This is a genomic window from Streptomyces sp. NPDC001348, from assembly GCF_053597535.1.
The window spans coordinates 12,101-95,823 of the sequence record NZ_JBSFIK010000037.1 but is presented as its reverse complement, the minus strand read 5'-3'; the positions used below and the strand labels follow the sequence as shown (position 1 = coordinate 95,823).

68 protein-coding genes and 3 pseudogenes are annotated in these 83,723 nt (G+C 72.4%); 28 read left to right on the top strand and 43 right to left on the bottom strand.

All coding sequences use genetic code 11. The features are described from left to right. Window positions 1–91: 91 nt before the first annotated feature. The 3 genes from ACWC21_RS31265 to ACWC21_RS31255 form a co-directional block, all read right to left on the bottom strand. Complete coding sequence (locus tag ACWC21_RS31265; protein ID WP_450886655.1) at window positions 92–622, bottom strand: DoxX family protein; 531 nt, start codon at window positions 620–622, stop codon at window positions 92–94. Between the two features lie 208 nt (window positions 623–830). Next, window positions 831–2,096: a hypothetical protein gene (locus ACWC21_RS31260; protein ID WP_450886653.1), complete on the bottom strand. Its 1,266-nt coding sequence runs from the start codon at window positions 2,094–2,096 to the stop codon at window positions 831–833. A gap of 246 nt (window positions 2,097–2,342) precedes the next feature. Next, window positions 2,343–3,137: a class II aldolase/adducin family protein gene (locus tag ACWC21_RS31255; protein WP_450886651.1), complete on the bottom strand. Its 795-nt coding sequence runs from the start codon at window positions 3,135–3,137 to the stop codon at window positions 2,343–2,345. A gap of 254 nt (window positions 3,138–3,391) precedes the next feature. Between ACWC21_RS31255 and ACWC21_RS31250 the strand changes: the two genes are divergently transcribed. Next, on the top strand, window positions 3,392–3,865 hold the full coding sequence (locus tag ACWC21_RS31250) for a pyridoxamine 5'-phosphate oxidase family protein (protein WP_450886650.1): 474 nt from the start codon (window positions 3,392–3,394) through the stop codon (window positions 3,863–3,865). A 30-nt stretch (window positions 3,866–3,895) separates the two neighbouring features. Here the strand turns inward: ACWC21_RS31250 and guaA are convergent, their stop codons facing one another. Next, on the bottom strand, window positions 3,896–5,473 hold the full coding sequence (gene guaA, locus ACWC21_RS31245) for a glutamine-hydrolyzing GMP synthase (RefSeq protein WP_450886648.1): 1,578 nt from the start codon (window positions 5,471–5,473) through the stop codon (window positions 3,896–3,898). Window positions 5,474–5,787: 314 nt separating this feature from the next. Between guaA and ACWC21_RS31240 the strand changes: the two genes are divergently transcribed. Continuing rightward, on the top strand, window positions 5,788–6,117 hold the full coding sequence (locus ACWC21_RS31240) for a chorismate mutase (RefSeq protein WP_450886647.1): 330 nt from the start codon (window positions 5,788–5,790) through the stop codon (window positions 6,115–6,117). 359 nt (window positions 6,118–6,476) lie between these two features. Then, window positions 6,477–7,532: an LPXTG cell wall anchor domain-containing protein gene (locus ACWC21_RS31235; protein ID WP_450886646.1), complete on the top strand. Its 1,056-nt coding sequence runs from the start codon at window positions 6,477–6,479 to the stop codon at window positions 7,530–7,532. Window positions 7,533–7,615: 83 nt separating this feature from the next. On the opposite strand, the gene ACWC21_RS31230 is transcribed toward ACWC21_RS31235, so the two are convergent. The 4 genes and pseudogenes from ACWC21_RS31230 to ACWC21_RS31215 all read right to left on the bottom strand — a co-directional run. Further along, entirely contained in the window at window positions 7,616–9,415 is a 1,800-nt protein-coding gene (locus tag ACWC21_RS31230; RefSeq protein WP_450886645.1) for a GMC family oxidoreductase N-terminal domain-containing protein, read from the bottom strand. Window positions 9,416–9,465: 50 nt separating this feature from the next. Further along, entirely contained in the window at window positions 9,466–11,082 is a 1,617-nt protein-coding gene (locus ACWC21_RS31225) for a succinic semialdehyde dehydrogenase (protein WP_450886644.1), read from the bottom strand. A gap of 105 nt (window positions 11,083–11,187) precedes the next feature. After that, complete coding sequence (locus ACWC21_RS31220; RefSeq protein ID WP_450886643.1) at window positions 11,188–12,051, bottom strand: serine/threonine-protein kinase; 864 nt, start codon at window positions 12,049–12,051, stop codon at window positions 11,188–11,190. Window positions 12,052–12,096: 45 nt separating this feature from the next. Then, window positions 12,097–12,270: pseudogene (locus ACWC21_RS31215) on the bottom strand (MBL fold metallo-hydrolase); the annotation flags it as partial. 20 nt (window positions 12,271–12,290) lie between these two features. Here ACWC21_RS31215 and ACWC21_RS31210 point away from each other — a divergent pair. Then, a pseudogene (locus tag ACWC21_RS31210) lies at window positions 12,291–12,650 on the top strand (helix-turn-helix transcriptional regulator); the annotation flags it as partial. Window positions 12,651–12,995: 345 nt separating this feature from the next. Beyond that, entirely contained in the window at window positions 12,996–15,008 is a 2,013-nt protein-coding gene (locus ACWC21_RS31205; protein WP_450886642.1) for a glycosyltransferase family 2 protein, read from the top strand. Here ACWC21_RS31205 and ACWC21_RS31200 read toward each other — a convergent pair. From ACWC21_RS31200 to ACWC21_RS31180, 5 genes are all read right to left on the bottom strand, one after another. Continuing rightward, the gene (locus ACWC21_RS31200; RefSeq protein WP_450886641.1) at window positions 15,001–16,593 is read right to left on the bottom strand and encodes a serine/threonine-protein kinase; all 1,593 of its coding nucleotides are present in this window, start codon (window positions 16,591–16,593) and stop codon (window positions 15,001–15,003) included. The two genes, ACWC21_RS31205 and ACWC21_RS31200, sit on opposite strands and share 8 nt — an antisense overlap. Window positions 16,594–16,669: 76 nt before the next feature. Continuing rightward, a complete protein-coding gene (locus ACWC21_RS31195; protein WP_450886640.1) occupies window positions 16,670–18,349 on the bottom strand; it encodes a serine/threonine-protein kinase in 1,680 nt (559 codons plus the stop codon). A gap of 147 nt (window positions 18,350–18,496) precedes the next feature. Further along, on the bottom strand, window positions 18,497–21,115 hold the full coding sequence (locus ACWC21_RS31190) for a protein kinase (RefSeq protein ID WP_450886638.1): 2,619 nt from the start codon (window positions 21,113–21,115) through the stop codon (window positions 18,497–18,499). Window positions 21,116–21,278: 163 nt separating this feature from the next. Continuing rightward, on the bottom strand, window positions 21,279–23,390 hold the full coding sequence (locus ACWC21_RS31185) for a serine/threonine-protein kinase (protein WP_450886636.1): 2,112 nt from the start codon (window positions 23,388–23,390) through the stop codon (window positions 21,279–21,281). Between the two features lie 198 nt (window positions 23,391–23,588). Then, entirely contained in the window at window positions 23,589–25,295 is a 1,707-nt protein-coding gene (locus tag ACWC21_RS31180; RefSeq protein ID WP_450886635.1) for a glycerol-3-phosphate dehydrogenase/oxidase, read from the bottom strand. Between the two features lie 280 nt (window positions 25,296–25,575). On the opposite strand from ACWC21_RS31180, the gene ACWC21_RS31175 reads away from it, so the two are divergent. Continuing rightward, a complete protein-coding gene (locus ACWC21_RS31175; RefSeq protein WP_450886634.1) occupies window positions 25,576–26,784 on the top strand; it encodes a nucleotide sugar dehydrogenase in 1,209 nt (402 codons plus the stop codon). Between the two features lie 106 nt (window positions 26,785–26,890). Beyond that, a complete protein-coding gene (locus tag ACWC21_RS31170) occupies window positions 26,891–27,451 on the top strand; it encodes a hypothetical protein (RefSeq protein ID WP_450886633.1) in 561 nt (186 codons plus the stop codon). 192 nt (window positions 27,452–27,643) lie between these two features. On the opposite strand, the gene ACWC21_RS31165 is transcribed toward ACWC21_RS31170, so the two are convergent. The 4 genes from ACWC21_RS31165 to ACWC21_RS31150 form a co-directional block, all read right to left on the bottom strand. Then, complete coding sequence (locus ACWC21_RS31165; RefSeq protein WP_450886632.1) at window positions 27,644–28,768, bottom strand: GuaB3 family IMP dehydrogenase-related protein; 1,125 nt, start codon at window positions 28,766–28,768, stop codon at window positions 27,644–27,646. Between the two features lie 104 nt (window positions 28,769–28,872). Then, window positions 28,873–30,375: an IMP dehydrogenase gene (gene guaB / locus ACWC21_RS31160; protein ID WP_450886631.1), complete on the bottom strand. Its 1,503-nt coding sequence runs from the start codon at window positions 30,373–30,375 to the stop codon at window positions 28,873–28,875. A gap of 165 nt (window positions 30,376–30,540) precedes the next feature. Then, window positions 30,541–31,128: a sigma-70 family RNA polymerase sigma factor gene (locus ACWC21_RS31155; RefSeq protein ID WP_388791634.1), complete on the bottom strand. Its 588-nt coding sequence runs from the start codon at window positions 31,126–31,128 to the stop codon at window positions 30,541–30,543. Between the two features lie 290 nt (window positions 31,129–31,418). Further along, on the bottom strand, window positions 31,419–32,030 hold the full coding sequence (locus ACWC21_RS31150; RefSeq protein WP_003948568.1) for a response regulator transcription factor: 612 nt from the start codon (window positions 32,028–32,030) through the stop codon (window positions 31,419–31,421). A 380-nt stretch (window positions 32,031–32,410) separates the two neighbouring features. Here ACWC21_RS31150 and ACWC21_RS31145 point away from each other — a divergent pair, with 380 nt between their 5' ends. Beyond that, complete coding sequence (locus tag ACWC21_RS31145) at window positions 32,411–32,740, top strand: WhiB family transcriptional regulator (RefSeq protein WP_450886629.1); 330 nt, start codon at window positions 32,411–32,413, stop codon at window positions 32,738–32,740. Window positions 32,741–32,845: 105 nt separating this feature from the next. Here ACWC21_RS31145 and ACWC21_RS31140 read toward each other — a convergent pair whose 3' ends face one another. Then, window positions 32,846–33,742, bottom strand: coding sequence for a LysR family transcriptional regulator (locus tag ACWC21_RS31140; protein ID WP_450886628.1), 897 nt, complete (start codon window positions 33,740–33,742; stop codon window positions 32,846–32,848). A gap of 80 nt (window positions 33,743–33,822) precedes the next feature. On the opposite strand from ACWC21_RS31140, the gene ACWC21_RS31135 reads away from it, so the two are divergent. The 4 genes from ACWC21_RS31135 to ACWC21_RS31120 all read left to right on the top strand — a co-directional run bounded on the left by ACWC21_RS31135 (window position 33,823) and on the right by ACWC21_RS31120 (window position 37,250). Further along, a complete protein-coding gene (locus ACWC21_RS31135; RefSeq protein WP_450886626.1) occupies window positions 33,823–34,503 on the top strand; it encodes an MOSC domain-containing protein in 681 nt (226 codons plus the stop codon). A gap of 60 nt (window positions 34,504–34,563) precedes the next feature. After that, complete coding sequence (locus tag ACWC21_RS31130) at window positions 34,564–35,337, top strand: SDR family NAD(P)-dependent oxidoreductase (protein ID WP_450886625.1); 774 nt, start codon at window positions 34,564–34,566, stop codon at window positions 35,335–35,337. 75 nt (window positions 35,338–35,412) lie between these two features. Continuing rightward, window positions 35,413–36,120: an ester cyclase gene (locus tag ACWC21_RS31125; RefSeq protein WP_450886624.1), complete on the top strand. Its 708-nt coding sequence runs from the start codon at window positions 35,413–35,415 to the stop codon at window positions 36,118–36,120. Window positions 36,121–36,305: 185 nt separating this feature from the next. Beyond that, window positions 36,306–37,250, top strand: coding sequence for a DUF3152 domain-containing protein (locus ACWC21_RS31120; RefSeq protein WP_450886622.1), 945 nt, complete (start codon window positions 36,306–36,308; stop codon window positions 37,248–37,250). Between the two features lie 709 nt (window positions 37,251–37,959). Here ACWC21_RS31120 and ACWC21_RS31115 read toward each other — a convergent pair. The 5 genes from ACWC21_RS31115 to ACWC21_RS31095 form a co-directional block, all read right to left on the bottom strand. Further along, the gene (locus tag ACWC21_RS31115) at window positions 37,960–38,217 is read right to left on the bottom strand and encodes a Txe/YoeB family addiction module toxin (protein ID WP_061920648.1); all 258 of its coding nucleotides are present in this window, start codon (window positions 38,215–38,217) and stop codon (window positions 37,960–37,962) included. Beyond that, complete coding sequence (locus ACWC21_RS31110; protein WP_450886620.1) at window positions 38,214–38,492, bottom strand: type II toxin-antitoxin system Phd/YefM family antitoxin; 279 nt, start codon at window positions 38,490–38,492, stop codon at window positions 38,214–38,216. The genes ACWC21_RS31115 and ACWC21_RS31110 overlap by 4 nt, the downstream gene beginning before the upstream one ends. Before the next feature lie 546 nt (window positions 38,493–39,038). Continuing rightward, on the bottom strand, window positions 39,039–40,664 hold the full coding sequence (gene groL / locus ACWC21_RS31105; RefSeq protein WP_450886619.1) for a chaperonin GroEL: 1,626 nt from the start codon (window positions 40,662–40,664) through the stop codon (window positions 39,039–39,041). 134 nt (window positions 40,665–40,798) lie between these two features. Further along, the gene (gene groES, locus ACWC21_RS31100; protein WP_121887562.1) at window positions 40,799–41,107 is read right to left on the bottom strand and encodes a co-chaperone GroES; all 309 of its coding nucleotides are present in this window, start codon (window positions 41,105–41,107) and stop codon (window positions 40,799–40,801) included. Between the two features lie 262 nt (window positions 41,108–41,369). Continuing rightward, entirely contained in the window at window positions 41,370–42,344 is a 975-nt protein-coding gene (locus tag ACWC21_RS31095; protein ID WP_450886617.1) for a polysaccharide deacetylase family protein, read from the bottom strand. Window positions 42,345–42,434: 90 nt separating this feature from the next. Here ACWC21_RS31095 and ACWC21_RS31090 point away from each other — a divergent pair, with 90 nt between their 5' ends. Then, a complete protein-coding gene (locus ACWC21_RS31090; RefSeq protein ID WP_450886616.1) occupies window positions 42,435–43,613 on the top strand; it encodes a class I SAM-dependent methyltransferase in 1,179 nt (392 codons plus the stop codon). A 199-nt stretch (window positions 43,614–43,812) separates the two neighbouring features. Here ACWC21_RS31090 and ACWC21_RS31085 read toward each other — a convergent pair whose 3' ends face one another. From ACWC21_RS31085 to ACWC21_RS31060, 6 genes are all read right to left on the bottom strand, one after another. Next, window positions 43,813–45,087: an RNA polymerase sigma factor gene (locus tag ACWC21_RS31085; RefSeq protein WP_450886614.1), complete on the bottom strand. Its 1,275-nt coding sequence runs from the start codon at window positions 45,085–45,087 to the stop codon at window positions 43,813–43,815. A gap of 45 nt (window positions 45,088–45,132) precedes the next feature. Further along, window positions 45,133–45,489: a YciI family protein gene (locus ACWC21_RS31080; protein ID WP_450886612.1), complete on the bottom strand. Its 357-nt coding sequence runs from the start codon at window positions 45,487–45,489 to the stop codon at window positions 45,133–45,135. A gap of 174 nt (window positions 45,490–45,663) precedes the next feature. After that, window positions 45,664–47,031: an FG-GAP-like repeat-containing protein gene (locus tag ACWC21_RS31075; RefSeq protein WP_450886611.1), complete on the bottom strand. Its 1,368-nt coding sequence runs from the start codon at window positions 47,029–47,031 to the stop codon at window positions 45,664–45,666. Between the two features lie 68 nt (window positions 47,032–47,099). Next, complete coding sequence (locus ACWC21_RS31070) at window positions 47,100–48,164, bottom strand: LCP family protein (RefSeq protein WP_450886609.1); 1,065 nt, start codon at window positions 48,162–48,164, stop codon at window positions 47,100–47,102. Window positions 48,165–48,238: 74 nt separating this feature from the next. Then, window positions 48,239–49,618: an endo-1,4-beta-xylanase gene (locus ACWC21_RS31065; RefSeq protein ID WP_450886607.1), complete on the bottom strand. Its 1,380-nt coding sequence runs from the start codon at window positions 49,616–49,618 to the stop codon at window positions 48,239–48,241. A gap of 101 nt (window positions 49,619–49,719) precedes the next feature. Continuing rightward, window positions 49,720–50,751 carry a LacI family DNA-binding transcriptional regulator gene (locus tag ACWC21_RS31060; protein WP_450886606.1) on the bottom strand — a complete coding sequence of 344 codons (1,032 nt, stop codon included), beginning with the start codon at window positions 50,749–50,751 and terminating at the stop codon, window positions 49,720–49,722. A gap of 111 nt (window positions 50,752–50,862) precedes the next feature. Here ACWC21_RS31060 and ACWC21_RS31055 point away from each other — a divergent pair, with 111 nt between their 5' ends. After that, window positions 50,863–53,169, top strand: a complete 2,307-nt coding sequence (locus ACWC21_RS31055; RefSeq protein WP_450886604.1) for a beta-xylosidase/alpha-l-arabinosidase — start codon at window positions 50,863–50,865, stop codon at window positions 53,167–53,169. A gap of 187 nt (window positions 53,170–53,356) precedes the next feature. Here ACWC21_RS31055 and ACWC21_RS31050 read toward each other — a convergent pair whose 3' ends face one another. Genes ACWC21_RS31050 through tsaB form a run of 4 tightly spaced genes read right to left on the bottom strand, consistent with a single transcriptional unit; the run spans window position 53,357 to window position 55,896 of the window. Continuing rightward, complete coding sequence (locus ACWC21_RS31050; protein ID WP_450886602.1) at window positions 53,357–53,638, bottom strand: hypothetical protein; 282 nt, start codon at window positions 53,636–53,638, stop codon at window positions 53,357–53,359. Then, window positions 53,635–54,720, bottom strand: coding sequence for a tRNA (adenosine(37)-N6)-threonylcarbamoyltransferase complex transferase subunit TsaD (tsaD, locus tag ACWC21_RS31045; RefSeq protein WP_450886600.1), 1,086 nt, complete (start codon window positions 54,718–54,720; stop codon window positions 53,635–53,637). The genes ACWC21_RS31050 and tsaD overlap by 4 nt, the downstream gene beginning before the upstream one ends. Next, the gene (rimI, locus tag ACWC21_RS31040; RefSeq protein WP_450886599.1) at window positions 54,713–55,243 is read right to left on the bottom strand and encodes a ribosomal protein S18-alanine N-acetyltransferase; all 531 of its coding nucleotides are present in this window, start codon (window positions 55,241–55,243) and stop codon (window positions 54,713–54,715) included. Before rimI ends, tsaD begins: the two co-directional genes overlap by 8 nt. Continuing rightward, a complete protein-coding gene (tsaB, locus tag ACWC21_RS31035) occupies window positions 55,240–55,896 on the bottom strand; it encodes a tRNA (adenosine(37)-N6)-threonylcarbamoyltransferase complex dimerization subunit type 1 TsaB (protein WP_450886597.1) in 657 nt (218 codons plus the stop codon). The genes rimI and tsaB overlap by 4 nt, the downstream gene beginning before the upstream one ends. A 126-nt stretch (window positions 55,897–56,022) precedes the next feature. Between tsaB and ACWC21_RS31030 the strand changes: the two genes are divergently transcribed. Then, entirely contained in the window at window positions 56,023–56,571 is a 549-nt protein-coding gene (locus ACWC21_RS31030; RefSeq protein ID WP_450886595.1) for a hypothetical protein, read from the top strand. Between the two features lie 237 nt (window positions 56,572–56,808). On the opposite strand, the gene ACWC21_RS31025 is transcribed toward ACWC21_RS31030, so the two are convergent. From ACWC21_RS31025 to ACWC21_RS31005, 5 genes are all read right to left on the bottom strand, one after another. Continuing rightward, window positions 56,809–56,976, bottom strand: a complete 168-nt coding sequence (locus tag ACWC21_RS31025; protein WP_450886593.1) for a hypothetical protein — start codon at window positions 56,974–56,976, stop codon at window positions 56,809–56,811. Window positions 56,977–57,106: 130 nt separating this feature from the next. After that, window positions 57,107–57,619: a tRNA (adenosine(37)-N6)-threonylcarbamoyltransferase complex ATPase subunit type 1 TsaE gene (gene tsaE, locus ACWC21_RS31020; protein ID WP_450886591.1), complete on the bottom strand. Its 513-nt coding sequence runs from the start codon at window positions 57,617–57,619 to the stop codon at window positions 57,107–57,109. Then, window positions 57,585–58,856 carry an alpha/beta fold hydrolase gene (locus ACWC21_RS31015; RefSeq protein ID WP_450886589.1) on the bottom strand — a complete coding sequence of 424 codons (1,272 nt, stop codon included), beginning with the start codon at window positions 58,854–58,856 and terminating at the stop codon, window positions 57,585–57,587. The genes tsaE and ACWC21_RS31015 overlap by 35 nt, the downstream gene beginning before the upstream one ends. 79 nt (window positions 58,857–58,935) lie before the next feature. Beyond that, the gene (gene alr, locus ACWC21_RS31010; RefSeq protein WP_450886587.1) at window positions 58,936–60,114 is read right to left on the bottom strand and encodes an alanine racemase; all 1,179 of its coding nucleotides are present in this window, start codon (window positions 60,112–60,114) and stop codon (window positions 58,936–58,938) included. A 58-nt stretch (window positions 60,115–60,172) separates the two neighbouring features. Then, window positions 60,173–61,024: a L,D-transpeptidase family protein gene (locus ACWC21_RS31005; RefSeq protein ID WP_450886657.1), complete on the bottom strand. Its 852-nt coding sequence runs from the start codon at window positions 61,022–61,024 to the stop codon at window positions 60,173–60,175. A 455-nt stretch (window positions 61,025–61,479) separates the two neighbouring features. On the opposite strand from ACWC21_RS31005, the gene ACWC21_RS31000 reads away from it, so the two are divergent. From ACWC21_RS31000 to ACWC21_RS30990, 3 genes are all read left to right on the top strand, one after another. Beyond that, window positions 61,480–62,103, top strand: coding sequence for an RNA polymerase sigma factor (locus tag ACWC21_RS31000; protein WP_450886585.1), 624 nt, complete (start codon window positions 61,480–61,482; stop codon window positions 62,101–62,103). Beyond that, complete coding sequence (locus tag ACWC21_RS30995; RefSeq protein ID WP_450886584.1) at window positions 62,100–63,176, top strand: CU044_5270 family protein; 1,077 nt, start codon at window positions 62,100–62,102, stop codon at window positions 63,174–63,176. The genes ACWC21_RS31000 and ACWC21_RS30995 overlap by 4 nt, the downstream gene beginning before the upstream one ends. A 116-nt stretch (window positions 63,177–63,292) precedes the next feature. Beyond that, window positions 63,293–64,837, top strand: a complete 1,545-nt coding sequence (locus tag ACWC21_RS30990; RefSeq protein ID WP_450886582.1) for a PH domain-containing protein — start codon at window positions 63,293–63,295, stop codon at window positions 64,835–64,837. 6 nt (window positions 64,838–64,843) lie between these two features. On the opposite strand, the gene ACWC21_RS30985 is transcribed toward ACWC21_RS30990, so the two are convergent. The 3 genes from ACWC21_RS30985 to ACWC21_RS30975 form a co-directional block, all read right to left on the bottom strand. Continuing rightward, window positions 64,844–65,365 (bottom strand): hypothetical protein, encoded by a 522-nt coding sequence (locus ACWC21_RS30985; RefSeq protein WP_450886581.1) that lies wholly within the window; start codon window positions 65,363–65,365, stop codon window positions 64,844–64,846. 122 nt (window positions 65,366–65,487) lie between these two features. Further along, entirely contained in the window at window positions 65,488–67,443 is a 1,956-nt protein-coding gene (locus tag ACWC21_RS30980) for an amino acid transporter (protein ID WP_450886579.1), read from the bottom strand. A gap of 162 nt (window positions 67,444–67,605) precedes the next feature. After that, window positions 67,606–69,183, bottom strand: a complete 1,578-nt coding sequence (locus ACWC21_RS30975) for a Na+/H+ antiporter (protein WP_450886578.1) — start codon at window positions 69,181–69,183, stop codon at window positions 67,606–67,608. 210 nt (window positions 69,184–69,393) lie between these two features. Here ACWC21_RS30975 and ACWC21_RS30970 point away from each other — a divergent pair, with 210 nt between their 5' ends. Beyond that, the gene (locus ACWC21_RS30970) at window positions 69,394–70,158 is read left to right on the top strand and encodes an SDR family NAD(P)-dependent oxidoreductase (protein ID WP_450886576.1); all 765 of its coding nucleotides are present in this window, start codon (window positions 69,394–69,396) and stop codon (window positions 70,156–70,158) included. A 98-nt stretch (window positions 70,159–70,256) separates the two neighbouring features. Beyond that, the gene (locus tag ACWC21_RS30965) at window positions 70,257–73,325 is read left to right on the top strand and encodes an ATP-binding protein (protein ID WP_450886575.1); all 3,069 of its coding nucleotides are present in this window, start codon (window positions 70,257–70,259) and stop codon (window positions 73,323–73,325) included. Between the two features lie 22 nt (window positions 73,326–73,347). Here the strand turns inward: ACWC21_RS30965 and ACWC21_RS30960 are convergent, their stop codons facing one another. Continuing rightward, the gene (locus ACWC21_RS30960; protein WP_450886573.1) at window positions 73,348–74,241 is read right to left on the bottom strand and encodes a hypothetical protein; all 894 of its coding nucleotides are present in this window, start codon (window positions 74,239–74,241) and stop codon (window positions 73,348–73,350) included. A 30-nt stretch (window positions 74,242–74,271) separates the two neighbouring features. Continuing rightward, complete coding sequence (locus ACWC21_RS30955; RefSeq protein ID WP_450886571.1) at window positions 74,272–74,904, bottom strand: RNA polymerase sigma factor; 633 nt, start codon at window positions 74,902–74,904, stop codon at window positions 74,272–74,274. Between the two features lie 371 nt (window positions 74,905–75,275). Between ACWC21_RS30955 and ACWC21_RS30950 the strand changes: the two genes are divergently transcribed. The 8 genes and pseudogenes from ACWC21_RS30950 to ACWC21_RS30915 form a co-directional block, all read left to right on the top strand. Beyond that, entirely contained in the window at window positions 75,276–75,650 is a 375-nt protein-coding gene (locus tag ACWC21_RS30950) for a hypothetical protein (protein ID WP_450886570.1), read from the top strand. 59 nt (window positions 75,651–75,709) lie between these two features. Beyond that, window positions 75,710–75,961: pseudogene (locus ACWC21_RS30945) on the top strand (glycosyltransferase); the annotation flags it as partial. Window positions 75,962–76,029: 68 nt separating this feature from the next. Beyond that, entirely contained in the window at window positions 76,030–78,303 is a 2,274-nt protein-coding gene (locus tag ACWC21_RS30940; protein ID WP_450886569.1) for a transglycosylase domain-containing protein, read from the top strand. Between the two features lie 152 nt (window positions 78,304–78,455). Further along, window positions 78,456–80,948: a SpoIIE family protein phosphatase gene (locus ACWC21_RS30935; protein ID WP_450886568.1), complete on the top strand. Its 2,493-nt coding sequence runs from the start codon at window positions 78,456–78,458 to the stop codon at window positions 80,946–80,948. Between the two features lie 225 nt (window positions 80,949–81,173). Next, on the top strand, window positions 81,174–81,425 hold the full coding sequence (locus ACWC21_RS30930; protein ID WP_388792770.1) for a hypothetical protein: 252 nt from the start codon (window positions 81,174–81,176) through the stop codon (window positions 81,423–81,425). 11 nt (window positions 81,426–81,436) lie between these two features. Continuing rightward, complete coding sequence (locus ACWC21_RS30925) at window positions 81,437–82,636, top strand: SPFH domain-containing protein (protein WP_450886566.1); 1,200 nt, start codon at window positions 81,437–81,439, stop codon at window positions 82,634–82,636. Between the two features lie 129 nt (window positions 82,637–82,765). Beyond that, entirely contained in the window at window positions 82,766–83,017 is a 252-nt protein-coding gene (locus ACWC21_RS30920) for a hypothetical protein (RefSeq protein WP_450886565.1), read from the top strand. Between the two features lie 231 nt (window positions 83,018–83,248). After that, on the top strand, window positions 83,249–83,723 hold a 475-nt coding region (locus ACWC21_RS30915; RefSeq protein WP_450886563.1), incomplete at its 3' end, for an MMPL family transporter.

Sequence of the window (83,723 nt, the reverse complement as noted above, 5' to 3'; positions counted from 1 at the left end):
ACCCGCGTACTGGATGTACTCGGGTGGTGCGACAACGCGGCGAGGTGCCGTGCCGGGCGTCGCGAGCCGGTGAACCTTTTCGGTCGCAGCACTAGCGGAGGTCCGCGGTGCGCTGCCGTCGCCTCGCGCGCAGGGCCGCGTCCAGGGAGAGGTACGGGGCACCGGCGAGGACGAGGGGCAGCCAGGCCATCAGGTAGGCGAGGTCATTGCCGTAGTAGTACGGGTCGGAGGCCCAGCTCACCGTCAGCCACAGGCTGAGCGAGATCAGCGCGCCGCCGAGTGCGGCGAGGCGACCGAGCAGGCCGATCAGGGTGCCGATGCCGACGGCCAGCTCACCGAGGGCGATGCCGTAACCGAAGCCGACGGGGTTCTTCAGGGCGAGGTCGACCAGGGCCGGGATGGCCGAGGAGTCGCGGACGGAGCGCATGGTGTCGCCGATGGAGCCGGCTCCGCCGGACTTCATGAAGGCGCTGCTGGTGAGTTTGTCGAGGCCGGCGTAGATGAACGTGACACCGAGGAAGACGCGCAGCGGAAGGAGCGCGTAGTGGGTGGCGGTGTCCCGCCAGTCCCGGCCACCGCCCTCTCGACAGGCCTGTGTGTCCATCCGCATACCGTGAGTCATCGCTGCAGCCGCCTCTCGCCCGCCGTGCCGAGCCCTCACCAGACGATACGTACGACAGGTCGGCCCCGCTCACCCCCGTCGCCCACGTTTTTCCGAATTCTCAGGAGAGTCAGAGGTGGGCGAGATGAAACGGATGGACCGGATGGCCCCGATGGGCCCGATGAGTCGGGTGTGTGCCCGGCCCACGCTCATACTCCGGTCCCCCGGTTCACTCCGTCACCTGGACCACGCACCGGTTCGTCGCCACCCCGGCAGCCGTCACGATCTGCACCTCCACCGAGCCGGGCTCGACCTCGGCCGGTACGGGGACGGTCAGCACGGTGTCCGTGGGGTTGCTGAAGCCGCCGGTGACGGGGACGAGCGGGACGTGGACGTTGACGGCGCCGATGCGCACCACCATCCGGGAGAGGCGGTCGGCGGTCTGGGCGCCGGGTGGGACGAAGCCGGTGCCGCGGATCTCGATGTCGTCGCCGGTGCGGATCGGACCGTCCAGGTCGCCTGCCTCACGTGCGCGGACCACGGAGTGGATGACCGGACGGCCGCCTTCCGCGTACTTGCCGGCCAGGTAGGTGGCCGCCGACACCAGCACCACCACCGCCAGCCCCCACGGCAGGTCGGGCAGCCGGTCGGGGCGGCGGGCGAGCCGTACGGCGGTGAACAGCAGGGCGACGGCGCTGATGACGACGTACTGGATGTCGGCGAAGTTGCCTCGCCCGGCGTCGTCGGTGAGCAGGTCGGCCGCGCTCGGCCGGTGGGCGCGCACCTTCTGCAGCCGCTGGGCCGCGACCCGCGTCCCGACCACCCGCCGGACCAGCATCGCGATCACGCACACCACGGCGAGGACGGTCACCACGCCCGCTCCCCGGGCGAGACCGAGGCCGGAGATCAGCATGTCGCGCTCGGCGTGGCCGGAGGCGGCGGCCAGCCGGCCGGCCAGGAAGAGCACGGCGTAGGTCAGGAACAGCACCCAGACCGCCGCCACGGTTCGGGAGGTGGACATCCGGTGGTCCTCGCCGATGACCGGCGCCAGCACCCCGCCGCGGGCCCGGTGGAACCAGGACGCGGCGGTCAGCGCGCCGGCCGTCACCAGCGCGGCGAGCAGTCCTGCGGTACGGGAGGTGGTCCAGCCCGCGCCGATCGCGGTCAGCGACTGCACCAGCAAGAGCACCACCACGGCCGTCCACACCGCGCAGGCGGTACGCACCCAGAGCCGGGCCAGCCAGGCCTCGCCCTCCGCCCGGCCGCGCTCGGCGACCGTCTCGGCGGCCTGCGTCAGTTCCTCGGAAACCCACTGCCGGGACGCCGAGGCGGAGTGGGCCACCGCCGGCGGCAGCCCCTGCCCGGACGCGAACTCGTCCCGTTTCAGCAGGAAGGCGGCGACGGCACGCCGATGCCCTTCGCGCGCCCCGTGCGGACAGTCCCCGCAGGCGCAGCCGCCCGCGTGCACGCCCTGCCCAGCCTGCTGCACCGCCACGCCCGACGCCCGCCTTCCCCACGACCCTCGGCACGGCCGGAACCGCCCTCCGCGGGCCCGGCCGTCGCCGTGGAACTCCCCGGTGACAAAAGCGAATTGTGCCCTAGTCGGCGCCGTCCGCGTCCGGCATGCGTGGTCACGCCGGGTGAAGCCGGTCCTGCGGTGTTGACCCTGCTGCGAGAAGGGGCGGAGGGCGTGCACGGACCCGGGCAAGCGCGGCCGGCTCGGCGGTCCGGCCGGCGGGTCCTACTCGAGCAGGTCGGGTTCGCTGCGGCTGATGTCCTGCCACAGCGGCTGGTAGTTGATCCAGGCGACGAGGTCGCCGCCGAGTTGCTCACGGGTGGCCACCGCGAGCTTGTGGTCGATGAGAAGCGGGCGGCCCGCCGCCTTGGCCATCAACTGCACCTGGCAGGACCGCTCCATGGAGAGGAACCACCAGGCCGCCGCGTCCACCGAGTCGCCGACGGTCAGCAGCCCGTGGTTGCGCAGCACCAGCGCCTTGCGGCTGCCGAGGGCGGTCGCGATGCGCCGTCCCTCCTCGGCGTCGACGGCGACGCCCGTGTAGGCGTTGTACAGCGCGTGGTCCTCGTAGAAGGCGCAGCTCTCCTGGGTGATCGGGTCGAGCAGGTCGCCGAGGGCGGACAGGGCCCGGCCGTGCACCGAGTGGCAGTGGGCGACCGCGACGACGTCCGGGCGGGCGGCGTGCACTTGGGCGTGCACGGTGAAGGCGGCCTGGTTGACGTGGTAGCGGCCCTGGATGACCTGCCCGTCCTGGTTGGCCAGTACCAGGTCGCTGACGGTGACGTGCTTGAACGGCAGACCGAAGGGGTTCACCCAGAAGCAGTCGGTGAACTCGGGGTCGCGTGCGGTGATGTGCCCGGAGACCCCGTCCTCGAATCCGGACCGTCCGAAGACACGCAGCGCGCCCGCGAGCCGTTCCTTGCGGTGCCGTCGTTCGTCCTCGACCGAGTCGTGCATGGGCGGCATGGCGAACCGCAGCTGGTCGGTGGGCAGCGGCAGAGGTGGGGTGGGCCCGTGCATAGGTCCTCCAGCACTGGGTTTGCTTTACGGGGCGGAAGTTACCGTCAGTCAAGTCAAAAGGGCAGGGGCGTTCTGTAAAGATGACGCACTCAAGGGGAATGCGGCCTTCGCGTGGCTCACCGGCCTGGTGTGCGGAAGCCGCAACGGGACGAGTCGGGACGTGAGCGGTTGGTGCGGCCGGTGCCGTAACGGGTGTGAGCTGCCGCCTCTGATACCCGACAGAGGATGTCGGGTATCGGCGCCACACTCACCGTATGACAGTGAACTGGGCGGCCTTCGCCGCCACGGAACCCGGGCTCGCCGGGCTCGTCGAGGAGCGCTTCGGCGCCTTCACCCACCATGTTCTGGTCACCCTCCGCCGGGACGGCTCGCCCCGCACCAGCGGCCTGGAGGTGCGTTTTCTGCGCGGCGAGCTGTGGCTCGGCATGATGCCGGACTCGTGGAAGGCGCTCGACCTGCGTCGCGATCCACGTTTCGCGCTGCAGTCGAACCCCGGGCCGGGCGCGGACCCGGGTCCGGGTGACGTGCGGATCAGTGGGCGGGCGGTCGAGGTGGACGACCCGCGGACGAAGGGGGCGTATGTGAAAGAGGTGGAACCGCCGCAGCCGTTCCACCTCTTCCGCACCGAGCTCACGGAGGTCGTGCGGACCTACGTCGAGGACGACACGTATCTGGTCGTGCAGGTCTGGAAGCCCGGTGAGCCCTTGCGCGTCGTCAAGCGCAAGTGATCGCTCCTGAAGCGATCGCTCCTGAAGCGATCACTCCCACTCGATCGTGCCCGGCGGCTTCGAGGTGACGTCGAGGACGACGCGGTTGACGTCCCGGACCTCGTTGGTGATCCGGGTCGAGATCCGGGCCAGCACGTCGTACGGCAGCCGGGACCAGTCGGCGGTCATGGCGTCCTCGGAGGAGACCGGGCGCAGCACGATCGGGTGGCCGTAGGTGCGGCCGTCGCCCTGGACGCCGACGCTGCGGACGTCCGCGAGCAGGACGACCGGGCACTGCCAGATGTCCCGGTCGAGGCCGGCCGCGGTCAGTTCCTCGCGGGCGATGGCGTCGGCCTCGCGGAGCAGGTCCAGGCGCTCCTTGGTGACCTCGCCGACGATCCGGATGCCGAGGCCCGGGCCGGGGAACGGCTGCCGCTGGACGATCTCCTCCGGGAGGCCGAGCTCCTGGCCGACCATCCGGACCTCGTCCTTGAAGAGCTTGCGCAGCGGCTCGATGAGCTTGAACTCGAGGTCCTCGGGGAGGCCGCCGACGTTGTGGTGGGACTTGATGTTGGCGGTGCCGGTGCCGCCGCCGGACTCGACGACGTCGGGGTAGAGGGTGCCCTGGACCAGGAACTCGACCGCCGGGCCCTGGTCCGCGATGATCTCGGCCTGGGCCTGCTCGAAGACCCGGATGAACTCGCGGCCGATGATCTTCCGCTTCTCCTCGGGGTCGGCGACCCCCTTGAGGGCGGTGAGGAAGCGCTCCTCGGCGTCGACGACCTTCAGCTGGACGCCGGTGGCCGCGACGAAGTCCTTCTCGACCTGCTCGGTCTCGCCCTTGCGCATCAGGCCGTGGTCGACGTAGACGCAGGTCAGCTGGGAGCCGATGGCCTTCTGCACGAGGGCGGCGGCCACCGCGGAGTCGACGCCGCCGGACAGGCCGCAGATCGCGCGCCGGTCGCCGACCTGCTCGCGAATCGCGGCGACCTGCTCCTCGATGACGTTGCCCGTGGTCCAGGACGGGGTGAGGCCCGCACCGCGGTACAGGAAGTGCTCCAGCACCTGCTGGCCGTGCGTGGAGTGCATGACCTCGGGGTGGTACTGGACGCCGTACAGCTTCTTCTCGTCGTTCTCGAACGCGGCGACCGGGACGACGTCCGTGGACGCCGTGACGGAGAAGCCCTCCGGGGCGGCGGAGCAGGCGTCGCCGTGCGACATCCAGACCGCCTGCTCGGCCGGGGTGCCCTCGAAGAGGGTGGAGGCCGCCTTGGAGACGTGCAGGTCCGTACGGCCGTACTCGCGGGCGCCGGTGTTGTCGACCGTGCCGCCGAGGGTCTGCGCCATCAGCTGGAAGCCGTAGCACATGCCGAAGACGGGAACGCCGGCCTCGAACAGCTCGCGGTCGAGACGGGGAGCGCCCTCCTCGTACACCGACGAGGGGCCGCCGGAGAGGATGATCGCCGCGGGGTTCTTGGCGAGGATCTCCCGGACCGGCATGGTGCTCGGCACGATCTCGCTGTAGACCCGCGCCTCGCGGACACGACGGGCGATGAGCTGGGCGTACTGCGCCCCGAAGTCGACGACCAGGACGGTGTCGGGAGCGGCGGCGGGGTTCGCTGATGACACGAGGTGCCTTCCGGCGGTTGGGCGGGGTCTGTAGTTGCCGAGTCTACCGGGGCGGCCGTGGGCGGCCTCGCCGTCTCCCGGCGGCTGCCGCCCCGGACGGGCCGGACGACGCCGGACCCGTGGCATACTGGCCCCATGCTCACGCACCCGACCTTCGTCTTTACCTATGGCAACCGGCCCACCGGCTGCCATGGTCGTGCTGCTTGAGCCACTGACAAGCGACTTCCCAGGCGCCCCGGGCCGACAGGTCCGGGGCGCCTGTGTTTTCCCGGTCCTGTCGCCTCGGGGAACCGCATCCCACCAGGAGCCCCGCCATGACCGCCGTGACCACAACGAGCGCCGTGACCCCCACGACCGCCACGAGCGCCACGACCGCCACGACCGCCACGACCGCCACGACCGCAGAGCAGACGATCGCGGACGCCCGGGAGCGCATCGACACGCTCGACGACCGGATCATCGGCCTCATCCAGGAGCGGATGGCGGTGTCCGCCGTCGTGCAGGAGACCCGCATCGCCTCCGGCGGGCGGCGCGTGCACCTCTCCCGGGAGATGGAGATCCTCGGCCGCTACCGGGACGCCCTGGGCAAGCCCGGTACGCCGCTGGCCATGACACTGCTCGAACTGTGCCGGGGCCGCATCTGAGTCCGGTCGCCCTCACCCGTCCGGCGCGTGACCGTCCGGCCCGCGGCTTCGTTGGTCCGGGTGCCCGCGCCGGCCAGGGGCGGGCCGTCGCTCCAGGAGAACGACCGGACGGCAGGGGACAGCAGCCCGGTCACCCAAGAGAACGACCGGCCCCGGGTGAACCCGGGGCCGGTCGGCGTGCTCCGGACCCGTCGCTGTGACCCAGGCCACATAAGGATTTTGTGAGTGGCAGGGCAACCATTCACAGCTTTCACAGGTCACACCTGCGGAAACAACGGCCACATCCGTGCCCCACACGCGGAGGCCTCACCCGACGTCGTACTGCGGTGCCGCAGTACGCAGCACCTCTTGAGGTCTTCATGAAGCTTCGCCGTGCCATGGCCGCAGCGGCCGCGACGGCTGCCATCGCGCCGATCGCGCTGCTGTCCGCGCCGGCCGCGTTCGCGGAGGAGTCGACGTCGTCGGCCCCCACCGAGTCCGTGACGACGACCGACACGCCGACCGACACGCCGACCGACACCGCGTCCCAGACCGGCACGCCGACCGACACTCCGACCGACACCGTCACCCCGACGGACACGACGACGGACACGACGAGCCCGGCCGACACCGTCACCCCGACGGACACGACGAGCGCGGCCGGCACCACGAAGCCCACCGTGGCGGCGGCACCGACCGACACGACCGGCTCGCCCTCGGAATGGCCCAGCGAGTGCCCCGTCGGGGATGACGGTGTGGACCCCGACTCCCAGCTGTCGCTGGACGTCTCCGGCCTTCCCGGCAAGATCGTCGCGGGCAGCGGCTGGCACTACTTCAGCCTCACCGCCGCCAACCACAGCGACGTGGCGCTCGGCGAGGTCCAGTGGCTCGCCGCGGTCGACAACGCCTCCGAGAGCGACAACGAGAAGGACTGGCTGAGCGCCTACGCGCGGCTCGAGTACTTCGACCCCGCGACCAAGGCGTGGGAGTCGCTGGCCGACGAGATAGGAAACGGCTACTTCTTCGGCCAGACCGACCTCGGTGCCAAGGAGACGGTGGCCATCAAGCTGCGCGTCGACATCAGCTCGAAGGCCCCCGCGGGCGGCGGCTACGCGCTCGGCCTCGGCGGCTACGTGGACCCGGAGAAGGAGTGCGTCCACAGCTCCTTCGCCTACTACGGGTTCACCGTCCTCGCTCCCGGCAGCGACAACGACGACCCCGGCAAGGCCGAGCCCAAGCCGGGCGACGACGACAAGCCCGCCGGCGGCAAGGAGCCGCAGGGCGGCGCCAAGGAGCTGCCGCCCACCGGCAGCCTCGCCTCCACCGGCTCCAGCTCCGCGCTCCCGGTCATCGGTGTCGTCGGCGGTGTCGCCGTGGTCGCCGGTGCGGGGGTCGTGTTCGCGGTGCGGCGGCGCAAGGCCTCGGCCGGCGCGTAGGCAAGGACGACCGGCGAGCCCGGTAAGGAGGGAGGGACCCGCGCTCGGAGGGGGGTGCGGGTCCCTCCCTTCGCGCTCGCGGGCTACTTCTTCGGCACCGCCGGGATGCCCAGGAACGGCAGCCGCAGGGCCCCGAAGGCGTCGGCCGGGACCACGGGACCGACCGGCTCGACCGGCTGCAGCCGCTGGTACGGCTCGCCCTGCGCCGGACGCGGGTCCGCCTCGCCCTTGTTGGGCCAGTACGACATCGCCCGCTCCGCCTGCGCGGTGATCGTGAGCGAGGGGTTCACACCCAGGTTGGCGGAGACCGCCGCGCCGTCGACCACCGAGATGCCGGGGTGGCCGTACAGCCGGTGGTACGGGTCGATCACGCCCGTCTCACGGGAGTCGCCGATCGGGCAGCCGCCGAGGAAGTGGGCGGTGAGCGGGGTGCCCATCAGCTCGCCGACATTGCTGCCCGCGAAACCGTTGATCTCGGCGGCGAGGGCCGAGGCGGCCTCCGACGCTGCCTTGATCTGCTTGGGGTTGGGTGCGCCATGGCCCTGGCGGGCGGTCAGCAGGCCCTTGCCTACGCCGTCCGGCTTCAGGTACGTCGTCAGGGAGTTGTCCAGCGACTGCATCACCAGGCCGATGATGGTCCGCTCCGACCAGCGGCGGTTGGACAGGGAGCGGACGACCAGCAGCGGATGCCGGGCCGCGTTCGACAGCCAGGCCAGGACGCGGGAGGTGCCCTCCGCGTAGGGCACCTGGAGGATGGACAGGCCGCCCATCGCGTTGGAACCCTTGCCGTAGCGGACCGGCTCGATGTGCGTGTTCTCGTCCGGGTGGACGGAGGACGTGATCGCCACGCCCCGCGTGAAGTCGGCCGCGGGCTTGCCGTGCGCCCTGCGGTAGCGCCGGTTGTCGGTCTGGGCGCCGACCAGCGCCTCGGAGTTGGTGCGGGTCAGCTCGCCCAGCCGGTCGGAGAGGTACGGCAGCTGGCCATGGGCCTTCATCCGGTGCAGCAGCGTCTGCGTGCCGTAGGTTCCGGCGGCGATGACGACCCGGCGGGCCGTGAAGGTGCGGCCCCTGCCCTTCTTCTGGTCCGTCGGCAGCGTGGCGACCGCGTACCCGCCGCGCGAGTCGTCCGTGACGGACATGACCGTGGTCATGGGGTGCACGACCGCGCCCGCCTTCTCGGCGAGGTGGAGGTAGTTCTCGTTGAGGGTGTTCTTCGCGCCGTGCCGGCAGCCCGTCATGCACTCGCCGCACTCGGTGCAGGCCCTGCGGTCCGGTCCGGCACCGCCGAAGTAGGGGTCGGCGACCCGCTCCCCCGGCTCGGCCTTCGTCGTGCCGTCGGCGTCCTCGCCGTCCCCGAAGAACACCCCGACCGGCGCCAGGTGGAAGGTGTCGCCGACGCCCATCCGCTGCGCCGCCGCCTTCAGATGCACGTCGGAGGGGGTCATCGTCGGGTTGAGCCGCACGCCGAGCATGCGCCGCGCCTGGTCGTAGTACGGCTTCAGCTCCTCCTGCCAGTCGGTGATGTCCCGCCACTGGGGGTCGTCGAAGAAGGCCTTCGGCGGTACGTAGAGGGTGTTGGCGTAGTTGAGGGAGCCGCCGCCGACGCCCGCGCCCGCCAGCACCATGACGTTGCCCAGCAGATGGATGCGCTGGATGCCGTACATGCCCAGCCTGGGGGCCCAGAGGTAGTTCTTCAGGTCCCAGGAGTTCCTGGGCAGGGACTCCCGGGTGAAGCGGCGGCCTGCCTCCAGGACGCCGACACGGTAGCCCTTCTCGGTGAGGCGGAGCGCGGTCACGGACCCGCCGAACCCCGATCCGACCACGATGACGTCGTAGTCGTACGCGGTGTCGTCCTGCTCGCGGACGGAGTTCTCCTGCGACACGTGCTCTCCTCGTCGAGAACGGGTGCCGGCGGCCGGTTGACGGCCGCCGTCTAACGGAAGCGGAACGCCTTCATCAGCTTCAGGCTGGTGCTCATGAACGCCGCGTACTTCTCGTCGTCCATGCCCAGCGACGGGGCCATGGGCAGCAGCCGCTGCTGGGCGATCGTCTGGGCCTCGGTGTACTTGAGGATGCCCTCGGAGCCGTGGCGGCGGCCGAGGCCGGAGTCCTTCATGCCGCCCATCGGGGACTGGACGCTGCCGTAGGCGGGGGCGTAGCCCTCGTTGACGTTGACGGTGCCGGTGCGCAGCCGGGCGGCGACCTCGCGGCCGCGGCGGCCGTCCTTCGTCCACACCGACGAGTTGAGGCCGTACGGAGTGGAGTTGGCGAGTTCCACCGCCTCGTCCTCCGTCCGGAAGCGGTAGACGGAGACGACGGGGCCGAAGGTCTCCTCCGTGCACACCGACATCGGCTCGGTCACGCCGTCGAGGATGGTCGGCTCGTAGAAGTACGGGCCGATGTCCGGGCGGGCGACCCCGCCGGCGATCACCTTGGCGCCCTTGGCGACGGCGTCGTCGACGTGCCGGGTGACGGCGTCCAGTTGCCGGTCGCCGACCAGCGAGCCCATGTCGGCGCCGTAGGCGAGGGACTTGCCCAGCCGCATCGCCCTGGTGCGGGCGGCGAAGCGCTCCAGGAACGCGTCGGCGATCGACTCGTGGACGTACAGCCGCTCGATGGAGATGCACAGCTGGCCGGCGGAGGAGAAGCAGGCCCGGACGGCGCCCGCCGCGGCCTTCTCGATGTCGGCGTCCTCGAGGACCAGCATGGCGTTCTTGCCGCCGAGTTCGAGGGAGACGCCGACCAGGCGGGCGGCGGCGCCCTGGGCGACCTCGCGGCCGGTGCGGGTGGAGCCGGTGAAGGAGACGTAGTCGGCGCGCTTGACGACCTCCGGGCCGACGACGGGGCCCTCGCCGAGCACGACCTGGAAGACGTCGGCGGGCAGACCGGCCTCGATGAGCAGGTCGCGGGCCCACAGGGCGGTCAGGCAGGTCTCGGTGTCCGGCTTCATCACCACCGCGTTGCCCGCGACGAACGCGGGAAGCGCGTCGCCGACGGACAGCTCCAGCGGGTAGTTCCAGGGGGCGATCTGGCCGACGACTCCGCGCGGGTGGCGCAGTTCGGTGACCTTGGTGAGGGTCGGTACGGCGCCGGTGTGCCCCTTCGGCTTCAGGTACGCGGGGGCCTTGCGGCCGTAGTGCCGGGCCGCGACGGCGACGGCCTGCACCTCCTCGTGGGCGTGCAGGCGGGCCTTGCCGGTCTCCAGCTGGATCAGGTCGAGGACCTCGGCCTGGCGTTCCAGCACCAGGTCGTGGAACCGGAGCAGTACGGCGGCGCGCTGCCGTACCGGGGTCTGGGCCCAGACGGTCTGGGCGGCGCGGGCGCGGTCGAAGGCCTCGGCCACGTCCTCGGGGGTGGACTCGGGCAGGTCGGCCAGCTTGTCACCGGTGAACGGGGTGTGGCTCTCGGTCTTGCCGGAGCCCACGACGCCCTTGGTGAGCTGGGCGACCAGCTCCGGGGTGACCACATCGGCGGCGGTACGGGCGCCCTGCGGTGCCGGGGCGAGCGGGTTGGTGCCGATGGCCTGGTTCGTGGCCTGCGAGTCCGTCATGACGCGCAGGGTATTCCGCGGCGACGCCCTTTGGGTACCCGTCGGTAACGAGGATTCACCGAGTACTCACACGGCGCCAGTGTCCACTGGCAGGGAATGCGCTGATCAGGGCGTTGTGGGGGTGGCGGTCAGCGCGGGCCGGGTGTTTCCGCCGCCCTCGGAGCCCTCGGAGCCCTCGCCGCCCTCGCCGCCCTCGGCGATCGCGGCCAGCGCCGCTGCCGCCTCCTCGGCTTCCGGGCGGTCGGCGGGCTCCGGCGCCAGCAGGCGGGTGATCAGGGTGCGGAGACCGCTCGCGTGCTCACCGGGGCCCTCCTTGACGGCGGCGTGCAGCAGTGCGCCGAGGGACCACAGGTCGGAGGCGGGGCCCGCACCGGGCTCCGCGCCCCGCTCGGGCGCGACGAAACCGGTGTCGCCGGGGGAGTCGGCGCCCCCGTGTACGTGTCCTGTGCCGAAGTCGGTGAGGACGACCCGGCCGGTGCCGGACTCCAGCAGGACGTTGGCGGGTCTGACGTCCCGGTGGACGATGCCGACCGAGTGCGCCGCGCGCAGGGCACCGAGGACGGCGAGGCCGACGCGGGCGGCCTCCGGGGCGGGGAGGGGCCCGCGCGTCAGGAGCGTGCGGAGGGACTCCCCCGGGACGAACTCCATGATGATCCAGGGGAGTCCGTCCTCGAAGACGACGTCGTGGATGCGGATGGCGGCGGGATGTTCGACGCGGGCGGCGGCGCGGGCCTCGCGGTGCAGCCGGTGGGCGGTCCGCCGGTGGGCCTCGTCGTCCGGGTCGCCGGGCGGCAGGGGCCGCTTGACGGCGACGTACCGCTGCGTCGACTCGTCGAGCGCCCGCCAGACGGTGGCCGGTGCCGTGCCGGTGCCTGCGGGGCCGATGCGCTCGAGCAGCCGGTAACGTCCCACGAGGAGACGTTCGTCGGGCACGCGTCCGTCGGGCGTACGTTCGCCGTCTTCACTCATGCCCCATGAGTACCGTGCGCACCGCGTTCTTGTCGAAGCGAGCGGTCACGCGGCCCAGCGGTGGAGCGAAAACCCGTCACCCCGGCGCCGTATCTCCACCGCACCGGCTCCACCGAAGTGCGCGGGCACCACCAACTCGTGCTGCTCGGCCGCCCGTTCGAGGACGCGCCGCCTGCTCGCCGCGGCCCGCCCCGGATCGAGGCAGAAGCAGCTGTTGCACTCTGTGGACCACGGAGACGGAGGCGGCGACGGGAACCTGGCCGGCCGTGCTCAGCGACCCGGTGACCACGGCCGCCCCGAGCGCCGCGCACTCGGACCCGACCGCCCCCTGGACCAACGACCGCCTGGCGGCCGAGGCCGGCGTCTCCCGCGCGACCCTCGCCCGCCGCTTCGCCTCCCTGGTGGGCCGCCCGCCCATGGCCTGCCTCACCTGGTGGCGCCTCACCCTGGCGGCAACCCGCCTCCGCGACACGGACGCCCCCTTGGCGACGGTCGCCCGCGAGTCCGGCTACGCCAGCCCGTACGCCCTCTCGCACGCGTTCAGCCGGGAGTTCGGGGTGACTCCCGGGAGGTACCGGGCGAAGGTCCGGGCTGGATGAACGCGGACTTCCGGACCGAGGGCTCCGCAAAGCACTCGCTCTCCTGACTTCCCTTCCGGTCTCGGAAGTCACAATCGACCGACAATGTCGGCGATACAACACAAGAGCCGGTCAACACAATGTCATTGTCCAAGGCCGGCCATCGATGTGAGCAGGGTCCGGCGGCGGTGCGCCGTTTCGACTTTCACCACGTCAGAAACCCTGCACGACAGGGGGCAAAACGGCCGTCGGGTCACATGGCCAAGGAAACCACCTGAACGGACACTTCACCGGGCAGTCACCCCGCACCCATCGGCAGCCCATGATACGTTCACAGGCCATCAAGTCTGCCACTGAGAGCGTCAGGTGACTTCTACCACCGTTTCGGTGATTATCGCCGCGTACAATGCAATGCCTTATCTGACGCGTTGCATCACCTCGGTCGCCGAGCAGACCATCGGCCGGGACCGGCTCGAGGTCATCGTCGTGGACGACGGTTCGACCGACGGTACGGGGGACGAGCTGGAGCGGCTGAGCGGTGTGTATCCGGGGCTGTTGCGGGTCATCCGCCAGGAGAACTCCGGTGGGCCCTCGGCCCCGCGGAACGTGGGGCTCGAGCACGCTCGGGGGGAGTTCGTCTTCTTCCTCGACGCCGACGACCACCTCGGTCCCGAGGCCCTCGACCGCATGGTCCGCATGGCCGAGGACAACGGCACCGACATCGTCCTCGGCAAGATGGTCGGCGTCGGCGGACGGGGTGCGCCCGCGTCGATGTTCAAACGCAACCAGCCCCGCACCGACGTCTTCTCGTCCCGCGTCTACTGGACGCTCAACCCCCTGAAGCTCTTCCGCCGGGAGCTGCTGGAGCGGCACCGGCTGCGCTTCCCCACCGACCTGGCCATCGGCGAGGACCAGCTCTTCGTCGGCGCGGCCTACCTGCGCGCCTCCGGCATATCCGTGGTCGCCGACTACGACTGCCTGTTCTGGGTGCTGCGCGAGGACGAGGGCAACATCACCCGTCGGCTCAAGGGGTCGGAACACCGGCTGCGGTTCCTGCCGCGCGTGGTGGACATGATCCTGGAGAACGTGCCGCCGGGGCCCGGCCGTGACCATCTGGCGCACCGTCACCTGACCGTGGAGGTCCAGCAGGTCCTCGCCGACCAGCTCGCCTTCGAGCCGCGCGAGACCCAGGAGAAGATGCTCGCCCAACTGGCCGAGGCCATCGAACCCTTGTGGCACGACGGCATGAACGGCCGGCTCTCGGCGATGGCCCGGCTACGGCTGCACCTCGTCCGCAACCACCTGCTCGACGAACTGCTGGAAGTCATCGGGTTCGAGAAGGAGCTCGCCCGGCGCAAGGCGGCCACGCCCCTCCTCATCGAGAACGGCCGCGCCTACGCCCGCTACCCCTTCCTCCGCGACCCCGCCCACCCCGTCCCCGACTCCTGCTACGACGTCACCGCCCAGCTCGGCACCCGCCACCACGTCACCCGCGCGGAGCTGCACGGCACGGGCACCCTCCACCTGGCCGGCCACGCCCGCATCCACCGGGTGGAGACTCTCGACGTCACCACCGAGCTGGTCCTGCGCGAGCGCGACAGCAAGGCCGAGTACCGGCTGCCCGTCACGCACACCGCGACGCCCGGCCTCGGGGCGGCGGAGGACGAGGGGCGGTTCGCCTACGACCTCGCCGGGTTCGAGGCCGCCGTCGACATCGCCACCGCGGCGGACGGCAAGCCGCTCCCCGACGGGCTCTGGGACGTCTCCCTCGCCGTCGGCGCGCAGGGGCTGTCCAAGGAGGTCCGCATCGGCAGCAAGCGGGCCGACGGCGTCTTGGGCGAGGCGGTCACCCAGGTCGTCGGAGCCGGCCATGAGCTGCGCGCCGTCACCCTCTACACCACCAGGCCGCACGGCAACTTCACCCTCGACCTCGGTGAGCGCAAGCACGAGGTACCGCCCCGCCTCGGCGTCGGCGAAGTCCGCTGGGCCGCCGACGCGCCCACCGAGCTGGAGGTCACCGGACGGTGCACGCTCGCCGGGTACCCGGACGGCGCCCTGGTGGTGGAGTTGACGAACGGTACGGGCGGCACCGTCGTCGCCTTCCCCGCTCAACGGGTCCCGGCCTCCCCCGACGGCGAGTTCGTGGTGCGCGTGCCGGTCGCCGCGCTGCCCGCCGGGATCTGGGGCGCAGAACTGCGGCTCGGGCCGTGGGTGTTGCCGCTCCCCCCGCTTCCACCGCACCTGGCCCCCGCGAAATGGCGTCGGCGCTGCCTGCCCTGGTACGCCAGACCCGTCCCGGACGGCGGCGGGCGGTTCGCGCTGCGGGTGGCGAGGACCGACCTCGTGAAGGCGCTGTCGAAGCGGCTGCCGCTCAGGTAGGTACGAACGTGTCGACCGCCACGTCGAAGTACTCCCGTGCCTCCCGCACCTTCCCCACCGGCGCCGACACCCACACGTCGTACAGCCGGCCGTTCTCCTCCCAGCACAGGTCGTAGGTGTGCCGGGGACCCTCCGCCGCACTGAAGCCCTTCCAGGTGAACTCCCAGAGGGCGGCGGGGTGTCCGCCGTGCGTGGTCCCGGTGATCCGGCCGTCGTGGTACCCCGGGTTGGTGCTGGGGCCGTCGGCGGCCGCCCGGCGCATCACCGTCAGCGGGCCGTCGGTCACCGAGTCGGTCGTCCTGATGCCGAGGCGGAAAGTGTCCCCCGGCGACATGTAGAAGACACGCTCGCCCTGCGGATCCCGGTCGAAGCCCTCCGGTACGGCCAGGGAGAAACCGGCCGGGTCCCGGGCGAGACGGTAACCGGAGGGAACGGTGTGGGAGCTGGCGGCGGCCGGGCTGGTGGCGGCGCCGCGGGTCACGGTGACCGTGGGAGCGGGTGAGGCGGACGTGCTCGCCGAGGTGCCCGGCGCCGGGCTGGTCGGCGTACCGCCACCGTCCCCGCCGCCCCCGTGGATCAGCAGCGCCGCCGCCGACACGCCTGCCCCGGCCACCGCGGCGACGAGCAGCGCGGCGATCAGTACGCCCCGGGCTGAGCGGCCGACCGGAGCCGGCGCGGGCGGCGGTGGCGGCGGCTGCCGGGGGATGTCCCGCTCCGTCGGCGTGTACGGCGTCACCGGCGCCTGCGGTGTGCGGCCCGTCTCCAGGAACGCCCGCAGCATCCGCTCCGCCTCCGCCGCGTCCAGACGCCGGTCCGGGTCGCGCTCCAGCAGCCCGCGTACGACCGGCAGCAGCGGGCCGGCCTGGGCGGGCGGGCGGATCTCGGCGGCGACGACGGCGTGCAGGATGCCGCCGATGGAGTCCCGGCGGAAGGGTGACTCCCCGCTCAGCACGGCGCACAGCAGTGCGCCCAGCGACCACAGGTCGGACTCGGGGCCGGTGCGCGCCTCGGACATCCGCTCGGGCGCCGTGTACTCGGGCGAGCCGACGAAGGAACCGGTCTCGGTGAGTGTCGTCGCCCCGGCGACCCGGGCGATCCCGAAGTCGGTGAGGACGACACGCTCGGTGCCGGACTCGACGAGCACGTTCGCGGGCTTGATGTCCCGGTGCAGGACGCCGGCCTCGTGCGCGGTGCGCAGCGCGCTCAGCAGGCCGATGCCGATCCGGGCGGCCTCGGCGGCGTCCACCGGGCCGCGCTCCGCGATCCGGTCGGCGAGCGAGCCGCCGTCGATCAACTCCATGACGATGTAGGGGCGTTCGCCGTCCTCGACGACATCGTGCACGACGATGATGTGCGGATGGCGCAACTGGGCGACCGCGCGGGCCTCGCGCAGCGTTCGGTCGCTCCGCTGCCGTGCCTCCTCCCCGGGGAGGGAGGCTTCCAGCGAGAGTTCCTTGACGGCCACCCGGCGGCCCAGCAACTGGTCGGTCGCCCGCCACACGACGCCCATCCCGCCGCGCCCGATCCTCGCCTCCAGGCGGTAACGGCCCGCGATCACACGGCAGTCGTCCCCCTCGGTCCCCATGGGCCCATCATGCCCCACACGGACGCGAGCGCTCCGGACCGTACGCCCGGGTGGCCGACAACCGACGCTCGAAAGGTCAGGAGGAGGGCGGCCGCCAGCTCTGCAGCACCCGCGTGAACTGCTTGCTCGTCCTCGTCCAGTCCTTCTCCGGCGTGGACATGTAGATCGCGTATTCGGTGCCCTCCCGGGAGTAGTACGTCTCCTCGACCGCATGGCGCGGCCCGGCCACGTGCGGCGGGTCCTTCGCCAGCGCGTCCCAGGTGTACTCCCACCGGGAGCCCTTGCAGTCGCGGTAGATGTTGGGCTTCATGGCGAGCTGCTGGTAGCCGACCAGGCGCTGCCGGATCTGCTCGTCGAGGTCCTTCTGGTGGGAGTAGGCGTCGGGGAAGTCCGGTGAGGTGTCGATGGCGATGCGCACGAAGTGCCTGCCGCCGTCGGGCGAGTAGTCGATCTGCCTGATACCGCCGGCGGTGCTGTACACCGAGCGCGTCCAACTCGCGGAGGGCACCGAGATGCTGAAGCCCAGCGGGTCGGTCTTGGTGACCCAGGTGTCGGTTCGGTGGGCGTCGCCGGGGGCCGGTGCGGCCCCGGAGGCCGCCGCGTCCCCCGAGTGCCCGGTCCCGTACTTCTGCCATGCCGCCGCGCCGGCACCGCCGACGACGGCGGCGAAGGCGACGACGAGGGCGAGCGTACGGAGGCGGCGGCGCCGGGGGCGGGACGGCTGCGGCGCGAGGACGACCGGGGGTGCCAGCGCGGTCGGCGCGGTGCCGGGGCCCTGGCCGTGACGGTAACTCTGGCTCTGGCTCTGGCCATGGCTGTGGCTATGGCTGTGGCTGTGGCTGTGGCCAGGGTTGTGGGAAGGCGCGCCGGGGTACTGCGGCCCCGTCCGCGTGAACGAGCCGTCGTGCTGCGTCGGTACGAACGCCTGAGCCGCGCTCGACCGCCGCCCCTCCGCGGCCTCCGCGAGCATCTGCTCCGTCTCGTCTGCGCCGGGCCGGTGCGCCGGGTCCTTCTGCAGCAGGGCGGTGATGACGGGACCGAGCGGTCCGGCGTGCTCGGGTTCGGCGACGTCCTCCTCGACGACCGCCTGCATGGTGCTCAGCGGTGAGGTGCGGCGGAACGGCGAGCGTCCCTCGACCGCCGTGTACAGCGTGGCGCCGAGCGCCCACAGGTCGGAGGACGGGCCGGGGTCGTGGCCGCGCACCCGCTCGGGGGCGAGGTAGTCGACCGAGCCGACGACCTCCCCGGTGCGGGTGATGGTGCTGTCACCCTCGATCTGTGCGATGCCGAAGTCGGTGAGCAGGACGCGGCCGTCCCTGCCGAGCAGGACGTTGCCCGGTTTGACGTCGCGGTGCAGCACACCGGCGGCGTGTGCGGCACGCAGGGCGCGCAGCACCCACATGCCTATGCGGGCCGCCTCCCGTGGTTCGACGCGCCCCTGTTCCTTGACGGCGTCGGCCAGTGAGGAGCCCTCGACCAGCTCCATCACGATCCACGGGCGGCCGTCGTGCTCCAGTACGTCGTGCACCGTGACGACGGCGGAGTGGTTGATGCGCGCGGCGGCGCGGGCCTCGGCCCGGGTCCGGGCGAGGAGGACGGCCTGGTCGCTCTCGGAAACGTAGAGCGCGGCGGTCAACTCCTTGATGGCGACCGTCCGGTGGAGCACCTCGTCGTGGGCGCGCCACACCCGGCCCATGCCGCCGCTGCCGATCGAGTCGGCGAGCCGGTAGCGGCCCGCGATGAGCAGGCCCTGCATCTGATTCACGTTGCCCCGCAATGGTCTTGACAGGGTCAGACTAAGGACCCGCCTGCCGTCAGGGAACAAGCGGGGTGCCATGGAGACACCACTGTGACGGTTTTCGCTTCTCGCGGCCGGAGGCAACCGTGGGACGGTGTTCCGGCGTCACCGGGTGTACTGGTAAGTAGCCGACGCCTGCTCGTACAGCCGCGTCACCTCGTCGCGTTCCGCCTCCGGGCCGCGGACCTGCACGATGTGGTAGCGGCCGGCCAGGAGGATCGCGATGTTGCGGACGAACAGGTCGCGGCCTTGGCCGTCGGTCCAGGTGAACTGCCCCTCGGCCATGGTCCGTCCGCCCACCTCGATGGTCCTCAGGCCGGTGGCCGTGGCCCAGCTGGAGTCGCGGTAGGGCTGGAGCTCGCTCTCCCTGTCCCGCTGGTACTTCATGGGGTCGCTGCCGTAGTGCGACGCGCTGTCGCGTCCGGGGACGACGATGAGCTGGAAGTCCCCGTGTGCGTAGACCACTTCGCCCTGGCCGTTCTTCGGCGTGCGGCTCCAGCCCTTGCCGACGGCGAGCTGGAAGCCCTCGGGGTCCTTGCGCAGGGTGAAGCCGTCGGCGACGCCCGGGCCGGTGGTGGTCTGGGTCTCGGTGGAGGGTGCCGACCGGGAGGGGCTGGGGTCGGTACCCGGTGAGGTCCCGGCCGACGACGGCGAGACGCTCGGCCGGGGTGCCTGGCTCGCCTGCCCGGCGGCGCCCGTGCGGTCGCCGCTGTCCTTGGCCTTGGGCATGAACAGCACGGCGTAGGCGACCGCGCCGGCCAGCAGGAGCAGTATCAGGACCAGCAGGGTACGGCCGAGGCTGCGCGGTGAACGCGCCTCCTGCCTGGCCCGCTTGTGCCGGCCGTGCGCACCGGTGGCGGGCAGCCCGGCCCGCCGCCTGCGCACCAGTTCGCCACGTCGGCGCACGATCGGCAGCCGGCTCGGGTCGGGCGGCGGGGCCGCTATGACGTGCGTGCCGGCTTCCGGTTCGGGCGCCGACCGCACCAGGGAGCGCAGCCAGCCGCCCAGTTCCTCGAAGTCGAGCCGCTCGGTGGGGTCCTGCCGCAGCAGCGACTCCACGACCGGCCTGAGCGGCCCGCACTCCTCCGCGTAGGCGGGCGGCTCGGCGCACACCAGTTGCACCAGTTCGGCGGTCGACTCCTCCGGGTACGGGGCGTGCCCCTGTACGGCCCGGAAGAGCAGCGCGCCGAGGGCCCACAGGTCGGTGGCCGGTCCGATGGGCGCCGCGAGCTGCCAGTTCTCGTGCACGGGCCCGGCCTGCTCCGGTGCCCACCGCTCGGTCACCGGCCCCACCACGGTCATCCGGACCTGCCTCGCCCGCTCGGCGGCCAGGGGGGTGGCGGGGGTGCGGTGGGCGGATTCCCAGCGGGGTGCGGCGCCGCCGGTGGCGGGGGCCTGGTGCGGCTCGCCGGGGGCGGTCCCGCTCGGGGGCAGCGCGGTGCGCGGCCGGCCGCCGGTCACCGCGGGCGGCGCGTCTTCGGGTGCGCCGCGCGGCACACCGCCGGGCCTGGGAGGGGGCTGCACGCCGTAGGGGTCGGCGATCCGGCCGGGCGGCGTGGAGCCGGTCCGGCGGCCGGCGTCCTGCGCCGGGAGGACGTACGGCGACTGCACCGCGCCGTACGCCCGGCCCACGGCACCGGAGTCCTGGCCCGGGAGGGCGTACGGCGGCTGGGCGGCGCCGTTCGCCTGGCCCACGGCGCCCGTGTCGGCGCCCGTGTCGCCGTCGGCGGACGGGCGGGCGCCGGGCAGTGCGGGCCGGGTGTTCTGCTGGGTCTCCTGCACCCGTGCCGCGGCTCGCGCGCCCGCGCGGTACGCGGCGATCGCACCGGCCCGCGCGGCCCTGATGTCCTCGCCGGTCTCGGGCGCCCGGCGGGCCGGCACGCCCGGCCCAGGGCCGACGCCCGTCTCCTCCGCGCCGGGTGCGAGCCCGCCGGCCGCCCGTGCCTGGATCGCGGCCCGCCGGGCGGCCTCGGGGTCCGTCTCCACGGGCTCTTCGGGAGCCGCACCGCCGGGCGGCCCGGAGACGGCGGGCCCGACCGGACCGCCGGCGCCCGACGGCCCCGCGAGGCCCTCGCCGCCGCCCGTTCCCGCCGGGTGGCCGTCCTGGGCCGGCACCGGGTCGTACCCGCACAGCGCCTCCTCCGCCGCGCCGACCGCGAGGCCGGTCAGCATCACCCGCCCGTCGTCGCAGACCAGGACGGTGCGGGCGGTGATGTTGCGGTGGACCCAGCCGTGGGCGTGCAGCACCCGCAGCGCCATCAGCACGTCGGAGGCGACCTCCGCGGCACGGTACGGCGTCAGCGGCCTCTCGGCGAGCAACGCGGCCAGCGGACGTGCCGCGACCAGTTCGCTCACTATCCACAGCGAGCCGCCCTCGGCGAACACGTCGAAGACCTGGTCGAGCCGCGGGTGGTCGGGGATGGAGGCCGCGGCCTGCGCGGCCTCGACGGCACGTCGCACCGCCGGGTCGGCGGGCTGCCGGGTGGCCGCCCGTGCCGCCGACGGCCGCCGGGCGCCGGGCTGCCGTGCCGTGAAACCGTCGGGCAACCCGTCGGCGTCGAGCACCTCGGCCTCGACGACCTCCGGCAACGGCACCTGCCGGACCAGGACTTCCTGCCCGCTGTAGGTGTCGAAGGCCCGGGTCTCGGTGAGTTCGTACTCGTCGGAGGGCGGCAGCGGCAGGCGGTAGCGGTCGGCGAGTACCCGACCCGCATAGTCGTCCACTTTGCCTCCCCCGGCCATCCGGTCGGTCAAATCCGCTCGTCAGGCGGCCCGTTCTGTATCGGACCTGGATGCGTACGGTCCGCAGCCACTCACGATACGTGCCGGAGGCAACCTGCATTGAGGGATGCGGGATTCTCCCGCCCCAAACCCGGGCGGGCTCGGCTCACCGCTTGGGCCGGAAGGACGCCGTCAGCGTCTTCCAGGTGTCCTTGCGCAGTTCTCCGCCCCATTTGGCCGCCTTCGCCGTGTACATGAGCGCGTACCCCTGGTGGCCGTTGACGACGAATCCGCGGTCGATCGTCCGGTACGCGGTCCCACCGTCGACGTAGGTGAACTCCCAGTCGGCCGCGTTCCAGCCGCGGTAGCCCACCTGCTCTATGCGGATGCGGTGGTACTGCGCGCGCACCATGTAGCGTTCCTGGCTCTTCCAGTCCGCCACCGGGTCGTTCTTGGGCGTGCTCGTCCAGGCGATCAGCAGCTTCTGTCCGTCGGGACCGGTGAAACGGTCTCCCGCGGCACTGGCGGACCGGTACTTCCAGCCCTTGGGCAAGCCGATCGAGTACCCCTGACCGCCCTTGTGCACCGACACCGCGGGCGCGCTGCCGCCGCCACCGGGACCCGAGGAGCCGCTGCCGGTCTGGCTGGCGACCGGGCTCGCGTTCGTGGCCGATCCGGAGGCCGTGTCCGAACCAGTCGTGGTGGACGGTGGATTGCCGCTGTCCGTACGGGTGCCGCCGTTCCTGTCCTCCTTGGGGCGGGCGCTCGAACTCGCCACGGGCTTGCCGTCGTTGCTCTTGGCACCCTTGGAGTCGCCGTCGCCGCCACCGAGCGTGATCGCCAGCACGGTCCCGAGCACGGCGAGCGCCACGACCAGCGCGATGATCAGCAGGGTCCGCCGGGGCACGACGTCGGTGAGCGGCGCCCTGGGGACGGGCCTGGGCGGCAGGTCCAGGTCCGGCGGCGGCACGACGGGCCATCCCGAACTCGGCTTCCTCGCCCCCTCGCCCGACCGCTGGCCCGGAACCGATGCCGACGGGCCCGTGGGGGCGGACGGGCCGGACGGGGCCGACGGGACGGGCCGGGACGCGGACGAACTCCCGGACGCCTTGCCGGCCGGGGCCGACGTGGCGGACTTCCCGGCAGCCTTCTGTCCGGACGCCGTGGTGGCCCGCGCGCCGGCCGCGCCGCCGCCGGCACCGCTCTTCGTACGGGAGGTGCCCGCCGCGGCGACTCCCCCGGCCGTCACGGCCTTGCGCACGGAGCGCAGCTTGCCGCGCAGTTTCTCCGCGGGCTCCTTGCCGGAACCGGCGTCGGCCGCCCCGTCCTTGTCACCGGTGCCGCCGGTACCGTCGGCGTCGTCGGGCAGCACCGGCAGCGGCACGACCCGGGTCGCGTCCATCGCCTCCGGCTCGGGGGCGTTGACGACCGCCCTGAGCATGGCCCGGGCGCCTGCGTCGTCGAGCCGTGTGGCCGGGTCCTTGGTGAGCAGCCCGTGGATGACGTCCCTGAGCGGGCCGGCGTTCCTGGGTTCCTCCAGCTGCTCGGTCATCACCGCGGTAAGCGTGGCGATGGCCGAGCCCTTGTCGTACGGCGGCGTGCCCTCGACCGCCGCGTACAGCAGGCCGCCGAGCGACCAGAGGTCCGCGGCGGGGCCCGGCTTGTGGCCGCGGGCCCGCTCCGGGGAGATGTAGGAGGGGGCGCCGACGAGCATGCCGGTGGAGGTGATGGACGGGTCGCCCTCGACCTGCGCGATGCCGAAGTCGGTGAGCACGACCCGGCCGTCCTCGGCGATCAGCACGTTGGACGGCTTCACGTCCCGGTGCAGGATGCCCTCGCGGTGCGCCGAGCGCAGCACGTCGAGGATCGCCAGCCCGACCTCCGCCGCGCGCCGGGGCTTCAGCACGCCGTCCTCGCGGATGACCTCGGCGAGGGACTTGCCCTCGACCAGTTCCATCACGATCCACGGCCGGTCGTCCTCTTCGACCACGTCGAAGACCGTCACCGCGCTGTTGTTGCGGATCCGCGCGATCGCCTTGGCCTCGCGCAGGGTGCGCGTGATCAGACGCCGCTTCTCGTCCTCGTCGATGTTCGACGGGAACCGCAGCTCCTTCACGGCGACCGTCCGCCCGAGGGTCTCGTCCTGGGCGCGCCACACGGTGCCCATGCCACCGCGGCCGAGTACGTCCCCCAGCCGGTAGCGCCCGGCGAGAAGACGCTCGCTCTTGTCCTGACGAGTCTCCTGACGAGAAGTCCCCGCCCGCTCCGCCTCCGACATGCGTCCCCTCATGCAACCCGCCCTGACAGAGCCTCCATTGTCCCTCACCCGACAAGTGCTCGACGCCGTGGGGGCCCCGCACCCCCTCCGGGGCCCGTGGATCCGGGGAGCGGGTGAGGTGCGGGTTCGGCGTGTCGGTGTGACGGGCCGTGACAACGGACGCGTTCTCAGGCCGTTCGGACGTCCTCCCGGAGGGTGCTACAGCGGCACGATGTCCGGTGCCCCCAGCCGTGCCGCGTCCGCCGTCAGGTCGTCCGGCTGGCGCTGCGACTCCCGCTCGGCCTCGACCCGCTTCTCGTAGTGCTCGACCTCGCGCTCGATCTGGCCCTTGTCCCAGCCGAGCACCGGCGCCATCAGCTCGGCGGCCTCGCGGGCGCTGCGGGAGCCGCGGTCGAAGGTCTCGATGGAGATGCGGGTGCGGCGGGTGAGGACGTCGTCCAGGTGCCGGGCGCCCTCGTGGGAGGCGGCGTACACGATCTCCGCGCGCAGGTAGTCGTCGGCGGCCTGCAACGGTTCGGCGAGCGTGGGGTCGGAGGCGATGAGGTCCAGGACCTCCTCGGCCATGGAGCCGTACCGGTTCAGCAGGTGCTCCACGCGCACCACGTGCAGACCGGTCCGCGCGGCGATCCGGGCCCGGGCGTTCCACAGCGCCGTGTACCCCTCCGCGCCCAGCAGTGGGACGTCCTCGGTGACGCAGTCGGCGACCCGCATGTCGAGCCCGTGCACCGCCTCGTCGACGGCGTCCTTGGCCATCACCCGGTACGTCGTGTACTTGCCGCCGGCGACGACGACCAGCCCCGGCACGGGATGGGCCACGGTGTGCTCGCGCGACAGCTTGCTGGTGGCGTCGGACTCGCCGGCGAGCAGCGGGCGCAGCCCCGCGTAGACGCCCTGGACGTCGTCACGGCTCAGCGGCACCGAGAGGACGGAGTTGACGTGTTCCAGCAGATAGTCGATGTCGGCGCTGGACGCGGCCGGGTGGGCCTTGTCGAGGTCCCAGTCGGTGTCGGTGGTCCCGACGATCCAGTGCCGGCCCCAGGGGATGACGAACAGGACGGACTTCTCGGTGCGCAGGATCAGGCCGGTCGTGGAGTGGATGCGGTCCTTGGGCACGACCAGGTGGATGCCCTTGGACGCGCGGACGTGGAACTGGCCCCGCTCGCCCACCAGCGCCTGGGTGTCGTCGGTCCACACACCGGTGGCGTTGACGACCTGCTTGGCGCGGATCTCGTACTCGCCGCCGCCCTCGACGTCCTGCACCCGGGCGCCGACCACCCGTTCGCCCTCGCGCAGGAAGCCGGTCACCCGCGCGCGGTTGGCGGCGTGGGCGCCGTACGACACGGCCGTGCGTATGAGGGTCGCCACGAAGCGGGCGTCGTCCATCTGGGCGTCGTAGTACTGCAGGGCGCCCACCAGCGCGTCCTTGCGCAGGGCGGGGGCCACGCGCAGCGCGTGCCGGCGGGACAGGTGGCGGTGCATGGGCAGGCCCCGGCCGTGACCGCGGGCCATCGACATGGCGTCGTAGAGGGCGACGCCCGACCCGGCGTACCAGCGCTCCCAGCCCTTGTGCTGCAGCGGGTAGAGGAACGGCACCGGCTTGACCAGGTGCGGGGCGAGGCGTTCCAGCAGCAGGCCGCGTTCCTTCAGGGCCTCGCGGACGAGGGCGAAGTCGAGCATCTCCAGGTAGCGCAGGCCGCCGTGGATGAGCTTGCTGGACCTGCTGGAGGTGCCCGACGCCCAGTCGCGGGCCTCGACCAGTCCCGTCGACAGTCCCCGGGTGACGGCGTCCAGGGCGGTGCCCGCGCCGACCACGCCGCCGCCGACCACCAGTACGTCCAGTTCACGCTCGGCCATCGCCGCCAGTGACTCGGCGCGCTGCGCCGGCCCCAGTGTCGCTGTCCTCACCGCTGCCTCCCGCTCTCCGTCATCGGTCGCGCGGGCCGCACCTGGTGGGCGAAGCCCGGTTCCTCTTCCCCATGCCCAGAATTCTGACCCCCTTGCCCCACTTCAGCCACCACTCGCCCCCAGCCTGTGGACAACCGGCTCGTGAGCAGCGGAAGACACATGACCACAATCCCGCATCAAGGTCATATTTACTCCTAGTCTGACATTGCGCGCGTCCATCCCGTCCACCGGGCTTGCGCACCTGTCCCGCCTCGGCTACTGGGAAGGACGGCTCACGCCCATGCCCGCAGACCTCGCCGTCATCGGACTCGGCCCCTACGGCCTCCCCCTGGCCCAGGCCGCCGTCGCAGCCGGCATCTCCACCCTCGGTTACACCACCGGCCCCGAGCCCGGCCCCCTCAGTCCCGCGGAACTGCGCCGGATGCTCTCGGGGGGATTCCTGCCGACCGACGACCCGGCCGCGCTGGGCCGGGTGCGCACCGCCGTGATCTGCGCGCCGACCGCGCGCGGGGCGGACGGGGGGCTGGACCTCGGGCAGGTCGAGGCGGCCGCGCACACCCTGGCCGAGCGGCTGCGCCCGCACACCACGGTGATCCTGGAGTCACCCGTGCACCCGGGCACGACCGAGGAGTTCCTGCGGCCCTTGCTGGAGAAGGGCTCCGGGCTGCGCGCGGGCCGCGACTTCCACCTCGCCTACTCCCCCAGCCGCGTGGACCCCGGCAACCGCGACTTCACCCCGGCCAACACCCCGAAGGTGATCGGCGGCCTCACCCCGGCCTGCACGGAATCGGCCGCCACCTTCTACGGACGGCTCACCGACAAGGTGGTACGCGCGCGTGGACCGCGTGAGGCGGAGACCGTGCAGCTGCTGGAGACCAACTACCGGCACGTGAACATCGCGCTCGTCAACGAGATGGCCGTGCTCTGCCACGACCTGGGCGTCGACCTGTGGGACGTGATCCGCTGCGCGGAGACCAAGCCGTTCGGCTTCCAGGCCTTCCGGCCGGGTCCCGGCGTCGGCGGACACGGCCTCGCGCAGGACCTCACCGGCCACACCGGCCGCAACCTGCGCATGGTGGAACTGGCCCAGCAGGTCAACAGCCGGATGCCCCGGTACGTCGTCCAGCGCGCCGCAGCCCTCCTGAACGAGCACGGCAAGTCGGCGCGCGGCGCGCGCGTGCTGCTGCTCGGCGTCACCTACAAGGCCGACCTCGCCGACCAGCAGGAGACGCCCGCCCAGGAGATCGCCCTGCGGCTGATGGAGCTGGGCGCCTCCGTCAGCTTCCACGACCCCCACGTGGGCTCCTGGAGCGTGCTGGACCGCCCGGTCCCGCGCGCGGACGGCCTGTACGAGGCGGCCGCCGACGCCGACCTCACGATCCTGCTCCAGCAGCACCGGACGTACGACCTCCAGGGCCTGTCGGTGAAGGCCCAGCTGCTGCTGGACACGCGCGGCGCGACACCCGCGGGGACGGCGCACCGGCTCTGAGCGGACCGCGGGAAAACCCCGCGGCGTTGTCACCGCCGACTGCTAATCTCCCCACTCGTCGCACAGCCGTGCACCTTTTCACCACACCATCGGGGGGATTCCTGTCATGAGCCAGTCAGCTCCGCCGCCACACTCCGAGCCGCAGCAGCAGCCGCAGCCGTCCGACGCCAACCCGTTCGCCCAGCAGCCGTCCGACGCCAACCCGTTCGCCCAGCAGCCGCCCGTCGGCGCCCCGTACGCCCCGCCGGTGCCTCCCGCGCCGCGGAAGGACAACGTGGCCCTCGGCCTGGCGGCCGCCCTCGCCGCCGCCCTGGTCGCCGCCGCGCTCTACGGCGTCGTCATCGGACTCACCAAGCACGAGATCGGCTGGGCGGCGGTCGGTGTCGGCTTCGTCATCGGCCTCGCGGCGGGCAAGGCAGGCGGTCGCAACCCCGCCCTCGCCGTCATCAGCGCGGTGCTCGCGCTGGGTGCGGTCTACCTCGGCCAGTTGGTCGGCGAGGCCATGATCGGCGCGAAGGACGTCGGCGTGAGCTTCTCCGAGCTCTTCTTCCAGCACTTCGGCCTGGTGCAGGACGCCTGGAAGCAGGACGCCGACCCGCTGACCTTCCTGTTCTTCGGGATCGCCGCCTTCGCCGCGTTCTCCGGCACGCAGAAGGCCGCGTCCTGACAGCAGAGCAAGCGAAGGTCCCGCCCACCTGAGGTGGGCGGGACCCTCACTTCATGCCCGCCTGGGCTGCACCCACCCAGGGGCGCGGGGAACTGCGCGACCGGCCCCCACCGTCCCGCGGACGAACAGACCACCGGACCAGCGCAACCCCGCCGCCCCGCGCAAGAACGAACCGCCGAACCAGCGGAGCGCTCAGCGGCGGTGCTGACTGTCCGCCACCGTCACCTCGACCCGCTGGAACTCCTTGAGCTCGCTGTAGCCGGTCGTGGCCATGGCGCGGCGCAGGGCGCCGAAGAAGTTCATCGAGCCGTCGGGGAAGTGGGACGGGCCGGTGAGGATCTCCTCGATGGTGCCGACCGTGCCGAGGTCGACCTTCTTGCCGCGCGGCAGTTCCTCGTTGACGGCCTCCATGCCCCAGTGGTGCCCCTTGCCGGGCCCGTCCGTGGCGCGGGCCAGCGGGGAGCCCATCATCACCGAGTCGGCGCCGCAGGCGATCGCCTTGGGCAGGTCGCCGGACCAGCCGACACCGCCGTCCGCGATCACATGCACGTACCGGCCGCCGGACTCGTCCATGTAGTCGCGGCGGGCCGCCGCGACGTCCGCGACCGCCGTCGCCATGGGGACCTGGATGCCCAGCACGTTGCGCGTGGTGTGCGCGGCTCCGCCGCCGAAGCCGACCAGGACGCCGGCCGCGCCGGTGCGCATCAGGTGCAGGGCGGCGGTGTAGGTGGCGCAGCCGCCGACGATCACCGGGACGTCGAGTTCGTAGATGAACTGCTTCAGGTTCAGCGGCTCGTGCGAGGACGAGACGTGCTCCGCCGACACCGTCGTGCCGCGGATGACGAAGATGTCCACGCCCGCGTCCACGACCGCCTTGGAGAACTGGGCCGTGCGCTGCGGGGAGAGCGCCGCGGCGGTGACCACACCGGAGTCGCGGACCTCCTTGATGCGCGCGCCGATCAGCTCCTCCTTGACGGGCGCGGCGTAGATCTCCTGCAGGCGGCGGGTCGCGGTCTCCGCGTCCAGGTCGACGATCTCGTCGAGCAGCGGCTGCGGGTCCTCGTACCGCGTCCACAGGCCCTCGAGGTTGAGCACGCCCAGGCCGCCGAGCTCGCCGATGCGGATCGCGGTGGCCGGGGAGACGACCGAGTCCATGGGGGCGGCCAGGAAGGGCAGCTCGAAGCGGTAGGCGTCGATCTGCCAGGCGATCGAGACCTCCTTCGGGTCCCGGGTACGGCGGCTGGGGACGACGGCGATGTCGTCGAAGGCGTACGCCCGGCGGCCGCGCTTGCCGCGCCCGATCTCGATCTCAGTCACGTCTGTGGCCTTTCCCTGATGCGTTGCAGCGCCTTCCAGTATCGCCGACGGGCACGACGAGGGCGGCCCCGGATGCTCCGGAGCCGCCCTCGCACGTCCGGCGCCTACTTGTTGCTGTAGTTCGGCGCCTCGACCGTCATCTGGATGTCGTGCGGGTGGCTCTCCTTGAGGCCAGCGGAGGTGATGCGGACGAAGCGGCCCTTGGACTCCATCTCCTCGATGGTGGCGGCGCCCACGTAGCCCATGGTCTGGCGCAGGCCGCCGACGAGCTGGTGCAGCACGTTGGAGAGCGGGCCGCGGTAGGGCACCTGGCCCTCCACGCCCTCGGGCACGAGCTTGTCGTCGGAGGAGACCTCCGCCTGGAAGTAGCGGTCCTTCGAGTACGACCTGGCCTGGCCGCGCGACTGCATGGCGCCGAGCGAGCCCATGCCGCGGTACGACTTGAACTGCTTGCCGTTGATGAACAGCAGCTCGCCCGGGGACTCCTCGCAGCCCGCGAGCAGCGAGCCCAGCATCACCGTGTCGGCGCCGGCGGCGAGGGCCTTGCCGATGTCGCCGGAGTACTGCAGGCCACCGTCGCCGATCAGCGGGATGCCCGCCGGGCGGGCGGCGAGGGAGGCCTCGTAGATGGCGGTGACCTGCGGGACACCGATGCCGGCGACGACACGGGTGGTGCAGATCGAACCGGGGCCGACGCCCACCTTGATGCCGTCGACACCGGCGTCGATCAGCGCCTGCGCGCCGTCGCGGGTGGCGACGTTGCCGCCGATCACGTCGACGGACACACTCGACTTGATCTTCGACATCCAGCTCAGCGCGTTGCTGTTGTGGCCGTGCGAGGTGTCGACGACCAGGAAGTCCACCCCGGCCCCGGCGAGCGCCTGGGCGCGCTCCAGCGCCTCGGGGCTGGCGCCGACGGCGGCACCGACGAGCAGCCGGCCCTCGGCGTCCTTGGCGGCGTTCGGGTACTTCTCGGCCTTGACGAAGTCCTTGACGGTGATGAGGCCCTTGAGAATGCCGGCCTCGTCGACCAGCGGAAGCTTCTCGATCTTGTGGCGGCGCAGCAGCTCCATGGCGTCGACGCCGGAGATGCCGACCTTGCCGGTGACCAGCGGCATCGGTGTCATGACCTCGCGCACCTGGCGCGTGCGGTCCGTCTCGAAGGCCATGTCACGGTTGGTCACGATGCCGAGCAGCTTGCCGGCCGGGTCGGTGACGGGGACCCCGCTGATGCGGAACTTGCCGCACAGGGCGTCGGCCTCGGCGAGCGTGGCGTCCGGGTGAATGGTGATGGGGTTGGCCACCATGCCGGACTCGGAGCGCTTCACCAGGTCGACCTGGTTGACCTGGTCCTCGACGGAGAGATTGCGGTGCAGCACGCCGACACCGCCGAGGCGGGCCATCGCGATCGCCATGCGGGACTCGGTCACCTTGTCCATCGCCGCCGACAGCAGCGGGATGTTGACCCGGACGTTGCGGGAGATCCGGGACGAGGTGTCGACCGCGTTCGGGAGCACCTCGGATGCGCCCGGCAGCAGCAGCACGTCGTCGTAGGTCAGCCCGAGTGTCGCGAATTTACCGGGCACTCCGTCGACGTTTGCAGTCATGACACCTTCCCCAAATGGCCTTGATCGGTGCGGATGTCCATGCTAACGGGAAGCCTGGCGGGCAAATTCCACGGTTCTGCGGTACCGCGGGCTTCGTATGTTCGTACGGAACCGGGTCGGCGCTCGTTCAAAGAAGGTGTTCGCCGCAGGGTGGTTCACCCTGGTTCACTGCTCGGCGAGCGCCCGCAGCCGGCTGAGCGCCCTGTGCTGCGCCACCCGTACGGCTCCGGGTGACATTCCCAACATCTGACCCGTCTCCTCCGCGGTCAACCCCACCGCGATGCGCAGCAGCAGCAGCTCGCGCTGGTTCTCCGGGAGGTTGGCCAGCAGTTTCTTCGCCCACTCGGCGTCGCTGCTGAGCAGGGCGCGCTCCTCGGGGCCGAGGGAGTCGTCGGGGCGTTCCGGCATCTCGTCCGAGGGGACGGCCGTCGACCCGGGGTGGCGCATCGCGGCACGCTGCAGGTCGGCCACCTTGTGCGAGGCGATGGCGAAGACGAAGGCCTCGAAGGGGCGGCCGGTGTCCCGGTAGCGCGGCAGGGCGAGCAGGACGGCGACGCAGACCTCCTGCGCGAGGTCCTCGACGAAGTGGCGCGCGTCGCCCGGGAGCCGGGACAGCCGGGTGCGGCAGTAGCGCAGCGCGAGCGGGTGGACATGGGCGAGCAGGTCGTGCGTGGCCTGCTCGTCCCCGTCGACGGCGCGATGCACGAGCCCGCCGATCGTCCCCTGAGCCGTGCCCGCCTCGTCGTCGCGCATCGGTCCATGGTGCCTTGCGGCCGTCCGGTCCGTCGCATCGTGCTGGTGGTTGTGCACCGAAGCGTTATGAGCAGGTGCGCCGGCACTCATTCCCTGCGCCCTCCCCTTCCGCTCGACCGACTCGTCCCCGAGGAACTCCACACCTCAAGGATGCGGCATCCGCGACGAAACGAGCAGCGGCCGTCCGAAGGACCGCTTCGGCACGTACCCCGGGAGCCGCCAGTCCCCCGCCCGCGCCGCGTCGGGCGGGGGGCACGGCCCTGTCCGCACCCCCGCTACGGATCACCGTCCTACCGGACCAGTCCCCAACGGAAACCGAGCGCAACCGCGTGCGCCCGGTCCGAGGCCCCGAGCTTCTTGAACAGGCGCCGGGCGTGGGTCTTGACGGTGTCCTCGGAGAGGAACAGCTCCCGGCCGATCTCGGCGTTGGAGCGGCCGTGGCTCATGCCCTCCAGCACCTGGATCTCACGCGCGGTGAGGGTGGGCGCGGCGCCCATCTCGGCGGAGCGCAGCCGGCGCGGGGCCAGGCGCCAGGTCGGGTCGGCGAGGGCCTGGGTCACCGTGGCGCGCAGCTCCGCGCGCGAGGCGTCCTTGTGCAGGTAGCCCCGGGCGCCGGCGGCGACGGCGAGGGCCACGCCGTCGAGGTCCTCGGCCACCGTCAGCATGATGATCCGCGCGCCGGGGTCGGCGGACAGCAGCCGGCGCACGGTCTCGACGCCGCCCAGTCCGGGCATGCGTACGTCCATCAGGATCAGGTCCGAGCGGTCCGCGCCCCAGCGGCGGAGGACTTCCTCGCCGTTGGCCGCGGTCGTCACGCGCTCGACGCCGGGCACGGTCGCGACCGCGCGGCGCAGCGCCTCTCGGGCAAGCGGGGAGTCGTCGCAGACGAGGACGGATGTCATGGCCGCCCTCCGCAGCTGATGCGCGTCACCTTGAGCCTCCAGGCTGGTACGAAATCGTCACCTGTGCGGTCGACCGTCTCGGACGCCTGCCCGAGCGCTTGTGTTTTCAACCGCCTCCGCACTCTCAACGACGGTCACTCGAAAGAGTTACGGGGCTGCATGCCGTATTCGGCACTCTACGTGAGGGAGCCGACACGATGCAGACATGGCCGGCGGACCCTCAACTTTTCAACACAACCCATGCCCCGTTTAGCCCTTTTTCGTATCGCTTTTCAGTGTCTGGGGCTAGATTCGCAATGAGTCATATTTTCATCTCCTTAGACCGGAGATGTACGGTCGTTGGCACCGTATCCGCCAGAACGGCTACAAGGGGTCACGCAATGGCAGATTTCTCCCGCCTTCCCGGACCGAACGCGGACCTGTGGGACTGGCAGCTCCTGGCTGCCTGCCGTGGGGTCGACAGCTCGCTCTTCTTCCACCCTGAGGGCGAGCGCGGGGCGGCTCGGAGCGCTCGAGAGAACTCGGCCAAGGAGGTCTGCATGAGGTGCCCGGTCCGCGCCGAGTGCGCGGCGCACGCCCTGGCGGTGCGCGAGCCGTACGGCGTGTGGGGCGGCCTGACCGAGGACGAGCGCGAAGAGCTCATGGGGCGGGCACGGCACCGGCTGGTGTCGGCGTCGTCGAACAGCGGGGACACCGCCCCGGACAACTGAAGGAACGTTCCTGCATATGTCTGCGCGTTCCAGCACCATCTCTGCCCATGGGCACGCCCCACGCGCGTGCCCATGACTCTGCGCCGACCTCCCGCGTGAGACGCCTCAGCGCCGCGCCGCCCGGGCCAGCTGCTCCAGCGTGGCCGCCACCGCAGGCACCTGGGCCAGGTCGGGGAGGGTGAGGGCGACGATCTCCCGGCGCACCGCCGGTTCCAGGGCGAGTGCGCGCGCGCCCCTGGGACGTACGGACTCGATCGCCAGCCGGGGCAGCACCGCGACCCCCAGCCCCGCGGCCACCAGGCCGACCACCGCCGGATAGTCGTCGGTGGCGAAGTCGATGCGTGGCGTGAAGCCCGCGCTCTCGCAGACCTCCACCAGCTGTCCCCGGCAGCGCGGGCACCCCGCGATCCACGGCTCCTCGGCCAGCTCGCCGATGGCGACCGACCCGGCGCGCGCGAGACGATGCCGTTCGGGTACGAGACCGACCAGGGGATCCGTCAGCAGCGGGCGCACGACGAGGTCGTCCCACTCCTCGGCGCCCGCCGCGCCCTGGTACCGGAAGGCGAGCGCCACGTCGCAGTCGCCCTCGCGGAGCATGTCCACGGACTTCGGCGGCTCGGCCTCCTCCAGGGAGACCCGGGTGCCGGGATGGGCGGCGCGCAGGGCGGCGAGCGCGGTGGGGACCAGGGTGGAGCTGCCGCTGGGGAAGGAGACGAGCCGGACCCGGCCCGCCCGCAGCCCGGCGATCGCCGCGACCTCCTCCTCGGCGGCGGTGAGTCCGGCCAGGATCCCGGACGCGTGCCGGACCAGCGCCTCGCCGGCCTGGGTCAGCCGCATCTCCCGGCCGCCGCGGACCAGCAGGGGGGTGCCGACCGAGGACTCCAGGGCCTTCATCTGCTGGCTGACGGCGGGCTGGGTGCAGCCCAGTTCGCGCCCCGCCGCCGAGAAGGAACCGGTGGTGGCGACGGCACGCAGCACGCGGAGATGGCGGGCCTCGATCACCCTTCGAGCATAAGCCCGTCTTGGGCACGGCACCCAATAATGAGTCGACGCTTTGAGGAGCGGCCTCCTACCGTGCCGACATGAAGCTTCTCTCGGTCAATCTGGGCCGCGCGCGTGCCGTGCCGTACACCGACCAGCCGGAGGGCCTGACCGGCATCGACAAGCGCCCGGTGGACGGGCCGGTGCGGGTGGCGGCTCCGGGACCCAAGGGGGTGGGCGGCAGCGGGCTCGCCGGGGACGCGGTGTGCTCGCTGCGCGACCACGGCGGGAACGACCAGGCGGTGTACGCGTACGCGCGCGAGGACCTCGACGCGTGGGAGCGGGAACTCGACCGGTCCCTGGCCAACGGCTGCTTCGGCGAGAACATCACGACGGTCGGTCTGGACGTGTCCGGGGCGCTGGTCGGCGAGCGCTGGCGGATCGGTTCCGAGGTGGTCCTGGAGGTGACCTCGGGGCGGATCCCCTGCCGTACCTTCCAGGGCCATCTGGCGGAACGCGGCTGGGTCAGGAGGTTCACCCGGAAGGGCGTGACCGGTGCCTACCTGCGGGTGATCGAGCCGGGTGAGATACGGGCGGGCGATCCGATCGAGATCGTGCACCGGCCGGACCACGACGTGACGGTCTCCCTGGAGTTCCGCGCGACGACGACCGAGCGGGAACTGCTGCCGCGCGTGCTCGGCGCGGGCGCCGCCCTGCATCCGGAGACACTGGCGGCCGCGCGGAGGTACGTGGCGGAGCACGGCGGGCGGCCCGCCTCCTGAGAGGCAGTCACCGCAGGCCACGTACGACGCACCCGCGGTCCGGGTAACTACCCTTGGCCCATGACAACGGCTCTGATTACGGGATCGACCGCGGGCATCGGCGCCGCGTTCGCGCGACGGCTGGCGGCGGACGGGCACGACCTGGTCCTGGTGGCGCGGGACACCAAGCGGATGCGGGAGCAGGCGACCGAGCTGCACGACCGGCACGGCGTCGAGGTGGAGGTACTGACCGCCGACCTGGCCGAGGACGACGGCATCGACGCGGTGGCCGCCCGCCTGGGCGACCGCCGCAACCCCGTCGACCTGCTGGTCAACAACGCGGGCTTCGGCAACAAGGGCCGCTACCTCGACGTGTCGATGGCCGACGAGCTGCGCATGCTGAAGGTGCACTGCGAGGCGGTGCTGCGGCTGACGTCGGCGGCGGCCGGGGCGATGCGGGGGCGCGGGCGCGGCGGCGTCGTCAACGTGGCCTCGGTGGCGGCCTTCGTGCCGCGCGGCACGTACGGCGCGTCCAAGGCGTGGGTCGTGCAGTTCACCCAGGGCGCGGCGAAGGATCTGGCGGGTACGGGCGTCCGCCTGATGGCGCTGTGCCCGGGTTTCGTGCGCACCGAGTTCCACGAGCGGGCCGGGATGGGCACGGACAACATTCCCAACTGGATGTGGCTCGACGCGGACAAGCTGGTCGCGGCGGCGCTGGCCGATCTGGCCCGCGGCAAGTCGGTGTCCATTCCGGACCCGCGCTACAAGGCGCTGATGGGGCTGGCGAAGGTGACCCCCCGCGGTCTGCTGAGCGGGGTCAGCTCGCGGACCGGGCGCAGGTACGGGCCCCAGTAGCGGACGGGTGGTGCCGCCGTTCCGGTGCGAAAATGGGCGTGACGGAACCGGACCAGGGGGGCCGGAGGCGGCGTCATGACCTTCGTACAGCTCATCGACTGCAGGACCAGCCGGTTGGACGAGATGAACCGGCTCATGGACGACTGGGTCGAGCAGACCAAGGGGAAGCGGACCGCGACGCACGCGGTGGTCGGCAAGGACCGTTCGGACGCGTCGCACATCATCGAGGTGGTGGAGTTCCCGTCGTACGAGGAGGCGATGCGGAACTCGAACCTCCCGGAGACCGACCGGATCTTCCGGGGCATGGTCGCCCTGTGCGACGAGATGCCCACGTTCATCGACCTGGACGTGGTGCGGGACGAGCAGTTGTCCATCGGCGTGGTGCGCCGGTTCCTGGAGACACTCGCGACCCCCTGTGACCTGCCGCCGCTGAACGACCTGCTCGACGAGGACATCCACAGCCACGACCCGATCAACCCGCAGGACACGATCGGGCTGGACTCCGCCCGCAGCGAGTACCGCATGTGGCGCGGCGCCTTCGACTTCACGTTCACGGTCGAGGACGTGATCGCCCAGGGCGACCGGATCTGCGCGCGCTGGACCTGGAACGCCACGCACAAGGGCGATTTCCTGGGCATCGCGGCCACCGGCAGGCGGGTCGGCATGACGGGAATGACGCTGTTCCGGTTCGGCGGCAACGGAAAGATCGCCGAGATCTGGTGGCAGCACGACCAGCTGGGGCTGATGCAGCAACTGGGGGCGCTGGACGCGCTGGAGCGGTGACCCTCGCCAGGGCGCGACAGATCGACCCGGACATGATCCGGCGGGACCGACTCCGTCCGGGGTGCGGTGACACGCAAGGGGGGCGGCCGGGTTGTCGGCCGCCCCCCTACCGGAAAATCCTTCGTTATCATCTCGTGACCATTTGAGCTCATGGTCATCATGTGAAATGACCAGTTTGAGCTGTCATGCATTCGGCACAAGAGCGGGAATCCGCATCGCCCACCGGCAGCGCCGCGGCATCCCGCCGCGACGGCCGTCCGCACCGGCCCGGCCGCCGCCGGACCTCCCACCGCCGGGGCGGTCCGCGCCGCCGGGGCCGGACCTATCTGGTCGCCGCGTTGGTGGCCGTCGGTCTGCTCGGCTCAACGGCGTTCTTACTGAACGGCGGACGAGGCGACCTGAACGGCGGACGAAGCGACGCGTCGAGCGCTGCGCCGCGCGCGCGGGACATGCAGGCCACCCCCACGCCGCCGACGCCCACCCCAAAGCCGAAACCCAGGCCCAAGCCCAAGCGCACGTCAACGACGACTCCCTCCACGCCCCCTCCCAAGAGCGGCGTCCCCTCCACGGGCTCCGGCAGATTCGTCACCGCGCAGGCGAGCGGCGCGAAGGTCGGTCACAGCGGACATCTGCTCCGCTACGTGGTGCAGGTCGAAACCGGGCTCGGCATCTCGCCGAACCAGGCGGCGCACGAGATCGCCGACATACTCGCCGCTCCCCGCGGCTGGACCCGGAACGGACTTTCCTCGTTCCAGCTGGTGAGCCCGGGGCAGCCCTACGACCTGAAGGTGAAGATCGCGACCCCGGGAACGGCGGACGCCCTGTGCTGGGCGGGCATCCACCAGGACACGCAGGGCGAGTACAACTGCGAGGTTCCCGACGGGGTGGTGGTGAACCTCAAACGCTGGGTACAGGGCTCACCCATGTTCGACGGTCCGATCCACGACTACCGGGCGCTGATCGTCAACCACGAGATGGGGCACTTCCTCGGCTACACGCACATGACCTGCGCGGGCCCCGGACAACTGGCCCCCGTGATGATGCAGCAGATCAAGGGCCTGCACGGATGCGTCGCCAACGCCTGGCCCTATGACGGGAACGGTGCGTTCGTCTCCGGGCCGCCCGCATAGGGTCCGCTGACGGGCATCGAGGCGATTGCCAGGCTGCCGGGGCCGTGGCGTGTGTCCTTGTACGGTGGGTGAGGCATGGGGATGGGGGGGATGCCCGCAGATGGATCTCGAAGACTTCGCCACGCGTTTCCGTCCCGGCATCCGGGCGAGGCTCGACTGGGCGCGAGACCGCCCCTCAGCCATGTCCGGCCGGGCGACGACGGCGCCCCCGTTCACCGCCCCGGCGGCCTACTGCGCTACCTCCTGCGCGAGGTACCGCCTCCGCCGCCTTCCCAGCCGATCACCCCCGGCGCGACGGCCGCTTCGATCCGGGAGCGGATGTAGGCCGCGAACCTGTTGCGGGTCGGTCTGTTCGACGACGAGATCGCCGACGACGTGGATCTTCTGCCGCACGTCCAGCCTCCGGCCGGGCGCACCGTTGAGCAGTGCCTCACGACCATCCGCTCGCACCTGGAAAGGACCCGGAGTTCCGGCGTATTCGAACAGGCGCAGGTTCCACAGACCGACCGGGTCCCGGGACAGACTTCGGCCGGTGACCTCGTCCCCGAAGTCGACCGTGCGACACACGTGGTGAGCGGCTGCCAGTGGCGCGGGACGGCGGGGGCGACGACGACGGGCGGGGGCTCGTCCTGGTCGCGGCACTCGCCAAGGAATGGGGGGTGACGTCACGCGTCGGCGCTCCCGGCAAGACTGTCTGGGCCCTCGTCGGTCAGTAGTGGTACCGGGCCTTGATGATCACGACTTCCTTCTCGGTGGCCCGGTAGACGAGCCGGTGCTCGTCGTCGATCCGGCGGGACCAGTAGCCGGACAGGTCACCTTTCAGCGGTTCAGGTTTGCCGATGCCCGTGAACGGGTCACGCTGGATCTCGCCGATGAGACGGACAAGCTTGCGGAACAGCTTCTTGTCGGCGTCCTGCCAGTACAGGAGGTCCTCCCACCCGGTGGGGCGGAACCGTACGTCCCTCACTCCCCGTCCTCCGCCAGGGCGTGCAGTTCGTCCATGTTCTTGGTGATCACCGGGGTGTCGGCAGCCTTGTCGGCGGCGACGGCCGCCATGAGGTGGGCGGCGTTGGCCGGCGAACGCAGCAGGTAGACGGTCTCCTGCCAGGAGCGGAAGTCGTCGGCGGACATCAGTATGGCGTTGCCGCCCCTGGAGGTGATCTCGACGGGCTCATGGTCGTCGTTGACCTGCTGGATCAACGGGAAGAGTCTGGCTCGGGCCTCGCTGGCAGTGATGGACACGGCCCTCTCCCTCCACGGAAACCGAAAGAACTGGTACGGGAATATTGTACCAGTCACATGGTACAAGGGTGTGGTACCAGTCGCATCCACCTCAGGTCGTTCTCCCAGGGCGGAGGGAGTCACCTCGCCCGGGTCCAGGACCGCCTCGCGTAGGACTTCGCGGGAGACCTTCCTTCCGCCGATGTGCGCTACCCGGCCTTTCTCCGACTTCACGGAGAAGCCGTCGTCCCCGTTCACACCCGATGGATTGCTTGACGGGCATGAAGCCGGACCGACTCGCGCCCTGCAGCTCACGGCCCGCACTGCCGTCCGTGGCCGGTGGCGCTCGTTCTCACCGCCGCGCCCCTCGGGGTCGCCCCTCGACGTCGTCCTGGCCATCACCCACGTCAGCTGCGTCCTCTCGCGGCAGCGGTGACGCGCATGCTCCCGTTGACACTGAGGTCCGCGAGTAACCGAGGCAGTCAGGCACGGCGAAGGCCCGGCACCCCTTCCGGGGTGCCGGGCCTCGCTCACGGCCCGAAGGCCTTGGGTGCTACCGACGGTGCGTCAGTGGGCGTGGCCGTGGCCGTGGCCCGCCGCGGCCGGCTCTTCCTCTTCCTTCTTCTCGACGACCAGGGTCTCGGTCGTCAGCAGGAGGGAGGCGATGGAGGCGGCGTTCTCCAGGGCGGAGCGGGTGACCTTGACCGGGTCGATGACGCCGGCCTTGACCAGGTCGCCGTACTCGCCGGTGGCGGCGTTGTAGCCGTTGCCCTTCTCGAGCTCGGCGACCTTGGAGACGATGACGTAGCCCTCGAGGCCGGCGTTCTCCGCGATCCAGCGCAGCGGCTCGACGGCGGCACGGCGGACGACCGCGACACCGGTGGCCTCGTCGCCGGACTTGTCGAGGTTGCCCTCGAGGACCTTGACGGCGTGGACGAGCGCGGAGCCACCACCGGAGACGATGCCCTCCTCGACCGCGGCGCGGGTCGCGGAGATGGCGTCCTCCAGACGGTGCTTCTTCTCCTTCAGCTCCACCTCGGTGGCGGCGCCGACCTTGATCACGCACACGCCGCCGGCCAGCTTCGCGAGGCGCTCCTGGAGCTTCTCGCGGTCCCAGTCGGAGTCGGTGTTCTCGATCTCGGCCTTGATCTGGCCGACGCGGCCCTGCACGTCCTCGGACTTGCCGGCGCCGTCGACGATCGTGGTGTCGTCCTTGGTGACGGTGACGCGGCGGGCGGAGCCCAGCACGTCCAGGCCGACCTGGTCGAGCTTGAGGCCGACCTCCTCGGAGATGACGGTGCCGCCGGTGAGGACGGCGATGTCCTGCAGCATGGCCTTGCGGCGGTCGCCGAAGCCGGGGGCCTTGACGGCGACGGCGTTGAAGGTGCCGCGGATCTTGTTGACGACCAGGGTCGACAGGGCCTCGCCGTCGACGTCCTCGGCGATGATCAGCAGCGGCTTCGAGGCGCCGGCCTGGATGACCTTCTCGAGCAGCGGCAGCATGTCCGCGATGGCGGAGATCTTGCCCTGGTGGATCAGGATGTACGGGTCGTCGAGGACGGCCTCCATGCGCTCCTGGTCCGTCACGAAGTACGGCGACAGGTAGCCCTTGTCGAAGGCCATGCCCTCGGTGAAGTCCAGCTCCAGACCGAAGGTGTTGGACTCCTCGACGGTGATGACACCGTCCTTGCCGACCTTGTCCATCGCCTCGGCGATGAGCTCGCCGACCTGCTGGTCCTGGGCGGACAGCGCGGCGACGGCGGCGATGTCGGACTTCTCGTCGATCGGCCGGGCCGAGGCGAGCAGGTCGTCCGAGACGGCCTTGACCGCGGCGTCGATGCCCTTCTTGAGGGCGGCCGGGGAGGCGCCGGCGGCGACGTTCTTCAGGCCCTCGCGCACGAGCGCCTGGGCGAGCACGGTGGCGGTGGTCGTACCGTCACCCGCGATGTCGTTGGTCTTGGTCGCCACCTCCTTCACCAGCTGGGCGCCGAGGTTCTCGTACGGGTCCTCGATCTCCACCTCACGGGCGATGGTGACACCGTCGTTGGTGATGGTCGGGGCGCCGAACTTCTTGTCGATGACGACGTTGCGGCCCTTGGGGCCGATCGTCACCTTCACCGTGTCGGCGAGCTTGTTGACGCCGCGCTCGAGGGCGCGACGGGCGTCCTCGTCGAACTTCAGGATCTTCGCCATGGGAGCGTAGCCCTCTCGGGAAATCTAGGGTGCAAAAAAATACGGTCGGTGAAACGGACTGCGCCCCCGGCGCCCGGCTTGTTAACGGTCGCGGGGGCCGGGGGCGCAGCTCGAAGCGGTGAAGCTCGAGGTGATTACTTCTCGATGATCGCGAGCACGTCGCGGGCCGAGAGGACGAGGTACTCCTCGTTGTTGTACTTCACCTCGGTGCCGCCGTACTTGCTGTAGAGCACGACGTCGCCGACGGAGACGTCGAGCGGAAGACGGTTGCCGTCCTCGAAGCGGCCCGGGCCCACGGCCAGGACGACGCCCTCCTGGGGCTTCTCCTTGGCGGTGTCCGGGATGACCAGGCCAGAGGCCGTGGTCTGCTCGGCGTCCAGCGGCTGGACCACGATGCGGTCCTCGAGCGGCTTGATGGCAACCTTGGAGCTGGTGGTCGTCACGATCCGACCTCCCCCTTCGGAGATCTCACGGGGTTAACTGTCTGAGGTGGCGACCAGGTCGATCCGTCGTCGCGGGTGCCGGACCTGCCCGTCGCGTCATTGGCACTCTCCAGGGGGGAGTGCCAGAGCCGAGACTATGACTGCGATTAGCACTCGGTCAAGCGGAGTGCCAATTGCCGTGCGGCGCGTCAGCGGGGATGCCCTCTTTGGGGGGCGCCCGGTGCACTGCTCTGATGCTTCCGGGCGCCGCGCCACCGCCGCCTCACAGGTAGTCCTCCAGGCGGGCCACCGCGTACCCCTCGGCCGTGACCTTGTTCAGGAACCTGCGCATGTCGTCGACCATCGTGCCGTTCCAGTCGTCCCACCCCCGGAAGTGGGTCAGGACGATGTCGCCGGGGTGCAGGCTCTGGTCGTCCTCCCGGTACTCCCAGTGGTCGACGTAGACCTCCTCGTCCCAGATGGGCGCGTACTTGATGCCGCAGGACTTGGCCGCGAGAAGGGTGTCGCGGTTGTAGTTGCCGTAGGGCGGGCGGAAGACGGTCGGGCTCCGGCCGAACTGCTCGCGCATGATCCGCTGCATGCCGCAGATCTCGTCGCGCTGCTGGTCGTAGGACAGACCGGGCAGGTAGGGGTGGGTGAGGGTGTGGTTGTTGAGGGTGATGCCCTTGGCCTGCATCTTCCGGAAGTACCCGTAGTCGTCCTCGACCAGGTAGTTGCTGAGGAACGCGGTGTAGGGGATCTTCAGGTCGCTCATCATGCGCAGGAACGCCGGGTCCTTCTCGGCGCCGTCGTCGATGGTGAGGAAGACGACCTTCTGCTTGGTGGGGATCGTGGTGAAGACGGGCGGCAGGTCCAGCTCCTCCTGGCCGTCGACCTCGAATCCGTCGCGGGCGGTGATCCTCGGCTTGTGGGCGGGGGGTGCCGGGGGTGTGAGCGGGACGCCCTCCAGGCCCCAGCGCCGGGCGGCGGCGGCCAGGGCGGCGCGGGAGGTGCGCAGCCGGGAGGCGTAGGAGTCCAGCGCTTCGGCGGGCCCCTGCACGCGTTGCTGGCCGGGGGCGGGCCGGACGTCCGGGGCCGAGTGCGGGGCCGTGCCCGGCGCCGAGCAGCCGGAGACGGCGCCACCGGAGACGACGGCGGCCACGGCGAGCGCGACCAGGCCGCTCCGAGTGGCCGGCCGCCTCGTGGCCACTCGCCTCCATCGCGCACCATTTTTGTCATTTTGTACTACTAGTCGCATGGTGCCGGATCCTGGCAGAGCCCCGGCCCCGAACCGGCCCGACACCGCCGCCGCGGGCGCACCATCCACCGACTGGCCCACAATGACCCGGTGAACGACCTGCTCGCCTTCCGCTCCCTGCTCACCCCCGAGGGCCGCGCCCTCCTCGACGAGGTGCACGGCACGGCCCCGGCCGACGAACTCGCCGTCGCCACCCGGCTGCGCCGCGACCACCCCGCCGACCTGGTCTCGGCCGCCCTCGGCCAGGCCCGGCTGCGGCAGCGGGCGGCGGCGAAGTTCGCCGCCGAGGACGCGCGGCGGATGTTCTTCACCCCCAACGGGGTCGAGCAGTCCACCCGGGCGGCGGTGGCCGAGTACCGGGCGCGCCGGCTGCGGGACCTGGGCGTCACCTCCGTCGCCGACCTGTGCTGCGGCATCGGCGGCGACGCGCTCGCCCTCGCCCGCGCCGGGATCCGGGTGCTCGCGGTGGACCGGGATCCGGTGACCGCGGCGGTGGCCCGCGCCAACGCGGAGGCGCTGGGGCTGGCCGAGCTGATCGAGGTGCGGGAGGCCGACGTGACGGAGGTGGACACGTCCGCGTACGACGCCGTGTTCGTGGACCCCGCGCGGCGGGGCGGCCGGGGCCGGGTCTTCGATCCGGAGGCGTACTCGCCGCCCCTGTCGTGGGCCGTGGGCGTCGCGTCCGCCTCCCGGGTGGCGGCCCTGAAGATCGCGCCCGGCATCCCGCACGAGACGGTTCCCGCACAGGCCGAGGCGGAGTGGATCTCCGACGGCGGTGACGTGAAGGAGGCGGTGCTGTGGTTCGGGACGGGAGCGCCGGGCGCCGTGCGGGCGACCCTGCTGCCCGGACCGCGGTCCCTGCTCTCCCGCGGGCTGCCGGACCCCGGCGTGCGGTCCGTGGGCCGGTACCTGTACGAGCCCGATGGCGCCGTCATCCGCGCGCACCTGGTGGCGGAGGTCGCCGAGGAGGTGGGCGGCGGGCTGATCGACCCGACCATCGCCTATGTGACGGCGGACGGGCTGCGGCCGACCCCGTATGCGTCCGCGTACGAGATCACCGACCAACTTCCCTTCAACGTGAAGAAGTTGAAGGCGTTGCTGCGAGAGCGGGGAGTCGGGGTCCTGACCGTGAAGAAGCGCGGGTCTGCGGTGGAGCCGGAGGAGCTGCGGCGGAAGGTCAAGCCGCAGGGTCCGGGCTCGGCCACCGTGTTCCTCACCCGCGTCGCGGGTGCCCCGACGATGCTGCTCGGGGCACCCGCGAACGGCTGAGCGGCTGCTGCCTGGCCGTGGTCCGCGGGGAGGACAGGGCCGGTGCCGGGGCCTTCGGGGCGGCGGCGCCGGCCGTGCCCGTCGCGACGTACCCACTCGGCCTCGGTGCCACGCCGTTGTCGTACGACGTGTTCGTCCACTGGCCGCTGCTCGCGCTGACCGCCGTGCCCGCCGAGTGCGATCATCCGTGGAACGCCGGTCACGGGCCGAGCTCGGCCGCCCGGGCGGCCAGCAGCTCCCGTTCCCGCGCGTTGCGGGCGAGTCCCGCCGCCCGGACGAACTCCGCGCGTGCCTCCGCCCCGCGGCCGAGGCGGGCCAGCAGGTCGCCGCGGACGCTGGGGAGCAGGTGGTAGTCGCGCAGGGCGGGATCGGCGGCCAGCCGGTCCACGATCTCCAGGGCCGGGGCCGGGCCGCGCGCCATGGAGACGGCGACCGCGCGGTTCAGCTCCACGACCGGGGACGGGCCGCGGGCCGATAGCAGGTCGTAGAGGGTCGCGATGGCCGCCCAGTCGGTCTCCTCGTAGGAGTGCGCGTGTGCGTGGCAGGCCGCGATCGCCGCTTGGAGGGTGTACGGCCCGGGCGCCCCGGTGGCGGCGGCCTCGGCGCGGCCGAGTGCCGCGACGCCGCGGGCGATGAGCATCCGGTTCCAGCGGCGGCGGTTCTGGTCCCTGAGGAGGACGGGGGCACCGTCGGGGCCGGTGCGGGCGGGGGCGCGGGCGGTCTGGAACTCCAGGAGCGCGGTCAGGGCGTGCACCTCCGGTTCCTTGGGCATCAGGGCGGACAGCACACGGGCCAGCCGGAGGGCGTCCTCGCACAGGGCGGGGCGCAGCCAGTCGTCACCCGCGGTGGCCGCGTAGCCCTCGTTGTGGATCAGGTAGATGACGTCGAGGACGGAGCCGAGGCGGGCCTCGCGGTCGGGTCCGTAAGGGACCTCGAAGGCGACGTTCTTCCTCGCCAGGGTGCGTTTGGCGCGCACGACGCGCTGGGCGACCGTCGCTTCCGGCACGAGGAAGGCGCGGGCGATCTCGGCCGTGGTCAGACCGCCCAGCAGGCGCAGCGTGAGTGCGGTGCGGGCCTCGGCGGACAGCACCGGATGGCAGGTGGTGAAGACCAGGCGGAGCAGGTCGTCGTCGATGTCCTCGGGGTCTGCGGGCTCCTGCGGCGGCGCCGTGTTCGGCAGGTCGCGGCCGATCTCGGCGAGCTTGCGGGCGTAGTTCTCGCGGCGGCGGACCAGGTCGACGGCGCGGTGGCGGGCGGTGGCCATGAGCCAGGCTCCGGCGTTGTCCGGCACGCCGTCCCGCGGCCACCGCTCCAGGGCGGCGACCAGTGCGTCCTGGGCCAGTTCCTCCGCGATGCCCACGTCCCGGACGATCCGGGCGACACCGGCGACGACCCGGGGGAACTCCAGACGGAAGACGGCCTCGATGGCCTGTGCGGCGGCACCGGACGGGGCGGCGGGGGGCTGCTGTTCCACAGCCCCCCATGCAACACCTCCGGCCGGGCCGGCGCCAACGGGGGCTCAGCCCTCGGCGACCTCCCGCACCTCGCAGGTCACGGTCCAGAACTCCTCGTGGACCTTCAGGAAGCGCTTGGTCCACTCCAGGGCCTCGGCCTTGTCCTTGCACTGCATGAGGGCGTAGCCGCCGATGACCTCCTTGGTCTCGGTGAAGGGCCCGTCGGTGACGGAGAGCTGCCCGTTCTCCCAGTGGACCCGGGTGCCCTGCGCGGTGGGGGTGAGACCGGCGGTGTCGAGCATGACGCCGGCCTTGGTGATCTCCTCGATGAGCTCGCCCATCCGCTGCATCAGCTCGGGGCTGGGGCCCTCGGCGGGCGTGTTGTTCTCGTCGATCCGAATGAGCGAGAGGTAACGGGGCATGGTGACTCCTCGGTCGGGCTGCGGGGGCTCTCCCCGCCTTCTCACCTCTGCGTCGAACGGGAGACGCCCGGATCGACACGGCCCCCGGAATTTCTCGAAGATTTTTTTCCGGGGGCCGTGCCCTGGCGCTACCGAGGCCCGTGCCCTGGCGCTACCGAGGCCCGTGACCTGGCACTACTTGAGCTCGGACCCGAACGCCGCCTTCGCGTACGGCGCCCCGACGCTCTTCCCGCCGAAGACGAGCGCCGCGTCCGTCGTCAGGCCCGTGGCGGTGCCCCGCAGTTCCCAGACGGCGCCGTTGCCGCCGTCCTCGTGGGTGGCGGCGGCGGCCAGGTCGGCGTGGCCGTTGCCGTTGATGTCGAGGAGCTGGACGGCCTCACCGAAGACGTCGTTGACCTCGGCGGTGCCGGGGACACCCGCGGTGTTCTGGGTGAAGCCCTGCGCGCCCGTACCGGTCAGGCCGGTGCGGCTGCCGCGCAGGACGTCGACCAAGCCCTCGTAGTTGTTCTCGCCGGGCACGCCCACCGCGACGTCGTCGATGCCGTCGCCGGTGATGTCGCCGACGGCGACCGACTCCCCGAACTCGTCGTTGTCCTCGGTGGCGCCGGGAACACCAGGGGTGTCCTGCGAGTACGTCCGCCAGGTGTCCCGTGCGCCCAGGCCGGTGGCCGAGCCGTAGGCCACCTGGATCCGCTCGTTCCTGCCGTCCCCGGCGACCATGTCGTCGTACCCGTCGCCGTTGAGGTCACCGAACGCCACGCCGCCGTCCCCGGAGGGAGCGTCGGGCACGCGGGTGAGGCCGGTGGGGGTACCCAGGTAGAACTCGCTGCAGTAGTTGCCGTCCCCGCAGTACTCCGTCAGGGCCAGGTCCGCGCGGCCGTCGCCGTTGACGTCGCCGGTGGCGCCGTCGTGGACGTCGACGTACTGCAGGTCGGGATCCATGCCGGAGGTGGCGGCCGGGGTGCCGGTCCGCTTCAGCGGTCCCTTCCACAGGATCGCCTTGGTGCCGATCGGGTCGTCGCCGGACGCGTAGCCGGCGCTGAACAGGGCAAGGTCCAGGCGGCCGTCGCCGTCGAAGTCACCGGCCTGGGTGTTGGTGGCGGGGACGGACGTGCCGCCGGACAGGCCGTGCGGGCCGCCCCAGACGACGACCGCCTTGGCGGACAAGGTGCCGTCCCCGACGACCAGGTCGGCGTAGCCGTCGCCGTCCAGGTCGCCCTTGGAGAGCTGGACGCCCAAGCGCTGGCCCTTGGCGGGGCTGCCCGGGACACCGGCTGTGGCACGGCTGATGACGGTCCGCCGGCTGGTCGATATGCCGTGCGGGCCGCCGTACATCACCGTGACGTAACCGGCCTGGCTCTGCCCGCCGACGGTGGCGTTCGGGGCACCCACGGCCAGGTCGGCGTAGCCGTCGCCGTTGAAGTCGTCGCGGACGGGCGCGGCCTGCTTCGACGCGGAGGCGATGGGTGCGGTGGTGCCCAGCGCGGTCAGGGCCAGGGCGAACGGAACCGCCCAGCGGGCGTGCGAACGTACGGAGAACACAGAACTACCCCCCGGTTAAAGTGAATTGGTCACCGCATCAGACCCGCCGGCGGCAGCGAAGGTTGCCCTCAGCGCAGCGACCTCCACAACCCGCTCGCCGCCGGTTCCTTCGCGACGACCCGGTTGGGGTCCGAGGGGGCCGGCACGACCGGCATCATCACCGTCCTCACCCGGTCGGCGGACAGGCCCTTCAGGCTCTGCCCCAGCCGCATCAGCTCGGTCAGGGAGTTCAGGCCGGTGTCCGTGGTGAGGCTGCCGGTGATCGCGTCGGCCACCCGGTAGAGCCTGGCGGGGTCGGTGAGGAGATCGGTGGACCCGATCTGCTTCAGCAGGGCCTTCACCAGTTTCTGCTGCAGGCCTATGCGGCCGAGGTCGCTGCCGTCGCCTATGCCGTGCCGGGTGCGGGCGAGGGCCAGGGCCTGCTTGCCGCCCAGGTGGTGGGTGCCGGCCCTGAGGTGGAGGTGGCTCTTGTCGTCGTCGATGTCCTCGCCGGTGGTGACGGTGACGCCGCCGAGGGCGTTCACCAGCTTGGCGAAGCCGGCGAAGTCGATCTCGATGTAGTGGTCCATGCGGACGCCGGTGATCGACTCGACCGTCTTCACCGCGCACACCGGACCGCCCACCGAGTACGCGCTGTTGAACATGGTGTCGTGGGCGAGCGCCGTGGCACCGCCCGAGGACAGCGGACAGGACGGGCGGGTGACCAGCGTGTCACGCGGGATGCTGACGACGGTGGCCCGGGTGCGGCCTGCGTCGATGTGCACGACCATCGCCGTGTCGGAACGGGCGCCGGAGCTGTCGCCGCCGCCGAGTTCCGCGTTGGCCCTGCCGCTGCGCGAGTCCGAGCCGAGGACGAGGATGTTCAGTGCCTCGGTCGGCAGCGGGGAAGCGGACGCCGAGGCGGACGCGGACGGGGTGGTGACCGCCCTCGCCGGGCGGTCGTCGCCGAGCGCGCTGTCGATGTCGACGCTCTTGATGTTGTGGTTGAGGTGCCAGTACGCCCAGCCCGCCGCCGCGCCGCCCAGGACCAGCGCGGCGGCGAGGGTGAGGCCGACGGCCTTCAGTACCGCCGGCCTGCGGCCTCCGCGTCTGCCCCCGGCGTCGCTCTCACCGTTCTCGCCGTGTCCCGTCACAGGCAGGAACGTAAGTGTGAATTATTAGGAGACTGTTAGCGGAAGCCGTGCGGGGCGGTTTTCTTGGGAGATTCTCATCCCAGGGTCACCAGCGGCACCGGATTGCTCCCGTTCCACGACCCGTTGAACCCGAAGGTCACCGAACCGCCGTCCGGGACCGTCCCGTTGTACGGGGCGTTCGTACAGGTCACGGTCGTGCCCGACTGGGCGCAGTCGGCGTTCCAGGCCTGGGTGATCTGCTGGCCGGCGCCGAAGGTCCAGCTCGCCCTCCAGCCGGACAGCGAGCCACCGGAGCAGTCGATCTTCACCTGGCCGGTGAACCCGGTGTTCCACTGGCTGGTGACGCTGTACGTCGCCGCGCACGCGCCGTTCGTCGGCGGCGGGGTGGTCGAGCCACCGCCGAGCGCCTCCGCGATGGCGTGGTAGGCGGGCTTGGGGCTGTAGTTGTCGTCGTACGGTGTCGCCGCCCCGTAGCCGGGGAACGTGCCGGGCACCCAGGAGTCGGAGTCGGCGAAGCCCCAGACGGTGACGTTGACGCAGCGGGTGACCGCCACGCAGGCCGCGACGACCGACTTGAAGTCGGCTGCCTGCTGGGCCAGTTTCGTACCGTCCGCGGGCAGCGCCATCCGGATGTCCAGCTCGGTGATCGCCACGTCCACGCCCAGGTCGGCGAAGCGCTGGATGTTCTGCTGCAGGGTGGACGGGACCTGTCCCAGGATCAGATGGGCCTGCAGACCGACGCCGTCGATCGGGACGCCCTGCTGCTTCAGGGACTTGACCAGGTTGTACAGGGCGTTGCTCTTGGCGTTGACGCCCTCGACGTTGTAGTCGTTGATGTACAGCTTGGCGTCCGGGTCGGCCGCGTGGGCCCAGGTGAAGGCGTTCGCTATGTAGCCGGAGCCCAGGCCGTTGTACCAGAGGGTCGGGCGGTAGGTGCCGTCCTCGTTGAAGGCCTCGTTGACCACGTCCCAGGCCGCGATCTTTCCCTTGTACCGGCCCACCTCGGTGCTGATGTGGTTCTGCAGCAGGGTGCCGAGCTGGGCGGAGGTCCAGCTGCCGTTCGTCAGCCAGTCGGGGTTCTGGTTGTGCCAGACCAGGGTGTGGCCGCGCACCTGCTGGTGGTGGGCCTGTGCGAAGGCGACGATCTGGTCGGCCTCGGTCCAGTTGAAGCTGCCCTGGGTGGGCTCGACCGAGCCCCACTTCATGGCATTGCCGGGGGTGAGCGAGCTGAACTGCGACCCCGCGATGTCGCCGTAGGTCCCGGTGAGCTTGGAACCGGTGACCGCCGTGCCGATGATCTTGCCCTTGGCCGCCGCGAGGTCCCGCAGGGGGGTGTCGGCGGCGTGGGCCGTCCCGGCGGCCAGCAGGGCGAGGGTCGTGGCCGCTCCGGCGGCCAGGGCGGCCAGGCGCGTCCTGAGGGGGGTTCTGGCCGAGGGGGTTCTGGAGGTTCTCATGCGGGTGCCTCCGAAAGTTTCGGTCGTTCAACCGATTGACTTCGGAGGAGTGTGGGCGCACCCGCCCCACCCGTCAATACGTCAACTTCCGGCCACGCCGGTCACGGCTGCCCCGGGGCCGCCGTGCTGCTCCGCACCACCAGGCTGGTCGCCAGCTCCACCCGGGTCGCCGCCGTGGAGTCGTCCGCCCGCCCGAGGTCGAGGACCAGCTTGGCCGCGGCCTCGGCCATCTCGGTCAGCGGCTGCCGCACGGTCGTCAGCGGAGGCCCCACCCAGCGGGCCACCGGCAGGTCGTCGAAGCCGACCACGCTCAGGTCCTCGGGGATGCGCAGCCCCAGCTCACGGGCGGCCTCGTACAGTCCGAGCGCCTGCAGGTCGTTGCCCGCGAAGACGGCGGTGGGCCGGTCGGGGCGGCCGAGCAGCTCCAGGCCCAGCCGGTAGCCGGCCTCGTGGTGGAAGTCCCCGGCCTTGATCATCCCGTGGTCGACGGGCAGTCCGGCGGTCTCCAGCGCGGCCCGGTAGCCGTCGACCCGGGCGCGGCTGCACATCATCCGGGAGGGGCCGCTGATCGCGCCGATGCGGGTGTGACCCAGCTCGACGAGGTGGCGGGTGGCGGCCAGGCCGCCCTGCCAGTTGGTGGCGCCGATCGAGGGCACGTCGGCGCCCGGGTCGCCGGCCGGGTCCATCACCACGAACGGGATGGACCTGCTGGTCAGCAGCGCCCGCTGGGACTCGTCGAGCCCGGAGAGTACGAGGATCACACCGTGCGGGCGGCGGGCGGCGACCTGGTCGGCCCAGGTCCGGCCGGGGGTGAGCCGCCCCGCGCTCTCGCTGAGCACGACGCTCAGCCCCGCGTCCCGGGCAACGTTCTCCACGCCCCGGATGACCTCCATCGCCCAGGCGCTCTCCAGCTCGTGGAAGACCAGGTCGATCAGCGGGGAGCGGGAGGCCTCGGCGCGTCGCCGCCGGTAGCCGTAGGCGCGCAGCAGCTCCTCGACCCGGGTGCGGGTGGCGGGGGCGACGTCCGCACGGCCGTTGAGCACCTTCGAAACAGTCGGAGCGGAGACACCGGCCTGACGAGCGATTTCGGCGAGGGTCGCGGTCTGCGTTCCTACGGGCTTCGGAGGCTTCATGCTCGCGATCGTATCCCTGCGCGACCCCTTGACGAAGACCCTGTCGCGCCATAGGTTCCCGGAACATTCGAGATTAATTCCGAAACATTCGTGAGCAGAGACGGGAGTTTCATGACAACCGCTCCTTGGCGCGACTCCGCCCTGCCCGCCGCCACCCGCGTCGACGACCTGCTCGCAAGGATGACCCTGGAGGAGAAGGCCGCCCAGCTGTACGGCGTATGGGTGGGCGCCGCCACGGACGGCGACGGTGTCGCCCCGCTCCAGCGCGAGATGACCGCCGACTACGACTGGGACGAGCTGATCACGCTCGGCCTCGGCCAGCTGACCCGCTCCTTCGGCACGGCACCCGTGGACCCGGCGCTGGGCGCGCAGGCACTGGCCCGCGCCCAGCGCCGTATCACGGACGCGGGCCGCTTCGGCATCCCGGCGGTCGCCCACGAGGAGTGCCTGGCGGGGTTCACGGCCTGGGGCGCGACGGCGTACCCGGTACCGCTGGCCTGGGGCGCTTCCTTCGACCCGCCGCTGGTCGAGGAGCTGGGCCGGCGCATCGGCGGAGACCTGCGCTCGGTCGGTGTCCACCAGGGACTGGCTCCCGTCCTGGACGTGGTCCGCGACCCGCGCTGGGGGCGGGTCGAGGAGACGATCGGCGAGGACCCGTACCTGGTGGGCACGATCGGCACGGCGTACGTACGGGGCCTGGAGTCGGCCGGGGTCGTCGCCACGCTGAAGCACTTCGCCGGTTACGCCTCCTCGGCGGGGGCACGGAACCTGGCCCCCGTGCGGGCCGGGATCCGGGAGTTCGCGGACATCACCCTCCCGCCCTTCGAGATGGCGCTGCGCGAGGGCGGGGCGCGGTCGGTCATGGCGGCGTACACCGAGACGGACGGCGTCCCCGCGTCGGCGGACCCCGGCCTGCTGACCGGACTCCTGCGGGAGGAGTGGGGCTTCACGGGGACGGTGGTCGCCGACTACTTCGGCATCGGGTTCCTGCAGAGCCTGCACCGGGTCGCCGGCAGCGAGGCGGAGGCGGCCCGCCTGGCGCTGGAGGCGGGCATCGACGTCGAGCTGCCCACCCTGAAGTGCTACGGGAAGCCGCTGGTGGCGGCGGTACGGGAGGGCGGCGTTCCCGAGTCGCTGGTGGACCGGGCGGTCCGCCGGGTGCTGATCCAGAAGTGCGAGCTGGGCCTCCTGGACGAGGACTGGCGGCCGGAGCCGTCCGGCACGGTCGACCTGGACTCGGCGGCCAACCGGGCGCTGGCCCGGCGTCTGGCCGAGGAGTCGGTGGTGCTGCTCGACAACCCGGACGGCATCCTGCCGCTGTCCCCCGACACCCGTGTCGCGGTGGTGGGCCCGCGCGCGGCCGACGCGCTCGCGATGCTCGGCTGCTACTCCTTCCCCTCCCATGTGCTCACCCACCACCCCGAGGTGCCGACGGGCATCGGCATCCCGACGGTCCTGGAGGCGCTGCGCACCGAACTCCCCGATGCCAAGGTGGCGTTCGCGGAGGGCTGCGGGGTGTCCGACCCCGACGACTCCGGCTTCGGGGAGGCGGTGGCCCGCGCGTCCGAGGCGGATGTGTGCGTGGCGGTGCTGGGCGACCGGGCCGGGCTGTTCGGCCGGGGCACCTCGGGCGAGGGCTGCGACGTGACGGACCTCCAGCTGCCCGGCGTGCAGGGCGATCTGCTGGACGCGCTGGTCGCCACGGGGGTCCCCGTGGTGCTGGTCCTGCTGACCGGCCGCCCGTACGCCCTCGGCCGCTGGCACGGCCGGCTGGCCGCCGTGGTCCAGGCGTTCTTCCCCGGACAGGGCGGCGGTCCGGCGGTGGCCGGGGTGCTGTCGGGCCGCGTGAACCCCTCGGGCCGCCTCCCGGTGAGCGTTCCGCGCGTCCCGGGAGGCCAGCCGTGGACGTACCTCCAGCCGCCGCTGGGCCTGGCGGACGAGGTCAGCAACCTCGATCCGACGCCGCTGTACCCGTTCGGGCACGGCCACACGTACACGGCGTTCGCGTGGGACGACTTCACGGGCACCGACCCGGAGATCGGCACGGACGGGTCGTACGACATCTCGCTGACGGTCCGCAACACGGGCGACCGCGCGGGCACGGAGGTCGTACAGCTGTACCTGCACGACCCGGTGGCCTCGGTGACCCGCCCGGACGTCCGTCTGATCGGCTACCGGCGGTTGTCGCTGGAGTCCGGGGAGGCGGCCCGCGTCACCTTCCGCTTCCACACCGATCTGTCGTCCTTCACGGACCGTTCCGGCACCAGGGTGGTCGAACCGGGCGCGCTGGAACTGCGGTTGGCGGCGTCCAGCGCGGACGTACGGCACACGGCACGGCTGAGCCTCACGGGGCCGGTGCGTCCGGTCGGCGCCGACCGGCGACTGCGGTGCGAGACGGCGGTGACGGCGGTCGGCTGACGAAAACACCCCCGCCCCCGAGGAGTCGGGGGCGGGGGTGAGCGGAGCGCTGGGCAGGCCTTGCACCTGCATTTCCCCGCAGGAAGCGGGGCGTCTTTCCTTGGACCACCAACGCACTGTGTTCGAACCGTTGTTCCCGGCCGTTCACGTGTAATGATCATAGCGCACGGGCAGGAGTGCGCGCCACTCAGCCGCCCGGCTCCCCGTCGACCGGCTCCCCGTCGACCGGCTCGAACCGCCACCGGTGCACCGCCCGGGTGACCAGATCCCCGTCCGGCTCGGGCAGTTCGGGCAGCTCGGCGTCGTACTCGGCGTCCCACCAGGTGATGACGAGGACCCGGTCCTGCGGGGCGCGGAAGGTCTCCCGGCGCAGCGGCTCCCGCGGAAGCCTCCGCGTCCGGGCCCAGGCGAGCAGTTCCGCACCGCGCCCCGCCGCCGCGCGGGCCTCCCACATCAGGGCGACCGTCATGAGTAGAGGTTCTCCCCGCTGACCTCGTGCACATGGTCGTGGCCGGGGACGTGCGGGTCGGTCACCGGCAGGGAGGAGTCCGCCGACAGGTCCCAGCTGGAGGCGGCCCGGCCGCGGGACACCATCTCGGCGCCCAGTGCGGCCACCATCGCGCCGTTGTCCGTGCACAGCTTGGGGCGCGGGACGCGCAGCCGGATGCCGGCCGCCTCGCAGCGCTCCTGGGCGAGGGCGCGCAGCCGGGAGTTCGCGGCCACGCCGCCGCCGATCATCAGGTGGTCGACGCCCTGGTCCTTGCAGGCCCGCAGCGCCTTGCGGGTGAGCACGTCCACCACGGCCTCCTGGAAGGAGGCGGCCACGTCCCGGACCGGGACCTCCTCGCCGGCCGCGCGCCTGGCCTCGATCCAGCGGGCCACGGCCGTCTTGAGGCCGGAGAAGGAGAAGTCGTACACCGGGTCGCGCGGGCCGGTCAGTCCGCGCGGGAAGGCGATCGCCTCCGGGTCGCCCTCGCGCGCGTACCGGTCGATGACCGGGCCGCCGGGGAAGCCCAGGTTCAGCACGCGGGCGATCTTGTCGAAGGCCTCCCCCGCCGCGTCGTCGATGGTCGAGCCCATCGGGCGTACGTCGGAGGTGATGTCCGAGGACAGCAGCAGGGAGGAGTGGCCGCCGGAGACCAGCAGCGCCATCGTCGGCTCGGGCAGCGGGCCGTGCTCGAGCTGGTCCACGCAGATGTGGGAGGCGAGGTGGTTCACGCCGTACAGGGGCTTGCCGAGGGCGTAGGCGTACGCCTTCGCCGCCGACACGCCGACCAGCAGGGCGCCGGCGAGGCCGGGGCCGGCGGTCACGGCGATGCCGTCCAGGTCCTTGACGGAGACGCCCGCCTCCTTCAGCGCGCGGTCGATGGTGGGCACCATCGCCTCCAGGTGGGCCCTGGAGGCGACCTCCGGCACGACACCGCCGAAACGGGCGTGCTCGTCGACGCTGGAGGCGACGGCGTCCGCCAGCAGGGTGGTGCCGCGGACGATGCCGACGCCGGTCTCGTCGCAGGAGGTCTCGATCCCCAGCACCAGGGGTTCGTCAGCCATTGCTCTCTGTTCCTTGTTCGGAGGGGGAACCCGCGGCGGAGCCGTTGCCGGACTGCACGGTCAGGCGCATCACCAGCGCGTCCACGTTCCCCGGCTGGTAGTAGCCGCGCCGGAAACCGATGGGCTCGAAGCCGAAGCGCTCGTAGAGCTTCTGGGCGCGGACGTTGTCCACCCGGCACTCCAGCATGACCTCGGCGCACTCGAAGGCGGTGGCCGCGCGCAGCAGTTCGGTCAGCAGCCGGCCGCCGAGGCCGGTGCCCTGGCGGTCGCGGGCGACGGCGATGGTCTGGACGTCGCACAGGTCGCCCTGCGCGGCGAGGCCCGCGTAGCCGACGATGCGGTCGTCCTCCTCGGCGACGACGTACCGCCGGTTCGCCTCGGGGCCGCGGGAGTGGGCCAGCTCCGACCAGAACATGCCCCGGGACCAGGTGTCCTCGGGGAACAGTTCCTTCTCCAGTTCCAGCACGGGGTCGATGTCCCACCAGCGCATCTCGCGCAGTCGGGGGTTCTCGGGTTCGGTCACTTCGGGGTGACCACCTTGTAGTTCTTGGGGACCTGGGCGTCGGGGCGGCGCAGGTACAGCGGCCTGGGCGCCTGCAGTTCCGCACCGGCGGCCAGCTTCTCGGCGGCCAGTGAGGCGAGGGCGGCGGCGGAGACGTGCTCGGGCGCGTGCGCCTGCGGGAAGGTGTCGGGGTAGAGCAGCGCGCCCGCGCCGACGGCCGGGAGCCCGGCCACCCGCTCGGCGATGTCGGCGGGCCGGTCGACGGCGGGCTCCGTCAGCCGGGTGCGGGAGTCGGCGTACGTCGCCCAGTAGACCTCCTTGCGGCGGGCGTCGGTCGCCACGACGAACGGGCCCTTCTCGATGTCGGCCGCGTAGGCGAGGGCGTCGAGCGTGCACAGGCCGTGCACGGGCACACCGAGCGCGAGCCCGAAGGTGTCGGCGGTCATCAGTCCCACACGCAGCCCGGTGTAGGGGCCGGGTCCGATGCCCACGACGATCCCGGTGACGGCTTCGAGCTTCAGCCCGGCCTCGGCGAGTACGCGGTCGACGGCCGGCAGCAGCAGCTCGCCGTGCCGGCGCGCGTCCACCTGGCTCGAGGAGGCGATGACGTCCGTGCCGTCGTGCAGCGCGACGGTGACGGCGGGGGTGGCGGTATCCAGAGCGAGCAAGAGCACGCGAACAGCCTACGGCTCCGCACGGCCCGTGTCGGCCGTCCCGGTCAGGTGGTCACCGAGTGCTACCGTCTGCACAAAGTTCTGTACGAAGTAGGACAAATAACATGAGATTGAGGTGGGCGACACGTGGCAGGGACCAGCTCGTCGATCGTGGCCGGGCTCACCGCGGCGGCCGTCGGGACGGTCGGCTTCCTCGCCTACCAGGCCTCGGCCACCGTCCCCGCCGGACCGGGCAAGTCCCCGGCGAGCGCGTCCCCCCTGGCGAAGGCGCCCCGGGACAGGCGGAACCCCACGGCGCTGCCCGCCATGTCCGGGTCGGGTGAACGGGTCGTGTACACCATGGACGACGACCGGGTCTGGCTGGTCAGCGACCGCAACCGGGTGCTGCGCACCTTCCTGGTGCGGCCCGGCAGCGTGGACCCGCTGCCCGGCGCGTACGTCGTCACCTCCCGCTCGCACGCGGTCACCGGCACCGACGGCACCCCCATCGAGCACGTCGTGCGTTTCACCAGCGTGGACGGGGTCGCCATCGGCTTCAGCGCCGCGGTGGACGAGGACGCGGCCCAGCTGCCGGACCCCACGGTACGGACGGGCGGCATCCGCGAGACACGGGCCGACGGGGAGGCGATGTGGATGTTCGCGACGATCGGGGTGCCCGTCATCGTGCTCCGCTAGGGCCTGTCCGGCGGATCAGGTCGCAGGAAACGGGCGGTACCTCATCGGCGCTGGTGAGCGGGGTTTGGCGCGTCCAACTGCAAGGCGGAGGAGGGCGTCGACGCGATGGGGGTCCCCCCGCTCGAGCGCAGCCGAGAGTGGGGGAGGGCGTGCCAAACCCCGCGTCTGCGGCATGATCCGCCGGACAGGTCCCAGGGCGACAGGTCCCAGCGCCCACCGGCCCCCGCACGGTCGGTGCTAAGCGGCGTCGCGGTGCCGCTGCACCGGCTCCACCCGCTTGGGCTCGGGCTCCCGCGGCGGCCGGGAGATCACCGCGGCCGCCGCGCAGGACGCCAGCAGATCGCGCATCGACACCTCGGCGGGCTCGGACGGCCGCCATGGCACCGTGGGCTGAGAAGCGGACATGGGGCGCCTCCTGAGGTGCGGGGGCGGGCGTACTTAGGCACACCTAACTACGGACTGGACACCATGTCATCACGGCTGCCAGGTCCGGCGCAATATGTTGCCGACGGCTTGTCGGAACGTGTCGGCGGCGTCAGGCCGCCAGCGACTCCAGGTCCACGGATTCCCACCGCTCCCCGAGACCGGTGAGGGTCACCCGCCGCACTTCGTCGGCGGTGTCCCCGACGGTCCGGTGGACCAGGACCTGCAACCGGTCCTCGGTCAGTTCCTCGACCTTGCCCTCGCCCCACTCGACGACGATCACCGAGTCGGGCAGCGACACGTCCAGGTCGAGGTCCTCCATCTCGTCCAGGCCGCCGGACAGCCGGTAGGCGTCGACGTGGACGAGCGGCGGACCCTCCCCCAGTGACGGGTGGACGCGGGCGATCACGAAGGTCGGCGAGGTGACCGCGCCGCGCACGCCGAGCCCCTCGCCCAGCCCGCGGGTGAGCGTCGTCTTGCCCGCGCCGAGCTCGCCGGTGAGCATCACCAGGTCGCCCGCGCGCAGCAGCTTGGCCAGGCGGCGGCCCAGTTCCCGCATCTGCTCCGGGGAGGTCACGGTCAGCTGGGTCTCAGCGGGGTTGTGCGGTGCTGCTGGTGCTTCCATAGCCACTTACCGTAGCCCCTGCGGGCACGGCACCCGCGCGGGTGAGCAGGTCCGCGAGGCGGTCGGTGACCACTTCCGGGTGTTCCAGGATGACCAGGTGCCCGGCGTCCGGTACGAGGACCAGCTCGGCGTCGGGCAGCAGGTCGGCGATGGCCTCGCTGTGCTCGCTGGGCGTGACCAGGTCCTGGACCCCGGCCAGCACGAGCACCGGCATGTCGGCGAAGCAGGCGAGGGCCTCGGTCTTGTCGTGGTCGGTGAAGGCCGGGTAGAACTCGGCGACCACGTCGATCGGGGTGGATTCGATCATACGCTCGGCGAACCGTGCGACCGCCGGGTCCACGTCCCGCCCGGCGAACGAGTACCGCTTGATGATCCCGGCGAACAGGTCGGCCGTGGCCCGCCGCCCCTTCTCCACCAGCGCCGCCTGCTGTCCGAGCGCCTTCAGCACTCCGGGGAGCACCCGGCGCACCGCGTTGACGCCGGCGACGGGCAGCCCGAAGTTGACCTCGCCGAGCCGTCCGGACGACGTACCGACGAAGGCGGTGGCGACCACCCGGTCCCGGATCAGCTCCGGGTACTGTGCGGCCAGCGCCATCATCGTCATCCCGCCCATGGAGTGCCCGACCAGCACGACCTGGCCCTCGGGCGCGGCCGCGTCGATGACGGCCTTCAGGTCGCGGCCCAGCTGGTCGATGGTGAGCGGCACCCCGTTCTGGACCTGGTCCACGCCCCGCGCCGACCGGCCGTGGCTGCGCTGGTCCCAGTGCACGGTGCGCACGACACCGCGCAGGGCGGCGCGCTGGAAGTGCCAGGAGTCCTGGCTGAGGCAGTAGCCGTGGCTGAAGACCACGGTGACCGGGGCGGGCGCCTTGCGGCCGAACAGCCGCCGCCGGCGCGGGGAGAGGTTCGGGCCGCCGGTGTCCGGCTCGACGTCGTCGACCTCGTAGTACAACTCGGTGCCGTCGTCGGCGTGCGCCTTGCCCGGGGTGCCGCGCAGCGCCCCGTACGGCCCCGCCGAGTCCAGCGCCAGCCGGGCCTTCCTGCGCATCCCCCGGCCGACGGTCATCCGCTCGATGGCGACACCGGCGGCCGCGCCCGCGGCGAGCACGCCTATCGCGGCGCCGGCGAGGCCGGTCGCCCTGCGCCAGCCCCCGGCCGCCCCCGCGGCGGAGGCGACGACGGCCGCCGCGGCGACATCCGCCACGTCGGCCACGACCTCCGCACTGCTCTCGCTCACGTACCGCTCCTCATCACGACTGCTGCTGCGTCACGGGTGTCACCATGGCCACACCCCTACGGGTGCCCTCCGGCGCCGGTCACCCGTCCTGCCGGTCTTGTTCCCCGTCCACATAGACGCGAGGAACACGCGTTCCGATCCGCGTGACGATCTCGTACGCGATCGTGCCGGACGCCTGCGCCCAGTCCTCCGCGGTGGGCTCGCCCCGGTCGCCGGGCCCGAACAGCACCGCCTGCGCTCCCGCCTCGGGTTCGTCTCCCCCGAGGTCGACGACGAACTGGTCCATCGCGACCCGTCCGGCGACCGTACGCCACTTGCCGCCGACCAGGACGGGACCGCTGCCGGAGGCGTGCCGGGGGACGCCGTCCGCGTAACCGACGGGGACCAGGCCGAGGGTCGTCTCGCCCGGGGTGACGTAGTGGTGCCCGTAACTGACCCCGTGTCCGCCCGGTACGTGCTTCACCAGCGCCAGCGAGGCCGACAGGGTCATCACCGGGCGCAGCCCGAAGTCGGCCGGGGTGCCGAGTTCGGGGCTCGGTGAGATCCCGTACACGGAGATGCCCGTCCGGACCAGGTCGAAGTGGGCCTCGGGCAGGGTGAGCGTGGCCGGGGAGTTGGCGATGTGCCGCACCTCGGGGCGCACACCCCGCCCCTCCGCATACGCCAGCATGTCCCGGAAGCGGACGAGCTGGGCGTCGATCGAGGGGTGGCCCGGCTCGTCGGCGCACGCGAAGTGCGACCACAGCCCGGTGACCCGCACCAGCCCCTCGCGCTCGGCGTGCAGGGCCTCGGCGACGAGTTCGGCCCAGTCCGGCCCCGGCTGGCAGCCGCCCCGGCCGAGTCCGGTGTCGGCCTTGAGCTGCACGCGCGCGGGACGGCCGGCCTGCCGGGCCGCCGCGACGACCTCCCGCAGCGCCCACATGGCGCTGACCGACACGTCGAGGTCGGCCTCGATCGCCTCACGCCACGGCCCGCCCGGCGTCCACAGCCAGCACATGATCCGCCCCGGCAGTCCGGCCGCGCGCAGTTCGAGGGCCTCCTCGGGGGTGGCCGTGCCCAGCCAGCCCGCGCCCGCCTCCACGGCCGCTCGGGCGCAGGGCACCGCCCCGTGCCCGTACCCGTCGGACTTCACCACGGCCATCAGGGCCGCCTTGGGCGCACGGGCACGCAGCGCCCGCACGTTGGCCCGGAGTGCGGCCAGGTCGATCTCGGCGCGGGCGCGCAGGGGCGCGGTCGGCGCAGGTGGTCTTTCAGTCATGGCGCCCCCAGTGTCTCAGAGGCCCCCGAGAGCCCTCGGGCGCAGCCCTCCGCACGGCCTAGGAGCCGGGCCTGCGGCCCCACACGAATACCCGGTCGCCCTTCCTCAACACGCCCCACAGCCTGCGCGCGTCGGCCAGCTCGAGGTTCACGCAGCCCCAGGAGCCGACGGTGGTGTAGATGCTGCCGTAGACGGCGTGGAAGGCCTGGCCGCCGTCGAAGAACTGGGCGTACGGCATGGGCTGGTTGTACAGCGTCGACCAGTGGTTCTTGTGCCGCCAGTAGACGGTGTGCCAGCCCGCCCTGGTGGCGTACCCCTTGCGCCCGCTGCGCATGGGCACCGGCCCGAACACCACCTTCCTGCCCTTCTGCACCCAGGTCAGCTGCCGGGTCAGGTCCACGCAGGCGACCCGGTGGGTGCGCACCGGGCACCTGCCGGCCGCGTTGGGGTTCTTCCGGGCCGAGATGAGCGTCATCCGCGCCCAGGTGACCGGGCCGGCGAAGCCGATCGCGGGCTTGATCCCGTGCTTCTTCTGGAAGCTCCGGATGGCCCTGCAGTCGGCCGCGGACTGCTTCCCGTCCACCTTCCGCTTCAGCCACCGTTCGACCTGCCGCTGGTAGGGCCCGGCCTGCTTGCTGCACGCCACCTTGGCGACGGCGTCAGCGAGCGGGACGTACTCGACGAGGTCGTACGTCCCGGGCGCCGCGTCCCGCGGCTCCCGGGCGTTCTCGCGGGCGCTGGGGGTGTACACCTTCGGCGGCAGCATCTGGTCGGGGGTGTCGATCTGCCAGGGCTGCGCGGGACCCGGGGGCACGCCGGGCACCAGCTGGGTCTCCGGGCCGGAGGCCGGCGGTGCGGGAGTGGCCGACGAGGTGGTCGCGGCGGCCGGGAGGACGGTGGCGGCGGCCATGAGCACGGCGATGCCGCGGCAAGCGATATGTCTGCTGATCACACCATCAGCCAAGCCGCCCGCTCCCCCGAATCCCGGCAGCCGCGCGGTGAGGTCACCCGAGGGGACTTAGGGGTCCTTGCACTATGAGCGCCCGATGAGGTCGCGTGGTCTGGTGCCGTGCATCGCAAGGCGCCGGAGAGCCCTCGATGGGGGTCCCCCCGCTCGAGCGAAGCCGAGAGTGGGGGAGGAGCTACCAGGGCTTTTCGGCAACGCGGCGAGGTGCGGTGCCAGGCCGCGCGACCCGGGCGGGCATAGTGCAAGGACCCCTTGCACGCCGCGTCTGCCGACGGGTCCTGACACCGGCGGCGGACGGCAGAGGCACAGCACGAGGTCGTGTGACCCAGCGCACGGGAACTCCCCTCGTTCCGCAGGGAGTAACAGATGTGAGGCGGCAGACGGAACGAGGAGAGTCAGTGCGTGCGCGGATACGGGCAGGGGACCGTGAAGCCTTCGCCGAGCTGTACGAGAGTTACGCGCGGGCGGTCTACAACCATGCCCTGCGGCTGACCGGTGACTGGTCGGAGGCCGAGGAGGCGATGTCCGAGACCTTCCTCGCCGCCTGGCGTGCCCGGGAGACGGTGGACCCGGAGGGCGGCTCGCTGAAGCCGTGGCTGCTGGGCATCGCCACGCACAAGGCGCGCAACGCCAACCGGGGGATACGGCGGCGGATCGCCTTCCTGGCCCGCAGCCCGGACCCCCGGCCGGTCGAGGACTTCGCGGACGAGACGGCGGGCCGCGTCGACGACGCCCGCCGTCTCGCCCTGGTCCACGACGCGCTGCGCAGGCTGCGCCGCCAGGACCGGGAGGTGCTCGCCCTGTGCGTGGCCTCCGGGCTGGACTACCAGCAGGCGGCCGAGGCCCTCGGCATCCCGGTCGGCACCGTGCGCTCCCGGCTGTCCCGGGCCCGCGCCCGGCTGGCCCTGCTCAGCGCACCCGGTGAAGGCGACCGGGAAAATCCGGAACCGCCCCGGACCCGCGGAGAGATGGAGAGTGAGGCCGCGTTCGCGGCCCTGTTCCTGCAGGAGGAAACCCCGTGAACGCTGACGACCTGCCCCGCGCCGGCTCCGGCTCCGCCGCCCGGAGCGAGGCCGAGGAGCTGCTGTCGGCCCGGGCGGAATGGGACCTCCCGCGGAGCCGGCACCTCCACCACAAGGACGTACTGATGCGACGCATCGACCAGGACCTGAACCTCGCCACGCGGACGGCCGGGGCACCACCCCGCCGCAAGCTGCTGCGGCCCGCCGTGCTGCTGCCCGCCGCGTCGATGGCGCTGGCCGGAGCGCTGGTTGTCACCCTCTCCGGCGGTGGCGGCTCCGCCCCCGGGGCCGGTACCGGCAGCGCGGGCTCCGCCAAGGGCGGCGGCAACGCGTCGGTGACGCTCGGCAGGATCGCCGCCGCTGCCATGGAGACCGACACCAGCCCGGTGAAGGACGGGCAGTTGGTCTACGTCAGAACGCTGCTCCGCTCCAACAAGGGCACGTTCGAAGGCCCGGTGAAGCTCGGTGCCCTGCACCAGTCGGAGTCGTGGACGGTGCAGAACCCCGCCCCCGTCAAGACCGCCGGGTGGCTCAAGGAGACCGGCAAGGACGCGGTCATGCCCGGTGAGACGACCCCCGTCGAGGAGGGCGGCGCCCCCGTTCCGGCGGGCTGGAACCGCCCCACCTACAAGTGGCTGGCCTCCCTGCCGACCGACCCCGCCGCCCTGCTCCGTCTGGTCTACTCCAAGACCAAGGGGGACGAGACCGAGTCGCACGACCAGGCCGCCTTCAGCAAGATCGGTGACCTGCTGAGCACGGTGGTCATGCCCGCGGCGATCAATGCCGCGTTCTACAGGTCCGCCGCGAAGATCCCCGGCGTGACCGTGATCCCCGACGTCGTCGACGCCGCCGGCCGGCACGGCATCGGCATCACCCGCGAGGACCCCAGGTCCTCGATTCGCGACGTCTGGATCTTCGACAAGCACGACCTGACCTACCTGGGCGCCCGCTCGTACATCACCAAGGACAGGAAGAAGGAGCCGCGCCCCACCACCCTCCTGGGGGTCAGCGCCGTCATGGAACGCGCGGTGGTCGACCACCGGGGCGACACCCCGGGCAGGACGAACGGCTAGCCGGCCCCTGCGTTTCCCCGCAGGGGGCTCCTGGTGTCCGTCGGCAACGACGGGGCCGGGAAACTGCCGGACACAGCACAAGCGGCCCCGTCCCGGCCGATGTCAGGATTCCGCCCATGACCGATGTCCGGGACGTGACCTGCCTTCCTCCCGGGAAGCGCACCCTCTGGTGGATCGTCGTACTCGGAGCGGCCGGGACGGTCCTGGCCGCGACGGGCCTGGCGTACCGGGGCGGGCTCGCGTACGTGTGGCTGGGCGTCGGCCCGGTGTCCGTCCTGGCGGGGACCGTGGCGCTCCGCGCGGTCACCGCCCGGGTGACCGCCGACGCGTCCGGCCTGCGGATCCGTACGCTGCGGGGCGAGCGGAGGGTGGCCTGGCACGAGGTCGCCGACCTGAGGGTGTATCTGAAGCGCACCAGGAACCAGGACGTCCGCCGTGTCGGGATCGCGCTGCGCGACGGCCGCGGGCGGCTCCTGCCGCTGCCGTGGAGCGGGACGTCCCATGACCCCGGCTTCGACGCCACGCTGGACGCGCTCCGCGGGCTGCACCGCCGGTACGGGACCCCCGGGTCGGATCACGTGCCCGTCGTCTCGTACCGCACCGCCGGCCATGGCTGGGCCGGGTCGCTGATCCTGTGCGTGCTGCTGCTCGGGGGCGCGGGCACGGCCGCCTGGTTCGTGCCGGACGCCGCGTCCGGGGAGCGGGCCTGGCAGTCGGCCCGCCCCTGCACCGTGACGACGCCCGCCTCCGAGCGCGCCGACTGCCTCACCACCCTGTCGGCCGTGATCGAACGGACCGACGCCAACCGGCCGAAGAAGCAGAGTTGGCTGTACTTCACCGGTGGCAGGCCGCTGAGGCGGCTCGAGGTCACCCCGGAGGCCGCGCAGGGGTTCCGGTCCGGGGACCGGGTCGAACTGACCGTGTGGCGGCACGAGGTGCGAACCGTCACCGGCGCGCACTACACATGGCACGAGCACATCACCGGCGGCGGTGACATGGCCGTCGCGTCCGCCCTGCTCGCCCTCGCCGCCGGCTACCCGGCCGCCCAGCTGCTGCTGCGCCTGCGCGGGCGCAGGCTGCCCGACGACGAGGTCCTCCCGTCGGCGCTTCCCTTCGCGGGCGCGCTCGCCGGCACGGCCCTGTGGCTGCTGCCGCTGTGCTATCGCCATCCGACGGATCTGCTCACCTCGCCCGTGGCGATCGTCTGGGCCGCTGCGGGCTCCGCCGCCACGCTGGCCTTCCTCGCCTGGGCCTGGCGCGTCACCCGCGTGCTCGTGCCCCAGCCCGCCACGGCGGGCGACGAGCCGGCCGGGCGGGAGGACGGGGAGGACGGGGAGGTCTTCCTGCCGGCCCGCTTCCTGGAGCACACCGACTACAACCCGCACGGTTTCGGCACCCACATCGCCCTCGGGGACGGCCCGCCCGCGGTGACACCCGGTCCCGGCAGGTTCGCGGCGCGAACGGTCCCCGTGGGGCGGCTCACCCTCAAGGCCGTGCGCCGCGCCCGGGGCGGCGACGGTGACACCGTCCCGAGGAGCTGGCACATCGCCGAACTCGACGACGCCGGCACCCCGGTCCGTCTCGCGGCCGCCCCGGACGATCTGCACCGCATCCTCCGCGAGCTCGACCCGGTGAGAGCGGGGGCCGTGGCGCACCCGTAGGAGCGCCTACGACAGCCCGGACGCCCGCAGGACCGCCCGTGCCGTCTCCGTGTCGATCTGCTCGCCGAGCCGCCGGAACGTGTCCGTCCCGTTCCGCAGGGTGCCGCGCTGCACCGAGCGGCGCAGGCCGGTGTCCAGTTCGTGCCACAGCAGGGGGTTCGCGGTCAGGACGCGGATGTCGAGTTCGAGGCGTCCGCCGCGGGTGTCCCGCAGGACCAGGCGGTCGGTGACGCCGGCGGAACGCCGTACGGACACGAGCGCGTCCGTCCGTACCGTCCGCCGGCGCAGCGGGCCGCGCACCGTCAGCCAGCCGGTGCCCGCCGTGACCCGCTGCGGCAGCAGTACGGCGAAGACCGCGGCGGCCATGGCGAGCCACACCACGGTGCGGGCGGCGGTGAGGGTGTGCGCGTCCCAGTCGACGAGCAGGGCCAGTGCGAAGAAGGCGAGGGCGCAGGCGGCCGCGAGCCGGGCGCCGCCACGCCAGTGGCGGTCGGCGACCGGGCCGTTTCTCGGGCCGCTCCCTCGCATGACACCGACGCTAGGCGGCGGTGGGCCCCCTGCGACGCGTACTGACGTTGTCCTTACGCGGCGGGAGCCGTCCTTGACGGCATTCTTACGCGTCGGCCGGTGTGCCGTCGGCCGGTGCGCCGTCAGCCGGTGTGGACGCGCGGTCGGCGGGCGCGGTCCGGTTCCGCCTCGCGCAGGACCTCGCGGGTGACGGGGGCGACCTCGCCCTGGCCGAAGAGGAAGAAGCGGAGGAAGTTGGCGAAGGGGGTGCCCTCGGTCCACTCGAAGTAGATGTGCGGGATGCAGCCCGTGGTGTCGCGGACGTGCAGCAGGAGGGCCGCGAGGGCGTTGGGTATGGAGGAGGATTCCAGGGTCAGGACCCGGTAGCGGCCGTGCAGCACCTCGCCGCGGACCGTCAGCCCCGCCTCGAACTCGGACGGGTCGGTGACCGTGACCTCGACGAAGACGAAGTCCTCCTGCTCCGGCAGTTCGTTGTCGGCCCGGATCTGCTCGATCTTGTCGTGGTACTCGGCCTTGTCGCGGTCGCCCGGGTCGTTGGCGATGAACCGGATCTTCCGGCTGGCGATGTCCCGGACGAATCGTTCCGCCATGGGGTCGAGCTGCACACTCGTCACTCGCAGCTCGAAGGCACGGGCCAGCCGGGACAGCAGCGAGACCAGGATGATCCCGACGATGAAGCAGGCACCGATCTTCACACCGTCGGGGCGCTCGATGACATTGGCCACGGTCACGTACAGCAGGACCGCCGCCACGATCGCGAAACCGACGGTCCAGTGGCGTTCCCCGGCCCTGCGCGCGGCGATGGTCACCGCGATCGCCGCCGAGGACATCAGCACCAGCACGCCGGTGGCGTACGCGCCGCCCTGCGCGTCCACGTTGGCGTCGAAGATCCAGGTGACCAGGAAGGCGATCAGGGTGAAGACGATGACCATGGGGCGTACGGCGCGGGCCCAGTGCGGAGCCATGCCGTAGCGGGGCAGGTAGCGGGGCATCAGGTTGAGCAGGCCCGCCATGGCGGAGGCGCCCGCGAACCACAGGATGGCGATGGTCGACAGGTCGTAGACCGTGCCGAACCCGTTGCCCAGGTACTGGTGCGCGAGGTACGCCAGCGCGCGGCCGTTGGCGTCTCCGCCGGGCTTGAACTCCTTCGCCGGGATGAGCACCGTCGTGATGAAGCTGGTGGCGATCAGGAACACGCTCATGATCAGGGCGGCGGTCGTCAGCAGCTTCTTGGTGTCCCGGATGCGGCCCTTGGGGTCGTCCTCCGTGTCGCCCGGGTCGCCCTGCACGTGCGGCATCACCGCGACGCCCGTCTCGAAGCCGGACAGGCCCAGCGCCAGCTTGGGGAACACCAGCAGGGACACGCCGATCATGGCGAAGGCGTTGCCGTGCTCGGCGGTGAGGGCGCTGGTCCAGTCGGTGACCACGTGCCCGGCGGTCAGCACGTGCCACAGGCCGTCGACCACGACCACGGCGTTCAGCCCGAGGTAGACGACCACCAGGGCGACGGCGACGCCGATCGCCTCCAGGAAGCCCTTGAGGAACACCGCGCCCAGCAGGGCCACCAGGAACAGGGTGATCCACAGCTCCTGGCCGTGCAGGACGCTGGTCAGGTGCGGGTTCTCCACGAGGTGGGTGGAGGCGTCGGCGGCCGACAGGGTGATGGTGATCAGGAAGTCGGTGGCGGCGAAGCCCAGCAGGGTGAGGACGAACAGCTTGCCCTGCCAGAAGGACAGCAGCCGCTCCAGCATGGCGATGGAACCCTCGCCGTGCGGGCTCTCCTCGGCCACCCTGCGGTACACCGGCAGCGCGCCGGCCAGGGTGACCACGACGAGGACGAGGGTCGCCACCGGGGAGAGCAGTCCGGCGGCGAGGGCCGCGATGCCCGGCTGGTAGCCGAGGGTGGAGAAGTAGTCGACGCCGGTCAGGCACATCACGCGGTACCAGCGCTGGCCCTTGTGCGGAGGCTCCGGCTCGGCATGCGGGCCGGTGTGGCCACCGTGCTTGCCCATGTCGGACAGGCCCTCCAGCATCCACGTCCGCAGACGGCTCTGCGGTGGATTCTCGGTGGTGGCCATCGGCGTGCTCTCTTCTGACGTGCGGCTCAGCGTGCGGTTCCGGCCATCACGCGGATGGCGGCACCAGCGTAAGCAGAGAGTGACGCGGGGGCCCACGGGAGAGACCGCCGAACGCGTCAAGGGTCCGTTAAGACGCGGACGGGCGTCCTCGGGCGAGCGTCCTCAGGCGTCCGTCAGCCGGGCTTCCTCGAGGTCGAGCGACCGCTGCAGCCGCCGCCGGGTCGTCTCGCTGATGCGGTGCACGTCGTACAGGCGCTGGAGTTCCGTCGTCTGCACGGCGATCAGGTCGCGGCGCAGCCGGCGGTGGGCCAGGTCGGCGGAAGCGGCTGCCGCGCCGCTGCCGCCGTCGGCCTCGGCGAGGCGGTCGCGGGCGTCGTCGAGGCGGGCGTTCAGGCCGCGGCGCAGCCGGTCGAGCACGACGTCCGGTACGGCCTCCAGCTCGGCGAGTTCCTCCAGCCGGGCGAGTCCGGCGTGGGCGAGGTGGGCGCGGGCCTCGATCTCCTCGCGTTCGGTGTGGGCGGGCTCCAGGGCGATGCCGGAGCGGCGGACGACCGGCGCGAGGGTGAAGCCCTGGACGACCAGGGTGACCACCACGACCGAGGTGGTCAGGACGAGGACGAGGGGGCGGTCCGCGAGCGGGGTGCCGTTCCTCGCGACCTCGGGGATGGACAGGGCGGCGGCCAGCGGCATCACCCCACGGGTGCCCGCCCAGGTCAGCACCATCGGCACCCGCCAGTTCATACGGCTGAGCCCGCCCCGGCGCTGCACGACCGCCGACAGCGGCGCGAGCCACAGCAGACGTACGGCGACGAGCGTGGCGGCGACGGCGAGGGCGTACAGCGGCCACGGCCGGTTGCCGTCCGCCAGCGCCCGCACCTCGTCGGGCAGCGCCAGCCCGATGAGGGAGAAGACCACGCTCTCCAGCAGGAACACCACCGTGCCGTAGACGGCGTGCAGCTGGAGCCGGATCCGGGCGTTGGTGAGCCGGTCGCCCCGGCCGCCCAGGACGACCCCGGCCACCACGCACGAGGTCACCCCCGACGTGTGCGCGACCTCGGCGAGCAGATAGGCGGCGTACGGGGTGACCAGGGCGATCACCGTCTCCAGGACCGGATCCTCGGTGCGCCGCCGGATCAGGGCCACCACCCCGGCCACGGCCGCGCCGATCACCGTGCCGCCACCGGCGAGCAGCAGGAACTGGCCACCGGCCGCACCCCAGTTCGCCGCCGCGGACGCGACCGCGATCCCGGCCGCCACCCGCACCAGCACCAGGGACGTCGCGTCGTTGAAGAGGCTCTCCGCCTGGACGAGGACCTGCACGCGCGGCGGGAGCGCGAGCCTGCGGCCGAGCGCGGTGACCGCCACCGGATCGGTGCTGGCCAGCACCGCGCCCAGGACGAACGCCATCTGCCACGACAGCGGGGTCACCCATGCGGCGACCGCGCCGACGGCCGCCGCGGAGGCCAGGACCAGGCCGATGGCGAGGATCCCGACCGGTTTCCACACGGCGCGCAGTTCCCGCCAGGGCATGTCCTCCGCACTCGCGTACAGCAGCGGCGGCAGCACCACCAGCCCGATGATCTGCGGACTGATCTCGATCCGGGGGGTGCCCGGCAGCATTGCCACGGCGAGACCGGCGACCACCAGCAGGGACGGCGCGGGAATCCGCCACCGGCGCGCGAAGGTCGCCACGACGGTGGCCAGAACAACCAGCGCGAGTACCGTACCGACGCTCCGCATGCCGTCCCCCTGGGGCTGAGAGGAAGCCGCTCCGACTCCCTGCCGACCAGACTTCCCGGCACACCGCTTTCACCCTATCGGTCGGGGGGCCGCTGTCGTAGGCCCGGACGCCCGGTGAGCCGGTGGTGAGCGTGCGGTGAGCCGTCGTCCCGAGAGTGGGGTCATCGCCGGTTCCGAACGGAGGACCGGCCACCGAGCGAGGAGCTGACGATGGCCGCACTGAGGGGCAGGACGGCACTGGTGACGGGTGCGTCGCGGGGCATCGGCCGGGCGGTGGCGCTGCGGCTGGCCGCCGAGGGCGCGCTGGTCGCCGTCCACTACGGCGGCGACGACGAGGCGGCCAAGGGGACCGTCGCGCGGATCGAGGAGGCCGGCGGGCGGGCGTTCGCCGTCCGGGCCCGGTTCGGCGCGGAGGGCGCGGTGGACCGGCTGTTCGAGCAGCTGGGCGCGGGGCTCGACGGCCGCGGGCTGGACGTCCTGGTCAACAACGCGGGCATCTCCTCCGCGCACTCCATCGGGCAGGTGACCGAGGAGGAGTGGAACCGGCTGCTGGCGGTCAACGTCACCGCGCCGTTCTTCGTCATCCAGCGCGCCCTGCCGCTGCTCAACGACAGCGGCCGCGTCATCAACATCGGCTCGACGGCCAGCCGGTTCGCCGTCTCCACCCAGATCGGCTACACCGTCACCAAGGCGGCACTGGAATCACTCGCCCCGTCACTGGCCAACGAGCTGGGCCGGCGCGGGATCACGGTCAACACGGTGGCGCCGGGCGCCGTACGCACCGACCTGACCGCCGGCTACACCTCCATCCCCGAAGTCGTCGCCGGCATCGAGGCGATCACCGCGCTAGGCCGCCTCGGCGAGGTCGAGGACGTGGCCGACGTCGTCGGCTTCCTGGCGGGCCCGCAGGGACGCTGGATCACCGGCCAGACCATCGACGTGTCGGGCGGCACGTATCTGGGGCCCATCGCGTGAGGCACGGGGTGACCGAGCCGGCCCGGACGGTGTCGTGCCTGGCGGTGTGACCGGGCGACAGCCCCGCAGCGTCGGCGCCCGGGTGGATAATCGCGCGCATGCGCTTCGGAATCCTCGGCGGGACGCGGGTGTGGGGCGACGACGGGGTGGAGGTGCCACTGGGCGGGCCGGCGCGGCGGGCGCTGCTCACCCTGCTGCTCGCCAGGCCCGGTGAGGTCGTCGCGGGCGACCGGCTCGCCGAGGGCGTCGCGGCGGCCGGGGGCGGCGGGACGCAGGGGATCCCGTCCGCGCACGCGCTGCAGTCGCAGGTGTCCCGGCTGCGCTCGGCGCTGGGGCGGGCGGAGCTGATCGAACGGGCCGGGGCCGGCTACCGCGTCGTCGTCGACGCGGACGACGTCGACGCCGGCCGGTTCGAACGCCTGGCGCGGGAGGGGCGGGCGGCGCTGGGGGAGGGGGACGCGCAGCGCGCGGTCACCCTGCTGCGTACGGCACTGGGGCTGTGGCGGGGCCAGGCGCTCGCCGACGCCGCCGACGGCGATACGGTCCGCGCCGCCGCCGTACGGCTGGAGGAGCTGCGGCTGACCGTGCTGGAGGACCGGATCGAGGGGGAGCTGCGGCTCGGCGAACACCGCACGGTCGTACCGGAGTTACGCGAGCTCGTCGACCGCCATCCGCTGCGGGAACGCCTCGCGGGGCTGTTGATGCGGGCGTTGGCCGCCGACGGGGGACAGGCCGAGGCGCTGGTGGTGTTCGATCGGGTACGACGGCACCTCGCCGACGAACTGGGAGCCGACCCCTCCATCGAACTGACCGGCTTGCACAGTGAGTTGCTGAACACCGACGCGTCGCCCTCGCTCACCGGCCCACCGGCTCCCCTGACGTCCTTCGTCGGCCGCTCCGCGGAGGTGGCCGAGGTGGGCGAACTCCTGCGCACCGCCCGCCTGGTGACGCTGACCGGGCCGGGGGGCGTCGGCAAGACCCGGCTGTCCGCGGAGGTCGCCCGGGCGGAGTCCGACGAGGTGTGCTTCGTCGAACTCGGCGGGCTGCGGGACCCCGCCGTACTGCCGCAGGCCGTGCTCGGTGCCCTCGGACTGCGCGAGAACGGGCTGCACATGGCGGCCGGGGTACGGGACCCGCTGGACCGGCTGGTCTCGGCGCTGTCGGGCCGGATGCTCCTGCTCGTCCTGGACAACTGCGAGCACCTGGTCGAGGAGACCGCCGTACTGGCGGCCCGCCTGCTGACGACGTGCCCGCGCCTGCGGGTGCTGGCGACGAGCCGGGAGCCGCTGGGCGTCATCGGCGAGCACCTGCACCCCGTACGGCCGCTCGACGAGACGGCGGCCGCCGAACTGTTCACCGACCGGGCCCGCGCCGTGCGCCGCGCGTTCGTCCCCGCTCCGGACACCGTCCGGCGGATCTGCGCGGCCCTCGACGACCTGCCCCTCGCCATCGAACTCGCGGCGGCCCGGCTGCGCACCCTGAGCGCCGAGGAACTGGCCGAGCGCCTTGACGACCGGCTGTCCGTGTCCGCGCGGGGCAGCCGCACCGCGGACGAACGGCACCGGACGCTGCGCTCGGTCGTCGAGTGGAGCTGGGACCTGCTGACGGAGCCGGAGCGACGGGCCGCGCGGCGCTTCTCCGTGTTCGCGGCCGGGGCGAGCCCCGAGTCCGCGTGCCGGGTCTGCGGCACCGACGAGGACACGCTGGAGTCGCTGGCCGACAAGTCCCTGCTGGACCGGGCCGGCGGCCGGTACCGCATGCTGGCGACGATCCGTGCCTACGGTGCCGAACGGCTGGACGCCGCGGGGGAGACGGACGCGGTGCGGCGGGCCCACGCCGCGACACTGCTGGAGCGGATGCGCGCCGCCGACCCGTGGCTGCGGCGCGCCGAGCAACTGGAGTGGCTGGAGGCGCTCGCGGCGGAGCAGCCCGATCTGCTGGCGGCGGTGCGCTGGGCGGTCGCGGCGGCGCGGGACGGTGCGGTGCGGGATGGTGGGGCTCGGGGCGGTGGGGCTCGGGGCGGTGGGGCTCGGGGCGGTGCGGATGTGGACGGTGCGGACGGGGGCGGTGCGGCGCGGGACGGTGGGGATGTGGACGGTGCGGACGGGGGCGGTGCGGCTCTGGAACTGCTCGCCTCGGCCTCGTCGTACCTGTGGATCCGCGGTGCGTCCGGCGTGGCGGCGCCGCAGGCCGCCGCACTGCTCGAGGTGGTCGGGCACACCCCGCCGGCCGGGCTCGGCGAGGAGTACGCGATCTGCGTGCTGCTCGCCGCGTCCGGTCCGACCGGACGGGCGGTGTGGCACAGGCACCGGGCGCCGGCCGGAAAGGCCCTGACCGAGGTGTGGTCGGCCGCCCGGCCGGGCCGCTATCCGGCCGGGCTGCTGCTGTGGATGATGCACAACGCGGGCGACGGCGACGCGCCCGGCGCGTTCACCCTGGTCTCGGCCCAGCGGGAGCGGTCCGACCCGTGGGTCAGGGCGGCCGCGCGGTACGTGTCCGCCTTCGGTCCCCTCGGCGAGGGCGACACGGCGGACGCCGAAGTGGCGTTTCGCACGGCCGTCGAGGAGTTCCGCGCGCTGGGTGACCGATGGGGGGCAGCGCTGGCGCTGGACGCGCTGGCCGGTCTGGCGGCCGGGCGCGGCGACCGTGACCGGGCGGTCGCCCTCACGGACGAGGCGCTCGGCCTCGCCGAGCAGCTGGGCGCCCTGGAGGACTGCGCCGACCTGCTGGTCAACCGGGGCGACCACCGTGTGCACGCCGACCCGGCGGCGGCGCGCGCCGACTACACCCGGGCCGCCGACCTCGCCCGCCGCGCGGGCAGCCCGCCCGCCCTGGCGGCCGCCCGGCGCGGTCTCGCCGATCTCGCCTTGCTGGAACGGGACCCGGCCACGGCGGAGGACCTGTACACGCGGGCCCTGGAAGAGCTCGCCCCGCACTGGGTGAAGGGCCTCGGCAACCGGGTCCGTACGCTGGCCGGGCTCGGCCGGATCGCCGAGGCGCGCGGCGACCACACCGCGGCCCTGGCCCGTTACCGGGAAGCCGCCGAGTCCGCCGCGGCGGCGGTGCCCGGGACGGCCCTGCCGGACGCGCTGCGCCTGCTGGGCCTGCCCGAGGTGCTCACCGAGGCGGTGAGCCTGCGCGCCCCCGCGCCCCGGCCCGCCCCGTGAGGGCGCGCCTGCCGCGCCCGGGCTACTTGTGCTTGCCGCTGCCCTGGCCGCCGTTCGCCCGGCTGTCCCCGCCCGAGCTGTCCCCGCCCGAGCTGTCCGTGCCCGAGCTGTCCGTGCCGCCGGAGGCCTTGCCGGACGTGCCGTTGCCGGACGTGCCGTTGCCGGACGTGCCCTTGCCGGTGGTGCTCCTGTGGGGAGCGCCCGTGCCGCCGCCCCCCGTGCCGTTGCCGGCGTTCGCCGTGTTCCCACCGGATCCGCCCGCGTCGGCCGGCCGGCGCGCCGTGGCCGTCGCCCGCGCCAGCTGCCGGGAACAGTAGGCGGCGACCTTTTCCTTGCCGCCTGCGTCCGCCACGAGCCGTTGCCAGGCCTTCGCCTCGAGTGCCTTGCCGCGGTCCTCGACCTGCTCGTAGGCGCGGCAGTGCGCCTCGGTGTCCCGGGCGCGGGCCGGGCCGTCCGTCGGCCGAGGGCCGCCGGGCGACGCCGACGGAGCGGTACCGTCCGGCCCGCCCGGGGCGGGGGCCGACGGGTGCGCGGTCTGCCGGCCGGTCCCGGCACCGTCCGTGGACGAGCCGGCCGAACCGATGGCCGCGACGGCGACACCGCTCAGCGTGAGGCCGGCGAAGACCATGCCGAGCGTCATCCGCACGCGGCGTCCCGCACGCCGCTCCGCGGGTGCCCGCCAGTCGTCCCGGCGCCGGGTGCGCGCCCGGTGCTCGCCCGTGCCGTGGGCGGACCGGAAGGCGGCCATGGCGCGCTGCTCGGCCACCGGGTCGGGATCGCCGCCGCGCAGGGCGGTGGCCAGCACCGTCTCCAGCGCCGCGGTGTCCTGCGCGTCCCACGGTCCGGAGACGGCGCCGTCAGGGTGGTGCGCACGCCGACGGCCCGGAACTCCGCCGCCGCTCTGCCGTTCACCCATGTCCGCTTCCGTTCCTGTCCGACCGGTCGTTCACTTCGACTCCCCCAGCGTCCGGGAAGCCCCATCCGTCACACCCTCGCCCGTGCCGCCTCCGATACCGAGTTGGCGGGCGAGGCCTTTCAGCCCCCGGTGCGCGGCCGTGCGCACCGCTCCGGGGCGCTTGCCCAGGACGCGCGCGGCGGCGGGACCGTCCAGCCCGACGACGACCCGCAGCAGTACCGCCTCGGCCTGGTCCCGCGGCAGACCGCGGACCAGCTCCAGGGCCCTTTCGGTGGAGAGGGACTCCAGGGCCTGTTCGTGTGTGTTGTGCGGGCCGGGCAGGTCCAGTACGTCCTGCTCGCTCCCGCCCGCCCGGGGCCGTACCCGCTGGCGGCGCAGGTGGTCCAGGGCCCGGTGCCGGGCGATGGTCGCCGTCCAGCCGCGGAAACCGGCCCCGTCCCCCTTGAAACGCCCCAGGTCACGGGCTATCTCCAGCCAGGCGTCGGACGCCACGTCCTCCGCGTCGTCGCCGACGAGCCCGTGCAGGTAGCCGAGCAGGCCCGGCTGCACGATCCGGTAGGCGACCGCGAACGCTGCCTCGTCACCGTCCTGGGCCCGCGCCACCGCGGCGCCCAGTTCCCCGTCGTACGCCTGTACACGACGGGGTTGCCGTACCTGGCCCAAGACTGTCCTCGTTCGCACCGGTTTTCACAGCGTTCCCTGTAGTCCGCCGCGCTCCGGTCGCGTCGACGGCCCCATGCCGACCAGCGTCCGCACGCACGGAAATGTCACAACGCACCCCTCGGCCTTCACGCGGTGCGCTGCCGGCACCGGCCGGGCCGGGTGACGTTTCGCGCCGGCCGTGCGCTGCATGAGTGCCGCTCATGCACCACCCCCGGTTCTCTCGCCGTGCCGTTCCTGACTCCCCCCGGGAGCGGTACGGAGAGGGACGGGGCGGCCGGATCCCGCCCACGCGGGGTCCGGCCGCCCCACTTCCCGGACCGGGGTCCGCCGGGCCCCGTAATGCTTCGGCGTTCCCGCGCGCTCCTTGGAGCATGAATGCGTACCTGCGTCTGCGATCGGTGCCGCCCCCGGCGCTGCGCAACAGCGCGACCTGGCTTGAACGACTGTTCGACGACGACTCGGAGGCCGTGCGCCGACGGGTCGCCCGGCACCGGGAGGAGGCCCTGGACAGGCGCTGCCTGGATCAGGAGCGCATCTACGCCGGGCCTCCCCCGCGGCGCACCGAAGGCCGCCCTCCGGCCCAGGTCGTGCTCGGCGGCCGGCCGGTGCCGCGCCCCGACCCGCACAAGCCGCCGCTGCTGGTGCTCACGGCCGGCCCGCCGGGCCCGGTGACCGCCTGCAGGGGCTGGCCCTCATCGAGGTCCTGCGGGGCGGCGACCGGGTCGTGTGGCTGCTCGGCGTGCTGATGTTCGCGGCGGGAGCGCTCTGCGTGCTGCGTGCCCTGGTCGTCGTGGTGGCGGCCCGCCGGCACCGGCGCCTGCGCAGGGGCCGGCACGGCCGGTCGTGGGGGCCGCCGGTGACCGAGCCGGTCAGCGTCATCGTCCCCGCGTACAACGAGAGCGCCGGGATCGAGGCGGCCGTACGCTCCCTGCTCGCCTCGGACCATCCGGTGGAGATCGTCCTGGTGGACGACGGTTCGACCGACGGCACCGCCGACCTGGTGGAGTCGCTGCACCTGCCGGTCCGGGTGATCCGGCAGCAGAACGCGGGCAAGCCCACCCCGGTTCCCGGCAGCCCGGACCGCATGTGACACCGCAGGTACAGAGAGGACGGTGAGCGCAGTCCATGAGCGGACACCGGCGCCGACCGCCACAACGGCCCGACGGAGGCACGCGCGCCCGTGGCCACCGCTCCCGGAACAGGGCGCCGCAGGGGAAGCGCCTGATCGACTACCCGCGCCGGGGCAGGACCGGTCCGCGCCGCTGGCTGCCGTCGGTGCGCCAGCTGCTGGCGCTCCTCCTGCTGCTCCTCGGCGGTACGGCGGCGGCCGTCGGCTATGCCTACGCCACGGTCACCGTCCCCGACCCCAACCCCACGACGCTGCTGCAGAACAACGTCTACTACTGGTCGGACGGCACGGTGCTGGCCACCGACGGCAGGGTGGACCGGCAGAACGTCACGCTCTCGCAGGTGCCCGCCGACGTGCGCTGGGACTTCATCGCCGCGGAGAACTCCTCCTTCTACACCGACCCGGGCATCGACCCGCGGGGGATCGCCCGCGCCGTCGTCCGCATGGCCGAGGGCGGCTCCGTCCAGTCCGGATCGACGATCACCCAGCAGTTCGTCAAGAACACCTACCTGGACCAGTCGCAGACGCTCTCCCGCAAGTTCCGGGAACTGCTGATCTCCACCAAGATCGGCGCCCGTATGACCAAGGACCAGATCCTCCAGGGCTACCTCAACACCTGCTTCTTCGGCCGCCAGGCCAATGGCGTCCAGGCCGCGGCCCGCGCGTACTACGGGCTTCCCGTGCAGCGGCTCGACGTGAGCCGGGGAGCCTTCCTCGCCGCGGCGGTCAACGAGCCGAGCCTCTTCCAGCGCGCGGACTCCGACCCCACGGCCAGGGCGCAGGCGAGGGCACGCTGGTCCTGGGTGCTCGACCGGATGGTGAAGACCGGCCACCTCACGCCCGGGCAGCGGGCCCGGTACGCGGCCGCCGGCTTCCCCGCACCCAGGAAGTGGACCGCGGGTTCCGGGCTCACGGGCCAGACCGGCTACCTCGTCCAGCTGGCCAGGTCGTACGTCCAGGCGCACGACCCGGCCGTCACCGACGGCAGCCTGAGCCGGGGCGGCTACCAGATCCACACCACCTTCGACCGGAAGAAGACGGCGGAACTCGCCAGGGCCGTCGCGAGGGTGCGTCAGGAACGCCTCGACCCGGCGCACCGGTCGGCCGACCGGAACGTCCAGGTGGGAGCCGCTTCGGTGGAACCCTCGACCGGCAGGATCCTCGCCGTCTACGGCGGCCCCGGCTTCGACCGCGGCCACTACTCGGACAACGCCGACACCTCCGGCGTCCCGGTGGGCTCCACCTTCAAACCCGTCGTCCTCGCCGCCGCGCTCCGGCACGGAGCCGTACTGCGACCCGGGCAGCCGCCGGAGCCCATCACCCCGGCCAGCAGGTTCGACGGCGACGACGGCATCAGGATCAAGGACCGGCAGGGCGACTACGTCACCGACGACAAGGACCCCACCGGCCTCCTCCACCAGCACAACGACACCACGCGGCGCTGGGGCTACATCTCCCTGCGCAAGGCGATGGAGGAGTCGGTCAACACGCCGTACGTCCAGCTGGGAGAGGACGTCGGCTACCAGGACGTCGCGGACACGGCGAAAGCCGTCGGCCTGCGCCCGGCCAGCCTCGCCGCCCCCAGCGCCGGCTTCTACATCGGCACCTCCACCCCGAGCGCCGTCCGGATGGCGGGCGCCTACGCGACCTTCGCCGCGTCCGGCATGCAGGCCACCCCGTACTCGGTGACCAAGGTGACCCACGACGGCTCCGTACTGCCCGGCTTCACCGCCCCCGCCCCCGTGCGCGCGCTGCCGGCGCCGGTCGCCGACACCGTGACCGACGTGCTCCGGGGCGTCATCGCCCGGGGCACCGGCACCAAGGCCCGGGCCCTCGGACGGACGGCCGCGGGCAAGACCGGAACCACCGACGACTACCGGTCGGCCTGGTTCGTCGGCTACACCCGACAACTCGCCACGTCCGTGGTGCTCTTCCGGGAGGACCCGGCCCACCCCCAGCTGCAGTCCCTGGTGGGCGTCGGCGGTCTGCGGAAGGTGTTCGGCGGCGACATCCCCACCGACATCTGGACCCGGTACATGCGCGACGCCCTGACCGGTCTGCCCGACACCGGCTTCACCGCGCCGGCACCCCTCGGTCACGGCGCCGACGAGCCCGGCGCCCCCACCCCCACACCCGCCCCGCACCCGACCCCGACCCGGGCCCCGACCGAGCGGGCCACCAAGCCCGGCAGGAAGGCGTCTCCCACCACCGCCCCCGCCCCGAGCAACCGGCCACCCCGCCTCAAGTGCCACGCGCACAAGTGCCGCTGATGCGTCATGGTCGGCCGGAGGGCGGCCGGGTGATCCGCGCCGCGGTTGCCGCGGTTGCCGCGGTGGCCAGGGACGAGTGGCAGATCCGCACCTTTCGCGACCTTCGAGTCGGATGGTAATAATTGGGGGAATTCGGTCAGAGGTGTAGGTCGGTGAGACGAGAGCAACGGGAGCCCGAGCTGCCTGACACGCCTGGAGCAGAGCAGGCCGCGGTCCTGTCGTTCCACGAGCCCGCCCTGGCCGCAGCCCGCGCCGTGGCCCTCGTCGTGTCCCTGGTGGCCGCCCTGATCGGCGCGGTGGGCCTGTCCGGCTGGATCTTCGGCATCGGCGTCCTCAAGAGCGTGCTGCCCGGTACCGACGCGTCCATGAAGCCGAACACGGCCGTGGCCCTGCTCGCGCTGGGTCTCTCCGCCCTCCTGGTGGCACGCAGACCCGTGACGCCGTGGACGGCCGCCGTGGCCCGTACGGCCGCGGTCCTGGCCGGCCTGATCGGCGCGCTCACCCTCGTGGAGTACCTGACCGGGGCGGGCCTGGGCATCGATCAGCTTCTCTTCAGGGACGACACCGCCGGGGTGGCGACCGGGACGCCCGGCCGGATGGCACCGACCACGGCCGTGGCGCTGGTGCTCGGGGGCGTGGCGGCACTGTGCGCCGGCACGCGGCGACTGCCCGCCTGGACGAGCCAGGTCCCCGGCCTCGCCGTCCTCACCCTGGGCATGCTCCGGCTCTACGGGTTCGCCTACGGCGTGCCCCAGCTGGAACGGTTCGGCGACTACACGGGGATGGCCCTGCACACCGCGCTCGCCCTGGTGCTGACGGGCATCGCCGTCTTCCTGGCCCGTGCGGACGAAGGCCTCGCGGGGCTGCTGATGAACGCGGGCACCACGGGCGCGCTGGGACGCCGGCTGCTCGGCACCATCCTCGTCGTGCCGCCGCTGCTGGGCTGGGCCGTCCTGGCCGGCGAGGACGCGGGACTGTACGGGACGCGGCTGGGCGTCGCGTTGCTGGTGTGCGGCCATGTGACCGTGTTCGCCGCGGTCATCTTCGCCGCCCTGAGCGTCGGCCGCCGTATCGAGGTGGCGCACGCCCGGGCCGAACGGCAGGTGCGGCAGAACGAACTGCTGCAGGCGTTCATGGACCACACGCCCGCGGTGGTGGTCGTCAAGGACCTGGACGGCCGCTTCCTGGCGGTCAACACGAGGTTCGAGCAGGAGACGGGCCTGTCCCGCGAGAAGGCACTGGGCCTGAGGGACCGGGACGTCCTGCCACCCGGCCTCGCGCGGCACATGCGGGCCGCCGACGTCGACGTGCTGGCCCGGGGCACCCCCGTGCAGCGGGAAGAGGTGCTCGCCCTGCCGGGAGGTGCCAAGGACGTCCTCACCTCCCTGTTCCCGCTCAACGACCCGTCCGGCAGACCGTACGCCGTGGCCGGCGTGGTCACCGACATCACCGAACGGGTCGCCGCCCAGCGCGAGGTCCAGCGGGCCCACCGGCGCTTCCTCGCACTGCTGGAATCCGCACCCGACGCCATTCTGATCACGGACGGCGACGGCACCATCCTCATGGCCAACGCGCAGGTGGAACGGCTGTTCGGCCGCGGGTCGGCCGACCTCGTCGGCACCGAGGTCGTCGACCTGGTGCCCGGACCGCGGCGCCGGAGACACGGCGCGCTCCTCGACGCATACCTCCGGCTGCCCGACGCGAAGCCGATGGTCCTGGACAGGGACCTGTACGGGCTGCACAGCGACGGCCGTGAGTTCCCCGTGGAGGTGAGCGTCAGCACCCTCCAGGCCGAACAGGAGACGCTGGTGTTCCTGACCGTCCGGGACATCAGCGAACGCAGACAGGCCGAGGCCGAACGCGCCGAACGCTACGAGCAGCAACGGCGCATCGCCTACACCCTGCAGCACAGCCTCATGGGCGAACCGCCCCGGCTGCCCCACCTGCCCAGCGCCCACCGCTACCTGGCGTCCGTCCAGGGCCCCGGGGTCGGCGGCGACTGGTTCGACATCATCCCCCTGGACCGGGACCGTACGGGCATAGTCATCGGTGACGTGATGGGCCGCGGCCTGGACGCCGCGGCCGTCATGGGCCAGCTGCGCGCCGCGTCCCACGCGCTGGCCCGCACCGGCATATCGCCCAGCCGTCTCATGACCGGGCTGGACGCGTTCGTCGGCGACCTGCCGGACCAGCTCGTCACCTGCGTCTACCTGGTGATAGACCAGGAGGCCGACGAGCTCACCGTATGTTCGGCCGGACATCTGCCGGTCATCGCCCTGCCCCCGGACGGTCCTGCGCACCGTCTGCCGGCACCGGTCGGTGTGCCGCTCGGCGTGAACGACGTCGGCGGCGGCGCGGAGCCGTTCCGGGAGACCACCCAGCCGCTGCCGCCCGGCAGCACCCTGGCACTGTGCACGGACGGACTGGTCGAGAGGCCGGGCACCGACATCGACGTCCAGATCGACCTCCTCGCCCACACCCTCGAGGTCACGCTGAAGGGCGCCCCCGCGGACCCGCGGATCCTCGACCAGGCCGCGTCCCGGCTCATCGGCACCCTCATCCCGGACACCGCCGCCCACGACGACGACGTCACCCTGCTCCTGGTGGGCCTGCCGGCGGCCGACGGGAAGGCCTCCCGCACCTGACGGCCCGCCCCTGACGGCCTGGAACCCTCACCGCCGCGGTCACCCTCCCCCTGCGCACACCGTCCCGGCCGCCCCCACAGCCGCACCGGCCGCACCCACGGCCGCACCTCCCGCCCCCCGGGCGCCGGCCCGCGCGCACGGGCCGGGAATCCCTCCCGTTGGTCCCCGGCCCCGCTGGGTCTATCGTCGTCAATGCCGGGGCCAGAACGAGGAGGACGGCCGGTGATGCCGCAGGACGAGGCCGTGATCGGCTGCACGGGGAAGGTGCTCATCGGAACCCGCGGATCCGCGGGCCCCGGAGAGATCCTGGTCAAGGTCAGAGGCGGCTCGGAGACCTTCCTCGCCTGGTCGGAGGATCCCCTGCCCACGGGGGCGACGGTACTGGTGATCGAATCACGGGGATGCCGCGAGGTCGGTGTCATCGAGTGGGTGGATCCATTGGACGCGCTCGGCGACGACACCGCCGGCGCCGGTTGAGGAGTACAAGCATGTTCGGATACCGCGTACCCGCCCCCGACGAGGCGATGTTGATCTCGGGTGGCCGGCGGGGACTGGGGGGCGCACCGTTCCGGGTGGTGACGGGGCACGGGAAGTTCGTGCTGCCGGTCTTCCGGAAGGTCCGGTTCCTCACCCTGTCGATGTGCGAGTCCGAGGTCACCGAGACCTGTGTGACCAGGCAGGGCATCGCGCTGCACGTCCGCGCGGTCATCGCCTTCAAGGTCGGCAACGACCACGAGAGCATCATCAACGCGGGCCAGCGGTTCCTCTCCGACCAGGAGCAGATGTCGGTGCTCACCGGCCGGATCTTCGCCGGTCACCTGCGGGCCATCATCGGCTCGATGACCGTCGAGGAGATCGTCACCGAGCGGCAGAAGCTCGCCGCCGAGGTCCTGGACACCTCGAAGACGGAGATGGCGAAGATCGGCCTGATCGTGGACTCGCTGCAGATCCAGTCGATCGACGACGGCGACACCGGCTACATCGACGCGATGTCCGCGCCGCACAAGGCGGCCATCCAGCGGCAGGCGCAGATCGCCCAGGCGCAGGCCACCCAGGCCTCGGTCGAGGCGGAGCAGGTGGCGGCCCGCAACCAGGCCGAGTACGCCCGGCAGACCGCCATCGTCAAGGCCGAGTACTCGGCCGAGGTGGACCGCGCCCAGGCGCAGGCCGCGCAGGCCGGGCCGCTGGCGCAGGCGCACGCCCAGCAGGAGGTGCTCGCCGCCCAGACCGAGCTGGCCCAGCGCCAGGCCAAGCTGCGCCAGCAGCAGCTGGTGGCCGAGGTGGTCAAGCCGGCCGAGGCGGAGGCCGAGCGGGTCAGGATCCTCGCCGCCGCCGAGGCGCAGCGCATGAAGATCCAGGCGGAGGCCGCGGCCTCCTACGACCGGGTCGCGCTCGACCGGATGCTGATCGACCAGCTCCCGCAGATCGTCAAGGAGGCCGCGGGCGGCCTGGCCGGCGCCAACGTCAACGTACTGAACGGCGCGGACGGCCTCGGCGAGATCGCCGCCGGCCTGGTGTCCCAGGGCCTGACGATCCTCGACTCGGTCCGGCAGAACCTGAGCGGCCAGGACTCCGACGACCGCCGACCGGAGCAAGACCGCCGATCGGAGTACAAGGACAACGGCCTGCTCCAGTTGCGCGCGGGCAAGGAGCGGAAGTCGAACGACGGTCCGGTGGACGTCGACTAGGGGTTCCGTTCGTGGCCGTGCGGCCGACGGCTCCCACGTGGTGCTGATCGCGGTCGGTGCCTCGCCGACGGCCCGCCTGCAGCGGGGCGAGGGCCTCGCGGGCGTCTCCTGAGGATGCCGCGAGGGCGCGTGCGGAAGCCGGGCGGGCTGCCCTCTCGCACCCTGAAGGCGGCGAAGTCGATCGCCGCCGCCGTCGATTCCTTCCTGCACGGCTACCAACTGGCCGTCGGGATCGCCGCGGTCTGCACGGCCGTCGCCGGGGGCCTCGCCTGGTCCGGGTTCCGGCACCGGGCCGAAGCGCCGCGGCCGGCCGCGTGCCCGCCCGCACGGGAGCGGGAGGCCACCGTGACCGCGGACGGTCCCCACCGCCGGCGGCGGTGATCCGTTCCGCCACGACGGGGTGCGGCCGGTGCCGTCGGCGGAGTGACGAGCGTCCGGTCGTACCGCTGTGACAGCCCGCGCCGGGCTGGGCTCGTACCCGCGGTGGACCTGTGGGCCGGTTCCTACTGCGTTCTCAGTAGCGGGAAGTGTCGGCAGGCGCACGACGACAGGACGGCACCGTCCCGGAGAGCCTTGGCGGACAGTCGGCACCAGATGTGGAGACCTCCTGCCGTGGCTACCTTCCTGTATCGAGTGGGCCGTCTGGCCTTCCGGCGGCGCTGGTACGTCGCCCTTGTCTGGGCGGCCGTCCTGGCCGCCGTCGGACTCGGCGCCCTCAGGGCCCCGGGGGCCGCCGACGAAGGGTTCTCCATGCCCGGGATCGAATCCCAGAAGGCGTTCGACCTGCTGGAGCAGCGCTTCCCCGGGGCCAGGGCCGACGGTGCGACCGCCCGCGTCGTCTTCGTCGCGCCGAGCGGTGAGAAGGTGACCTCCGCCGAGAACAGGCGGGCCGTCGAGAAGGCGGTCACCGAACTGGCCCACGGCCCGCAGGTGGCGACCGCCGTCGACCCGTTCCGGGCGAAGGCGGTCAGCAAGGACGGTACGACGGCGTACGCGACCGTCACCTACAAGGTCAAGGGCAACGACCTCACCGACGCCGGCAAGACCCGGCTGGAGCGGGCCGTCGACGCGGCCCGTGACTCCGGGC

Excerpts from the sequence above, each read along its gene's own strand:
- ACWC21_RS31125 (WP_450886624.1), top strand. The coding sequence starts at position 35,413 with ATGACCTTCGTACAGCTCATCGACTGCAGGACCAGCCGGTTGGACGAG.
- ACWC21_RS31150 (WP_003948568.1), bottom strand. The coding sequence starts at position 32,030 with ATGACATCCGTCCTCGTCTGCGACGACTCCCCGCTTGCCCGAGAGGCG.
- ACWC21_RS31155 (WP_388791634.1), bottom strand. The coding sequence starts at position 31,128 with ATGCGCGACGACGAGGCGGGCACGGCTCAGGGGACGATCGGCGGGCTC.
- ACWC21_RS30985 (WP_450886581.1), bottom strand. The coding sequence starts at position 65,365 with ATGCGAGGGAGCGGCCCGAGAAACGGCCCGGTCGCCGACCGCCACTGG.
- ACWC21_RS31145 (WP_450886629.1), top strand. The coding sequence starts at position 32,411 with ATGGCAGATTTCTCCCGCCTTCCCGGACCGAACGCGGACCTGTGGGAC.
- ACWC21_RS31195 (WP_450886640.1), bottom strand. The coding sequence starts at position 18,349 with ATGCAGGGCCTGCTCATCGCGGGCCGCTACCGGCTCGCCGACTCGATC.
- ACWC21_RS30965 (WP_450886575.1), top strand. The coding sequence starts at position 70,257 with ATGCGCTTCGGAATCCTCGGCGGGACGCGGGTGTGGGGCGACGACGGG.
- ACWC21_RS31055 (WP_450886604.1), top strand. The coding sequence starts at position 50,863 with ATGACAACCGCTCCTTGGCGCGACTCCGCCCTGCCCGCCGCCACCCGC.
- ACWC21_RS30950 (WP_450886570.1), top strand. The coding sequence starts at position 75,276 with ATGAATGCGTACCTGCGTCTGCGATCGGTGCCGCCCCCGGCGCTGCGC.
- ACWC21_RS30930 (WP_388792770.1), top strand. The coding sequence starts at position 81,174 with ATGCCGCAGGACGAGGCCGTGATCGGCTGCACGGGGAAGGTGCTCATC.
- ACWC21_RS30990 (WP_450886582.1), top strand. The coding sequence starts at position 63,293 with ATGACCGATGTCCGGGACGTGACCTGCCTTCCTCCCGGGAAGCGCACC.
- ACWC21_RS31225 (WP_450886644.1), bottom strand. The coding sequence starts at position 11,082 with ATGACGGACTCGCAGGCCACGAACCAGGCCATCGGCACCAACCCGCTC.
- ACWC21_RS31220 (WP_450886643.1), bottom strand. The coding sequence starts at position 12,051 with ATGAGTGAAGACGGCGAACGTACGCCCGACGGACGCGTGCCCGACGAA.
- ACWC21_RS31025 (WP_450886593.1), bottom strand. The coding sequence starts at position 56,976 with ATGTCCGCTTCTCAGCCCACGGTGCCATGGCGGCCGTCCGAGCCCGCC.
- ACWC21_RS31065 (WP_450886607.1), bottom strand. The coding sequence starts at position 49,618 with ATGAGAACCTCCAGAACCCCCTCGGCCAGAACCCCCCTCAGGACGCGC.
- ACWC21_RS31265 (WP_450886655.1), bottom strand. The coding sequence starts at position 622 with ATGACTCACGGTATGCGGATGGACACACAGGCCTGTCGAGAGGGCGGT.
- ACWC21_RS31240 (WP_450886647.1), top strand. The coding sequence starts at position 5,788 with ATGACCGCCGTGACCACAACGAGCGCCGTGACCCCCACGACCGCCACG.
- ACWC21_RS31185 (WP_450886636.1), bottom strand. The coding sequence starts at position 23,390 with ATGTCGGAGGCGGAGCGGGCGGGGACTTCTCGTCAGGAGACTCGTCAG.
- ACWC21_RS31200 (WP_450886641.1), bottom strand. The coding sequence starts at position 16,593 with ATGGGGACCGAGGGGGACGACTGCCGTGTGATCGCGGGCCGTTACCGC.
- ACWC21_RS30960 (WP_450886573.1), bottom strand. The coding sequence starts at position 74,241 with ATGGGTGAACGGCAGAGCGGCGGCGGAGTTCCGGGCCGTCGGCGTGCG.
- alr (WP_450886587.1), bottom strand. The coding sequence starts at position 60,114 with ATGACTGAAAGACCACCTGCGCCGACCGCGCCCCTGCGCGCCCGCGCC.
- guaB (WP_450886631.1), bottom strand. The coding sequence starts at position 30,375 with ATGACTGCAAACGTCGACGGAGTGCCCGGTAAATTCGCGACACTCGGG.
- ACWC21_RS31095 (WP_450886617.1), bottom strand. The coding sequence starts at position 42,344 with ATGCGACTAGTAGTACAAAATGACAAAAATGGTGCGCGATGGAGGCGA.
- ACWC21_RS30940 (WP_450886569.1), top strand. The coding sequence starts at position 76,030 with ATGAGCGGACACCGGCGCCGACCGCCACAACGGCCCGACGGAGGCACG.
- ACWC21_RS30970 (WP_450886576.1), top strand. The coding sequence starts at position 69,394 with ATGGCCGCACTGAGGGGCAGGACGGCACTGGTGACGGGTGCGTCGCGG.
- ACWC21_RS31060 (WP_450886606.1), bottom strand. The coding sequence starts at position 50,751 with ATGAAGCCTCCGAAGCCCGTAGGAACGCAGACCGCGACCCTCGCCGAA.
- ACWC21_RS31130 (WP_450886625.1), top strand. The coding sequence starts at position 34,564 with ATGACAACGGCTCTGATTACGGGATCGACCGCGGGCATCGGCGCCGCG.
- ACWC21_RS30980 (WP_450886579.1), bottom strand. The coding sequence starts at position 67,443 with ATGGCCACCACCGAGAATCCACCGCAGAGCCGTCTGCGGACGTGGATG.
- groL (WP_450886619.1), bottom strand. The coding sequence starts at position 40,664 with ATGGCGAAGATCCTGAAGTTCGACGAGGACGCCCGTCGCGCCCTCGAG.
- ACWC21_RS31005 (WP_450886657.1), bottom strand. The coding sequence starts at position 61,024 with ATGGCCGCCGCCACCGTCCTCCCGGCCGCCGCGACCACCTCGTCGGCC.
- ACWC21_RS30975 (WP_450886578.1), bottom strand. The coding sequence starts at position 69,183 with ATGCGGAGCGTCGGTACGGTACTCGCGCTGGTTGTTCTGGCCACCGTC.
- ACWC21_RS31080 (WP_450886612.1), bottom strand. The coding sequence starts at position 45,489 with ATGCCCCGTTACCTCTCGCTCATTCGGATCGACGAGAACAACACGCCC.
- tsaD (WP_450886600.1), bottom strand. The coding sequence starts at position 54,720 with ATGGCTGACGAACCCCTGGTGCTGGGGATCGAGACCTCCTGCGACGAG.
- ACWC21_RS31135 (WP_450886626.1), top strand. The coding sequence starts at position 33,823 with ATGAAGCTTCTCTCGGTCAATCTGGGCCGCGCGCGTGCCGTGCCGTAC.
- ACWC21_RS31250 (WP_450886650.1), top strand. The coding sequence starts at position 3,392 with ATGACAGTGAACTGGGCGGCCTTCGCCGCCACGGAACCCGGGCTCGCC.
- ACWC21_RS31175 (WP_450886634.1), top strand. The coding sequence starts at position 25,576 with ATGCCCGCAGACCTCGCCGTCATCGGACTCGGCCCCTACGGCCTCCCC.
- ACWC21_RS30925 (WP_450886566.1), top strand. The coding sequence starts at position 81,437 with ATGTTCGGATACCGCGTACCCGCCCCCGACGAGGCGATGTTGATCTCG.
- ACWC21_RS31255 (WP_450886651.1), bottom strand. The coding sequence starts at position 3,137 with ATGCACGGGCCCACCCCACCTCTGCCGCTGCCCACCGACCAGCTGCGG.
- ACWC21_RS31235 (WP_450886646.1), top strand. The coding sequence starts at position 6,477 with ATGAAGCTTCGCCGTGCCATGGCCGCAGCGGCCGCGACGGCTGCCATC.
- ACWC21_RS31120 (WP_450886622.1), top strand. The coding sequence starts at position 36,306 with ATGCATTCGGCACAAGAGCGGGAATCCGCATCGCCCACCGGCAGCGCC.
- ACWC21_RS31170 (WP_450886633.1), top strand. The coding sequence starts at position 26,891 with ATGAGCCAGTCAGCTCCGCCGCCACACTCCGAGCCGCAGCAGCAGCCG.
- tsaE (WP_450886591.1), bottom strand. The coding sequence starts at position 57,619 with ATGGAAGCACCAGCAGCACCGCACAACCCCGCTGAGACCCAGCTGACC.
- ACWC21_RS31050 (WP_450886602.1), bottom strand. The coding sequence starts at position 53,638 with ATGACGGTCGCCCTGATGTGGGAGGCCCGCGCGGCGGCGGGGCGCGGT.